This is a genomic window from Rufibacter ruber, assembly GCF_014138425.1.
Classification (GTDB): Bacteria; Bacteroidota; Bacteroidia; order Cytophagales; family Hymenobacteraceae; genus Nibribacter; species Nibribacter ruber_C.
The window spans coordinates 173,015-288,357 of the sequence record NZ_JACJIQ010000005.1; the positions used below are offsets into that span (position 1 = coordinate 173,015).

The 115,343-nt window shown below is 50.8% G+C and carries 92 protein-coding genes (1 of these 92 cut by a window edge); 51 read left to right on the forward strand and 41 right to left on the reverse strand.

The window, feature by feature from the left end; all coding sequences use genetic code 11:
• The first annotated feature begins 95 nt into the window (after positions 1 to 95).
• From FHS90_RS07660 to FHS90_RS07700, 9 genes are all read left to right on the forward strand, one after another.
• Positions 96 to 2,378, forward strand: a complete 2,283-nt coding sequence (locus tag FHS90_RS07660) for an alpha-N-acetylglucosaminidase (RefSeq protein ID WP_182512589.1) — start codon at positions 96 to 98, stop codon at positions 2,376 to 2,378.
• Between the two features lie 38 nt (positions 2,379 to 2,416).
• Positions 2,417 to 3,850, forward strand: coding sequence for a Gfo/Idh/MocA family protein (locus FHS90_RS07665; RefSeq protein ID WP_182512590.1), 1,434 nt, complete (start codon positions 2,417 to 2,419; stop codon positions 3,848 to 3,850).
• Positions 3,851 to 4,135: 285 nt separating this feature from the next.
• Positions 4,136 to 4,822: a DUF4272 domain-containing protein gene (locus FHS90_RS07670; protein ID WP_182512591.1), complete on the forward strand. Its 687-nt coding sequence runs from the start codon at positions 4,136 to 4,138 to the stop codon at positions 4,820 to 4,822.
• A gap of 83 nt (positions 4,823 to 4,905) precedes the next feature.
• Complete coding sequence (locus FHS90_RS07675) at positions 4,906 to 5,166, forward strand: hypothetical protein (RefSeq protein WP_066830127.1); 261 nt, start codon at positions 4,906 to 4,908, stop codon at positions 5,164 to 5,166.
• A gap of 252 nt (positions 5,167 to 5,418) precedes the next feature.
• On the forward strand, positions 5,419 to 9,414 hold the full coding sequence (locus FHS90_RS07680) for an AAA domain-containing protein (protein ID WP_182512592.1): 3,996 nt from the start codon (positions 5,419 to 5,421) through the stop codon (positions 9,412 to 9,414).
• A complete protein-coding gene (locus FHS90_RS07685) occupies positions 9,404 to 10,336 on the forward strand; it encodes a YjiK family protein (RefSeq protein ID WP_182512593.1) in 933 nt (310 codons plus the stop codon). The genes FHS90_RS07680 and FHS90_RS07685 overlap by 11 nt, the downstream gene beginning before the upstream one ends.
• Before the next feature lie 395 nt (positions 10,337 to 10,731).
• On the forward strand, positions 10,732 to 11,058 hold the full coding sequence (locus tag FHS90_RS07690) for an ArsR/SmtB family transcription factor (protein ID WP_182512594.1): 327 nt from the start codon (positions 10,732 to 10,734) through the stop codon (positions 11,056 to 11,058).
• A complete protein-coding gene (locus tag FHS90_RS07695) occupies positions 11,055 to 12,017 on the forward strand; it encodes an SRPBCC domain-containing protein (protein WP_182512595.1) in 963 nt (320 codons plus the stop codon). The genes FHS90_RS07690 and FHS90_RS07695 overlap by 4 nt, the downstream gene beginning before the upstream one ends.
• Before the next feature lie 11 nt (positions 12,018 to 12,028).
• Complete coding sequence (locus tag FHS90_RS07700; RefSeq protein ID WP_182512596.1) at positions 12,029 to 12,406, forward strand: DoxX family protein; 378 nt, start codon at positions 12,029 to 12,031, stop codon at positions 12,404 to 12,406.
• Between the two features lie 290 nt (positions 12,407 to 12,696).
• Here the strand turns inward: FHS90_RS07700 and FHS90_RS07705 are convergent, their stop codons facing one another.
• The gene (locus tag FHS90_RS07705) at positions 12,697 to 14,391 is read right to left on the reverse strand and encodes a hypothetical protein (protein WP_182512597.1); all 1,695 of its coding nucleotides are present in this window, start codon (positions 14,389 to 14,391) and stop codon (positions 12,697 to 12,699) included.
• Here FHS90_RS07705 and FHS90_RS07710 point away from each other — a divergent pair.
• Entirely contained in the window at positions 14,357 to 14,815 is a 459-nt protein-coding gene (locus FHS90_RS07710) for a hypothetical protein (protein ID WP_182512598.1), read from the forward strand. The genes FHS90_RS07705 and FHS90_RS07710 overlap by 35 nt on opposite strands.
• Before the next feature lie 847 nt (positions 14,816 to 15,662).
• Here the strand turns inward: FHS90_RS07710 and FHS90_RS07715 are convergent.
• The 4 genes from FHS90_RS07715 to FHS90_RS07730 form a co-directional block, all read right to left on the reverse strand.
• Complete coding sequence (locus tag FHS90_RS07715) at positions 15,663 to 16,730, reverse strand: endonuclease/exonuclease/phosphatase family protein (protein ID WP_066830152.1); 1,068 nt, start codon at positions 16,728 to 16,730, stop codon at positions 15,663 to 15,665.
• Positions 16,731 to 16,891: 161 nt separating this feature from the next.
• Positions 16,892 to 17,374: a gliding motility lipoprotein GldH gene (locus FHS90_RS07720; RefSeq protein WP_182512599.1), complete on the reverse strand. Its 483-nt coding sequence runs from the start codon at positions 17,372 to 17,374 to the stop codon at positions 16,892 to 16,894.
• Positions 17,371 to 19,077 carry a PSP1 domain-containing protein gene (locus tag FHS90_RS07725; protein WP_343049630.1) on the reverse strand — a complete coding sequence of 569 codons (1,707 nt, stop codon included), beginning with the start codon at positions 19,075 to 19,077 and terminating at the stop codon, positions 17,371 to 17,373. The genes FHS90_RS07720 and FHS90_RS07725 overlap by 4 nt, the downstream gene beginning before the upstream one ends.
• 333 nt (positions 19,078 to 19,410) lie before the next feature.
• Positions 19,411 to 20,568 (reverse strand): zinc-dependent alcohol dehydrogenase, encoded by a 1,158-nt coding sequence (locus FHS90_RS07730; protein WP_066830157.1) that lies wholly within the window; start codon positions 20,566 to 20,568, stop codon positions 19,411 to 19,413.
• 162 nt (positions 20,569 to 20,730) lie between these two features.
• Here FHS90_RS07730 and FHS90_RS07735 point away from each other — a divergent pair, with 162 nt between their 5' ends.
• Together FHS90_RS07735 and FHS90_RS07740 are read left to right on the forward strand one after the other, a co-directional pair.
• Positions 20,731 to 21,588, forward strand: coding sequence for a GNAT family N-acetyltransferase (locus FHS90_RS07735; protein ID WP_182512600.1), 858 nt, complete (start codon positions 20,731 to 20,733; stop codon positions 21,586 to 21,588).
• A 55-nt stretch (positions 21,589 to 21,643) separates the two neighbouring features.
• A complete protein-coding gene (locus tag FHS90_RS07740) occupies positions 21,644 to 22,219 on the forward strand; it encodes a glycosyl-4,4'-diaponeurosporenoate acyltransferase CrtO family protein (RefSeq protein WP_182512601.1) in 576 nt (191 codons plus the stop codon).
• A gap of 125 nt (positions 22,220 to 22,344) precedes the next feature.
• Here FHS90_RS07740 and FHS90_RS07745 read toward each other — a convergent pair whose 3' ends face one another.
• Together FHS90_RS07745 and FHS90_RS07750 are read right to left on the reverse strand one after the other, a co-directional pair.
• A complete protein-coding gene (locus tag FHS90_RS07745; RefSeq protein ID WP_182512602.1) occupies positions 22,345 to 22,845 on the reverse strand; it encodes a hypothetical protein in 501 nt (166 codons plus the stop codon).
• A gap of 12 nt (positions 22,846 to 22,857) precedes the next feature.
• Complete coding sequence (locus FHS90_RS07750; RefSeq protein WP_182512603.1) at positions 22,858 to 24,012, reverse strand: zinc-dependent alcohol dehydrogenase; 1,155 nt, start codon at positions 24,010 to 24,012, stop codon at positions 22,858 to 22,860.
• Between the two features lie 486 nt (positions 24,013 to 24,498).
• Between FHS90_RS07750 and FHS90_RS07755 the strand changes: the two genes are divergently transcribed.
• The 3 genes from FHS90_RS07755 (at position 24,499) to FHS90_RS07765 (ending at position 27,016) form a co-directional block, all read left to right on the forward strand.
• Positions 24,499 to 25,005 carry a GNAT family N-acetyltransferase gene (locus FHS90_RS07755; RefSeq protein ID WP_182512604.1) on the forward strand — a complete coding sequence of 169 codons (507 nt, stop codon included), beginning with the start codon at positions 24,499 to 24,501 and terminating at the stop codon, positions 25,003 to 25,005.
• 63 nt (positions 25,006 to 25,068) lie between these two features.
• Positions 25,069 to 25,548, forward strand: a complete 480-nt coding sequence (locus FHS90_RS07760) for a DUF6157 family protein (RefSeq protein WP_246386758.1) — start codon at positions 25,069 to 25,071, stop codon at positions 25,546 to 25,548.
• Positions 25,549 to 26,077: 529 nt separating this feature from the next.
• Entirely contained in the window at positions 26,078 to 27,016 is a 939-nt protein-coding gene (locus FHS90_RS07765; RefSeq protein WP_182512605.1) for a hypothetical protein, read from the forward strand.
• Positions 27,017 to 27,140: 124 nt separating this feature from the next.
• Here the strand turns inward: FHS90_RS07765 and FHS90_RS07770 are convergent, their stop codons facing one another.
• The 3 genes from FHS90_RS07770 to FHS90_RS07780 form a co-directional block, all read right to left on the reverse strand.
• Positions 27,141 to 27,917 carry a LytR/AlgR family response regulator transcription factor gene (locus FHS90_RS07770; RefSeq protein ID WP_182512606.1) on the reverse strand — a complete coding sequence of 259 codons (777 nt, stop codon included), beginning with the start codon at positions 27,915 to 27,917 and terminating at the stop codon, positions 27,141 to 27,143.
• A 322-nt stretch (positions 27,918 to 28,239) separates the two neighbouring features.
• Entirely contained in the window at positions 28,240 to 29,304 is a 1,065-nt protein-coding gene (locus FHS90_RS07775) for a sensor histidine kinase (RefSeq protein WP_066830179.1), read from the reverse strand.
• A 147-nt stretch (positions 29,305 to 29,451) separates the two neighbouring features.
• Positions 29,452 to 30,090, reverse strand: coding sequence for a hypothetical protein (locus FHS90_RS07780; protein ID WP_066830182.1), 639 nt, complete (start codon positions 30,088 to 30,090; stop codon positions 29,452 to 29,454).
• Positions 30,091 to 30,260: 170 nt separating this feature from the next.
• Here FHS90_RS07780 and FHS90_RS07785 point away from each other — a divergent pair, with 170 nt between their 5' ends.
• Entirely contained in the window at positions 30,261 to 30,587 is a 327-nt protein-coding gene (locus tag FHS90_RS07785; protein ID WP_066830327.1) for a DMT family transporter, read from the forward strand.
• Positions 30,588 to 30,677: 90 nt separating this feature from the next.
• Here the strand turns inward: FHS90_RS07785 and FHS90_RS07790 are convergent, their stop codons facing one another.
• From FHS90_RS07790 to rsfS, 5 genes are read right to left on the reverse strand one after another with little or no spacing between them, the layout of a single operon-like run.
• A complete protein-coding gene (locus tag FHS90_RS07790; RefSeq protein WP_066830185.1) occupies positions 30,678 to 31,508 on the reverse strand; it encodes a hypothetical protein in 831 nt (276 codons plus the stop codon).
• Positions 31,489 to 32,268 carry a UDP-2,3-diacylglucosamine diphosphatase gene (locus FHS90_RS07795; protein WP_066830188.1) on the reverse strand — a complete coding sequence of 260 codons (780 nt, stop codon included), beginning with the start codon at positions 32,266 to 32,268 and terminating at the stop codon, positions 31,489 to 31,491. The genes FHS90_RS07790 and FHS90_RS07795 overlap by 20 nt, the downstream gene beginning before the upstream one ends.
• On the reverse strand, positions 32,252 to 32,902 hold the full coding sequence (locus FHS90_RS07800) for a LutC/YkgG family protein (RefSeq protein ID WP_066830190.1): 651 nt from the start codon (positions 32,900 to 32,902) through the stop codon (positions 32,252 to 32,254). Before FHS90_RS07800 ends, FHS90_RS07795 begins: the two co-directional genes overlap by 17 nt.
• 38 nt (positions 32,903 to 32,940) lie before the next feature.
• Positions 32,941 to 35,049 carry an ATP-dependent zinc metalloprotease FtsH gene (gene ftsH / locus FHS90_RS07805; protein WP_182512607.1) on the reverse strand — a complete coding sequence of 703 codons (2,109 nt, stop codon included), beginning with the start codon at positions 35,047 to 35,049 and terminating at the stop codon, positions 32,941 to 32,943.
• 47 nt (positions 35,050 to 35,096) lie between these two features.
• On the reverse strand, positions 35,097 to 35,495 hold the full coding sequence (gene rsfS / locus FHS90_RS07810) for a ribosome silencing factor (RefSeq protein ID WP_182512608.1): 399 nt from the start codon (positions 35,493 to 35,495) through the stop codon (positions 35,097 to 35,099).
• 40 nt (positions 35,496 to 35,535) lie between these two features.
• Between rsfS and FHS90_RS07815 the strand changes: the two genes are divergently transcribed.
• The 4 genes from FHS90_RS07815 (at position 35,536) to rlmB (ending at position 42,181) form a co-directional block, all read left to right on the forward strand.
• Positions 35,536 to 36,297 (forward strand): biotin--[acetyl-CoA-carboxylase] ligase, encoded by a 762-nt coding sequence (locus FHS90_RS07815; protein WP_182512609.1) that lies wholly within the window; start codon positions 35,536 to 35,538, stop codon positions 36,295 to 36,297.
• Positions 36,298 to 36,478: 181 nt separating this feature from the next.
• Positions 36,479 to 37,108 carry a T9SS type A sorting domain-containing protein gene (locus FHS90_RS07820; RefSeq protein WP_182512610.1) on the forward strand — a complete coding sequence of 210 codons (630 nt, stop codon included), beginning with the start codon at positions 36,479 to 36,481 and terminating at the stop codon, positions 37,106 to 37,108.
• A gap of 123 nt (positions 37,109 to 37,231) precedes the next feature.
• Positions 37,232 to 40,210, forward strand: a complete 2,979-nt coding sequence (locus FHS90_RS07825) for a glycosyltransferase family 117 protein (protein ID WP_182512611.1) — start codon at positions 37,232 to 37,234, stop codon at positions 40,208 to 40,210.
• Between the two features lie 1,158 nt (positions 40,211 to 41,368).
• Positions 41,369 to 42,181 (forward strand): 23S rRNA (guanosine(2251)-2'-O)-methyltransferase RlmB, encoded by an 813-nt coding sequence (rlmB, locus tag FHS90_RS07830; RefSeq protein WP_066830209.1) that lies wholly within the window; start codon positions 41,369 to 41,371, stop codon positions 42,179 to 42,181.
• Between the two features lie 819 nt (positions 42,182 to 43,000).
• Here rlmB and FHS90_RS07835 read toward each other — a convergent pair.
• Positions 43,001 to 44,077, reverse strand: a complete 1,077-nt coding sequence (locus FHS90_RS07835; RefSeq protein ID WP_182512612.1) for a mannose-1-phosphate guanylyltransferase — start codon at positions 44,075 to 44,077, stop codon at positions 43,001 to 43,003.
• Positions 44,078 to 44,080: 3 nt separating this feature from the next.
• Positions 44,081 to 45,049, reverse strand: a complete 969-nt coding sequence (locus tag FHS90_RS07840) for a KpsF/GutQ family sugar-phosphate isomerase (RefSeq protein ID WP_182512613.1) — start codon at positions 45,047 to 45,049, stop codon at positions 44,081 to 44,083.
• Positions 45,050 to 45,120: 71 nt separating this feature from the next.
• On the opposite strand from FHS90_RS07840, the gene recQ reads away from it, so the two are divergent.
• The 3 genes from recQ (at position 45,121) to FHS90_RS07855 (ending at position 50,195) form a co-directional block, all read left to right on the forward strand.
• Positions 45,121 to 47,298, forward strand: a complete 2,178-nt coding sequence (gene recQ, locus FHS90_RS07845) for a DNA helicase RecQ (RefSeq protein WP_066830224.1) — start codon at positions 45,121 to 45,123, stop codon at positions 47,296 to 47,298.
• Positions 47,299 to 47,470: 172 nt separating this feature from the next.
• Complete coding sequence (gene purD, locus FHS90_RS07850) at positions 47,471 to 48,775, forward strand: phosphoribosylamine--glycine ligase (RefSeq protein WP_182512614.1); 1,305 nt, start codon at positions 47,471 to 47,473, stop codon at positions 48,773 to 48,775.
• A gap of 136 nt (positions 48,776 to 48,911) precedes the next feature.
• Positions 48,912 to 50,195, forward strand: coding sequence for an acetyl-CoA hydrolase/transferase family protein (locus FHS90_RS07855; protein WP_066830227.1), 1,284 nt, complete (start codon positions 48,912 to 48,914; stop codon positions 50,193 to 50,195).
• Between the two features lie 384 nt (positions 50,196 to 50,579).
• On the opposite strand, the gene FHS90_RS07860 is transcribed toward FHS90_RS07855, so the two are convergent.
• A complete protein-coding gene (locus FHS90_RS07860; RefSeq protein ID WP_066830231.1) occupies positions 50,580 to 50,996 on the reverse strand; it encodes a BrxA/BrxB family bacilliredoxin in 417 nt (138 codons plus the stop codon).
• Between the two features lie 350 nt (positions 50,997 to 51,346).
• On the opposite strand from FHS90_RS07860, the gene rpsT reads away from it, so the two are divergent.
• Complete coding sequence (rpsT, locus tag FHS90_RS07865; RefSeq protein WP_066830234.1) at positions 51,347 to 51,604, forward strand: 30S ribosomal protein S20; 258 nt, start codon at positions 51,347 to 51,349, stop codon at positions 51,602 to 51,604.
• 226 nt (positions 51,605 to 51,830) lie between these two features.
• Here the strand turns inward: rpsT and pyk are convergent, their stop codons facing one another.
• Positions 51,831 to 53,264 (reverse strand): pyruvate kinase, encoded by a 1,434-nt coding sequence (gene pyk / locus FHS90_RS07870; protein ID WP_066830237.1) that lies wholly within the window; start codon positions 53,262 to 53,264, stop codon positions 51,831 to 51,833.
• Between the two features lie 3 nt (positions 53,265 to 53,267).
• Positions 53,268 to 53,693: an IPExxxVDY family protein gene (locus FHS90_RS07875; RefSeq protein WP_066830239.1), complete on the reverse strand. Its 426-nt coding sequence runs from the start codon at positions 53,691 to 53,693 to the stop codon at positions 53,268 to 53,270.
• 174 nt (positions 53,694 to 53,867) lie between these two features.
• Between FHS90_RS07875 and FHS90_RS07880 the strand changes: the two genes are divergently transcribed.
• The 5 genes from FHS90_RS07880 to FHS90_RS07900 all read left to right on the forward strand — a co-directional run bounded on the left by FHS90_RS07880 (position 53,868) and on the right by FHS90_RS07900 (position 59,463).
• On the forward strand, positions 53,868 to 54,104 hold the full coding sequence (locus FHS90_RS07880; RefSeq protein ID WP_048919546.1) for an acyl carrier protein: 237 nt from the start codon (positions 53,868 to 53,870) through the stop codon (positions 54,102 to 54,104).
• A gap of 70 nt (positions 54,105 to 54,174) precedes the next feature.
• Positions 54,175 to 55,428: a beta-ketoacyl-ACP synthase II gene (gene fabF / locus FHS90_RS07885; protein ID WP_066830241.1), complete on the forward strand. Its 1,254-nt coding sequence runs from the start codon at positions 54,175 to 54,177 to the stop codon at positions 55,426 to 55,428.
• Positions 55,429 to 55,430: 2 nt separating this feature from the next.
• Positions 55,431 to 56,183, forward strand: coding sequence for a ribonuclease III (rnc, locus tag FHS90_RS07890; RefSeq protein WP_066830243.1), 753 nt, complete (start codon positions 55,431 to 55,433; stop codon positions 56,181 to 56,183).
• Between the two features lie 390 nt (positions 56,184 to 56,573).
• Positions 56,574 to 58,436 carry an NAD(+) synthase gene (gene nadE, locus FHS90_RS07895; protein WP_182512616.1) on the forward strand — a complete coding sequence of 621 codons (1,863 nt, stop codon included), beginning with the start codon at positions 56,574 to 56,576 and terminating at the stop codon, positions 58,434 to 58,436.
• Positions 58,437 to 58,827: 391 nt separating this feature from the next.
• Positions 58,828 to 59,463 carry an HD domain-containing protein gene (locus FHS90_RS07900; protein WP_182512617.1) on the forward strand — a complete coding sequence of 212 codons (636 nt, stop codon included), beginning with the start codon at positions 58,828 to 58,830 and terminating at the stop codon, positions 59,461 to 59,463.
• Between the two features lie 218 nt (positions 59,464 to 59,681).
• Here FHS90_RS07900 and FHS90_RS07905 read toward each other — a convergent pair whose 3' ends face one another.
• The 10 genes from FHS90_RS07905 to FHS90_RS07950 form a co-directional block, all read right to left on the reverse strand.
• On the reverse strand, positions 59,682 to 60,986 hold the full coding sequence (locus FHS90_RS07905) for a DUF2268 domain-containing putative Zn-dependent protease (RefSeq protein ID WP_182512618.1): 1,305 nt from the start codon (positions 60,984 to 60,986) through the stop codon (positions 59,682 to 59,684).
• A 275-nt stretch (positions 60,987 to 61,261) separates the two neighbouring features.
• Entirely contained in the window at positions 61,262 to 63,709 is a 2,448-nt protein-coding gene (locus FHS90_RS07910; RefSeq protein WP_182512619.1) for a TonB-dependent receptor domain-containing protein, read from the reverse strand.
• 665 nt (positions 63,710 to 64,374) lie between these two features.
• Positions 64,375 to 66,903, reverse strand: coding sequence for a TonB-dependent receptor (locus FHS90_RS07915; RefSeq protein WP_182512620.1), 2,529 nt, complete (start codon positions 66,901 to 66,903; stop codon positions 64,375 to 64,377).
• A gap of 416 nt (positions 66,904 to 67,319) precedes the next feature.
• Complete coding sequence (locus FHS90_RS07920) at positions 67,320 to 68,222, reverse strand: carboxypeptidase-like regulatory domain-containing protein (RefSeq protein WP_182512621.1); 903 nt, start codon at positions 68,220 to 68,222, stop codon at positions 67,320 to 67,322.
• Between the two features lie 305 nt (positions 68,223 to 68,527).
• Positions 68,528 to 71,107: a TonB-dependent receptor gene (locus FHS90_RS07925; RefSeq protein WP_182512622.1), complete on the reverse strand. Its 2,580-nt coding sequence runs from the start codon at positions 71,105 to 71,107 to the stop codon at positions 68,528 to 68,530.
• A gap of 635 nt (positions 71,108 to 71,742) precedes the next feature.
• On the reverse strand, positions 71,743 to 72,381 hold the full coding sequence (locus FHS90_RS07930; protein WP_182512623.1) for a hypothetical protein: 639 nt from the start codon (positions 72,379 to 72,381) through the stop codon (positions 71,743 to 71,745).
• Positions 72,382 to 72,450: 69 nt separating this feature from the next.
• Positions 72,451 to 73,197, reverse strand: a complete 747-nt coding sequence (locus FHS90_RS07935) for an LVIVD repeat-containing protein (protein WP_182512624.1) — start codon at positions 73,195 to 73,197, stop codon at positions 72,451 to 72,453.
• Positions 73,198 to 73,202: 5 nt separating this feature from the next.
• Positions 73,203 to 73,646, reverse strand: a complete 444-nt coding sequence (locus FHS90_RS07940; protein ID WP_182512625.1) for an LVIVD repeat-containing protein — start codon at positions 73,644 to 73,646, stop codon at positions 73,203 to 73,205.
• Positions 73,647 to 74,020: 374 nt separating this feature from the next.
• Positions 74,021 to 74,350: a 2Fe-2S iron-sulfur cluster-binding protein gene (locus FHS90_RS07945; protein ID WP_182512626.1), complete on the reverse strand. Its 330-nt coding sequence runs from the start codon at positions 74,348 to 74,350 to the stop codon at positions 74,021 to 74,023.
• A gap of 4 nt (positions 74,351 to 74,354) precedes the next feature.
• Positions 74,355 to 75,368, reverse strand: a complete 1,014-nt coding sequence (locus FHS90_RS07950; RefSeq protein ID WP_182512627.1) for an NAD(P)/FAD-dependent oxidoreductase — start codon at positions 75,366 to 75,368, stop codon at positions 74,355 to 74,357.
• Positions 75,369 to 75,578: 210 nt separating this feature from the next.
• On the opposite strand from FHS90_RS07950, the gene lgt reads away from it, so the two are divergent.
• Positions 75,579 to 76,418: a prolipoprotein diacylglyceryl transferase gene (gene lgt, locus FHS90_RS07955; protein WP_182512628.1), complete on the forward strand. Its 840-nt coding sequence runs from the start codon at positions 75,579 to 75,581 to the stop codon at positions 76,416 to 76,418.
• An 819-nt stretch (positions 76,419 to 77,237) separates the two neighbouring features.
• Here the strand turns inward: lgt and FHS90_RS07960 are convergent.
• The 7 genes from FHS90_RS07960 to yidD all read right to left on the reverse strand — a co-directional run bounded on the left by FHS90_RS07960 (position 77,238) and on the right by yidD (position 83,590).
• Positions 77,238 to 78,077 (reverse strand): CBS domain-containing protein, encoded by an 840-nt coding sequence (locus tag FHS90_RS07960; RefSeq protein WP_182512629.1) that lies wholly within the window; start codon positions 78,075 to 78,077, stop codon positions 77,238 to 77,240.
• A 111-nt stretch (positions 78,078 to 78,188) separates the two neighbouring features.
• Positions 78,189 to 79,637, reverse strand: a complete 1,449-nt coding sequence (locus tag FHS90_RS07965; RefSeq protein WP_182512630.1) for a phytoene desaturase family protein — start codon at positions 79,635 to 79,637, stop codon at positions 78,189 to 78,191.
• Positions 79,638 to 79,928: 291 nt separating this feature from the next.
• Positions 79,929 to 80,513 carry a peptide-methionine (R)-S-oxide reductase MsrB gene (gene msrB / locus FHS90_RS07970; RefSeq protein WP_182512631.1) on the reverse strand — a complete coding sequence of 195 codons (585 nt, stop codon included), beginning with the start codon at positions 80,511 to 80,513 and terminating at the stop codon, positions 79,929 to 79,931.
• A 143-nt stretch (positions 80,514 to 80,656) separates the two neighbouring features.
• A complete protein-coding gene (locus FHS90_RS07975) occupies positions 80,657 to 81,199 on the reverse strand; it encodes a metal-dependent hydrolase (protein WP_182512632.1) in 543 nt (180 codons plus the stop codon).
• A 523-nt stretch (positions 81,200 to 81,722) separates the two neighbouring features.
• Positions 81,723 to 82,160: a nucleoside deaminase gene (locus FHS90_RS07980; protein ID WP_182512633.1), complete on the reverse strand. Its 438-nt coding sequence runs from the start codon at positions 82,158 to 82,160 to the stop codon at positions 81,723 to 81,725.
• Between the two features lie 2 nt (positions 82,161 to 82,162).
• Positions 82,163 to 82,912 (reverse strand): DUF4184 family protein, encoded by a 750-nt coding sequence (locus tag FHS90_RS07985; protein WP_182512634.1) that lies wholly within the window; start codon positions 82,910 to 82,912, stop codon positions 82,163 to 82,165.
• 444 nt (positions 82,913 to 83,356) lie between these two features.
• Positions 83,357 to 83,590, reverse strand: coding sequence for a membrane protein insertion efficiency factor YidD (gene yidD, locus FHS90_RS07990; protein ID WP_182512635.1), 234 nt, complete (start codon positions 83,588 to 83,590; stop codon positions 83,357 to 83,359).
• 64 nt (positions 83,591 to 83,654) lie between these two features.
• On the opposite strand from yidD, the gene FHS90_RS07995 reads away from it, so the two are divergent.
• Positions 83,655 to 85,958: a S46 family peptidase gene (locus tag FHS90_RS07995; RefSeq protein WP_182512636.1), complete on the forward strand. Its 2,304-nt coding sequence runs from the start codon at positions 83,655 to 83,657 to the stop codon at positions 85,956 to 85,958.
• Between the two features lie 568 nt (positions 85,959 to 86,526).
• Here the strand turns inward: FHS90_RS07995 and FHS90_RS08000 are convergent.
• On the reverse strand, positions 86,527 to 86,715 hold the full coding sequence (locus tag FHS90_RS08000) for a hypothetical protein (RefSeq protein ID WP_066834320.1): 189 nt from the start codon (positions 86,713 to 86,715) through the stop codon (positions 86,527 to 86,529).
• 118 nt (positions 86,716 to 86,833) lie between these two features.
• On the opposite strand from FHS90_RS08000, the gene FHS90_RS08005 reads away from it, so the two are divergent.
• Both FHS90_RS08005 and FHS90_RS08010 read left to right on the forward strand, forming a co-directional pair.
• A complete protein-coding gene (locus tag FHS90_RS08005; protein WP_182512637.1) occupies positions 86,834 to 87,664 on the forward strand; it encodes a hypothetical protein in 831 nt (276 codons plus the stop codon).
• Positions 87,661 to 89,742 (forward strand): ComEA family DNA-binding protein, encoded by a 2,082-nt coding sequence (locus FHS90_RS08010; protein ID WP_182512638.1) that lies wholly within the window; start codon positions 87,661 to 87,663, stop codon positions 89,740 to 89,742. The genes FHS90_RS08005 and FHS90_RS08010 overlap by 4 nt, the downstream gene beginning before the upstream one ends.
• A 187-nt stretch (positions 89,743 to 89,929) precedes the next feature.
• Here FHS90_RS08010 and FHS90_RS08015 read toward each other — a convergent pair whose 3' ends face one another.
• Complete coding sequence (locus FHS90_RS08015) at positions 89,930 to 90,580, reverse strand: flavin reductase family protein (RefSeq protein WP_066834326.1); 651 nt, start codon at positions 90,578 to 90,580, stop codon at positions 89,930 to 89,932.
• Between the two features lie 351 nt (positions 90,581 to 90,931).
• Between FHS90_RS08015 and FHS90_RS08020 the strand changes: the two genes are divergently transcribed.
• Both FHS90_RS08020 and FHS90_RS08025 read left to right on the forward strand, forming a co-directional pair.
• The gene (locus FHS90_RS08020; protein WP_182512639.1) at positions 90,932 to 91,414 is read left to right on the forward strand and encodes a LexA family protein; all 483 of its coding nucleotides are present in this window, start codon (positions 90,932 to 90,934) and stop codon (positions 91,412 to 91,414) included.
• A gap of 86 nt (positions 91,415 to 91,500) precedes the next feature.
• The gene (locus FHS90_RS08025; RefSeq protein WP_182512640.1) at positions 91,501 to 92,769 is read left to right on the forward strand and encodes a Y-family DNA polymerase; all 1,269 of its coding nucleotides are present in this window, start codon (positions 91,501 to 91,503) and stop codon (positions 92,767 to 92,769) included.
• A gap of 51 nt (positions 92,770 to 92,820) precedes the next feature.
• Here the strand turns inward: FHS90_RS08025 and FHS90_RS08030 are convergent, their stop codons facing one another.
• A complete protein-coding gene (locus FHS90_RS08030) occupies positions 92,821 to 93,906 on the reverse strand; it encodes a mannose-1-phosphate guanylyltransferase (protein WP_246386761.1) in 1,086 nt (361 codons plus the stop codon).
• Positions 93,907 to 94,347: 441 nt separating this feature from the next.
• Between FHS90_RS08030 and asnB the strand changes: the two genes are divergently transcribed.
• The 16 genes from asnB (at position 94,348) to FHS90_RS08110 (ending at position 113,885) form a co-directional block, all read left to right on the forward strand.
• The gene (asnB, locus tag FHS90_RS08035; RefSeq protein WP_182512641.1) at positions 94,348 to 96,255 is read left to right on the forward strand and encodes an asparagine synthase (glutamine-hydrolyzing); all 1,908 of its coding nucleotides are present in this window, start codon (positions 94,348 to 94,350) and stop codon (positions 96,253 to 96,255) included.
• Positions 96,256 to 96,311: 56 nt separating this feature from the next.
• Complete coding sequence (locus tag FHS90_RS08040) at positions 96,312 to 97,658, forward strand: UDP-glucose dehydrogenase family protein (RefSeq protein WP_182512642.1); 1,347 nt, start codon at positions 96,312 to 96,314, stop codon at positions 97,656 to 97,658.
• Between the two features lie 4 nt (positions 97,659 to 97,662).
• Complete coding sequence (locus FHS90_RS08045) at positions 97,663 to 98,625, forward strand: UDP-glucuronic acid decarboxylase family protein (protein WP_182512643.1); 963 nt, start codon at positions 97,663 to 97,665, stop codon at positions 98,623 to 98,625.
• A gap of 8 nt (positions 98,626 to 98,633) precedes the next feature.
• On the forward strand, positions 98,634 to 99,728 hold the full coding sequence (locus FHS90_RS08050) for a hypothetical protein (protein WP_182512644.1): 1,095 nt from the start codon (positions 98,634 to 98,636) through the stop codon (positions 99,726 to 99,728).
• A gap of 9 nt (positions 99,729 to 99,737) precedes the next feature.
• Entirely contained in the window at positions 99,738 to 101,474 is a 1,737-nt protein-coding gene (locus FHS90_RS08055) for a nucleotide sugar dehydrogenase (protein WP_182512645.1), read from the forward strand.
• Between the two features lie 5 nt (positions 101,475 to 101,479).
• The gene (locus FHS90_RS08060) at positions 101,480 to 102,172 is read left to right on the forward strand and encodes an acylneuraminate cytidylyltransferase family protein (protein WP_220483017.1); all 693 of its coding nucleotides are present in this window, start codon (positions 101,480 to 101,482) and stop codon (positions 102,170 to 102,172) included.
• Positions 102,169 to 103,134 (forward strand): NAD(P)-dependent oxidoreductase, encoded by a 966-nt coding sequence (locus FHS90_RS08065; RefSeq protein ID WP_182512647.1) that lies wholly within the window; start codon positions 102,169 to 102,171, stop codon positions 103,132 to 103,134. The genes FHS90_RS08060 and FHS90_RS08065 overlap by 4 nt, the downstream gene beginning before the upstream one ends.
• Before the next feature lie 7 nt (positions 103,135 to 103,141).
• The gene (locus FHS90_RS08070) at positions 103,142 to 104,089 is read left to right on the forward strand and encodes an N-acetylneuraminate synthase family protein (protein WP_182512648.1); all 948 of its coding nucleotides are present in this window, start codon (positions 103,142 to 103,144) and stop codon (positions 104,087 to 104,089) included.
• A gap of 370 nt (positions 104,090 to 104,459) precedes the next feature.
• Positions 104,460 to 105,863, forward strand: a complete 1,404-nt coding sequence (locus FHS90_RS08075; RefSeq protein WP_182512649.1) for a hypothetical protein — start codon at positions 104,460 to 104,462, stop codon at positions 105,861 to 105,863.
• Positions 105,864 to 105,887: 24 nt separating this feature from the next.
• Positions 105,888 to 107,315 (forward strand): lipopolysaccharide biosynthesis protein, encoded by a 1,428-nt coding sequence (locus FHS90_RS08080; protein WP_182512650.1) that lies wholly within the window; start codon positions 105,888 to 105,890, stop codon positions 107,313 to 107,315.
• 35 nt (positions 107,316 to 107,350) lie between these two features.
• Positions 107,351 to 108,361 (forward strand): glycosyltransferase family 2 protein, encoded by a 1,011-nt coding sequence (locus FHS90_RS08085; RefSeq protein ID WP_182512651.1) that lies wholly within the window; start codon positions 107,351 to 107,353, stop codon positions 108,359 to 108,361.
• A gap of 4 nt (positions 108,362 to 108,365) precedes the next feature.
• Positions 108,366 to 109,307: a glycosyltransferase family 2 protein gene (locus tag FHS90_RS08090; RefSeq protein WP_182512652.1), complete on the forward strand. Its 942-nt coding sequence runs from the start codon at positions 108,366 to 108,368 to the stop codon at positions 109,305 to 109,307.
• 77 nt (positions 109,308 to 109,384) lie between these two features.
• Positions 109,385 to 110,566: a glycosyltransferase gene (locus FHS90_RS08095; protein ID WP_182512653.1), complete on the forward strand. Its 1,182-nt coding sequence runs from the start codon at positions 109,385 to 109,387 to the stop codon at positions 110,564 to 110,566.
• A 16-nt stretch (positions 110,567 to 110,582) separates the two neighbouring features.
• Positions 110,583 to 111,539: a GDP-mannose 4,6-dehydratase gene (locus FHS90_RS08100; RefSeq protein ID WP_182512654.1), complete on the forward strand. Its 957-nt coding sequence runs from the start codon at positions 110,583 to 110,585 to the stop codon at positions 111,537 to 111,539.
• A gap of 25 nt (positions 111,540 to 111,564) precedes the next feature.
• Positions 111,565 to 112,755, forward strand: a complete 1,191-nt coding sequence (locus FHS90_RS08105; protein WP_182512655.1) for a glycosyltransferase — start codon at positions 111,565 to 111,567, stop codon at positions 112,753 to 112,755.
• Positions 112,756 to 112,841: 86 nt separating this feature from the next.
• Entirely contained in the window at positions 112,842 to 113,885 is a 1,044-nt protein-coding gene (locus FHS90_RS08110) for an acyltransferase family protein (protein ID WP_182512656.1), read from the forward strand.
• Between the two features lie 218 nt (positions 113,886 to 114,103).
• On the opposite strand, the gene FHS90_RS08115 is transcribed toward FHS90_RS08110, so the two are convergent.
• A protein-coding gene (locus FHS90_RS08115; protein ID WP_182512657.1) for a hypothetical protein crosses the window boundary here: on the reverse strand, positions 114,104 to 115,343 show its 3' portion. It continues 158 nt past the right edge of the window; only the last 1,240 of its 1,398 coding nucleotides appear in the window; its start codon lies beyond the right edge, outside the window; the stop codon is at positions 114,104 to 114,106.

The following is a 115,343-nucleotide window of genomic DNA, read 5'->3' on the forward strand; positions in this document are numbered from 1 at the left end:
CGGCCTGTTTTTGAGAAAACAGGCCGAAAACAGAAAATTGGCAGGCGGCCTTGATGTTTAGCTCCTGCCAGAAAACTATCTAATGTTAAACTTGAATGAAGGTGCAATCCCCCTATAAAACCCCCTTACTTTTCACCCTGACGCTGTGGTTAGGCTTGCTCAGTTTTGGCTGCGCCCGAAAGAATGTGACCCCCACGGCCTCTACGGCTCCAGCGGCAGCGGCCAATTCTACTACAGATGCCGTAGCTGCTAAAGCCTCTTATGACCTGATTAAGCGCATAGTAGGCAAGTACGCAGACCAGTTCGTGGTGGAGTTCATCCCAAAGGAAGGGGAGAAGGACGTGTTTGAGGTAGAGAGCCTGGGCGGCAAGATTGTGCTGCGCGGGAACAACGGTGTATCCATTGCCAGCGCGCTGAACCACTACCTGAAGCATTACACCCATAGCAGCATCACCTGGAACGGCAGTAACCTCAACCTGTCAGACAAGCTGCCCGTGGTAACACAGAAAGTGAGACAGGCAAGCCCGTATAAATACCGCTACTACCTCAACTACTGCACGTTCAACTACACCATGAGCTGGTGGGACTGGGAACGCTGGCAGTGGGAGATTGACTGGATGGCCCTAAACGGCATCAACATGCCGCTGGCCGTAACGGGGCAGAACGCCATTCACCGCCGGGTGTACAAGAGCATGGGACTGACAGATAAGGATTTGGAGAGCTTCTTCAGCGGGCCGGCGTATTTTGCCTGGTTCTGGATGGGCAACCTAGACGGCTGGGGCGGCCCGCTGCCCGTGAGCTGGATGGACAGCCATGAGGCGCTGCAGAAGCAGATTCTGGAAAGGCAAAGAGGCTTGGGTATGACACCTATCTTGCCCGCCTTCACCGGGCACGTGCCACCAGCTTTCAAAGACAAATTCCCGAAGGCTAACCTGAAGAAAACGAACTGGGACGAGATGTTCCCGGACGTGTACTTGCTGGACCCCGACGACCCCATGTTTGTGGAAATCGGCAAGAAATTTATTGAGGAGGAAATCAAGACCTTCGGCACTGACCATTTCTATACCTCAGACACCTTCAATGAGAACCAGCCGCCGTCCAGCGACTCTCTGTTCCTGAACAACGTGGGCCAGAAGGTCTATCAGTCTATGGCGGCGGCAGACCCCAAAGCCACCTGGATTATGCAGGGCTGGCTGTTCCATTTCTCCCGTGATTTCTGGCAAGCGCCCCAGATTCAGGCCATGCTCAACGGCGTGCCCAATGACAAGATGATTATCCTGGATTTGTGGAGCGAGAAGAACCCCATGTGGCAGAAGACAGAGGCGTATTATGGCAAACCCTGGATTTGGAACATGCTGCACAACTTCGGGGGGAACGTGAATATGTATGGATTGATGGATAGAGTGGCTACCTGGCCAGCTGAGGCGCTGCACCACCCCAACCGGGGCAAACTGACCGGTATTGGGCTCACGCCCGAAGCCATTGAGCAAAACCCGGTCATGTATGAGCTCATGATGGAGAACGCCTGGCGCGAAACGCCTACTGACCTTACCTCCTGGTTGAAAGGGTACACCCATCGCCGGTACGGCAAGGAAAATGCCAGCGCCAACCAAGCCTGGGAAATCCTGCGCCGCACCGTGTACGCAGACAGCGTGACCTCGGGCGGGCCCGAATCTATCATAGTGGGCCGACCTACGTTCAACAGAAACGCCGGAGGGGCCACCACCAACTTTACCTATAACCAACTAGAGTTGGTCACCGCCTGGGATAAACTCATAGCCGCCTCTAATGACTTAAAATCAGCCGAAGGCTACCAGTTTGACGTGGTGGATTTGACCCGTCAGGTGCTGGCCAATTACGCTACCCAGGTGCAGCAGCAGTTCGCGAAAGACTACAAGAACAAAGACGCGGCCGCTTTCAAAAAGCACAGTGCCGAGTTCATCACGCTGATTGAAGACCTGGACCGGCTGGTCGCCACCCAGGAAGACCTGTTGCTGGGCCGCTGGCTCAACGCCGCCAAGGCCTGGGGAACTACCCCTGAAGAAAAGCGCTTATACGAAAAAAACGCCCGTAACTTGTTGACTCTCTGGGGTGACAAAGACAGCAAGTTGAGTGAATACGCTAACCGCCAGTGGGCCGGTCTCCTGAATGGCTATTACAAACCGCGTTGGCAGCAATATTTCAGCTATGTGAACAGCCAAATGGCCAAAGGGCAGGCCATAGACCAGAAAGCCTTTGATGCCAAAATCAAAAACTGGGAGTGGCAATGGGTGAACAGCACTGAATCTTACCCAGATACAACTACGGGCAATTCAGTGGCCGTGGCCAATGAGTTGTACCAGAAGTACCATGCCACTATCAGGAACAGCTACAAATAGAAACGAACAAACAGCTTAGGTAATTTAACGTGAAGATTATGAACCGGAGAAACGTACTGAAATCATTAGGCCTTTCCATTGGGGCAGCCGTGATTAGCACAGAAGCCCTGGCGCATCTGGGTGACAACAAATATTCTTATAAAATCCCAGAGAACCCGCTCTACGGACCCATGGCCAAACCAGTGACCGCCATCTCTATTGGAGCCGGTAACCGCGGCACTGTGTACGGGAACTTTGCCGCTAAATTCCCTGAGCAGCTCAAGATTGTGGGCGTGGCCGAACCCAACCAATTCCGCAATGACCGCCACGCGCAGGTGCATTCTATTTCGGCAGAAAACCGTTTCCAGACCTGGGAAGACGTGTTCAAAAAGCCCAAGTTTGCTGATGCCGTGATTATTGCCACCCCAGACAACATGCACTTTGAGCCGTGCATGAAAGCCCTGGCTATGGGCTATGACATCTTGCTGGAGAAACCCATTGCGCCTACCGAGAAAGAGTGTCGCCAGATTCTGGACATGGCCCACAAAACCAATAGAATTGTAGCGGTTTGCCACGTGCTGCGTTACGCTCCGTACTTCGTGAAAATGAAGGAACTCATTGCCCAGGGTGCCATTGGCGAAGTTATCAGCGTGCAGCATTTTGAGCCTATTGAGCACACGCACATGGCCCACAGCTACGTGCGCGGCAACTGGCACAACTCCAAAGAAACCACGCCTATCATTCTGGCCAAATCCTGCCATGACCTGGACATCATCAAGTGGGTGGTGAACAAGCCCAGCCAAAAAATTGTGGCTATGGGCGATTTGAAGTGGTTCAAGAAAGAAAACGCCCCCGCCGGCAGCACTGCCCGCTGCACTGACGGCTGTAAAGTAGAGCGCGAATGCCCGTACTCCGCTATCAAAGAATACTACGAACGGCGTAACCGCAACAAAGTACTGGACTTGCCAACCGACAAATCACAGCAAGATGCGGCCATTATGGAGCGCCTGAAAACCACCAACTACGGCCGCTGCGTGTACCGCATGGAAAACGACCAGCCAGACCATTACGTGACCAGCATTCAGTTTGCTGACAGCGTGACGGCCAATTTCTCCATGGAAGCCTTTACGTCTTACCATGACCGCCGCACCCGCATCATGGGCTCTATGGGCGACATGGTAGGCGACATGAAAGAACTGGTAGTTACTGACTTCCGCACCCGCAAATCAACCACGTTTGTGCCTCGGGTTGAAGATGTGGAAGGCTACAAAAACAGCGGCCACGGCGGCGGCGACTGGCTTCTGGTGCGTGACTTCGTGCAGGCCGTGGCTCAGCAAAATCCTGCCTTGTTGACGTCTACCATTGATGAATCCATTGAAAGCCACGTAATGGGCTTCATGGCCGAGGAAAGCCGTAAAAAAGGCAAAGTCATGGACATTAAAATGGAGAAAGTAAAGACTCCTCAAGGCCAGCCACAGGCGTTGAAAAGCTAGTCTAATACCTAGTTTTCCTGAATGAATTCCCGTTTTGGGGCTGTTTTCACGAAAACAGCCCCAAAACGGGAGTTTTTATTTATACCAGAACTTACTGGCCCAATGCAATAGCGGTCTGATTTGTATTCAGTTATACATTGTGTAAATTAACCACAGGAGCTTTGTATAGTAGCACCTTGGCAAATGATGTATACCTTTTTGCGTTGTTATTATGGAAGCTGCCCCGAAAAGAAAAAGCTGAGTTCTTTATAGCTAAAAGTTGTGGTACAATTAAATTAAGCAAAGTTGAGTCTATTTAAGCTATTTGGTGCGGGAAAGCCTAGAACTGCCGCTCAAAGAAAAAGTGATACCAAAAACAGATTAGTGAAGTTAGGTGTACCAGTTAATCAGCACCTGCCTTTAGTGGAGGATTGTACCAGTGTAGAGATAAGGGACAGCAAAGATGTTGTTAGGAGATTGGTAATTCTGTCAATTTTGCACGATTGTGTTCATGGCTTTGATGACCTTACAAAAGAAAGCACAATCGAGTTTTTCAAGAGTAGAGAGCTATGGGAGTATGTTTCAGGCAACGAGAAGGAATATTTATTGTCGGCAGAAGCAGATGAACAAGCAGAAATTAAGATAAGCTGGAGTGCAGAGTCTATGAAGGTATTCTTCTGGGCCGTTGGGTTGATAGAAAACTTAGATTTGCCCTTGAACGCTGCGAATTTAGCGGCTGCACACAAAGCAAGCCTAGAGAAATATAAATCTATTCCGGACTTCGTTCAGAATGCCAAGCTAAGGGATAAAGAGGAAATACTTAACGAGACTGACTTCATCTACAGAGTCCATTGGGCTGTCAAGCAGTCGATGCGACTAGGCAAACATGCTCCAGCTAACCTAAATCCCGATATCGTGTATGAGCGGCACTATGCATTCAATTGGTTGACTTGCTACGCTGGAGATTGGGACGAAATAACATGCGATACTTGAAAAGAACAGCTAGCCAAGGCCTTGAAATGTGAATAGGCAAAAGACAGTAATGCCAGACAATTACAATCATTAAACGCTACTATATGAAACTCCAATTAGACACCAAATCCATCATGATTGGCTTTTTAAGCGCAGCCTTGTTAATCTCGGCTTTTAGTTTCAAGAATGACAGTTCCGGGAATGGAGGAAAATATCAGACATCTATGGGAGAAAGAGGAATAATTATACTAGACACAGAAACAGGAGCTTATATAATCAACACTGATGCAACGAACTCTGGGTGGCGGAAAGGGAATTTTGAAAACACTTTTAAGGTAAGCAAAGACAATTTAGATAGAAAGTAATATTGTGGTAAAGTGGCTGGTTCCGTTCCACAAGAATTTATCTCCAAAACACGCAAACTTGACTGACAGAAATGCGTTTTCGGGCTACTTTCAGAAAAACAGGTCAAAAACAAAAAGATAAGAACGAGCAGTCACTTGAAAAACAAGCATGTCCTAAAACGTTAAACGGCGGCCGATTGCCTTCTGCCGTCGTTTAGCCAAACACGTTAAATCCTTCGTAAAACACGCGTCCGGCTCCACCGTTTACCCCATATGCCCAACCCTGAAACTCCGCTTCCGCACCTGCTCAAACAGTACCAGCGCCGTCTGCTCAACCTCAGTGGCTCTAACCGTTCGCTCGTCTTGCTTAAGCCGTCGGCTAGTCTGCACCTGGATTTGCACGCGCTGGACCACGCGCACAAAGGCCCTTCGTTTGAGTATATCAAAGAGTTGCTGGCGGGCAAACAGAACATCACCCTCTGTGCCGTTGCCGATGCCCGTGATGCCACCTTGGCCTCGCTCACCAAAAGCCTGAAAACCATTCAGCGGCGGGCGCACATGATTTGGGAGGAGCGCGGCGCGAAGGAGCTGTTTGTGGGCTGGCCCATGGTGGAAGGCGCGTTCCCAGACGGTACGCTGGTGCGGTGCCCTTTGCTGTTCTTTCCCGTGGAGCTGAAGGTGAATGAGAAACGCCAATGGCAACTTTCACGTCCTGAAAATGCCCCCGCTTTCTTCAACAAAAGTTTCCTGCTGGCTTACGCCCATTACCTCAACCTGAAGCCCGACGAGACACTGATGGAAGAAGATTTTGACGAATTTCCTACAGATGATTTACAATTCAGAACCAAGCTCTACGAACTGCTTCGCGATAGCAATATCGACATTAACTTTAACCAGGAACTGCTCAAAGACGCGCTCCAGCCGTTCAAAGCCTACAAACGCGAAGACCTGGAGAAAACCTGGAAGCCGGGACAACTGAAACTGCAGCCCGAGGCGGTGCTGGGCATCTTCCCGCAGGCAGGCTCTTACCAGTTGGCAGACTATGATGATTTATTGGAGAACCCGCCCGCCGCATCATTAGAAGAATTGCTTCTTCCGCAAGCGGAAATCAACCCAACGCATGCGCAGCTGGAGCAACAGCTGTTCACCGCCTTTGACGCCGATGCTTCACAGGAGGCGGCGCTGCGGCAGGTGAAGGCGGGGCAAAGCGTGGTGGTGCAGGGTCCGCCGGGCACCGGAAAATCGCAGCTTATCTGCAATCTGGTCTCTGACTACCTGGCGCGGGGCAAAAGCGTGCTGGTGGTCTGCCAGAAGCGGGCCGCGCTGGACGTGGTATATCAGCGCCTCTCCACCACCGGCCTGGACCAATTCTCTGCGCTGGTGCATGACTTGAACCTGGATCGCCCGGCCGTGTTCAGTAAAATCAGAACGCAGATTGAACAGGTAGAAGAATACAAACGGCAGAACGTGGCCTTGGGCAACATCCACGCCGAGCGGCAGTTTCTGGAAACCAGCCGCCGCATGAACCAGATCAGCGAGCGTTTGAACAGCTTGAAAGACGCGTTGTTTGACACCTCGGTCTGCGGTTGGTCGCCTAAAGAACTGTATTTGCGCAGCAATCCAAGAGCAACGCACTTGCCCGCCGAGGCCGTATTCCAGCACTTCAATGCCCAAACCTGGCCCGATTGGCGGCCGCGCCTGCTGCATTACCTGCAAGACGCGGTGCTGCTCCAGAACCTGGATTTCCCGTGGAACGAACGCCGTTCCTTCCACCACCACACCTGGACCGAGCGCCAGAAACTGACTCAATTGCTCACTGCTATTCCCGCTTCGGCGCAAGCCGTGGCCACCCAAGTGAAGGAACTGCTGCCACCCCAGGCTGAAGTCTGGGACGCGCTGCAAGCGTTGCTGCAGGAGCAGTCCACGCTTTTACAGGTGCAGGAAGCCTTGCAGGACAAAGCCGTTTCCAGGCTGTTTTTTGGAAATCTGGCCCAAACCAAAGACTTTAAAACCAGGGAGGAGCAGCTGCAGCAACTGCAGAAAGAAACGGCAGCGGCGCAGACCAAACTATCATCAGAAGAGGCCATTCAGGTAACCCAACTACTCGCGGAGCATGACCAGGCGCAGAGCGGTTTCTTTAGTAAAATCGGCTGGGGCTTCTCTTCTGCTAAAAAGAAATTATCGGCGTTCGCCGAAGGCAAAAAACTCACGGATCCAGACACGGCGGTAGAGCACCTGCGCATGGCCTTGAAGCAGTTGGAGACGCTGCAAACCCATTGGAAAACCCTTCAGGAGCAAGAGCCGTCGCTGGAAATTCCGGCAGATGTGTATGGGTCCGCCGCAACGCAGGAGTTGACGCATTTGCAACAGGCGTGGGAACTGAGAAAAATGGTACACAAACTGATGGCTTACGAGGTGCTGCCGGAGGAACTGCTGCAGCTGCGCGCCGAGCGTTTTAGGGCTGTTTTTTCTGAAACGTTGCCAAAACTCCAGGCTTTGCAGGAAAAACTTCGGGAGTGGGAACAATGGTTGACGTCTTCTCAAATTGAAGCGTTGGCCACCAGCCCCGCCGCTGCCCAGGAAATGGCGCAGAGCCTCAACGAGCATTTTGATAGAATGGTGGCCTTTGATGCGCTGGTGCAAACGTTTTCGCCGGAACTGAAAAGCTGGCTGGAAGAAGTACGTGCGGCAGTGCCTGAAAGCGTGGAGGCTCAACTGCGCGCCATTGAGAACAGCGTGCAGCTGGCCTGGCTGCAACAGCTGGAAGGCCAGAACCCCGTGCTCACCATTGTGAGCACCGGCGAACTGAAACGGTTGGAAACGGAATTACAAGAGAAAATCAAACAAAAAGCGGAATTCAGTCGCCAGATCATTCTGCTCAACCTGCGCGAGCAGACCTACAAAAACATGGAATACAACCGCCTTGGCAACCCCGTCACGTACCGGCGGCTGCTCACGCAGGTGAGCAAAAAGCGCATGCTGTACCCGCTCCGCAAGCTCAACGCCGAGTTCGGGGATGAGATTCGGCAGTTGTTGCCGTGCTGGCTGGCCTCACCGGAGACGGTATCGGCGTTGTTTCCGCTGGAGCGGATTTTTGATTTGGTCATCTTTGATGAGGCGTCGCAATGCTTCGCCGAGGTGGGCGTGCCGGCCATGGTGCGCGCCAAACAGGCCGTGATTGCCGGCGACGAGCAGCAGCTGGGGCCGTCAGATTTGTACCGCGTGCGGTTTGGCAACGAAGAAGACGAGACGGAGGAACTGCTGGTGGAATCTCTCTTGCAACTGAGCGCGCTGCACCTGCCGCAAACCCTGCTTTCTGAACATTACCGCAGCCAATACCCAGAACTCATTCAATTCTCCAACCAGAATTTTTACCGCGCCAAACTGCAACTGATTCCGAGGCTAGAGGCCATGAACGCGGCAGAACCGGCGCTTCAGTATTTGAAAGTTGACGGCGTGTGGGAAAATCAGACCAACAGGGTAGAGGCTGAGCGCGTGCGCGATTTGGTGTTCGAACTCATCGCCAAAGGCGAAACCAATGTGGGCGTCATTTCTTTCAACTTTCCGCAGCAACAGCTGGTGCAGGACTTGTTGGAAGAGCACGCGCTGGCGCAGAATGTGCCTCTGCCCGAGGAACTCATCATCAAGAACATTGAGAACATTCAGGGCGATGAGCGGCAGTACATTATCTTCTCCATCGGGTACGCGCCAGACGCGGGTGGCGTGGTGCGGGCTATGTTTGGCAGCCTGAACGCCGCCAAAGGCGAAAACCGCCTGAACGTGGCCATTACGCGCGCCATTAAGCGGGTGTACGTGGTGACCAGCCTGTGGCCCGAGCAATTCCCGGTGGAGAACGTGAAGCACCCCGGCCCCAAACTGCTGCGCGATTACCTGGCCTTCGCCAAAGAGGTGAGTGAGAATGGGTTTTCGCCCCAACCCTCGGCCCCGGCCGGTATTCCTTCGGCGCTGTTGTTGTACCCGGCGCTGCTGGAAGAGTTCGGGCAGAATAGTACAAATCTGGAAATGTCATTGGAACTTCCCTTCGCTGACCTCACTTTCCGCAACGGCAACCGCTATGAGGCCGTAGTGTTAACCGACGACGATTTGTACTATAGACGCCCTTCCGCCAAGGCTTCTCACGCTGATGTGCCCCTGCGCCTTCAGGCCCGCGGCTGGAAATACGGCGCCGTGTACAGTCGGCAGTTCTGGAGCCAGCCCCAGCAAGTCTGGCAGAGACTAACCGAACTGACCCAACACTATGAAAAGTAAATTACTGGAACTCTCCGTGGGCTGTTGCCTGCTCCTGGCCGTGGCCTGTGACAGCGGCAACGCTAAAACCGAAGACGCAACCGCCAATACTACCACCGAGCAAAAAGACGGCAAGAAGAAAAAGAAAGACAAGAACCCCGCCACCCAGGGCTTTGATGTCAACAACAACTATGATTTGCAGGAGGTAAGCAAGATGGGCAAGAAAACCGTGCCTGAAAGCTCCGGACTGGAAGCCTCCTCTGATGGCAATTTCTGGACCCACCCAGACGCCGGCAATGACGCGGTTTTGTACAAAATCAACCAGTCTGGTGAGCTGCTGGAGACCATGAACGTGCAGGGCGGCAAAAACAATGACTGGGAAGACATCGCCCGCGGCGAAGACGGTTTCCTGTACCTGGGCGACATGGGCAACAACGAGAACACCCGCAAAGACCTCCAGATTGTGAAGGTAGACGAGAAGGCCAAAAAAGTGGTGGGCACCATCCCGTTCAAGTACGCCGACCAAACTGAGTTTCCGCCGGCCAAAGACAACCTGAACTTTGACGTGGAAGGATTCCTCATGCACGGCAACAACTTCTACCTCTTCACCAAGAACCGCGGCAAAGGCGACTGGGTGAAACTCTACAAAGTGGCCAACCAACCCGGCCAGCAGCAGACGGTGCAGCCATTAGACAGCGTACAAATCACCACCAAAATCACCGCGGCAGATATTTCGCCTAACGGCCGTACCATTGCCCTACTGGGAGAAGGCTGGGTGTACCTGTTTGAAGCCGACAGCCCTGACAACGCGTTCAAAGGCAAGAAAGAGCAGATCCCATTAGGAAAAACCGGCCAGGCCGAAGGGTTGGTGTTTGTGAATGACACCGACATGATGATTTCTAACGAGAAAGGCACGCTGTACATGTTGAGCCTGAAGAAGTAGGGACCTCACCCCCGGCCCCTCTCCCGTGGAGAGGGGAGAGCGTACATGCGTTTTCGGGCTGTTTTAGCTAAAACAGGCCGAAAACGGAAATATCATTTAGCCCTTACAGGTTGCAAAAACCTGCGAGGGCTTTTTATTTAACCTTGTTTTCCCCTTTCAGCTGTTTTTAGGCTGTTTTTGAGAAAACAGCCTAAAAACAGGAATTCCTCCAAATCGTTTTCAAATTAACTTCTTAAACTAAGGTCTTTTCAAGTGAGTTCTTCCTCAGCCTTTTACATTAGCACTGCCACATTATAATTTGAACAAATCACAAGGCTAGGGAAAATCAAATAAAAATTTTGCAACTAAATAGTTGCGCGTATATTTGCAACCACTTGGTAGCGTAATGAATGAGAATGGAAACAAGAAGAGATGTATTTCAAGCCATCGCCGACCCCACCCGGCGGGCTATTATCATGCTGTTGGCAGTTAGCGCCATGACCCCCAATGCCTTGGCTGAACACTTTAACAGCAGCAGGCAGGCGGTTTCTAAGCATCTCCAGGTTTTGACGGAATGTGAAGTCTTGACCCAGGAGCAAAAAGGCCGGGAAATTCATTACCACCTAAACTCAACCAAAATGAAAGAGATTGAGAAGTGGCTGGAACAGTTCAAGCAACTGCTCTCCAAGCGGTTTGACCAACTAGATGATGTTTTGACCAAACTTAAAACAAATAAAAAATGAACAAGGCAATTCTTTTCAATTTTGAGGTGGAGAAGGAAAACAACCTCATCAAAGTAGAACGGAGCTTTCAGGCACCCAAAGACTTGGTGTGGGCCGCCTGGACAGAGGCCGACATTCTGGACCAATGGTGGGCTCCTAAACCTTGGCAGGCCGTGACCAAAGCCATGGACTTTACTGAAGGTGGCCGTTGGCATTACTACATGCAGGGTCCGGAAGGTGAGCGGCACTGGTGTCTGTTTGAGTACAAGCAAATTCAACCGCAGGTTTTCTATGCGGGTATAGATGCTTTCTGTGATGAGAATGCCGTTTTACACCCGTCCATGCCCAGAGTAACCTGGAAAAACACGTTCACGGCAAAAGGTGACAGCACGGTGGTGCATGTGCGCATGCAATTTGAGAAACTGGAAGATTTGGAAACCATCATTCAAATGGGCTTCAAAGAAGGCTTCACCGCCGGGCTGGAGAACCTTGACCAATACATTGCTGCCCAGTTTTACCTGCGCAAGCAAAACAAACCCAACCACAAAGCAAGAGTTACCAACTATATCAACTTGCCGGGTACTACAGAAGAAGCGTTCAACTTTTACAAATCGGTTTTCAAGACTGAGTTTGTGAACGGCATCAAGAGATTCGGGGAAATACCTACCGCCCCTGGCCAGCCACCCGTAGCAGAAGAAATAAAGAGAATGGTCCTGCACGTGGAGTTACCGTTGTTAGGGGACTATGTGTTGATGGGAACAGATGCACCTAAAGAAATGGGTTTTACACTTTCTAAAGGAAACAACATGCACATAAGCCTAGAACCAGAATCTATGGAGGAGGCTACCAGGCTTTTCAATGAGTTGTCAAAAGAAGGTGAAATTGAAATGCCGTTACAGGAAATGTTCTACGGCGCGTATTATGCCGGTTTCACAGACAAGTATGGCATTAACTGGATGATTAATTACCAAAACAACTAGCGCTTTTCACCATGAAACAGAAACTTCTAACCGGTCTTTCCCTGCTGTTCGGGTTGCTGCTCATCAACGGCGGCCTCAACAAGTTCTTTAACTACATGCCCGTTCCGGAGAACCTGCCCGAGGAACTGGTGAAAGACTCCACCGCCCTAATGGAAATTGCCTGGTTAATGCCCTTAATTGGCTTCGCCGAAGTGCTGGGCGGCATTCTCATTATCTTCCCCAAAACCAGGGCGCTAGGCGCTTTGGTGATTTTCCCGGTCATGGTGGGCGTGCTGCTTACCCATCTTTTGGTGGAGCCCACCGGGTTACCCATTGCCTTGGTCATCTGGGCTATCCTGCTCTGGATTATCTATGAAAACCGGAAGAAATACTTGCCCATGGTCAGCTAAAGGTTTTCAACTGCCAGACCTTTCTATTTTAGTTGAGACAAAGAATCTGTTTGAGATTTCTGGGAAGGTTCTGCTGGCGTAAGCCGCTGCCGGTGCCTGCGTTTTGGAGCTGTTTTCAGAAAAATAGCCCAGAAACAGTAGGTCTAGCTGACATTTGTTCATAAACCAATACGTGCGTCTGAGGCAATTATAAATTTGAGAATCTTATCGAAATTTGAGAACCTTATTAAAACAAAAATCCCCGCTGAACCTCAGCGGGGATTTTGTTTTAGTCAGAAGACTTTGGCAGCCTAGTCTAATTCTTCTCTGGAAGAAGACCCGCCGCGCGAAGAATTTCCGCCGCGGTTGCGGTTGCCGTAGTCATCATTGTCATTATAGGAATCCCGGCCGTAGGCCGAATTGTTCTCGTAGCCAGAGCCACCGCCGCCGTAGCTGGAGCGGTTGTCACCCATGCCAGAAGAGCCGTAGCCCCCGCGGGAGCCCATGTCATTGCTAGACGAGCCGTACCCGCTGGAAGAGCCGTAGCTGCTTCCGCCCTGGCCGTAGCCGCCCATGCCGTAATCACGGCTCTGGTTGCCGTAGCCGCCGCCGGTCATAGAACCGCCGTGGCCGTGGTCACGGCCGCCGTTGTGGGAACCGGTGCCCGATGATTGGTAGCCGCCTCTGGAGCCCATGTCATTGCCCATGTTGCCGTAGTTGGAACCTCCAAAGTTTCCGCTGCCAGAACCGCCGTAGTTGCTTCCGCCTTGCGAGCCGTAGCCATTGTTTGAACTGCGTGACCCGAAGTCACCGCCCTGGGCGTTGTAGGTGCTGTAACCGCCGCGGTCACCGTAGTTTCCGCCGCTCATAGCGCCGTAGCCGCTGCTGTCGCCGCCACGGTTGCTACCGCCGCGCGAGCTGCCTTGCCATTCTTCATTGCCGCCCATTGATGAGCCATAACCGCCTCTGGAGCCCATGCTACCGGAACCATAGTTGCTTCCGCCGCCCTGTGAACCTGAGCCACCGTAGCCGCCCTGGCCATAGTTAGAGCCGCCTTGGTTTTGGGTGCTGTAGCGGTTTCCGCCTTGGCTGTAGCCGCCGTCAAAGTCTGAATTGCCGTCATAGCCGCCCTGGGAGCCTCGGCGCGAGCCGTACTCTTCCCCGTAAGAACCGCCGCGCGACCCCATGTTGCCATACGAGCTGCTGTCCTGGTTGCTGTAGCCCTGGCTGTACCCGCCGTGGCTGCGGCCGTGGTCGTTGCCGTGCATGCCGTAGCCGCTTTCAGAGCCGTAGCCCATCTGGTTGCCGTAATAGCCGCTGCCGCCGTAGTTAGAGTAGCCGCCGCGGTCAGATTCTGAACGGCTGGAGTTTCCGGCGTAGCCCCCCTGGGAGCTCATACCGTACGGGTTGCTGCCCATGTTAGAGCCGTAACCGCCGCGGTAGCCCATGTCTGATGAGCCGCCGTAGTTGCTTTGACCAGAATTGCTGTTGCCCATGGAGCCATACCCCTGACCGTAGTTGGAGCCGCTGCCGGAGCTGCCTTGGGAGCCGTAGTTAGAGCTTCCGCCCTGAGAGCCGTAGCGGTTGCTTTGGTCATCATGGTTGTTCCAGGAGTTTCCGCCGCCAAAGCTGCCGGCGCCCATGCCCCCAAAGTTGCCGCCGTACGTGCCGCCCATGCTGCCGTAGCTGCCCTGGCCGCCGTAGTTGCCGCCCTGTGAGCCAGAGCCGGAACCGTAGCTGGAGCCACCGTAGTTGCTGCCGCCGCCCTGTGAGCCTGAGTTGCCGTAACCGCCCTGGCCGTAGTTAGAGCCACCGCCCATGTTGGAGCCGTAGCCGCCGCGGGAGCCCATGTCATTGTCCTGGTTTCCGTAACCGCCCTGGCCGCCGTTAAAGTTGCCGCCGCCGCTCATGCCGCTCATAGAAGAGCTGCCCTGGTTGCCCAGGTCGCCGCCCTGTGAGCCGCCGTAGCCCATGCCGCTTCCCATGGAGGCAGACGAGCCCGCCATGGAGTTGCTCTCCTGGTCAGAAGAGCCGGTGCTGGCTGAGGTTGATTTCCCAGACGCTCTTCCGCCTGTTTTTGAGGTAGAGGCACCGGCTTTGGGGGTTGATGATTTGCTGGTGCTGCTTTTCTTAGAAGAAGAGTCAGCGCCTGTGGTGGAGGTGGCGCTTTTCTTAGAGCCGGTGCTGTTGGTGGTACCGCCGGCAGCCGCCGACCCTGAAGTGCCAGAGCCCATGCTGGAAGTTGTACCGGAGATGCCAGAGGCGCTCACCCCAGAGAGGGAGGCGTCTGAGTTAGAGCTTTTACCAGAAGTACCGCCGGTGCCGCCGCTTGAGGCGCTGGTGCCGGTGGTTCCTGAAGAGGATGCAGATGCGTTAGTACCCGTGTTTCCGTTTGAACCAGAAGAGGAGCCAAGATTATTACTTTGCTGATCTTTTTGATTGTCTTTCATAGTGATTCTCCTTAGTTAATGGTTATAGAATGGTTTTGGGTAAGCAGATATTTGCCTGGGAGCCAAAAACAGATGTCCTTGCTCAGGGGCAAGTGTTAATACTATACGAGTGCGAATGCGCATGGTTAAATCCCAGTGGCTGAATTTTAATTTGTTAGGGAGAACTCTCCTTTTCCTGAATCTTTCTTACCTAAAAGCCATGAGTTGCCCCTGTGGGGCGAAGAAAATCAAGAGTTGTGAAGTGAATTTTATAAGAAAAGTCAGAAACAGCGGTTTTCTGTTTTAGGGCTGTTTTCTCAAAAACAAGCCTAAAACAGAACCAGATTGCCCCGCGAATGGCAGACGGCTTTACAAAAGGTCATAAAGCAGAAAACGTCTGCCCACGGGGATTACCCGTTCAGGGGAGAACCTCTTTGCCCACACGGTAATTCAGGCCCAAAAGCGCTGTGAGCATTTACAGGTATAAGTTAAAGCAGAAAATAATCTCCGGGGAAAAGGGCAGCGGGCAGGTGGTTTCAGGGAGTGGTTGGGGCCGCCGCCTTGCCTCCTGCGCCAGAACTAGCAAGCGTACGGAGAACCTGCGGGTGTCTGCCGCAACGGCAGGCGTTGTCTTGGCAGCTTCTATGGCTACGCCTTCTTTTAGGCCGAATAGGTTGAGCATATCATCTCCCTGCGCGTCTTGGGGCTACACTCCCGCACCCTAAAAGAGAAGCCCTGCCCCGGTATGGAGAACCGGGCAGGGCTTCTGCGTTTCTGGCCTGTTTTTAAGAAATCAGCCCTAAAACGCACGTCTGTATACGGGTGGTGAGGAACTCTGCCATTCCCAGTCAGGTAGGCGACTGCTGGATATTTTCTTTGGCTTCATTCAGGAGTTCTTCCGCGTCTTCGGCCTCTTCTTGATCGGGTTCCGGAACCTCGTGCTCGTCTGCCTCCAGCGGCTCATAGTTCAGCCTAATGAAGATGGGGAAGTGGTCAGACCCGAAGAACCCCAGACATTTCATTCTAATGAGCCGGAAAGCGGGGTCATAAAAGATATGGTCAAGCGAGTACCGGAAAAAAGGCACAAACGCATTGTACGTGTTGTAGAAGCCCCGGCCTATGCGGGGGTCCAGCAGCCCGCTGATTTTCCGGAAGAGGTTGGTGGTATATGACCAGGCCACGTCATTCAAGTCGCCGGCCACTATGCTGGGGTACGGGGAGTCTTTGGCCATCTTGGCGACGGTTAAGAGCTCTACCTCCCGGGTATCTGTGTCTTTGTTCAGGTGGGGGGGCTGCGGGTGTACGGTAAACAGGTCAAACTTCTTGCCCGTGGGCAACTCCACCACCGTGTAAAAAGAAGGAATGCCTTCCTCTACCAGGTACCGCACCTCAGTATGGTTCAACTTGAACTTGCTGAAGAACATCATGCCGTACGTGTTTTCCAGCGGTTTTTTGATGCAGTACGGGTAGCGTTCATCTAGTTCGGCAATGGCGTCTGCCCAGGCTTGGTTGGGTTCGTTGATGAGCAGCATGTCCGGGTCTGTCTCACGCACCACCTTCAGGAACTTCTTGTAGCGGGTGTTAGACATGCGCACATTGGAAATCATAAAACCGAAGGAGTTCTTGGGTGCTTTTATCTTGGAGCGCAACGCCTGAACCCGCACCAATGGCGTGAATTTGTAAATGTGCACCAACTCAATGATAGCGGCAGCCACCAGCATGGCGGCAAAAACTTTCTGCGGGCCATGGCCGAGGCCGTAAAGCCACTCATACACCACCAGCACCGACACGGCCAGCACTGCCACCTGCACCCGGGGGAAATCCAGCATTCTGACCCACCATTGCGTGGTTTTGATGAGGGGCAGCAAAGAAGCCAGAATGGCAAAGCATCCTAGAATCTCCAGGGTCAGTTTCATAGGCGATGGTGGTTCTGTTATCGGTACAAATACTGAAAAAACAGATTAGGGTTTCCTGTGTAGAAGACCCTACGGCAGAAAGTGGGGAAAGGGCACAAAAAAAGCGTTTCTGGCCTGTTTTTTAAAAACAGGCCAGAAACGCTTAGATATGCGAAAGACCGTTATTGGGCTACTTTCTCAACTCTTACCCCCACAGACATGATGCCCGGCAGCGGGTCCTGGCGCATGTACTGGTTGAGCTTGAGCCGGTACGTACCGGCTTGCCTGAACTTGACATTTTTAAGCGCCCTGAACTGGTGGTCAAAGATGTCTCCCGCGCCGCTGCCCAGGGGCTCACCCGTTTTAGGGTCCATGAGGTACATCTCATGCAGATAGGAGTTTAGCAGCTCTCCGTTTGGGGCCGTAAGGTAATGGCGCAGGTACAGGTTGTAAAACGGGTAATGCACGGCGTTGCGAACATTGAAATACACGTTGTACCGCTGGGTGGTGTCTGTGATCTCAAACGCATACACCGGGGCCAGGTTCACAGGCCACTGGTTCTCCGGTAGGTCCTGATTCTCTTCAAACACCCGGTTGGTGTCACAGCCGGCCAGGAGCAGCACCAGGGCAAAAAGGCCGGAAACGCGCATTAAAAGTTTTCTCATGAGGCGTCTGCGTTTGGAGTAGGGCCTGCATTGTCTGCCTTGCCGCCGTTAGGCTTACGGTTGCGGTTGTTGCGGCCGCGGTTGCGCCTGTTGCGCTGTTCTCCCTCTGGTTTGGGGCCACGCTCTGCCTGCAGCGCGGCCATCACGGCCGGAAGGCCGGCGGCGGGTGCGTCAGCGGTGGGCTGAGGACGGTTTTGCGGCGGGCGCTGGCCTTGCGGTCTTTCACCGCGCGGCGCACGGTTGTTCTGGCCGCCTTCGCGGGGTGGCTGCTGCTCCCGGGGTGCACGGTTCTGCTCCCGCTCCGGCCTCGGTTTTGCCTGCGGTTGCTGGCCTTTGGGTTGCCCCTGCGGCGGCTGCTGCGGTTCCCGCTCTGGGCGGGGTTTGTTTTCGGCGCTGCCGGAAGGCCTGGCGTTGCCGCGCTCCGGCCGTTGCCTTGGCTGACTGGCGTTAGGCAACCCAGACGGACGGTCTTTGCGTGCTTCTGGGGTAGGGGCGGCCTGAGCCAGCCCTTCTGCGGCGGCTGGGGCGTGGCCGCCTGCTGCGCCTGCTGCGCCCTTGTTCTTTTTCTTGTTGCGTTTCTTCTTATTCTTGAACTGTTCGTCCAGGCGGTCAAGGTTGCCTTCCAGCGACTCAACAAAGTCTACCACCTCTTCCTGCTGCTTTTTCACCTCTTCGGCTAAATTTTCAGGCATGTCACCGGCGGCGTTCATTTTCAGGACCTCGTGCACGCGCTCAACCGCAACCGGAAACCAGTTGCTGTCACCTTTGTAGCCAAACCACATGATGCGCCGGAAGATGTCTGTCTTCTGCAAATAGGCGTCACCGGCTTTGGTCTGCAAAGGGCGGTTCACGGTAGGGATGTCTTTGAGCGCCTCCATGTACGTTTCCAGCTCATAGTTGAGGCAGCACTTGAGGCGCCCGCACTGGCCAGACAATTTGCTGGGGTTCAATGACAGGTTCTGGTAGCGTGCAGCCGTAGTGGAGACGCTTCTGAAATCTGTAAGCCAGGTAGAGCAGCAGAGTTCGCGCCCGCAGGAGCCAATGCCGCCCAGCCTGCCGGCCTCATGCCGTAGGCTGATCTGCCGCATCTCAATGCGCACTTTAAACTCCTCGGCCAGCTTTTTGATCAGCTCCCTGAAGTCAACCCGGTCATCTGCCGAGTAAAAGAAGGTGGCTTTGGTTTTGTCTGCCTGGTACTCCACATCAGAAAGCTTCATTTTAAGCTGGAGCTCCTGCACAATGGCGCGGGCGCGGTACATGGTGGCAGATTCCTGGTCACGGGCCGCGTTGAACTTCTCCATGTCCTTCTCAGTGGCCACGCGGTAGATGCTCCTGATCTCGTCATTGTTCTGCACCTTCTTCTTGTTCATCTGCAGACGCACCAGCTCCCCTTTCAGGGACACGTGGCCAATGTGGTGGCCGTTGGGCACGTCTACCACCACGGGGTCACCGGTAATGAGGGGCAGCCGGTTCACGTTCCGGAAAAATTCTTTACGGCCCCCTTTGAACCGGATCTCCACTATATCAAACTCCTTGAAAGACACGGGTATCTCCATGTCTGAGAGCCAATCAAATACATTTAACCGGTTACAGCCTCCCGTGCTGCAACCGCCGTTGCTTTTGCAGCCGGCCACCACTTCGCTGCCATCGGCTGCGGTGGTTTTGGTGCTGCATCCGCCACTAGAACATGAACTACATCCCACGGGTAAATTCCTTTATATCTATAATTCTTGTTTTCACAAATAACAGGTGACGCAGGCAGACAAGTCCATCGGCTACGCCGATGATCAAAAATGCCACGCTTGTAAATCAGCGCGTTGTAACGGTAGAACCGTAGAAATAGGCTGCTACCTGCAGGTTGGGGTTGTTTGCCTGAGACCCTAATTAACAAATATAATAACTTAATTTGAATAGGCAGGCACTTATCAACAGGCTGTTTTTGACCTGTTTTCTGAAAAGCAGGTCAAAAACAGCCTGCTCCTATAAAGAAAAAGGAGCGCCAAAGCGCTCCTTTTTTAGTGACTGAAAGCTTGGGGTCAGGGTTTCAAGACCACTTTCACGCAGTTGTCTTCCTTCTTTTTGAAGATGTCATAGCCGTGGGCCGCATCTGCCAGCGGGAGGGTGTGGGTGATAATATCTTCCAGCTTTACTTTACCGTCTACCACCAGTTGCATGAGGTGGTCAATGTAGTACTGGACCGGTGCCTGCGTACCCATCAAGGTTACGCCTTTGTCAAACCAGCGGTGAATGGGGAAGTTGTCAAACGGGGAGCCGTACACGCCCACCACGCTCACCACACCCGCCCTGCGCACCGCCCGCAGGCAGGCTTCCAGAATTTTGGGGGTGCCTTTCTCCAGGTTGATGACTGCTTTGGCTTTCTCCAGCAGGTTGCGGTCAGCTTCCATGCCTACGGCGTCTATGCAGACATCTGCCCCGCGGCCCTCAGTGATGCTTCTGATGTACTCCACCACCTGGTCTTCACTTTCCCAGAGCAGCGTCTCTGCGTTGGCTGACCGTTGGGCCATTTCCAGCCGGTACGGTTGAATGTCTATGCTGATGACCCTGCCGGCGCCCATGAGCCAGGCAGATTTAGCCGCCATGATGCCCACGGGGCCCGCCCCAAAGATAGCCACGGTTTCCCCGCCCCTGATCCGGCCCCAGTCAGCGGCCGCCCAACCGGTGGGGAAGATGTCTGTCAGAAACAGGACCTGCTCGTCTGTGAGGCCTTCTGGCACTTTTCTGGGGCCGAAGTCTGAGTATGGCACGCGCACATATTCGGCCTGGCCACCGTTAATGCCCCCGTAAAGGTCTGTGTAGCCAAAGAGGGCGGCGCCTTTCTCACTCATCAACCCACCGTCTGGGCCGTATTTGTCATTTGAGTTTTCACACTGGGTGGGCCAGCTGTTGTTACAGAAAAAGCAGTGGCCGCAGGCAATAGGGAACGGTACCACCACGCGGTCGCCTTTCTTGAGGTTGGTCACCCCGGGCCCCACTTCCTCTACAATGCCCATGAACTCATGGCCCAGCACCATGTCATTCATTTGGGGGACAAAGCCGTCATAAATATGCAGGTCTGAGCCGCAGATGGCCGTAGAGGTTACTTTGATGATGGCATCACGGGGTTCTTCAATGATGGGGTCTGGAACGGTGTCAACACTGACATCGCCAATTTTGTGGAAGACAAGTGCTTTCATTTTGTGTGTCGGTTAGGTAAAAGTCTGACCCTCAAGGTGTGTCAGTACATAGGCTAAACGGGTTTTTACGTACTTAGTTGCCCGTGGGGCAGTAGAACTACTGAGTTGGAAAAAGAGGAGTAATTTTGTTATTTAGACTTCCCCTAGCCCGCTTTCACAACTATGACCTTTTCTTTTGCTGATTCTGCCACCGTGCCGCAACTGTGCACCCTGTTCAACACGGCTTTTTCTGACTATGTGTTGCCTTTGGTGCTGACAGAGGCGGTGATGGAAATGAAACTGACCCGTGATGGCACCCACCTCCACCTTTCGCCGCTGGCGCTGAATGAAGAAAAGGAGCCGGTAGGTTTTATCCTGAACGCCCTGGGCGAATGGCGGGGCAGGAAAACCGCCTATAACGGAGGAACGGGCGTAGTACCCCACGGCAGAGGCCACGCCTTGACAGAGCGCATGTACCAGTTCTGTATACCGCGGTTGCGGGAGCAGGGCGCTGAGCAGTGCCTGCTGGAGGTGATTCAGGAGAACAAGCGGGCGCTGGCCATTTACCGGCGGCTGGGCTTTGCGATACAACGTACCTTCAGGTGCTTCAGGCTGGAAAAAGAGCTGTTGTCCTGGCACGCCCATTTGCCCCACGGGGTGACACTGCATAAGGTGGCCGGGCCCAACTGGCCCCGCTACCAGACCTTCTGGGAGATTGAACCCAGTTGGCAGCACCACGTGGCGGCCATTGGCCGAAGTGGCCACTATGTGCAGGTGGTAGAGGCGCGCCTGCAGTACGAGTGTGTGGGGTACGGGGTTGTCTACCCTTTAACTGGCGCTATTGCCCACCTGGCGGTGGCCCCTGCGTGGCGCGGGAAAGGCATTGGGCAGGCACTTTGTCAGAAACTGGTAGAGATGGTCAGCGCACCCGCGGTCACGGTGGTGAATGTAGATGCGCACGGTACCAGTCTGTTGAATTTTGTGCAGGGGCGCGGAATGCAGGAGACCCTGGGGCAGTATGAGATGGTGTTGGATATATGATCTGCCATGATACCTTTGCCCAATTCATCTAATAGACAAGTTTTTACTTTCTGATATGACCACGAACGCCAAAAGTTGGGGTATTTCCATTTTCGCCACCATTGTGACAATAGTGCTGTGCCTGGTTTTTACCAGAGTGTTTAAGGTGGAGAGCTTTGTTTTCAGCTGGGGTCTGAACTTTCTGCTCATGGGGTGGTACACAGTGGTGATTACACTGCTTAAACCAGATTTGGACTGGTCTTACTTTCAACAAAAGACCTTTGAAAAGGAAGGCCGGTGGTATAAATATTTGGGCCTGCATCTGTACCGGAAACTGCTGGTGGCAGTAGGGTGGGAGAAGATCAGCAAGCAGAATAATCCGGTGAAGAAAGAGCCGGCGTGTCTACAGACATGTGAGCGGAATACCCGCATCTCTGAGCTGGGACATCTGATCATTGCCGTAATTGTCTTCGCTATTGCTGTTTTTTTTACTTCCTCTGTCACAGAAAGCAAATGGCTAATCATTTTGAACGTGCTCCTCAATATATATCCCATCTTACTGCAGCGGTACAACCGGCCCAGGTACAGGAAAATTCTGCAAAGAATGGAGGCACGTCAGCATGATCAGGAATTGGAGAGGCTGTTGAAGTAGAGTAGTATCCTGTTTTGGAGCTGTTTTCAGAAAAACAGGCTAAAAACAGGAGCTGAAAAGGAGATAAAAAAAGCGCTCGGCAGTGGTTAACACTGCCGAGCGCTTTTTTGTAAAGTAGGGAAAGCTTAGCCTCTGCGGGAGCCGCTCTTCTTGCCCATTTGCCAGGCCACCACGGCCGCCACCAGAAAGGCGCCAATGGCGGCTTTCTGGATAAGCCCTGAGCGGTCATGTTTTAAATCAGCGTTCATGCCTTTCTCTGCGAAGATGTTGGGCACTTTGCCGTCTTTGAAGTCTTCAATGATGCCTTCCACCACATTAATGCGGTCTGCCAGCAGCATGGGCAGCCAGCGGCGGTACTGGTTCTCTGTATGTTTGAATGCGAAACGGCGCAGCACGCCGCTCAACCCGCTGGGGGGCACCGCCGTCCCGAAGACCGCGCTCACGTTGGGCCTTTCTGTGGAGTGGTGCACCTCAATGTTGATGGGCTGCTGCGTGGGCCTTTGCCAGTTGTAGCCGCCGTGGTCATCTGCAGAGCGTTTGCGCATGGGGTACGTGGGGTCATTCTTGGGGTCGGCGTCTATGCCCCAGCCAATGATATGGGAATAATTATTTGCTAATGTTTCCATGAGGGTGTTGCGTTAGATTCTGGCGGTTGATGGAATAAGTACCGGTTTGATGCAGTTGTCCAGCTTCTGGGAGAAGATGCGGTAGCCTTCTGAGACTTCCTCCAGCGGAATGCGGTGCGTGATCAGGCCTTTAGGGTTCAGCACCCCGTTCTGCACGTGCTCTATCAATCTTGGCAGCAGGCGCTTTACAGAGGCTTGGTTAGCCCTGATGGTAATGCCTTTGTTCACCACGTTGCCAATGGGCACCAGGTTGTCAGTGGGGCCATACACGCCTACAATGGAGACAATACCGCCCTTTTTCACTGAGTTAATGGCCCAGTGCAAGGCAGTGGCTGAACCCGCTTGCAGGAACAGCTTTCTACCGGTAATGGTTTGCATGGCATTGCCGGCGGCCTCAGCGCCTACGGCGTCAATGCAGACATCAGCCCCCATCCAGTCAGTGGTTTCTTTCACAAACTGCACCACGTCACCCATCTCCCTGAAGTTGTAGGCTTCGCACTGCGCGTAGTTTTTGGCAAATTCCAGGCGGTATTCCACTTCGTCAATGATAATGACGCGGCCGGCACCAAAGAGCCAGGAGCAGCGGGCGGCCATGATCCCTACCGGACCGGCCCCAAACACCACCACGGTGTCTCCGGGCTGTATCCCGCCCATTTCGGCGGCCTGGTAGCCGGTGGGCACCACGTCTGTCAGGAGCACCGCATCATCTGGGTCCATTCCCTCTGGGATCACCGTGGGGCCCACGTTGGCGTAAGGCACGCGGGCGTACTCGGCCTGGCCGCCGTTGTAGCCCCCGGCGGTGTGCGAGTACCCAAAGATACCGCCCACGGCCGTGGCCTGCGGGTTGGACTCATGGCAGTTGCCGTACAGTTCCTGCTTGCAGAAAACACACTGGCCACAGGCTATGTTGAACGGCACCAGCACGTGGTCGCCTACTTTTATTTTGGTTACCTCAGGGCCCACTTCCTCTACAATGCCGGTGAACTCATGCCCAAACGTGGTGCCTACGCGGGTGTCTGGCACGGAGCCGTTGTACAGGTGCAAATCTGAGCCACAGATACAAGACCGGGTCACCCGCACAATGGCATCTTGCGGATGTTCGATTTTTGGCATTGGTTTTTCATCTATTCTGACCCGCAGGGGGCCTCGGTAATTCATTGCTCGCATACTATTTTCCTTTGGGGTTAAGGTGAGACATCAACGCGTTTGAAACTTGGTTAATTGGGACTTACCCGGTTTTGCCTCCGGAGCCGTCTATTAGATTACTTATATGCGGGATTTTAGTTGCAAATGCGCAGTAACCGGCAAAACCGGAGGGCGGGTACGCAGGGTAAACAGGAACATGCCCCACCGGTGAAGCGGGCTGGGGCGGGCGGTTCTGTTTCTGGCCTGTTTTTGCGAAATCAGGCCCAAACCAGCGGGTAGCTAAGGGAGAGGGTGTTTCAAGGTTGCCTTTGGGCCGAGACGGAGCATAGCCTGAACGTGCCGGTACGCTTCTATGGTCTTGGCGGCACTGCTAGGGGGCCTAACAACGCCTTGGCAGGACCCCATGCTGCCCTTGCCCTTCATCATTGAAACGTTTATTCATGCGCTGGAGCCTTACTGACTTTAACCAGGCTACTTTTCTATCTTTGACTTGAAAAAGAACCGGAAATGCAGAACACCCACCAAAGCCCCAGTCCTGTGATCAGGAGCCTGAAAGAGGCAGACAATGAACCCCTGGCCGCATTAATCAGAGCCGTTTTCAGGGAATTTAAGATTGACCGCCCCGGCACTGTCTATACAGACCCCACCACAGACAAGCTGTACCAGCTGTTCCAAACCCCGGGCAGGGCGTATCTGGTGGCCCAGGAAGGAGACGAACTTATTGGTGGCTGTGGCCTGTACCCTACAGAGGGGCTCCCTCACGGCTGCGCCGAACTGGTGAAGTTCTACCTTGCCCCGGCCAGCCGGGGCCAAGGCGTTGGGTTCCAACTGTTGCAGAAGACTTTGGTTCTGGCAAAGCAGCTGGGGTACCGACAGCTGTATCTGGAGTCTTTTCCAGAGTTGGCAAAGGCGGTGCGTCTGTATGAAAAAGTGGGATTCAAGCACATCCCGCACGCGCTGGGCAATTCCGGCCACTTTGCCTGCACCATCTGGATGGTGAAGGAGTTGGCGTAGGGGAGGTTTCTGTTTTCGGGCTGTTTTACTGAAAACAGCTTGAAAACAGGATGTTCCAGAACCATGGGCGCAGCAATTTCATTTGGTAACAACTCAAAAAAGGCTACTTTTAAAGTAACCATTTTACCCTGTATGCACACCACCAACTACTACAACACCTTCATTGAAGTAGCCGAAGATTGTCCCGTAGCCACTGCTGAGATGCCGCCCCAGAAGGGCGATGCCAAAACCGTGGCCAACCTGCAGTTTGAAATGCTGAACGGGAAGCCTTATCAATTCACGTCAGATGAGGTTTTGTTTAGCGTTTTCGCGGCTAAGAACGAGGTGCCTGAAGAAGAACTGGACGCAGAAAGGCAGAAGTTTTTCTCTAAGGGGCAGGCCTGTTTCAGGGCATTGCCGCTCACCAAGCGCTACGGCTGGGGCGTGCATGCCAATGAAGAGGGAAGGATCGCTTTGGTGCCGCTAGGCTCAGGAGAATATGAAACGCTGGTGGGTGATGGACGTTTGAAAGTGGTGAAGGCGATGCGGTCAAAGAAGGGGTGATTCCAAAGTGAGGAGGTATGTTTATAACTTAGTTGGGCGTAATATTAAATAAAATAAATAGAAGGGTTACTTTAACTGCATTATTGATTCTACTGATTACATTTCAAGTTAAGGCTAAAAATTATAAAGTTGTTGGTGTCTTCTTTTACTTATTGGGAAATGCAGCAATTAGTGACACATCTTTAATTTATTTAAACTTTTCTTTTATATTCTTAAAAATTTTATGACCGCAATGGTGCCGCCCGCAAAGGATTTCGCAGGGCTTTTTAGTATTTGACATTTGTTAATTTTTTGCGGGTTCATTGGGTTGTTATTCTTTTGGCCAATTCTAGACTTGTCAAAGAACAACTTTTATTACGATGAAAGGTTAAAGTATTCCTAATGGGAGTTTTGTTGATTATTTTAAATGAATTTGCAATCTTCTTATTAATATTTAAACAACTATATACTTGTATTTTAGATTTGTTTAATGGAAAATAAAATTAAAATTAATCCATCCAATGGTCTCATGTAAAATAAATTATTTGTTATGCATATACAGTTAACAAATGGTAAAGGAATAATAAAAATAGGGCTATCTGAGGTAGGGAGTTATTTTGAATTTGAAAAGCCAACTTCTGTAGTCTGGCTTGGAGGAGGCCATGGTACAACTGCTTACTTTATTAGTTTATTACCTTATGATGAAAAAAATAGGAATGAGAAATCACAAATAATTGATAAAGCGACTAATCTTGATTTTACTGATAAGGAGGATGAAGCACTTGAAATCATTAGGCCATTATTCGACCTATTTGAGAATGGCAATTATGAAATTACTTTTTCAAACTCTGAAAATAAGAATTTCTTTCTTGATGATTATATGCTTAAAATATGGGATTGGCATTTAGAAATATTTAATGCAACTGATGTTTTACAAGCAGATGAATTAATAAGTGATTATAAAGATTTCAAAAGGGATAAAAAGAGATCCGAAAGAATTATTTGTAATAATATTTTAGAATTTACCACTTATGGGTTCTATGATGGGATGCATTTAGCTTTAGTTGCAACTCAGCCATTAGAATCAATTGATTCCGAAAGAGTCCAATACTATAAAAATATCATTAGCTCTGGGCGAAGACCATTTGCAATAATTATTAACAAGTATTGCGAAATTACAGAAGAAGCTGTTTGTGGGACAGTAGATAAGAGTTTTAATTCTCACCATTACGTTCTGGATGGACATCACAAGTTGTTGGCTTACCAACAATTACGGATACATCCTCCTATTTTATATATAAAAGCAATTGTAGATAAGGATGAGTTGTATTTTAGCTATGATAAATTAAAAGAACAATTATTTTCTTGGCAGTACGAACATATTTCTGGAAATAAGAATGAAATAAATACAACCACCAAAAATAACTTGCCACAAGCGGGGCATACATGGTGGCAGAATCTTTTTCGCATCTTATTTAGGTACTTTTAGATTGCAAATTCTATAATTTTAAATCCGCCTCTGGCAAGCCCAGTACGTTGAGTAAGCAAAACTAAAAATAACTTCGCTTTCCTGTTTTCGGGCTGTTTTCAGGAAAACAGCCCAAAAACAGAAGCTACTTCCCCAGCCACTCCTTGAAGGCATGCGCGCGCTCGTTGCTGATGATGATCTCTTTGTCTGTAGCTGGTTTCACATATACTTTGAGGCGGCCCTTGAGGTACGGGTGAATCTCATCAATGGAATGGATGTGGGCAATGAACTGGCGGTTGAGGCGGCTGAACTGCTCCGGGTCCAGCAGCTCCTGCAGGGTGTCTAAGGTGTAGTCAGTGATGAAGCGCTGGCCGGCGGTGGTGATCAGGAAGACAATCTTGTCTTCGGCGTAGAAATAGGCGATTTCCTCAGTAGAGATGGACCTGATCTTCTGGCCGCTCTTCACCAGGAACCGGTTTTTGTAATGCGGGGTCTCGGGCTGGTTGTTACGGTTCAGCAACGCCATGATCTGGTGCATGTCCAGGGCGGGTGGGGCCGGCTGGCTCTGCCGCAGGCGCTTGAACTTCTCCATGGCCGCCGCCAGATCTTCATTGCTGATGGGTTTGAGCAGGTAGTCTATGCTGTTGACCTTGAACGCCTTTACCGCATACTCATCATACGCGGTGGTGAAGATAATGGGGCATTGCACCTCTACCTTCTGGAAAATCTCAAAACTGTTGCCGTCTGACAGGTGAATGTCCAGAAACGCCAAATCTGGGGCGGGGTTATTCTCAAACCAGCGCACCGCGTTCCTGATAGAGTCTATGGTGTCTAAAACTCTGATGCGGGGGTCATAGCGCAGGAGCTGGGCCTCCAGTTTCTCTGAGGCCAGGTATTCGTCTTCAATCAGGAGAATGTTCATGGGAGCAGGTCTAAGGTTTGCTTTTGCGCGGCAAACGGGTGTAACAAGAACCGGGCTTACTATGAAGCTGTTTAGAATTTTTGTAACTGGGAGGCAAAGGCAGTCAGATAAGGTTTTCACCAGCCAGTGGTTCTGTTTTTGGGCTGTTTTCTGAAAAACAGCCCAAAAACAGAAACTAGAAACTTTGCCAAATGCCTTTCTATCTAAACTCTAAACAGCTTCTATCTTTCTCTGCCATAGCGCTGCTATGCTGTTAAAAAAATGTATAGCCAGAACCTTTCGCCCCAGGTTTGGCATGCAAGAGCTACATTGATGCATGCGCTTAGGCGGCGTTGCTAAGGAGCGGTAATTTAGCAATGAAATTGTCTGCGGTCACCTCAACGCCCACTTTTTTGTCTGTGATGAACTTGTAGCGGTTGATGATGTTCTTGAGGCCCACGCCGGTAGACTCCTCCCGGCTTTCGCGCAATTGCAGATTGTTTTTGATGATGATGTAATCGCCTTCCACAAACACGTCAATGTAGAGGGGCTCATCACGGCTCACAATGTTGTGCTTGATGGCGTTCTCCATGAGCAGCTGCATGGTGAGCGGGGCCACCTGGTGGTTCTGCAGTTCTTCAGGCACGTTAATGTCTACGCGCAGGTTCTCCCGGAACCGGATCTTGAGCAGGAACAGGTAGGAATAGATGAAGTCCAGCTCAGTGAACAGCGGCACCAGCTCCTTGTCTTTGTTCTCCAGCACGTAGCGGTACACCTTTGAGAGCTGTTCCACAAACTTGGCAGCCATGTCCTGGTCCTTGTAAATGAGTGAAGACAGCGCATTGAGGCTGTTGAACAGGAAGTGCGGGTTCACCTGCTGCTTCAATGACTCAAACTGCACCTTGATGGTCTCTTTCTTGAGTTTCTCAGACTGCACCAGGTAGCGGTGCCACTGGTTGTAAAAATAAATACCGGACCGGATGAAGTGCACAAACAGCAGAATGATGGAGCCGAACACAAACACCTCTTTCACGTCCCGTATGGTCTCGGCGTCTGTGAAGTTGTAGGAGCCCACCTGCCCCAGAATGAGCCTGGGAATGATCTGGAAGAGCACCATCACCAGCAGGATATAAGACTGTACCGCAATCCATTCATAGACAAACCGCCTGAGGCCAAACTCCCGCCAGTCATACTTCTTGCTCAGGCGCTTGGCAATGCGCCGGGTGCCCTCCAGAATCACATTCACCATGACTGAGTTGTAGAGCAGCCGGAACACGTCATCCCCTTCAAAATCCTTCAGGCCGGTGCGGTGAATGAAAAAGAAGGTCCAGAAGATAAGAAAGGCTATGCCGGTGTTGGTGCTGTACCGCACCAGTTTCTTGTGTTTAAAATGAAAGGGTCTTTTCATATAGAAGGTTGGGTGAGTCAACCTGAAAGGCTAAGTGTACAGGTGGGGGAGCAGCGGCCTGCTCAAGAAACAATGGCAGTTATCTATTCTTTCCTGTTTCTGGCCTGTTTTCAGGAAAATAGGCCAGAAACAGGAGGAGGGGGCATTTTAGAATTTCCCAAACTTAAAGGTGAGGGAAACGGTGGGGGCGCTCATGTCTCGGTCACTGGACCTGGACAGGTCCACCCCCTGGGCAAACCGGTAGCTCGCAGCCAGGCCCAGGCGCATGAAGCGGGCCATGTTCAGTTCTGCCTGCACGCCCGGTTCCATCACAAAGAAAGTGTCTGTCTGGTACACCTCGTAGCTGTAGCGGTTAGAGGTGTTGTTGCCCAGCGGCGAATTGGTATAGGCTGCGCCGCCCACGCCAATGATCAGCGGGAAAGAGAAGTGCAGGAGCCGTGAAGGGTTGGGGGTGTACTCCAGCAGGGCGCCGCCGTAGCCAACCTGCAGAAAAACGTTGTTGGCGTACTGCAGCACTTCGCCAATGTTGTTGCGGGTGGTGAGCCCGTAGCCCGCCAGCCCCAGCCCAAACTTCTGGTTCAGCACCCAGGCCACCTTGCCGCCCACCATAAAGCCCGATCTATCTTGCCAGCGGGTGAGCATGAGCGACGGGGCAAAGTAGAAGCTGTGCGACACATCACCCTGAAACAGGGTTTCGGGCTCTGTTGTTGCCAGGCCGGCAGGCTGCCCCGCCGCCAGCAGGAGAATGCCCCAAAAGAAGCACCACGTTAAGACTGCTTTTTTCATAAGTTTGCGAAGTAGAGACGCAACGGCAAAAATTGGTGTAGCCTTCTCTGCAAATAAAGATTTTACCCGTAAGTACACAAGTAAAACCTGACCAAAGCGGAGGCTAACCGCCTGAACCTACGCTAACAGGTTCTAAAGTAGTTGCTTACTTCACTCTAAACATGATGAACATGAACTCAGCCTGGTTATACCTGATTGCCGCCGGTATCTGTGAAGTTGCCTGGGCCATTGGTCTCAAATATTCTGAAGGCTTCACCAAACTGGGCGTGAGCGTGGTCACCGTCATTATTATGATCCTGAGCTTTGTGCTGCTGGCGCAGGCCATGAAATCACTGCCCCTGGGTACCGCCTACGCCTCCTGGACGGGCATTGGCGCCGTGGGGGCCGCCCTGCTGGGCATTTTCCTGTTCAATGAACCCAAAGATGCCATTCGCCTGCTCTGCATTGGCCTTATCATAGCCGGGGTGCTGGGGCTGAAGTTTCTGGCGAAGGAGTAGGTATTCACAGCCGGCCAGAAAGGGAGTACCAGCCTGTAGTTTCTGTTTTAGGTCTATTTTCAGAAAAACAGGCCAGAAACGCACCTTCTCCTATTTCCGCCAGCGGAGAGCCAGGAGGGTATCCTGGGTGATCAGGTACAGGAATTTATCTCCGGCCAGCACCTGCCGGTAGGGGGTAGAGCTCTCAGGCAGCGCTACGGTGCGGGTCTGGAGGGTGTACAGGTGTTGGAAGTGCAGTTGGTTGCCAGAAAGGTAATACAATTCATCTCCCAGAAAGCCTACGTAAGCCAGATGGGGCACCGCAATTCTCTTCTGGTAGTTGCCCATGTTGTCAAACACATAAATGCCAGACTGGCGGTCTACCATGTACAGCTTGCTCTGGTACTCCCGTAGAAAGGTGATGTCACGCTGCTGCCGCTCCAGGATCAGCTCCAGAGGGGTTTCATGGGCTATTCTGGTATAACGGGTGTCTACTTTCAGGAGCCGGAACGTGGTTTCATCAAAAAGCCAGAGGCGGTCATCGGCGGCCAGGGTGGCGGCCCGCACGGTGCCGTCTGTATACTCCCGCAGGTCTGCCAAGCCCAGCGGCGTGAGAAAACGGTCCAGCAACTGTACCCGCTGGCGGTCATCATAAAAGACGGTAATCTTGGCCGGGCTCCAGGCCTCCACCATGGCCACCCGGCCTTGAATAGGAGGGGAGAAGGTGCTTATCACCTTGCCCAGCGTGTCTAGCTGCAGTACGTTCTGCCGGGCATCAGAAACATAGAGGCGGTCAAACCGATCTATGGAGTGCAGCGTGATTCCTTTGGCCGGAGACTGAAAAGCCACCACCCAGGCCGGTGTCTGCGCCCGGGGCCGCCCTGGCAGCAGGATACCCAGCGCCAGCCATAGAAACCAGAGGTTACGCTTGATCTTTCTCAAAATATGTGAGCGTGAGTTGCTGACCGTCATATACGGCATAGGAGCAAAAATTGACCCATTCTCCCAGGTTCAGGTAGCGGCTTTTCTCCCCAATGGGCAGGTCCAGCGGGAGGTGGCGGTGCCCGAACACGTAGAAATCATGGTGCTGCCGCTTTTCCACGTGGTTGCAGTAGTGCACAAGCCACTCATCATCGCCCAGAAATTTTTCGTCTTTCACGGTGTTCTGCAGGCGGCTTTTCCTGGACCAGAAGTTGGCCAGGCCAATGCCCAGGTTGGGGTGTACCCGCGCAAACAGCCACTGCGCCCCTTTGTTGGCGAAGACACGCTTGAGTACCTTGTAGGTATAGTCTTTGGGGCCCAGCCCGTCACCGTGGCCAATGTAAAAGGTATGGGGGCCAATTTGGGTTGAAACCGGTTTCCGGATGATGGGAATGTTCAGCTCCTTGGGGAAGTAGTCAAACATCCACATGTCATGGTTGCCCGTGAACAGGTAGATGGGAATGCCGCTGTCTGAGATTTCGGCAAGCTTGCCCTGTAACCGAATGAAGCCCCGCGGAATGGCGTGCCGGTACTCAAACCAGAAGTCAAAGATGTCACCCAGCAGGTAGATGGCCTGTGCGTCCTGCTTTACCTGATCCAGCCAGCGAACTATTTTTTTCTCCCGCGCCAGGCTTTTCTCCCGGGTAGGCACCCCCAGATGGAAATCTGAGGCGAAATACACTTTTTTACCGGCAGGGAGCGTGTCAATCGGTGTGATCATCAATCAGGAACAGAATAAGTTCTTTGGGGCCGTGGGCACCCATCACTAGGGTCTTTTCAATGTCGGCGGTACGGCTGGGGCCGCTCACCAGTGAAATCATAGAGGGCAAGCGCTTGTCATACTTCTGTTGAACGAACGCAAGCGCCTGTTTAATATCTGGCACCAGCTGTGACAGCTTGGCCACCACCAGGTGCATGGCCGGGTACACAGACAGCCGGCGCCCGCTGGCATTGGCAGAGGAGACCAGGAGGCTGCCCGTGCGGGCCACCAGCGCCTCACAGGTGGTGAGGGCGGCTTCGGCTGCGCCCAGAAAGTCTTCTTCGGTACCGTTGAAGTGGATGCCGCCGGCGTGCAGGATTTTTTTCAGGGCGGGCTCCCAGACGTACAGGTTGTCAAGGCCGCGCTCCTTCTTGAACTCAAAGAGCTGGTCAAAGAAGTCCTCTTCGTTCTCACAGTACACAAACGTGCCGCTGTTTCTAATGAAGGCCTCTGCAAACTGCACAGAAAGGTCTTCCAGCAACGGCCCGTAGACCGAGGTGCTGAAGTCAGGGGTAGGAGGCAGAAAAGGCGCTGACTTTGCCAGCGCCTCTCTCACCTTGCGGAGCACAATCTCTTTCGATTTGGCTTCGTACATGTTGAATTTCTGTTTTTGGCCTACTTTTCAGAAAACAGCTAAGAACTGAAGGTAGTCCCTTCGCCGGTGGCGGAACTTTCAGACCCGTTTGGCTCAGCGGCCGTTGGCGTGTCTTCCTGGTTCTGCTGGGCACCGGTTGGTGCGGTGGTGTGGGTCTCACTGGCCAACTCACTTTGGGTTTTGCTGCGGTCTGTTCCGGCGGTGTGGGCCTGGTAGGTGGTGAGGGCCTCAAACGGACGCTTCCCAACCAGGCGCTCCAGATCGCTCTGGAAGATGATCTCCTTGGCCAGCAGCTCCTGTGCCACCACTTCCAGCTCCTGGCGTTTGTCAGTTAGCAACTGGATGGTGCGGTCATAGGCCATCTGTACCAGACCGCGCACCTCCGCGTCAATGGTCTCAGCGGTAGCCTCAGAGTACGGTTTGGTGAACGAATGGTCAGGCTGCTTGGAGTCATAGAACGACAGGTTGCCAATTTTGGCGTTCATGCCGTACATGGTCACAATGCTGTAGGCCATTTTAGTGATGCGCTCCAAGTCACTCAAGGCACCGGTAGAGATTTTGCCAAACACAATCTGTTCGGCTGCGCGGCCACCGAGGGCCATGCACATTTCATCAATGAGCTGCTCTGTGTTGTACAGGAACTGCTCTTTTGGCAGGTACTGCGCGTAGCCTAGCGCGGCCACCCCGCGGGGCACAATGCTCACTTTTACCAATGGGTCGCAGTGCTCCAGGAACCAGCCGGCAATGGCGTGACCGGCTTCATGGTACGCCACAATTTTCTTCTCTTCTGGGGAGATGATTTTGTTTTTCTTCTCCAGACCCCCAATCACGCGGTCAATGGCGTCATTGAAGTCCTGCATCTCCACTGCCTTTTTGTTACGGCGGGCAGCAATCAAGGCGGCCTCATTACAAACGTTGGCAATCTCAGCACCGGCAAACCCCGGGGTTTGCGCGGCCAGTTTCTTGGCATCTACATCTGGGGCCAGGGTGATAGGGCCCAAGTGCACCCCAAAGATTTGGGTACGGCCCACAATATCTGGCTTGTCAATGCTGATCTGGCGGTCAAAACGGCCTGGGCGCAGCAACGCTGAGTCAAGGGTGTCTGGGCGGTTAGTGGCGGCCAGGATGATAATGCCGGAGTCTGTGGCGAAACCGTCCATCTCTACCAGCAGGGAGTTCAGGGTGTTCTCGCGCTCGTCATTGCCACCGGGCACCTGGCCACGGCTACGGCTACGGCCTACGGCGTCAATCTCGTCAATGAAGATGATACAAGGCGCTTTGGCTTTGGCTTGCTTGAACAAATCACGCACGCGGGCGGCACCCACCCCTACAAACATCTCTACAAAGTCAGAACCTGACAGGGAGAAGAAGGGTACGTCTGCCTCACCGGCCACGGCTTTGGCCAGCAAGGTTTTACCGGTACCCGGAGGACCTACCAGCAAGGCACCTTTGGGGATTTTACCTCCCAGAATGGTGAATTTGGTGGGGTTTTTCAGGAACTCCACAATCTCCTGGATCTCTTCTTTGGCTTCTTCCAGGCCGGCTACGTCTTTGAACGTGATCTTCACCTTGTTCTCAGCGTCAAACAGCGCGGCGCGGGATTTGCCAATGTTGAAAATCTGCCCGCCGGCGCCACCGGTGGCCATGCGGCGCATCAGGAACCAGAAGCCCACCATGAGCAGGATAAAGAACGGCCAGCCCATCAGGAGTTCTAACAGCCCGGTGCGTTTCTCAATCTCCAGCGGCACGCGCTGGTCTCTGGGTACATTTTCCTGCAGTTTGTCAAAATCCTGCTTAAAGGCTTCTGCGGTGATGATAGGAAAGTTGAAATGAGCTCCCTGATCAGTGCCAAAAGAGCCTCTGTTGTCTAGCAGGCTTTTGTACTTCTCATTAGTGAGCGCCTCTTTCTTGAGGGTTACCTCTACCATGTTGTTGTTCACAACGGCTACTTTGCTTACATCCTGGGCCAGGAGCATCTCCTCAAACTGCGGTTGTCTTATCTCTGCCGTGGCGTTGAGGTTGTTGTAATAGGTGAGGCCAAAAATGAAGAGCACCAAAGCCGCCAGCACCCAAATCTGCATGGTAGGGCGGGGCGGGGTGTTCGGGATGATTTTCCTCTTTTTCTTATTGTCTGGTTTTTCTGTCATGGATTGTTCTCTTCAATAAAAAGTAAACCTCCTGGCTGGCTTTTGGTTTAGAAAGCAGCCGGTGTAGAGCCTTCTTCAGACGCTACGTGCGTAATTTCAGCATCACCCCAAAGTTCTTCCAGGGCGTAGAAATTACGTTTGTCTTTCAAAAAGATATGCGCCACTACATCTACGTAGTCTAGCACCACCCACTCACGGTTGGTACGGCCCTCGCTCTGCCAGGGATGTTCTTTGGTGAGTTTGAATACCTCCTCTTCAATAGAGCTGGCAATAGCATCTAACTGGGTGTCTGAATTGGCCGAGCTGATGATAAAGTAGTCTGAGACGGCGTTTTTCAATGATTTCAGGTTAAGAACGACAATGTCAGCAGCTTTTCTTTCCTGCATGCCTTTTACCACCAGTTCTGCCAATATGTCGGAATTGTCCTGAATCTTGTTGTGTTTCATCTGGGAAATATAAATTTGATCTTCAAAAATACTAAAGTCTTTGCAAAAGTTTTCGCTTAATACACTCTTTGTTGGCCAGCAACTAGTTTTTCTGCCTGAGTGCCGTTCAACCAACAGCGTGGCACAGGAGCTTCTTAACAAAAATGAAGCCACTGATGGTTGTGTCATAGTGGCAGGGGCCCAAACCGGCGGCCGGGGCCAACGGGGCAACTCCTGGGACGTGGAACCCGACAAAAATATTACGTTGTCGGTGATTTTAAAGCCAACTTTTCTGGATGCCCAGCAGCAGTTCTCCCTTAACATTGCCGTCTCCCTGGCCGTGCTGGATTTAGTGCGCTTGTACGTACCAGAGGGCAGCTCCCTCAAATGGCCCAATGACCTCTACCACCATGACCGCAAGTTAGGCGGTATTCTCATAGAGAACACCATTTCTGGCCCACGTCTGCAACAATCTGTGGTAGGAATTGGGCTTAACATTAACCAAACCTCATTTCAGCACCCAAAGGCAACTTCTTTTGCGCTGCTCACGGGGCAGCAGCAGCCGCTTGGCAGGCTTGTGGAGCAACTGCTGGAGAACCTGGAGCGCCGCTACCTGGGGCTCAGGGGCGGGGCAGCCCCGGCGCAGAAGCAGGAATACCTGCGGCACCTGTACCGGTACCAGGAATGGCATGCCTTTGAGGTGGCCGGCCAGCGGGTGCAAGGGCAGATCACCGGGGTTGACACCTCAGGTAGACTTGCGGTGCTTCTGGAACAAAAATTGCAGTTCTTCCAGTTCCAGGAGATCAGGTATGTGATAGACTAACAAGCGTTTTGGGGCTGTTTTCAGAAAAGTAGCCCTAAAACAGCTTAGACTGAGCAAAGAGACAATTGTTCTTTTTGTGGATAAAACTGGTGTTTTTTCTTAGGGAATGTTTGTATTCTGCTTTGGTAATCTTATATTTGAGCCAATCAGATAAGTGGTACTTATTTCTTTTCTATATGGTATGAAAATCTTTACTCGCGTTTTATTGGGAATTCTTTCTGTAGGCCTGGTCTTTGGGAGCAAAGCCGCCTCTTTTGGAGTGATACCAGGGGTATTGCCAACGCATGGCCGTGCCGCAGAGACAGCAAAATCTGATTCGGTTTTGTTGAGCTGGAGAACGGCTGCCAGTTTGACCATCACTGATTTTGGGATTTCAGCGGCCCTGCATTTGCCGTCTTACAACCCCAACGCAAAAAAATATTCGCCTTTCCTGTATTTGAGCAAGACCTCAAACGTTGCTGCCCCAAAGCCGGGGGTGCGTACGCTGCAGGGGGTGTTTGCAAGTTCTGCCCGGGTGGCCTCAGTGCAGGCAGCCAAAGAAGTGAAACTGATTCCTTCGCTGACCGCGTACCCTAACCCGTCTAGGGGGATCACTAAAATTTCTTTAAGTGCCCTGGGCGATGACAATTACAAGATCAGGATCTCCAACGCCATTGGTAAGATTTATAAAGAGTTTCCGGTAAATCAAGGCTCTGCCTCAGAGACCATTGTGATTGACCTGTCACCGCTGCCTGCCGGGGTGTACTTCTACAGCCTGCTGGTGAATGAGAAAATGGTGGAAACCAAGCGTCTGATCCTGCAGCAACAATAAGATATCACTGAGCAAGTTATAGAAAGAGCCAGCCGCCGCTGGCTCTTTTTTTTATTTATCTGCACTGCCAGACGGCAGACTTTCAGAAAATTGCTAATTTCGAGGATTCAATCATCAAACAACATGTTGCAATACAATCGGATCAACAATCTGGTGGGGTGGCTGGTGTTTGCGGTGGCTACCATCGTATACATTTTAACCCTAGAGCCAACCGCCAGTTTCTGGGACAGCGGTGAATTCATTGCCTCTTCTTATAAGTTGTTAGTGCCGCACCCGCCCGGGGCGCCTTTTTATCTCTTATTAGGCCGTATTTTCTCTCTGTTTGCCGGGGGGGACACCTCTCAGGTAGCCTGGTGGATCAATTTCCTGTCTGCCTTGTCCAGCTCCTTTACGGTGCTTTTCCTGTTCTGGACCATTACCATTCTGGCGCGCAGAATCATACTGCCAACGGCCGTGGCCGGCCAGCCGGTAACCGTAGAGCCTACCCTGGGGCAGACCATTGCCATCATGGGAAGCGGCGTGGTGGGCGCATTGGCGTTCACGTTCTCAGATTCTTTCTGGTTTAGCGCGGTAGAGGCCGAGGTGTATGCCTTGTCTTCTTTCTTCACCGCTTTTGTGGTTTGGGCCATGCTGCGGTGGGAGAGCCGGGCGCATGACGTCAGCTCAGACAAGTGGTTGATCCTGATCGCCTACATGGTGGGCCTCTCTATTGGTGCCCACTTATTGAACCTGGTGGCTATTCCGGCGTTGGCATTTATCTTCTTCTTCCGTTTGAAGAAATACTCTACCAAGGGGGCAGTTCTCACCATGGTGGCCAGCGCTCTCATTCTGGGCGTGGTGCTGGTGGGGGTGATTCCCGGGTTGCCGTCTGTGGCGGGAGCCTTTGAGGTATTCTTTATCAACAGCCTGGGGTTGCCTTTTGGGGCCGGGGTGATCATTTTTGTGGCCCTGTTTATTGGCGGGTTGGTCTGGGCTGTGCGCTATGCCATCAAAACCGGAAACAGAACCCTCCATACTGCCCTGGTGAGCTTTATTTTTGTGCTCATTGGCTACTCTTCTTACCTTATCATTCCCATCAGGTCTGGCTATGACCCTACCATTGATGAGAACGACCCTGAGAACATTGTTTCCTTTGTGTCTTACCTGAAACGGGAGCAGTACGGGGACCGTCCGTTGCTGTTTGGGCCCCAGTACAACGCAGAGCCCATTGACCAGAAAGAAGGCGGCGCGCAGTACATCAAGGGCAAAGACAAGTACATAGAGGTGGGCCGTAAGGTAGAAGCCGTATATGACTCCAAAGACAAAGTGCTGCTGCCCCGCCTGTACAGCAACCAGCCCGGCCATATTGCGCAGTACCAGAAATGGGTAGACGTGCGCGAAGGGCAGAAACCCTCTTTCTCAGACAACCTGAGCTTCCTGTTCCGGTACCAGATGGGCCATATGTTCTGGCGCTATTTCGGGTGGAATTTTGTGGGCCGTGACGGTGACATTCAGCAGTCTGGGGTTCTGTGGCCCTGGGAAGGAAACGAGGGGCTGCCTGAGCGCGTAGCCGAAAGCAAAGCCCGGAACAATTTCTACATGCTGCCGCTGGTGCTGGGAATCCTGGGGCTTATTTACCAGATCAGAAAGAAACAGCGCGACGCCTTTGTGGTGGGGCTTTTGTTCTTCTTTACCGGTCTGGCCATTGTCATTTACCTGAACCAGCCGCCCATTGAGCCGCGGGAGCGGGACTATACCTTTGCCGGGGCCTTCTATGCGTTCAGCATCTGGATAGGGCTGGGCGTGCTGGCCATAGCTGATTTCCTGCGGAAAACCTTACGGACGGAGGTGCTGGCGGGTGTTCTGGCCACGGTCTTGGGGCTGTTGGCACCGGGCCTTATGGCCGCGCAGGGCTGGGATGACCATAACCGCTCAGACCGTTACCACTCTGTTGACTCTGCCCGCAACCTGTTAAGCTCTGTGGCCCCTAACGCCATCCTCTTTACCAATGGCGACAATGACACGTTCCCGCTGTGGTATGTGCAGGAGGTGGAAGGCTTCAGGACAGATGTGCGCGTGGCGGTGCTCAGCTACATGAACACAGACTGGTACCTTGACCAGATGAAACGGCAGGCGTACCAGTCTGAGCCGTTCCCTATGAGCCTTGAGAACGAGAACTACCGCCAGGGAATCAATGACTACCTGCCCTATGTTGAGCGGCCAGAAGTAGCCGGCGGTATGGACCTGAAACAGTTTATTCAACTGGTGAAACAGAACCATGAGGCACTGCAGATTGGAGACAGGGCCGGCCGTACGTACCTCTCTTTCCCAACCAAGAACTTTGTGCTGAATGTTGATAAGCAGGCGGTGCTGGCGGCCAAAGCCGTTCCCGCAGAGCGGCAAGACTCCATTGTGAGCCAAATGCGCTGGACGGTGAACAAAGGCGGCCTTGAGAAGAAGCACCTGGCTATTCTTGACCTGATTGCCAACAATAACTGGCAGCGCCCGGTATATTTCTCTACCACGGCAGATAACTCAGACTTTGTGGGCTTAGACAACTACCTGCAGCTGGAAGGCCTTGCCTACCGTATAGTGCCGGTGCTGAACACCAACCCAGAGTCAGCGGCGTACATTGCCAAAGACATCATGTATGACAACATGATGAACAAAATGTCATGGCGCAACCTGGACCGTGAAGATATTTTCTATGACGAGAACTATCTCAGGTTCCCGGCCAACGCCCGTGACAAATACTACCAGTTGGCGGTGGCCTATCTGCAGGAGGGGAACAAAGCCAAGGCGAAGGAAATTCTGAACCACAGCCTGGAGAAAATGCCTGACAGCGCCATTCCGTATGACTACTACATTCCGCCTTACGTGGTGCCGCTGCATGAGGTAGGGGAGCAGAAAAAGGCCGAAGAGATTGTCAATGTCATGTCTAAGCGCGCAGATGATGCGCTGCGGTATTATTTTAACCAGAGTGCCTTGTTTGACACGGAGATCAGGATCAACCTGTTCATCATGCAGCAGCTGATCCAGGCCAGCCGCCAAATTGGCATGACGCAGAAGTCCGCTGAAATTGAGCAGAGATTCATGCAGTACTACGGCCAGATGTCCAGGTAAGGCAGTTTGCATTGTTTAGAAAAAGAGGCCGCTTAGTTGCGGCCTCTTTTTTTTTGGGTCTGCTCAACTGCTCTCAAGAGGAAGAGTGGCCAGGTATGAAACTGGAAATTAGGTTCTGCTGGTAGTAGAATGAGCCGTGTGCTTTTGAGAAGAGGAGAATGACTACGGTGGCTTTTGGGAAGCAATCCTGTTTTGGGGCTGTTTTCGCGAAAACAGCCCCAAAACAGGATTGCTTTAACGTAAGTGGGCAGAGAAGCTGTTTCTGAAAAAAAGCCCTCTTTCTGGCCAACTGAGTACCGGGCCAATAGTAGTAGTGATTATTGACCCGGTTTTTCCTATGCAAGAACCAAAACTTCCCCCTCCGGGCCGGGCAGAGCCGTTAAGTTCTCCGCTGTTCGGGATTTGCACTCCCAAACTGAATGTATCCCGCCGATTTGCCATCCGCGTTACAGGAGCCAAGGGAGAAGGGGCCGGGATTGCAAATCCCCTCAGTACCTGCTTCCGGGTTGCCAATCAGGGAAAACGGCCTCTTTCCTCGTAGCACGTAACGGGCCTGTCTTCGGGGGGGGGGGGCAGTTTTTACCTATTCCTAAACCTGAGTTATTCCTGATTGTACTGCTTTCCTTCTGCGTGCTGTAAAGAGGCAAACACAATTAAACAGCTTGTCCTCCTTTCACAATGGTTAAGAATTTGAGACATAGACGTTATGCCAAACATGACTGATCAAGGGGTAGGGTTCAGAACGGGTAGGGGTTCCCTCTGTTTCTGGGCTGTTTTCCTGAAATCAGATCCAAAACGTGGGCACAAATGTACGCCTGCGCCAGCCAAGGCCGCTGAACTGCAGAAAACTGGCAACCCTCAACAGCTTCAATGTATAAGATAACTCCTAGTTATTTCTGGCCCCTGTTTTTTCGTTCCTGTTTTCGGCCTGATTTTAAAAAAGTAGCCCGAAAACAGGAATTCAGGCTTTGCCCCAAAGTGGTTCAGGGAAAGGGAATAACCCTTTGGCGGCGAGAAGAGGCGGCAGATTCTTTGGCTGGCCGCAGGGGCCGGGGCAAACCAAGCTTTGCCCATGACCGGGAATGTTATCGTTTCTGATGAAATGGCTACCTTTGTGCTTTCAACAGAAGCGTTGTTTTCTGTACAGCAAGCATAAACATGGAAAAAAGGAACTACAGAGATAGAGAAGGTGGCGGGCCAAAAAGGTACTACAGCCAGCCGAAGGCAGATAAAATGGAGATGATCTTCGGCCTGCGGCCGATACTGGAGGCACTGCACGCCGGTAAGACTCTGGAGAAGATCTATCTGCTGAAGGGGGTGAAGCACAGCATCAGCCAGGAAATCACCGAGATGGCCAAGGCGGCTGATATTCCGGTTTCGCTGGTGCCTAGTGAGAAGCTGGACCAGCTGACCAGGAAAAACCACCAGGGGGCGGTGGCCTATCTTTCGGCTATCTCCTATTCTCCGTTAGATGAGATAGTGGCTTCTCTGTTTGAGAAAGGGAAAGACCCGGTGCTGATGGTGCTGGACCGCATCACAGACGTGCGCAATTTTGGGGCCATTGCCCGTAACGCTGAGTGTATGGGGGTAGATGCCATTGTGATCCCGAGCCGGGGAGCCGCCCAGATCAACGCAGATGCTTTGAAGACATCGGCGGGGGCGTTGAACCTTATTCCTGTGTGCAGAGAGCCCAACCTGAAAGAAACGCTGCATTTCCTGAAGCAGTCTGGCATACGCGTAATTGCCTGTACAGAGAAAGCCGAAGAGACCCTCACCGATGCCGCCGTTGATTTGACCGGGCCAATTGCCATCTTGATGGGGAGCGAGGAAGACGGGATCTCCCCTGAGTACCTGAAGCGCGCCGATGTGCGGGTGAAAATCCCTATGACCGGCCAGATCCAGTCCTTGAACGTGTCGGTGGCCAGTGGCATCATCCTGTTTGAGGCGTTGCGGCAGCGGCAGAAGGCATAGTATTCTGCAAAACAGAGAAGCCGGTGGGTTCATTTAGAGCACACCGGCTTCTCTGTTTTGAGCCTGTTTTTGAGAAAACAGGCTCAAAACAGAATGGTGGGCCCGGCCAGTCCAGCTCTTGATACAGCCATTTCATTTATTTTTCACCAGAAGCAGGGCATTCTTTTTGGCGGGCAACGGGTCTTCTGGGTAAAAGCGTACCAATGAAGAATAAGCTGGTAATGGTAGCTTTGCTCTCCTTCTCTTGCTTTGATGAGATTGAAGAGCAAGAACGGGTGCCCTTGCCTTTTTGAGTGAAGGCACCTACACCGGTATGTCTACCAGGACCCGCCCAGCGGCAGATTACCCTGCTGCTACTGTCACGCTTCCCCTTTTTTGGCAACTCTTTCTCCGGCCCCTCAGGTTTTTCTAAGTACCCACCCATTGGGCAGGGCTAAGGTGTAAGGGCAGGAGGTAACTTTTGAAAACAGCTCTCTCTGGCCGGCAGGGTTTGACTGGACGCTTCTTCTGGATGGAACATGTACTGCCGCCACCCAAGGCGGTTGGCTCCACTTGACTCAGCGGAAAGGTTGTACCTACCGTTTGATAGAAACAGCAGGAACCGCCAAAAGAACCCTTTTAGACGCGGCCTCACAAATACCTGGTGAAGGTTCAGGTGTTTTGCGCGGGTAGGAGCCCCTTCTGTTTTTGACCTGTTTTCCTGAAACCAGGCCGAAAACCGAACAGGTGTTATAACGGCGTAGCTGCAGGTAACAAAAAAGAGCGGGGCCGCTGGTTTGACAGCAGCCCCGCTCTTTTTTGTTACCTGCAAGGAAAGTCTTATATATAGTTCTGGCCTTTTATGGCCTTGGCGTCTGCCACAAAGTCCTTTATCTTGTGCTCATCTTCCCGGCGGCAGATCATTAAGATATTGTCATGCTGGGCAATAATGTAGCCGTCAAGCCCTTGTGCCACTACCAGGTGGTTTTCTGGTGCCCTGATGATGCTGTTGTGCACATCATACAACAAGACGTTGCCGTTGACCACGTTGTCATCAATGTTCTTTTCAGAGAGGCTGTAAAGGGAGTTCCAGGTGCCTAGGTCAGACCAGCCAAAGTCTCCCAGGATCACAAACACATTGTTTGCCTTTTCCATGACCCCGTAGTCAATAGAGATGTTGCGGCAATGGGAGTAGGCGGTGTTGATGAACTGCTCCTCCTGGTCAGTGTCTAACGCCGGGGTACCCTCTTCAAACGTGTCTGCCATCTCATTGAGGTACTGCTGAAACGCCTTGATGATGGCTTTGGCGTTCCAGATAAAGATACCCGCGTTCCAGACAAACTCCCCACTGTCCAGGAACATCTGCGCAATCTCAACAGACGGTTTCTCAGTAAAGGTTTTTACCTTTTTGAGGGTGCTGTTGGGCTCATCTATAAACTGGATATACCCGTAATTGGTGTCAGGGCGGGTGGGCTTGATGCCCAGGGTGACCAGAATGTCTTGATTGGCAGTGGCAGCCAGCCCTTCTTTCACGCAGCTGATAAACGCATCTTCGCGCAAAATGACGTGGTCTGCCGGGGCAATCACAATGTTGGCGCTGGGGTTCTTCTTGGCTATTTTATAACACGCATAGGCAATGCAGGGGGCCGTGTTGCGGCCAATAGGCTCCTGCAACAGCTGGCTCTCTGGTAGCTCAGGTAGATGCTCCCGCACCAGCGAGGCGTATTCCCGGTTGGTCACCACGTAGATGTTCTCAGGGGGGCAGACAGTGGCAAACCGCTTCACGGTGGTTTGCAGCATGCTCTCACCGGTGCCCAGCACGTCATGGAACTGCTTGGGGTGGCTTACCCGGCTAATAGGCCAGAACCGGCTCCCAATGCCTCCCGCCATGACCACTACATAGGTATTTTCGTTCATTTCTTATACTAGTCCCTCTTTCAATAGGTCGTGCAGGTGCACGAACCCCGCAAAGTTACCTGATTTCACCACAATCAGTTGGGTAATATTTTTTTGCTGCATGGTGGCCAGCGCTTCGGCGGCATAGGCCTCACAGTCAATGGTCAGCGGGGAAGGAGTCATGATGTCTGCCGCTTTGATGCCGTGCAGGTTCTCAAAGTTGGAGAGCATTCTGCGCAAATCGCCGTCTGTGATAATGCCCGTTAACTGGCCCGCAGGGTCTACAACGGCAGTTGCGCCCAGTCGTTTAGAAGAAATCTCAATGATAATCTCTTTCAGGGTGGCGTCATTGGCTACTTTGGGCGCCGCGTTCTGCTTATAAATATCATCAACTTTCAAGTAGAGCCGCTTGCCCAGGGAGCCGCCGGGGTGCAGGGCCCCAAAGTCTTCGCTGCTGAAGTTGCGGGATTCCAGCAGGCACACGGCCAGGGCGTCTGCCAGGGCCAGGTGGGCGGTGGTACTGGTGGTAGGGGCCAGGTTGTGGGGGCAGGCTTCACGCTCAATGGTGGCGTTCAAAACAAAGTCTGCCTGCTGGGCCAGGTAAGAGTCTACGTTGGAGACCAGGGCCGCCAGCTGGGTGCCTTTGCGTTTGAGCAATGGCACCAGCACTTTAATCTCTGGCGTGTTTCCGCTTTTAGAGAGGCAGATTACAAAGTCCTCAGATTGTATCATGCCAAGGTCGCCGTGAATGGCATCTGCGGCGTGCATGAAAAGGGCGGGGGTGCCGGTTGAGTTGAACGTAGCCACAATCTTGGTGGCAATGTTGGCGCTTTTTCCTATGCCCGTGACCACTACGCGTCCTTTTATGGCCAAAATGGCCTGTACGCACTGTTCAAAGTCATCATTTATGTAGTCTGCTAATTGAAGAACGGCGGCCGCTTCTTCGCGCAACACATTTTTTGCAATATTTTTGATATTTTTCGTGAGATTCAAGTTAGATTTGTATTAGACAAGACAACAAAAAGATAACACCCAAAACTTGTTTCTTAAAACAAGACGATTACATGTTAGTAAAACAAGAATCATTAAAGGACAAATTAAAGGAAGTTTTCGGCTATAGTCAATTCAGGGGGAACCAGGAGGCTATCATTGAAAACATCATGGCGGGCAAGAACACGTTTGTGATCATGCCCACTGGTGCCGGAAAATCTCTCTGCTACCAGCTCCCGGCTTTGGCCATGGAGGGGACGGCCATTGTGATTTCGCCGCTCATTGCGCTTATGAAGAACCAGGTAGACCAGCTGAACGCCTTTGGGGTGAACGCCCAGTTCCTGAACTCCACGCTCTCCAAGGCAGAGATGAACAAGGTGAAGCGGGAAACCGTGAGCGGCGAAGTGCGCTTACTCTACGTAGCCCCTGAGTCCCTGACCAAGGAAGAAACCCTCGACTTCCTGAAGCAGGCCAAAATATCTTTTGTGGCCATTGATGAGGCGCACTGTATCTCTGAGTGGGGGCATGACTTTAGGCCCGAGTACCGTAAGATACGCGGGATCATTGACAATATTGGCGATCTGCCCATTATTGCCCTGACCGCCACGGCTACGCCTAAGGTACAGCTGGACATCCAGAAGAACCTGCAGATGGATGACGCCTCAGTGTTCAAGTCTTCTTTCAACCGTACCAACCTGTACTATGAGGTGCGCCCCAAGCACAACACCAAGAAGCAGGTCATCCAGTACATTAAGAAGAACAAAGGCAAGAGCGGCATCATCTACTGCCTCAGCCGCAAAAAGGTAGAGGAGATTGCCGAGCTCCTGAAAGTGAATGACATCAAGGCGCTGCCGTACCACGCGGGGCTGGACTCGCACGTGCGCATGGCCAACCAGGATGCGTTCCTGAATGAAGATGCTGATGTGATTGTGGCCACTATTGCGTTCGGGATGGGCATTGACAAACCAGACGTGCGCTTTGTGATTCACTATGACACGCCTAAGTCTATAGAAGGCTATTACCAGGAGACAGGCCGCGCCGGCCGTGACGGGCTGGAGGGCAACTGCCTCATGTTCTATAGCTATGATGATATTGTCAAGCTGGAGAAGTTCAGCAAAGACAAGCCGGTCACCGAGCGTGACAACTCCAAGCTGCTCTTGCAGGAAATGGCTTCCTACGCAGACTCGGCGGTTTGCCGCCGCCGGCAGCTGCTGCACTACTTTGGGGAGACCTATGACAAAGACTGCGGCTTCTGTGACAACTGTGTGCACCCCAAAGAGAAGTTTGAGGCGCAGGAGGAGCTGGTGCTGGCCCTTAAAGCCGTAGTGCAGACCAACCAGCGCTTTGGCATGGACCACCTGGTGCACGTGCTCACCGGCATGAAAGACCAGTACGTAGACAGCTACAGCCATGACCAGCTGGAGGTGTTTGGGGCCGGCAAAGAGCAGGATGCCGCCTTCTGGAACTCCATCATCCGGCAGGCGCTGCTGTTCAACTTCCTGGAGAAGGACATTGAGAACTTCGGGACCCTGAAAATCTCTGAGAAAGGCGAGAACTTCATCCAGAGCCCGCACCCCATCAAATTTGCCAAAGACCACAACTTTGACGAGGAGGTGCAGCAGGAAGAGGAGAAAGAGGAAACCCAGGCCTCTGCCGGCCATGACGCCGTTCTCTTTGACATGCTCAAGGCCCTGCGCAAGAAGCTGGCCAAAGACATGAACCTGCCGCCGTACGTGCTGTTCCAGGACCCTTCTTTGAAAGAGATGGCCACCACCTACCCCACCACCAGAGAAGACCTGGCGCACATTGCCGGGGTGGGCATGGGCAAGGTGCAGAAGTTTGGCAAGCCGTTCCTGGAACTCATTGCCAAGTATGTAGAGGAGAATGACATTGTCACCGCCGCAGACGTGGTGGTGAAAACCACGGTAAACAAGTCTAAGCTCAAGATCTACGTCATTCAGCAGATAGACAAGAAGATGGACCTGGAGGAGATTGCCTCGTCTAAGGGCATCACCATGCCAGAGCTGATTGAGGAGATTGAGCACATCTGCTACTCGGGCACCAAGCTGAACCTGGACTACTATATCAATAATGTGTTAGACCAGGACCGCCAGCAGGAGGTGATAGATTATTTTATGTCGGCCACCTCAGACAACATGGCGCTGGCCATCAAAGAACTGGGCACTGATGATTACACAGAAGAGGACCTGCGCCTTATGCGCATCAAGTTCCTCTCCAAGTACGCTAACTAATTTCGGCCGCGGCCGAAGAGAAAAATGAAAAGCAGGTGGTCTTCACCTGCTTTTTTTGTTTCCTTTGTAATTATCTCTGTTTTTGGCCTCTTTTCTGAAAAACAGGCCAAAAACAGAACTGCACCCAATGTGTCACACCCGCGCTGCAGGCGCAGGTTTAAACCATGACTGTATGAATGTTCTGATTATTGGTTCCGGCGGCCGTGAGCACGCCTTGGCTTGGAAAATAGGCCAGAGCCCGTACTGCGAAAGCATCTTTGTTGCCCCGGGCAACGCCGGCACCGCCCAGATTGCCACCAACGTTGATATCTCCATCACCAACTTTGAAGAACTGGCCAAGTTTGCCGCTGACTTCAACATCATGATGCTGATAGTGGGGCAGGAGGCCGCGCTGGTAGAAGGCATTGCAGACTATTTTGCCGAGAAAGAATACCTGAAGCATATTCTGGTGGTGGGCCCTAAAAAAGCGGGCGCACAGCTGGAGGGGAGCAAAGACTTCTCCAAGCAGTTTCTGCTCAAGTACGGCATCCCTACGGCGCGTTACCAGACGTTTACCTCAGAAACCTATGAGCAGGCGCTGGCTTACCTGCAAAACCACCCGTACCCGGTGGTGCTGAAGGCAGACGGGCTGGCCGCCGGCAAAGGCGTGGTGATTGCGCAGAACTATGAAGAAGCCGCCTTCGCCCTCACGGGCATGCTCAAGCACAGTAAATTCGGCGCAGCCGGAGACAAAGTGGTGATTGAGGAGTTCCTGCAGGGCATTGAACTGTCTGCGTTCATTCTCACTGACGGCCAGGAATACGTGCTGCTGCCAGAAGCCAAGGATTACAAACGCATTGGCGAAGGGGATGTGGGCCTGAACACCGGCGGCATGGGCGCGGTCTCACCGGTTCCGTTTGCAGATGACCAGTTCATGGGCAAAGTGCGGGAGCGGGTGATTGAGCCAACGCTGCAGGGGCTGCAGGCAGAGGGGATCCCGTACTCCGGCTTCCTGTTTATTGGCCTCATGAACGTGAACGGTGACCCATATGTGATTGAATACAACGTGCGCCTGGGTGACCCGGAGACCGAGGCCATTCTACCGCGCATCAAATCAGATTTGTTTGAGCTGTTCAAGGCGCTGCATGACCATGAGCTGGGCCAGTTCCAGCTGGAGATTGACCCGCGTTCTGCCACCACCATCTTCCTGGTCTCTGGCGGGTACCCTGAAGACTATGAGAAAGGCAAGGAGATTCAGGGGCTGGAGAAAGTCCTGCCAGAAGGCACCCTCTGTTTCCATGCCGGCACCAGGCAAAACGCTGACGGTACCGTGGTCACAGACGGCGGGCGGGTGATTGCCGTGACCGGCCTGGGCGAAGACATGGAGGAAGCCCTGGAGAAAGCCAACCTGGCGGCTACCCGTATCAAGTGGCAGGGGCGGTATTTCAGGCATGACATAGGCTTTGACCTGAAGCAGTACCTTGCTTCCCGTTTCTAGCCTGTTTTTCCCAAATCAGCCCAAAAATGACAAAGGCCAGCCCCCGTGCTGGCCTTTGTCATTTTAAGAACAGCACCAGAGGGGAATCTTTGCGGCTGAGTTTCGTAAGACTACATTAGTACCAAGCAAAATAAACATGTCACTGCAACCTGATTATACCACCGCAGAAGAGGCCGTAAAACTGATCAACTCCGGAGACCGTGTCTTTGTGCACGGTGCCGCCATGACGCCCCTCAGGCTGGTGAACGCTGTTTCTGCCCGCGGCCCTGAACTGCGCGACGTGGAGTTCATTCACATGCACACAGAGGGTCCCGCCCCCTACACCAACCCAGAGTACGCCGGAAGCTTCAAAACCAACGCCTGCTTTGTGGGCGGCAACATCAGGCAGGCGCTCAATGAGGGCACCGCTGACTACATTCCCATTTTCCTGAGTGAGATCTCGCTGCTGTTCAGAAGGGACATTCTGCCGCTAGATGTGGCCCTGGTGCAGGTCTCCCCGCCAGACGCCCACGGGTTCTGCACCCTGGGGGCCTCAGTAGACGTGGCGCTTTCTGCCGTTGAGACGGCCAGGATTGTGATTGCCGAGGTAAACCCCCGGGTGCCGCGCTCCCACGGTGATGGGGTGGTGCACATGAGCAAGCTGCACGCCAAAGTGTGGGTAGATGAGCCCCTGCCGGAGCACGGCGGCAAGCCCTGCGGCGAAGTAGAGACCCAGATAGGGAAACTGGTGGCCACGCTGGTAGAAGACGGGGCTACGCTGCAAATGGGCATTGGCGGCATTCCAGACGCGGTGCTGGCGCAGCTGGGCAGCCACAGAGACCTTGGCATTCACACAGAGATGTTCTCAGACGGCATCATTCCGCTGGTAGAGAAAGGCGTGATCACCGGGGCGCGTAAGAAGATTCTGAAAAACAAGATTGTCTCCTGCTTTGTCAACGGCACGCAGAAGGTATTTGACTTCTTAGATGACAACCCGGCGGTGGTGATGAAGGAGACCGTGTTTACCAATGACACGGCCATCATTCGCCAGAACCCCAAAGTGACCGCCATCAACAGCGCCATTGAAGTAGACCTCACCGGCCAGGTCTGCGCTGACAGTATTGGCACCTACCAGTTCTCAGGGGTGGGCGGCCAGATGGACTTTATGCGCGGGGCCGCCCTCTCTGAAGGCGGGAAACCCATCATTGCCTTGCCGTCTATCACCAACAAAGGCGAGTCAAAGATTGTCAACATGCTCAAGCCGGGTGCCAGCGTGACCACCACCCGCGCCCACGTGCGCTACATTGTGACTGAGTTCGGCATAGCCGATCTGTACGGGAGAAACCTGCGGCAGCGGGCTAAAGAACTGATCAGCATTGCGCACCCCACGCACCGCGAGGAGCTGGAGCGGCTGGCTTTTGAACGGTTTAAGGTGCTGTAGGAGGTGGTTGTTAGTTGTTAGTTGTTAGTTGTTAGTTGTTAGTGGGGGAGTGCCTTGGTAGCAACGCTCATAATTAGTCCATCTTCACTCCACCTGTCGTCCTGAAAGGACCTTGTGGGCGGACTAGAAAAGCTTTGCAGTAAACGGGAATACAGTTTGCCTATAAGGTCCTTTCAGGTTGACAAATGAGGACTATGGCGCGGAAGTAACTTCCACGCACTTACTCTTCGGCCAATCTTTTGGACAAACTGACCTCGTAGCGTCCGAAGGACCTCCGAGCGTCTACCACGTTTTCGGCCTGTTTTCACCAAAACAGGCCGAAAACAGAAAAGCCTGACTTAAAGAAGCCAGGCTTTTCTGTTGAATCAAATAAGGAGCAAATGCTTAGCAGTACTCTTCAAACGCACCTTGCAGGTTGTCTACAATGCGGGTAAGGTCATTGCCCTCAATATGGTGGCGCTCAATCACGTGCACCAGCTCGCCGTCTTTGAACAAGGCAATAGACGGGGAAGACGGTGGGTACGGCAGCATGAACTCGCGGGCCTTGGCTACGGCCTCGCTTTCCATGCCGGCGAAAACGGTCACCAGTTTAGCGGGTTTTTTCTCGCTGCTGGCTACGGCCATTTTCAGGGCGGGGCGGGCTTTGGCGGCGGCGCAGCCGCACACTGAGTTCACGGCTACCAGTACGGTGCCTTCTTTCTGGTTTAACACATTCTCTACTTCTTCGGGCGTCATCAGTTGCTCAAAGCCGGCAGAGGTAAGGTCCTCTCTAATGGGAGCGACCATATATTCAGGGTACATTGCCATGGGTATGGGTAATTAAAAGGATGAATGTCTGTTTCTGAGGTAAAATTACGAAATCAAGTGTAAAACACAGCAGTCACCGTTCTGGTTTCCAAAAGGGTACTTATTCTCCTGCGCGCCAGTGCGGGCTGCTCCTGTAAAGAAAAATGCGCGTTGCCGTAGTAAGCTATAGAAAGAAAATGTACTTTTGCAGGGCAAAACGGCAGGGGAGGGGCGAAACGCCCGGCCCCGGTCTGGGAGAATCTCGTTAATTTTAACGGGTGGTTCTTGGAATTTATTTGGCAATCTTGTAGTTTTGCAAACTCATTTAGAATCAGAGTCAAAAGCATTTATCTATAATCACAACCATGGCTAACCATAAGTCAGCATTAAAGAGAATCAGATCCAACAACGCGAAACGCTTGCTGAATCGCTACCAGGCGAAAACTACCCGTACCTTTGTAAAGCGTTTAAGATTGACAACCGACAAAGCCGAGGCGCAAGAACTGTTCAAGACGGTATCTGGTATGCTGGACAAGTTGGCTAAGAAGAACGTGATTCACAAAAACAAAGCGGCCAACAACAAATCTAAATTGGCTCGTTTCGTAAATAACTTAGCTGCCTAGTTTACTGGCGGTATTTACTTTCCTGGTAAATCATTAGAAGCCTTGCACTCTGCAAGGCTTTTTGTGTTGGCGCCAGTTTCTGTTTTAGGGCTGTTTTTCTGAAATCAGCCCCAAAACAGAAATCTTCTGACAGACAGGAAACCAGAAGAAGCAAGAAGGCCTGTCTCTTGGGGAGACAGGCCTTCTTGGTGAAACGGTGTTTAATTACTTCGGTTGGGTGGGTCTGCTACTCACGTACTTCACTTAACTTGATCATGTTGGCGCGTTTTTTCTCTACCACGGGCATTGAGCCAATGTTGATGAAGATATCGCCTACGTTCAGGTGGCCTTCTTTGACCAGGATTTCTTTCAGGTCTGTGATGGTTTCGTCTGTAGAAACGAAGCGGTCATAGTAGTATCCTCTAATACCCCACACCAGGTTCAGGGTGTTTAACAGCACGTGGTTGTCTGTGAAGACGAAGATATTGGCTTTAGGCCGGTGCTTGGCCAACTGGAACGCCGTGTAGCCAGATTTGGTAAGGCAGATCAGCGCTTTGGCGTCTGTGTCACGGCCCAACCCTACGGCGCTGGCCACCACGGTGTCATTGTAGAAGGTGGAAGACTGCGGGTTGAAGATAAAGTTGCGGTGGAACACCTCGGCCTGCGCCTCTACTGACTGGATGGTGCGGTTCATGCTCCGGATGGTCTCAATGGGGTACATGCCGGCGGCGGTCTCAGCACTCAGCATGAGCGTGTCAGCTCCGTCCATCACGGCGTTGGCCACGTCATTGGTCTCTGCGCGGGTAGGGCGGGGGCTGGTGATCATGCTTTCCATCATCTGGGTGGCCACAATTACGGGTTTGCCCAGCGCGTTGCACTTCTCCACAATCATTTTCTGGATCATGGGCACTTCTTCCATGCCTATCTCCACTCCAAGGTCACCGCGGGCAACCATTACGGCGTCTGTGGCCTCTATAATAGCGTCAATGTTCCGGATGGCCTCAGGTTTCTCAATCTTGGCAATGACACGGGTGTCTTTTCCGCGCTCGGCAATGATCTTTTTGATCTCGTAGATGTCTTCTACCTTTCTTACAAAGGAAAGCGCCACCCACTCCACGTCATTGTCAAGGCCAAAGTGCAGGTCCTGCAGGTCTTTTTCTGTGAGCGAAGGAGCGGTTACCACGGTGTCAGGCAGGTTAATGCCTTTGCGCGGCTTCACTACCCCGCCGTAAACTACCTCAGCCAGAACTTCTTTGTCGCCGTCAGTGCTGATCACGGTCACCTCCAGTTTACCGTCATCAATCAAGATGGCGTCTCCCGGCTTCACGTCATAGGCCAGGCGGGTGTAGCTGGTGGAAAGGCGGGTGGCGGTGCCCAGTGATTTGTCACAGACAATGGTGAGTTGCTGGCCGGCCACTATTTCAACCGCTCCGTCTTCCACGTCATTGATTCTGATTTTAGGCCCCTGCAAGTCTTGCACCAGGCAGATGTTGAACCCCTCTGCGGCGTTGATGGCCCGCACGTGGTTAATTACCTTGAGGTGGTCTGCGTGAGAGCCGTGGGAGAAATTGAGACGGAAAACATCTACCCCTTCTTCAATGAGAGCCCTAAGCTTCTCCGGGGTGTTGCTGGCAGGGCCAACGGTGGCAATGATTTTGGTTTTGTTGAAATGAGTAGCCATTCGCTAAAAAAGCAGGTTTTCTTTATAACGTAAACAATTGGGGTCAAAAGAGCGCACATACTGCACCAGCGGTATGGCGTGCAGCTTGTGCAGCAATTCTTGCTGAAAATGATCCAGGGCCCCGGTAACCTGAATCACGTAGTCGTATTCTTTTATGTCTGGCACCAGGTAGGGCGTGGCCAGGGTGCTGGTGCCAATGGAGCGGTTTCTGAAAAGACGGAGGGAGCCGTGCTCTGCCCTGTGCAGGTAATTAGAGATCACCAGGCGACCCTTGTGCAGAAAATCTATGCACAGGTCTGCCTGCTTCACCAGCCGGAGCCGGAAGTACTTATTGAGGGCCCAGGCCAGGGTATACTCCTTGCTGGAAGACACAACTCCATATAAGTCGAAATCATACTCGTACTCTAGCTCAAGGCGTAAAGACTTCATGGGTTGGGGAAGATAGGTAAACGTAAAGTTGGGAAGGCAATTTAAAGAAGCAATTCCAAAAGGCAAGAAACCTTTTCACAAAAGTGGCATAATAAAACTATTGCCGGGAATTTGTTTGACATTGTGTTGCCAAATCTATTTCTTTGCACTGTGTTTTAAAAAACTTATAAAAAAATGTCAGAAATCGCAGAAAAAGTAAGAGCTATTATCATTGATAAATTGGGCGTTGAAGAATCTGAGGTAACGCCTGAGGCTAGCTTTACAAACGACCTGGGTGCCGACTCTCTTGATACCGTAGAATTGATCATGGAATTTGAGAAAGAATTCAATGTGTCTATTCCAGATGACCAAGCAGAGAACATTGCAACGGTAGGCCAAGCGATCAGCTACCTGGAAGAGCACGCGAAGTAATCTTTCCCCTTTTTTCTATTGATCTAATTTTACCTTATTAATACAGGTTCTTTTCCTCTACTAGCAGCGTATGGAGCTTAAGAGAGTTGTAGTAACAGGCCTTGGGGCGCTAACCCCGCTTGGGAAAACAGTTTCTGAATATTGGGATGGTCTAATCAACGGAGTGAGCGGCGCCGCGCCCATCACCCGCTTTGACGCCTCTAAGTTCAAAACCCAATTTGCCTGCGAAGTAAAAGGATATGATCCTGAGCAGTATTTTGATCGTAAAGAGGCCCGTAAAATGGACCTCTTTACGCAATTTGCCATGGTAGTGGCAGATGAGGCCGTGAAAGACGCCAACCTGATGGATGAATCCCTGAGCAAAGACCGCATTGGGGTCATCTGGGGGTCTGGCATTGGCGGTCTGCGTACGTTTCAGGAGGAGTGTGTGAACTTCGCCAACGGCGATGGCACCCCACGCTTCAACCCTTTCTTCATCCCTAAAATGATCGCCGACATCAGCGCCGGTCATATCTCTATCAAGTACGGCTTTAGAGGTCCCAACTTTGTGACCGTTTCTGCCTGTGCCTCTGCCACCAACGCCTTGATTGACTCCTTCAACTATATTAGGTTGGGTATGGCAGACATTGTGTTGAGCGGCGGGTCTGAAGCAGCGGTTACTGAAGCCGGGGTAGGTGGTTTCAACGCCCTGAAAGCCCTTTCTGAGCGTAATGACTCCCCAGAGACCGCATCACGCCCGTTTGACAAAGACCGTGACGGTTTTGTGTTAGGCGAAGGGGCCGCGGCCATTGTACTGGAAGAGTATGAGCACGCCAAAGCCCGCGGCGCTAAGATTTATGCTGAGCTGATTGGCGGCGGCATGTCTGCAGACGCGTACCACATCACGGCCCCGCACCCAGAAGGGTTGGGTGCCCGCAATGTAATGCTGAATGTACTGAAAGATGCCCGCGTGCAGCCAGAGGCCATTGATTACATTAACGTGCACGGTACCTCTACCCCGCTTGGAGACGTAGGGGAGGCCAAAGCCATTGAGCAGGTGTTTGGTGACCACGCCTACAAACTGAACATCAGTTCTACCAAATCTATGACCGGGCACCTCTTAGGGGCTGCCGGAGCCATTGAGGCGGTGGCGTCTATCCTGGCCATCCAGAACGGCATTGTACCGCCCACCATCAACCACCTTACAGATGATGAGCAGTTCAACCCTAACCTCAACTTCACCTTTAACAAGGCGCAGGAGCGGGAGGTGAACTATGCCATGAGCAATACCTTCGGGTTTGGCGGTCACAACACCTCGGTGATTTTCAAAAAGTTCGTTGAGTAGAAGTGTCGCCAATCAGACCGGTTTTACGCGCGTTTCATAGATTCTTTTATAAAGACAAGGCTTTTGTCAGCGCCGTTTCCCAAATCACGGGCATGGTGCCAGACAACCTGCACTTGTACCAGCTGGCGTTCACCCACACCTCTTTTGTGCGGCAGAACCTCAAAGGGAATCAGGAGACGAATGAACGGCTGGAGTTTTTAGGCGATGCCATCTTAGGCTCAGTGATTGCCGAATACCTCTTTAAAAAATACCCTTACAAAGACGAAGGCTTTCTGACGGAGATCCGGTCCCGCATGGTGAACCGTGAGTCTTTGAACAGCCTGGCGGTAAAGGTGGGGTTGACTGCCCTGATCAAAGTTGACAGCTTCTCTGGCGTGACCCGCCATAAGTTTATCAACGGCAACGCCTTAGAGGCCCTGGTGGGCGCTGTCTATCTGGACAAAGGCTATGAAAACACCAAAAGGTTCATCCTGAAAAAACTGGTGAAGCCGCACTTTGACCTGCACCAGCTCACCACCACCACCAGCAACTTCAAGAGCAAACTCATTGAGTGGGCGCAAGGCCAGAACCGCAGCATACGGTTTGAGATTGTGGGCCAGAAGCAGTCTGGCAGCACCACTGAGTTTACCGCCGCCGTGGTGGTAGACAATGACATCATTGCCAGCGGCAGCGGCCTCTCCAAGAAGAAAGCCGAGCAAGCCGCCGCTGAGAAAAGCATTGCGGCCCTGCAAGCCAACGGCCTCCTCCCTTCCTAATTTCTGTTTCCGGCCTCTTTTTCTGAAAACAGGGCTAAAACAGATTTTCCTTTCACTTTTTAAAAAACAGTAGCAACTTTAGAAAGCTTCCGTAAGGCTCTCAGCTTGCTGTAGTAAAACTTGATTTCTCTCTTTTTGTCATCCTGGAAGGATCTTGTGGGCGTACGGCAACTGTTTTTCTAGTTTGTTCACAAGATTCTTCCAGGATGACAAGAGGGTGATACCTTTAATGGTCTTACCAGGCAATCCTGTTACATCATTTCACTTGCTTCTGCGCGCCAACTTCTTAGTTTTGCAACGGTTCCCCGTGTAACGCCCCTCCATCGGCGGAGCCGTATTTCTAACTTCCAGGGTATTTCTTGCGTTAGAAAAGCCACAAACTGAACAACTATGAAACTTGCCGGTGCCGCCATCAACCAAACGCCCCTTGACTGGGAGAACAACCTTAGAAACATCAAAATCGCCATTGAAGAGGCCCGTGAGCAGCAGGTAGACATTCTCTGCCTGCCTGAGATGAGCATTCCCGGGTACGGCTGCGAAGACCTTTTCCTGCATGACTGGGTGTCTGTAGAATGTTTTGAGCGGTTGCTGGAAATCAAGGAGTGGTGCGTAGATATTGTGGTGTGCGTGGGACTGCCCGTTCGCCTCAACGGCATCACCTACAACACGGCCTGCGTGATTAGCAACCAGAAGATTTTGGGGTTTACCGCTAAGCAGTTCCTGGCCAATGACGGGGTGCACTATGAACCGCGGTGGTTCAGCTCCTGGGTCCCCAACACCGTGCAGGAGTTTGAGATGTTGGGCCAGACGTACGCCATTGGTGACATTATCTATGAGCACCTGGGTGTGACGTTCGCGTTTGAGATTTGTGAAGACGCGTGGCGCAACAAAGACCGCCCGGCGTACCGGCACAAGGAGAAAGGCGTACAGCTCATTATCAACCCCAGCGCCAGCCACTTTGCCATGAGCAAGACCGATGTGCGCTACCACCTGGTGGTAGACGCCTCCCGTGAGTTTGCCTGCACCTACCTGTACACCAATTTGCTGGGCAATGAGGCCGGCAAGATGATTTATGACGGCGAGATCATTATTGCCCAGAACGGAAACCTGATTCACCGCAACGTGCTGCTCTCGTTCAAAGACGTAGACATGGAGTGCGCCGAGGTAGATATTCTCAACCCGCTGCCGCTGGTAGACGTGCCCGTGCTGCCGCCGGTAGACGAGAACCGGGAATTTGTATCGGCGGTGACCTTGGCTCTGTTTGATTATATGCGCAAGAGCCGTAGCCGCGGGTTTGTGCTTTCTCTGAGCGGCGGGGCCGATTCTTCGCTCTGCGCCGTGCTGGTGGCCGAGATGGTGACGCGGGCCGTGGAGGAGCTGGGGCTGGAGGAGTTTGTGCGCAAGACCAATTGCCTTACGCCAGAAGAACTTCCTGTTTTCAGCCAGTTTTCAGGAAAACAGCTCAGAAACGCCCTGGTGGGTAAGCTGCTCATCACGGCGTACCAGGGCACGGTGAACTCCTCAGATGACACGTTCCGCTCTGCGGAAGAATTGGCCAAATCTATTGGCGCGGTGTTCTACAACTGGACCATTGACGAGGAAGTCACCAGTTACCGCGGTAAAATTGAATCGGCCATTGGCCGAAACCTCACCTGGGAGCAGGACGATGTGACGCTGCAGAACATACAGGCCCGCGTGCGCGCCCCCGGCATCTGGATGCTGGCCAACCTCAACAATTCCTTGCTATTGGCTACGTCTAACCGCTCAGAGGCCAGCGTGGGCTACGCCACCATGGACGGTGACACCGCCGGCAGCATTTCGCCCATTGCGGGCGTAGACAAGGCGTTCATCAGGCAATGGCTGGTGTGGGCGCAGCTGGAGCTGGGCTATGAGGGCTTGCAGTACGTGAACAACCTGCAACCCAGCGCCGAGCTTCGGCCGCTGGAGCGCGCCCAAACCGACGAGAAAGATTTGATGCCGTACCCGCTGCTGAACCAGATGGAGCGCCTGGCGTTCTATGACCGGCTCTCGCCGCAGCAGGTGTTTGAGAAGCTCAAAGGCGGCGACTACGCAGACAACGACCTGAAGCTGTACGTGCAGCGGTTCTTCAGCCTCTGGAGCCGCAACCAATGGAAACGCGAGCGCTACGCCCCCGCCTTCCACCTGGACGATTACAACGTGGACCCGCGCAGCTGGCTCCGGTTCCCAATCTTGAGCGGCGGCTTTCGGCAGGAACTGGGCCAGATTGGGTAGGTAATGCGCAGGAATGAATCAGGGATAGCACGTGTCATGTAGCAAAACAAAGGAATGTCTTTTCTAGAGGCTTTTCTGTTTTGGGCCTGTTTTCCTGAAAACAGGCCCAAAACAGAAGTTCTAGTGGCTAAATCCCTACTATGGCGCGGAAGTTACTTCCGTGACTTCAGAGACTGCTTGAAAGTCACGGAAGTAACTTCCGCGCCATAGAAGAAAGTAATTGTCTTTTCAATGAAACAAAATTCCCCTCTTGGGAGGGATGGGTTCAACGGCTTTAAGCTGCTAACTATTTGCCCTTCGTTTTCAGCCCGTTTTTGGAAAATCAGGCCGAAAACGCATTTCACCCATTAGAAGGAAGTACCTGCCTCAACGCTTGCCCGTACAAAACCCCATGGAAGAACTGGAATGCCCGTTGGCGTTTAATGAACTGGAGCGAAAGGCGTGGCAGTTTGCCGTAACCGCACACGGCGAACAGCGGCGCAAGTACCACCAGGAGCCGTACGTGAAGCACCTGGAACGGGTGGCGCAGACCGTGATGGCGTACGGCGGCACCACCGGCATGGTCATGGCCGCGCTGCTGCATGACGTGCTGGAAGACACGCCCGTGACCCAAGAAGAACTGAAGGCGTTTCTGGAGGAAACCTGCCAGGGCTCCATCGTGAAGCCTGCCGAGGTGCTGCAGATGGTACTAGACCTCACCGACCAGTTCACCAAACAACAGGCCCCCGGCTACAACCGCAAGCGACGCAAAGAATTGGAACGCCAGCGCACGGCCACCACCTCGGGCCGCGCCCAGACCATTAAACTGGCCGACATCATTGACAACACCCGCGACATTATTGCCCATGACTTCAGCTTTGCGCGGGTGTACATTCCGGAGATAGTGGGCCTGCTGGAGGTGCTGAAATCGGCGCAGCCGTTTACGTTGTATTTATTGGCGTGTTATGAGGTGCAGAAGGCGCTGTTCAGGCTGGAGGAGGAGCGGAATTCTCTGCCCCCAGAGGAAACACCTGCCCTGGAAGGATAAACCCTGTTTTCGGCCTGTTTTTAGAAAAACAGGCCGAAAACAGGGTTTGTTTTTATGGCGCAGTTATTGGTCTGTAACCATTTTTTCTGAGTTCCTTTTTTAGGAAACAACCCTCGCCCAGAAGCGCTCAACGGTTCTAACAGGCTTCTGCGCCAGTGATTAAATGGTATCTCTGCCGCCTTCACCGCTTTTAGGCAAGGAGCGGTTGTTTGGCTTCTTTACTTCTTCGTCCTGAACCGGATTTCATAAGATTTGAGGGGATACCCGTCTGTGGTCTGGAAACCGCCGCCGTTCATCTTGAAGCTGTACGCACGGCCGGGTTGCAGCGCCACCTTGTACACGTAAGCGCGCTTGTCTGGGGTATAGCCCGGCTGGGCCGTCACCGGAAACTGCTCTTTGCCGCCTTGGCCGTAATCAGTGGCGGTGTAACGCGCCATTTCAGCCGAAAACTCTACCCGTAGTTCAGTGACAGAGGCATCTATGAGGCTGTCTGGGCCGGTAATGGGTACAATGCGGGTAATGACGGGGCGTTTGGCGTCATAGGCCTGCAGCAGCCGGGGTTTGTTCAGCGGCGTTGGGTAGTACTTTGATTGCACCAGAAACGCCTCTACGGCCGGTTCGCTGTCATACTCCAGCTCAATGATCTCTTTGATGGCCTGTTTCTTGTTTTGGGCCTGCTGGTAATAGGCTTTGCAGATGGCGTACCCCATAAAGTAGCCCAGGTCTGGGGTGGGCGCCTGCTGGTTGTAGAACCAATGGCCCAGCGAAGGGGCAAACATGTCAACCTGGAAGCGCTCTTTCACTTCGGCCTCATGGGCGGTGCCGTACGCCATGTAGGGGAGCGGCATCTGCTTGCCCGTGATCAGTTCGGCTATGAAATCACAGGCCCCTTCCATGAGGGCGCGGCCCAACAGGTTGCTGCCCAGGCCTTTCTGCTGGGTGTGCACGTATTCATGCACGTTCAGCGGAATAATATTCTTAAAGGGATCACTCTGGTAGTAGCGCGACAGGAACGTCTGCAGGTTCTGGGGCAGCTCTGATAGGTCTACCTGAGAGTTGCCGGTAACAAGTTCGGCCCCAATCAGGACCATGTTGTCTTTGGTGGTGCCGCTGGTTCTGAAAACCCCTATGGCAAAGTAAATGCTGGCCGGCCTGAGCGGCGGGTAGAGCTGCTGGAGTTTCTTCAGGTGCGGCTCCAGCCCCTGGGCGCCAGATTTGGCCAGTTGGGTGCGGGGCCTAAGGGAGTTCCAGAATTTGGGGTACTGCCTGACAGCGTGTACCCATTCTGCGGGCTGGTAGTCCCTTACCTCCATTAAAGCTTTGAGACCGGGCGTGCCTTTGTCCAGGTAGAGCGTCTGCAGGTAGCGCAGCTGCTTGAGGCTGTCCTGGGTGGTGCGCATGCTGTCATAGGCTACCCAGAAGTTGTCAATGTCTGTGGTGATGACCCGCTGCGGTTTTTTCTGCGCCAAACCTACCGTAAAGGTGAAAAGGCTGAGGGCGAGGAAGGCGGAATATTTTTTCATGCTGGATTAAATGAGCTGATTGGGTTTTCTCTTAGGCTCTGGCGCAAGCGTCTGCGCTGAGTCAGCTTCTGTTTTGAGGCTGTTTTCAGAAAAGTAGCCATAAAACGGGAGCCCCAGGGTTTGCTAGTGCGGGTCTGCGCCTTGCATGGCCGGGGCAGGAGCAACTCTTAACGGGCTTAATATCAGGATTATGGCGAACAAAGCAAAATGCGTTTTGGGGCTGTTTTTCTGAAAACAGCCCCAAAACGCATCTGCAGGGAAAGGAGCGCGAGGGCTTATTTTCCGCCGCCCACGGCATCATCATTCTGGATAGACTTCTTCTGGCGTTGGGAAGAGTCCATTTTCCCGAAGCTATAGTTGAACGTGAGGCCAATACGGCGCGCCAGATTCGCGTTGCGAGATTCCTGCAGGAAGGTGTTGGTGTCTATGGTAGAGGTGAACTCGAGCGTTCTGCTGAACGGGTTGCTCACATTCAGGCTCAGGCTGGCTTTGTCTTTCAGGAGCTTCTTCTTCACTGACACGTTGCTGTAGAAGTAACGGCCATACTCGCCCTGGGCGGTTTGGGTGGGGGAGTTGTAGTTGCCGTAAAATTGCGCTGTAATGCCTTTGTTGAACTCATAGCTGGTGTTCAGGCTCAGGTTGTATTGCAGCCCCGAGTTAGACAGCGTTTCGCCTCTCAAATCAATGTAGCTGAGGTTGAAGTTAGGGCTAATGCTCCATTTAGGCATTGGTTTGGTAGAGCCTGATACACTCACGCCGTACACTTTGTTTTTGGCGATGTTGTCTGGGGTGGTCAGGATCACGTTTGGCCCCGCCTCGCGGTTAATCTGCTGAATGGCATTGTCTGTCTGGCGGTAAAACAGCGAGCCGTTGATAGAAGTGGTTTTGAAGTACGTGTTGTAGCCCAGCTCATAGGAATGGGTAAGCTCAGCGTCCAGCTCCGGATTGCCGCGGTACACGTTGTTGGGGTCTTCCTGCTGCATAAACGGGTTCAGGTACCAGATCTGGGGGCGCTGAATGCGCTGGGTATAGCTGGCCTTCACGGTGTGGGTCTCTTTGAAGGTACGCGAGACGGTCACGCTGGGGATGAAGTTCTGGTAGTCGTTCTTGAACGAGGAGCGCACCAGCTTCGGTTCATTTTTGGCGGTATTCAAGAACACGCCCTGGGTGTTGGTGAACTCATAGCGGGTACCCAGGTTAAAGTTGTATTTCTTGTTCAGGCTGAAGGCGTAGGTGAGGTAGGTGGCGTACACGTCCTGGTCAAAGTCAAAGTTACTGATGGCCAGCGAATCAGGTTTGTTAAGCCTAAAGAAGTTGTACCGGGCGTTGCTGGTGGCATCCCGCAAGATGGCCTTGGCTCCCAGCTCCAGCCGGGAAGCGTTCTTGTAGGTCTGGGTGTAGTCTAGCTGAAACGTCTTCTCATAGGTGGGGGCGTCATTGTCGTTCAGCTGCCTTGAGATGAAGGCGTTCTCCTGGGTCTGGATGCTGTTGTCATAGATGTCATGGGAGGTGCCCTGGTTTACCTGCGCCAGCACAGACAGTTCCTGCTGCGGTTTAAAGGTGTGCGTGTACCCAAAGTTCACATCAAAGCCTGAGCCGTTCCACCGGTTGGTCAGGTCATAGAGCTGTACGCCCTGGTTGTCTTCTGTCCGCTGGAAACGGGTGCCGTTGAACTTGTTCTTGTAGAGGCTGAACTCCAGGTTAAAGGCGTTCAGGGTGTCTGGGTCAAAGGTAAACCCTAGCTGGCTGTACAGGCCGTTGTTCAACTGCCGCGCGGTCCCCTCCTGCCGCAGGTAAGAAATCTCAGACATTCTGGGGGTACGGGTAAGGAAAGACTCGCTCCGGTTGTTGTTGCCGTAAAAATTGAGGCTGGCGTTGGTCCCAAACTTACCCCGGCGGGCGTTGATGCTGCCGTTGGCGTACCTGCCGCGGTTGCCCGCCGTTCCGGAAACCCTTCCGTTTACGCCTTGCAGGCTGTTCTTTCTGGTGATGATGTTGATGATCCCGGCGGTGCCTTCGGCGTCATACTTGGCGCTGGGGCTGGTGATCACTTCTACGCTCCTAATGATGTCTGAGGGGATTTGCTTCAGGGCCTCGGCCAGGTTGTTGGCCAGGATACTGGAGGGCTTTCCGTCAATTAAGACTTTTAAGTTGGAACTACCGCGCAACTGCACGTTTCCGTCTGCATCTACCGTGACCGAGGGTACTTTTTTGAGTACGTCTGAGGCCGTGGTGCCTTGGTTGCTGATGTCGTTCTCAGCGTTATACACCAGTTTGTCGCCTTTGTCTTCTATCAGGGGTTTCTGGGCCACCACCATTACCTCCTGCAGCTTGGTGGTGTTGGCCTGTAACGGGATGGAGGCGAACGTCTTCTCTGGTTGTGCCGGAGACAGGGTAAAGGCGGGCAGGGTAGTAGAGGCATAGCCCAGGTAACTGATAGACAGCGAATAAGTGCCCGGGGCCACGTTGCCAAAGCTGAACTGGCCTTTGCCGTCTGTGATGGTGCCGTCTACCGGTTTTTGGGTGCTGGTATTGGTGAGGGTAACGGTGGCAAACTCAACGGGTTTGGTGCTGGCAGAGTCTACCACCCGGCCGGTGATTTTACCCTTAAAACCAGACTGCTGTGCCCGCGCCGCGGAAACAAAAAGAAACAAAGACAAGAGAAAAAGGAAAGACAGACGCATAGGTTGGGTTTGGGGAATAGGGTTAGGCGTTTGGTACATTAGATTGCCTTTCCTTTTACTGTGAAGGGGAGGTAAATCTCAGGGGGTGACGGGCAGGGCGGTGGTCAGCAAAAGCAGTTGCGGTGCAACTGTCTGAAAGATGTGACAGAACTGAAAAGGGTTGCCTGGGGAACAGTTTATTTTTCAGTTTTGGGCAGATTTGGAAAAAGTAGCCGGTAAATGGGTTCGTATCTTAGGGCAGGTGTGCATTTGTCTTTAGCGCTGCAAACGGGCCTCATAAGAACCTGACCTGGCGGTTGCCACGCCCCACAGGGCTGCTACGCTGCTCAAAAAACGCGATCAAAGACCCTTTCGCTCCCCGTTTTCGCCTGCAAAATCAAACTGTAAACACGCTCTACATTGACAGGTAAAGGTGAATACTTTACTATAGAAGCTCGTTGAGAGATTTGAAAGAGAGCGTACGTCTGCAAAAGTTTCTGATGTCTGTTTTAGGGCTGTTTTTCAGAAAACAGCCCTAAAACAGACATCATGGACCAGTGAAGTACGTTGCTTGGGTGCCTTTGCCCGGCAGTTTCAGAACTCTAAACAGCTTCTTCTTTTGTTCAGAAAAGTGGTGGCAGCAACGGCTGAAAACAGCAAGAGGAGGTTAGGAAAAAGGAGCCCCCGAGGTTGGGGTGCTCCTTTCTGCTGGTAAGGTGTAACGGCTAGTTAGAGGTATCACCCGCCTTGGCGTCATCATTTCTGATGGACTTCTTGCGGCGTGGCTGCTGTTTCATGTCAATCTTCCCGAAGCGGTAGGAGAAGCTCACCCTAACCCCGCGGTTGTAGTTCTGATTGAGCCCGTTCTGGGTAAACACTTTGTTGCTCAGCTCAGACTTAAACTCAATGGCTTTGGCAAACGGGTTGTCCACCCCCAGGGTCAGACTGCCTTTCTTCTCCCAGAAGTCTTTCTTCACACTAAAGCTGGAATAGTAATAGCCTGAGAACTTACCCTGAACGGTAGGCCTGGGGGAGCTGTAGGCGCCAAAGAACTGCGCGGCCAACCCTTTCCCAAAGTCATAGCCAGAGTTAATGTTCACGTTGTACTGTACCGCCTCGTTGTTCTGCTGGGTGCTTTTGAGGTTAATGTAGTTCAGGTTGAAAGAACCGCCCAGGTTCCATCTGGGCATGGGCTTGGTATTGCCTGACAGGCTAAGGCCATACGTGGCGTTTTTGCCTATGTTGTAAAAGGTAGTGTAGGCCACGCCTGCTTTCCGCCAGGTTGTCTCGTCTACGGGTAAGGCATCGGTTTCGCCTACAATGTCTCTGATAGACTCAATGGCATTGTTGGTCTGGCGCCAGTACAAAGAAACGTTGATAGAGCTGGTCTTGAAATAGTTGCTGTACCCCAGCTCATATGAGTGGGTCAGTTCCGGCTCCAGTTCAGGGTTGCCAAAAGACACGTTCTTGGGGTCCTGCTCATTCACGTAAGGGTTCAGGTACCAGATCTGGGGGCGCTGAATGCGCTGCGTGTACCCCACCCTGAAGGTTTGGCTCTTGAACGTGCGGGACACCAGCACATTGGGGATGAAGTTGCCGTAGTTGTCTTTGAAGGCCGGTCTAAACGGGGCAATGTAATTACCCTGCAGGTCTGTGTATTCATAGCGGGCCCCGCTTTTTACGTTGTAGTTCTTCAGGAGCTTAAAGCCGTAAGACGCATAGGTGGCGTACACATCCTGGTCATAGGTGAAGGCATTGGGCTCCAGTTCCTCAGCGGTGGAGGTGGTGAAGAAACGGCGGTAAAGGGCATCACTTTCGGCGTGCCGAAGAATGGCCTTGGTACCTGCCTCCAGAAGGGTTTTGTTCTTGAAGGGGTGGGTATAGTCTACCTGGAACGTCATTTCACGGTTAGAACCTTCATTGGTGTTGCGCAAGGTGCGTAACAGCCTGTTGTTCTCATACTGTTGCAGAATGTCATTGTCCTGGAAAGACTCCATGTCCATGGCGCCGTTGGTCCACTGGCCTAACACGGCCAGTTCCTGCTGGGGCTTGAAGATGTGGGTATAGCCCAGGTTCAGGTCCAGGGAAAGGTTTTCATTCTTGCTGCGCAGGGCAGAGGCTATCTCTTCCAGGCCGTTGTTGTAGTTGGTGAGGGAGTGCTGGGTGCCGCGGCTATGGAAAGCCCCCCGGTAGAGGTTGACCCCTGCATTGATAGAATTGCTGGAATCCAGGTCAGCGTCAAAGCCAAGCTGGCCAAAGATACCCCCGCCCCTGCGCCTGGAGACACCGTTCTGCTCCAGTTTGCTGGAGAACGCCTCTTCTGCGGTAAGCCCAACAATACGCTCCAGTTCACTTTCATTTTTGTTGTTGTAAGACTGGTGGGTGCCCAGGTTGGCATTGAACCCTATCTTGCCGCGGCGCACATTCACGTTAGCGTTCCCGTTGGCGTTGCGGTTGCCCACAGAGGTACTCACGCTCCCGTTCACACCATACAAGGTGTTTTTCTTGGTAATGATGTTGATGATCCCGGCCGTGCCTTCGGCGTCATATTTGGCGCTGGGGCTGGTGATGACCTCCACACTCTTGATCATGTCTGAGGGAATCTGGCGCAGGGCGTCTGCCACACTGTTGGCCATGATGCTGGAGGGCTTGTTGTTAATGAGCACCCGCACGTTAGAGGAGCCGCGCAACTGCACGTTGCCGTCCAGGTCTACGGTGAGCGAAGGTACTTTCTTGAGCACATCTGAGGCATTGCCGCCAATGTTGGTGATGTCCTGCTCGGCGTTGTACACCATGCGGTCTACTTTGTCTTCCACCAGGGGTTTCTCGCCCACTACTGTTACTTCCTGCAGTTTGTTGTTGACGGGGCGTAAGATAATGCGGCCCAGTTCCACCTCCTGCTCTTTCTCAGAAATAGTGAACGCGGGTTTGGTATAGGTCTCATACCCAATAAAAGAGACCGAGAGGGTATAGGTGCCGTTATCTACTTTGTTGAGGGTGAACCTGCCGCGTTCATCTGTCACGGTGCCGTCTACCGGCTTGCCCGTGGCGGTGCTGATCAGGGAGATGGTGGCAAACTCAACGGGCTTGTTGCTCACTGAGTCAGTGACTGTGCCTGTAACCTTGCCGTTGCCTTTCACAGAGGCCGTTCCCGCAGTGGCGACGGCTGGCGCAACAAGGGTGGAAGATTGGGCATAGAGGGTTCCGGAACCTGACAGCAGGCACAGCAAGAAAAGGGGAAGGCGGTAACGCATGTGTGGGAATAGTGTGGGTTTTGGTAATAGGTATAGAGATAGAGAATATTCAGAATAGCTGCAGCGCAGGAGATAATTATTTCTTAGAGCATGTTTAAACTAGTTTTTTGTGCTGCAACGGGCTTTGAAAGAACCTGACTTTGTAATGCTTTCGCAACATAGCGCGGCTATGCTGTTTACTAATTGCTTCATCAGGACCTTTTGCTCCCCATATTTCATCTGCAAAATCAATAGGTAATAAGCTCTAAACCCATCTGCTGTTTGGCTAGGGAAGTACTTCTTTAGTTGATTACTGTATTAGATTAATAGTACACTACAAATGTATAATATTCATTCTGTTTTACAACACCTACTGTAAAGCTATTTTCTGTTTTAGGGCTGTTTTTCTGAAAACAGCCCCAAAACAGAAAGATTTATCATTGCTCCTGCTGTACTACCACATTCAGACCAATGCCCACGGCAGACATTTTCTCCCATTTGTCCTGGCTGGCGTCTTTGTGGTAGATGGTCTGGAACGCTGGCATGGCCGCAGCCAGCGTTAAGGCCTTGGACTCAGTCCTGGGGGAACAGTCTATCCATTCCAGGGAGAGAATGAAATCCTGCTGCACATAGAGGTTGTATGGTTCCAGGTCCACCTGAATCCAGCCCCGTTTCTTCTCATTCACGGTCACGTAAATATTCTCCGGCAATAGATTCTGGTCTGGTTTACCCTCTTTCAAAGAGTAGAGGTTCACCCTGAACTTGACCTGGTCAAACTGGTTAGAGGTCAGGCAGAAGTTAAGCTTGCTCAGGAAGGTCTGCTTGTCTCCGGCATGGATCAACACGCCCAGTTCCCGCCCCAAGTTCTCTTGCAGCGGCCTGGGCAGAACTGTAAATGCGTTGTGAAACAGGGTAAACGGACCCGCGTTGCCGCCTAATTCCCTGGTTTTCCATTTGGCGGCTTTTACGTTTACCTCAGCCAGCTGTACCGGTTTGGTCACCAGCGAGATGGTGGTATTGGGGGAGAGGAGGGCTTCTGCCTTGATTTCTTTGGCCTCATAGCCTAGGGCAGAAATTCTTATGGTTTTGGATACTTCATTGGCCGGGATTGTCAGCTGGAACGTGCCGTCTTCTTTAGAGACGGTTCCGGTTGATGTTTCCAGCACCCCAACGCTCACGTACGCAATAGGCTGTTGGCTCTTCTGGTCTACCACCGTGCCTGTAACGGGTGTGCCTTGCAGCGGTACCGCTGCGCTGGAAGACGCAGAGGCAGGCATGCCTGCGGTGAAAGATAAGACTACCGTGAAAAGGAATAAGACAAAGGGGGCGCGTTGCTTCATGTACGTGGGGGAACTGTCTTTTATTAGGTCTTGCCTGCCCTGACCCTCTGGTAGACAGCCCTGAAAATTGATTCTTCGGTTCTGGAGTTCGCCACTAAATCAATCATCTGCCTAATCCCGCCCCTCTGCTATGGCTTTGATTCAGAACGGCAAGTGGGCCTGCTTTTGTATAGGGGCGGCCAATAAATTTTACTTTAGATGGCTGTTTCTGTTTTCGGCCTGTTTTCACAAAAACAGGCCGAAAACAGAAACAGCCAAGGCGATGGGGGCTGTCCCATCGCCTTGGCTGTTGATCACTTGTTCGCTTATTGCACGCCGCCGCCGTCGCCTTGCTTGGCGTCATCATTTCTGATAGACTTTCTGCGTTTGGGCGGGCCCTGCTGCTGCAGTTTCCCAAACCGGTACTCAAAGGTAAGCCTGAAACCGCGGTTGTACTGGGTTACCAATGACTCTGTCCTGAACGGGAGGCCGTTGTTACGGTTGTTGCCTGCCAGTTCATTCTCAAACTTGAGGGCTCTTCTAAACGGATTGTCCATGCCTAGGCTCAAAGCCCCTTTTTTGGCGAAGAGCTCTTTTCTGATGGCCAGGTTGTGGTAGGAGAACGATGAGGCCTTGCCCTGCAGCTGCACCCGGTCTGAGTTGAACCCGCCAGAGAACTGGGCGCTTACCCCTTTCCCGAAGGTGTAGCCAGAGCTTACATTGATGTTGTACATCCAGCCGGCGTTAGAGGCAAACGGGGCGTTCAGGTCAACATAGTAAAAGTTCAGGTTGGCGTTCACGTTCCAGGCCGGAATGGGCTTGGTGGAGCCAGACAAGCTCATGCCGTAGGTTTTGTTCTTGGCAATATTGTCAAACGTCACAAAGGTGGTGTCCCGGAGCACTTCTGAGATGGTCTCAATGGCGTTGTCTGTGATGCGCATGTAGGCCGAGGCATTCAGCGAAGTGGTTTTAAAGAACGTGCTGTAATTTAACTCATAAGAGTCTGTCAACTCAGCATCCAGCCTTGGGTTACCAAACACCACCACGTTGGGGCCCTGCTGCTGGCGGTACGGGTTCAGGTAGAACAACTGGGGCCGTTGAATGCGTTGGGTGAAAGACGTACGCAGTTTCATGTTCGGCTTCAGGTCATAGGCCAGCGTCACGTTAGGGATGAAGTTGTCATAGTGGGTGGTGAAATCCTGCTCTGGGTTCACAAAATCTCCCGCCACATCTGTGTATTCATACCGCCCGCCAAACTTGAGGGCCGTTCTTTTGTTCAGGTTGAAACCGTAGGAGAGATAAGAGGCCATTACATTCTGGTCATAGCTGAAATCGCCGTTTAGGTCTAAGCCGTTGTACAGAGAGCTGCTGGAGACATCCCGCATAATTCCTTTGGCCCCTACTTCCAGCAGGGTGTTTTTAGGCATGGGATGGGCATAGTCTGCCTGAAAGGTTAATTCCTTGTTCAAGCCTTCGTTTTCATTGATGGTGGTTGACCGCAGCGGGCCTTCTATCTCATATCTGGACTGGTTCACATTGTTGTCCTGGTCTGTCTGGCTGTAAAGGGCCAGTAAGGTCAGTTCCTGCTGCGGTTTCTTGAACTGGTGGGTGAAGTCCAGGTTCAGGTCCATGCTCAGGCGCTGGTTATTGTTTTTCATGGACAGGTTGTACTGATCTGTTTGCCGGGGCGCAAGAAAAGTAGTGCGGGCCTCGTTCTGGTCTGCCTGGGTAGACGTGGCCAGCTGGTGGGAGCGCATCTTGAACGTGCCCGTGTTCACCCGTATGCCGGCCGCTAAGCTGTTTTTCTCGTTCAGGTCATACTCCAAACCTAACTGGCCAAAGCCAAACATGCCGTCCACCGTACTGGTGCCTTGCTGCAAGGTGTTGTTCAAAGCCCTCCTCTCTTTCTCCACCACCGTGGTATTGGGGTTGTCTCCTTCCTCAGCTGGGGTGAGGGGGTTGTCTTTGATGTCGGCCTGGCTGATCTGCTGAATGTTCATGGCGCCTTTGCTGTAGAACATGTTGGTGCCCGCGTTCACGTTGATGCCCAGTTTGCCCTGCTTTATGCCCACATTGGCGTTGCCGTTGCTGGAGCGGGTGCCTCCCGTTAAGGTAACTGACCCGGTTACTCCTTGCAGGCTGTTCTTCTTGGTGATGATGTTCACAATACCGGCGGTGCCTTCGGCGTCATATTTGGCGCTGGGGCTGGTGATGATTTCTACGTTTTTGATCACATCTGCCGGAATCTGCTTCAGGGCGTCTGCCACGCTGCCGGCCATCACGGTAGAGGGTTTGCCATTGATCAGCACCCGCACGTTAGAGCTCCCGCGCATCTGGATGTTGCCGTCCTGGTCCAGGGAGATAGACGGTACTTTCTGCATCACGTCTGCGGCGGTACCGCCGGTGTTGGTGATGTCTTTCTCAGCGTTGTACACCAGGCGGTCTACTTTGTCTTCAATGAGCGGTTTTTCGCCTACTACGGTGACCTCCTGCAGCTTGGTGTGCGAAGAGCTCAGCCGCACGCTTCCCAGACCGGCTTCCTGGTCTGCCGCTGAGATGGTCACTTTTTTCAGTTCTTTGGTGTCATAGCCAATAAAGCTGATAGAGAGGGTGTAGGTGCCGTTGGCTACTTTGGTCAACACGAAACGGCCTTTTTCATCTGTAACGGTGCCGTCTACGGTTTTGCCGGTGGCGGCGTTGATCAGGGCAATAGTGGCAAACTCAACGGGCTTGGAGGTGGTGGAGTCTACTACGGTTCCGGTGATTCTGCCGGCCCCCTGAGGGGCCTGAGCAGCGGCAGGCGTGGCACCGGCGGGGGCTGCCTGCGGACGAGGGGTAGGGGCCTGGGCCCAAATGGGAGCGGTGGTGGCGCAGCTTAACAGAGTTAAGAGCAGAAGTTTTTTCATGAGTGTTTGTACAGGGTAAAATGCTTTTCAGCTGACAAGAATAAAGTGCGAAGAGGGGAGCCAAGGCCGGCATCAGGCTCCCACAGAAGTCCTCCTTATTGTTTCAGTTGAAGCATTAGTATGGGGCAGGAACAGAATATTACAGCAGGCCGGGAAAAAAGTATTCTTTTAACAAAACATTAACTTTTAAGCAGAGCAGGCGCCCTTCTGCACAGAAAATGACCCTTTTTTTTGCTGCCCGCTGTTCCACTTGCAGATAGGAGGCGGTGCCCTTTGCTGTAGGAAAGAGACTTTTCTGTTTCCGGCCTGTTTTTCAGAAAACAGGCCGGAAACGCCTGGGGGCAGGAGAGGGGGAAACAGCGAAAGGACTGCGTAGGGGTGGTTGGGAGATTGTTTTCGGCTTTGCCGAATTCAGGTCCAGCGCCTGTGCTTCCCCAACTCCTGGCGGAGACGGAAGTTACCTGAACGTATGATCAGTTTAACTTTACTTATTTGAGCCTCGGCTTAAAGCCCTATACGGGGCAGCGTGATGAGCTGTTTGCTAAACGCTTGCGCTGCTGAATTACCAGCGCTGTTTTGGGGCTGTTTTTCTGAAAACAGGCCAAAAACAGGAGTGTGCGTTTGGGTAGAACCGGTCACCGCAAGATAACCCCCACCTTAAAGCCCAAGAAGAAGTAGAAGCCGCTGTACCCGTAATCTATGAGGTTGCGGTCAAAGCGCAGGTAGTGAAAAGTAGAGGTTGTGCTGCTGTGGTTGTAACCAATGCCTATAGAACCGTCTGTCAGAATTCTAGCAGAGAAATAGCGCTGCTGGGTGCCAAAAAGCACAATGGCCCCCAGCCGGTTTATTGTTTCAGTGAAGTTACTGTAGCGGTACTGGTAGTACCTTAAGCCGTCTGCCTCCAGGTCCTGTACCCAGCCTTCCTTCTCAAAACCAATCTTGAAGTGGTGGTAAGAAACGCCATAGGCAAGGTAGTGGTGTGCCGCAGAATGCCTGAACAGGTGGGGGAGGTAGAACCGGTGCTGGAGCTCTGCCCCCAGTCCCTTCACGCGTGAAAAGTCTTGGGGCTCTTCCTGCCTTTTTGTAAACTGGTCAGCAAAGCGGGTACTGCCGGCATAAAGCCTGGCCGACAAGAGTATGCCTTGGTTCCTGAGCCGTTTGGGTTTGCTTTCCACCTCAAGATGATACCCCCGCAGCAACAGATGCTGCGGGCTGAGCATGATGGCCAGTTCACCTGAAGGCAGTGAGTCAGACTGGGCGAAAGCAGGTGGCACGGTGCATATACAACCAAAGAGAAGGAGGGCGTTCCAACAGATGAATTTCATGAGGGGTGCTCCAATGGCTTAAAGAGACGGTTGCACACTTATTTTGCTTAACTGCTCTAGCGTACCTTGGGTGTAGGCATATTGGTAGAGGCCGTCCTGTCCCACCACCAGCAGGTGCCCGTTGTGGGGGATTACGTCATAGGCTGAGATGTTGAGGTGCTGCTTGAGCTGGAGATGGTTTACATCTGAGGCGTCATACATTTTGAGCCCGCTGTCACAGACAAACAAGTAGTTGCCGTCAATGCCTACCCCTTTAGGGCTTTGCATAGGGTATCTTTTTACAAGGGAAGGGGCTCTCAGGTTCTGCAGGTCTATCACATGCAGTTCATTGACGCCTCGGCACAGGTTTGCTGCATTCAGGGTGAGGTAGGCGTACCTGCCGTCTGTTACTACCGGGTCACAACTGGTTACGTGTTCATAGGTAGAGAGCAGGAGGGGGCTGGCCTGTTGCCTGATGTCAAAGATGTACATGCCAGTCTGGGAGCCAATAAAAAGGTTGTCCCCAAAGGGGAAGATGGTCTCAATGCCCAGGCCCAGCTGTACCTCCTTCTCTTTGTGGGGGCTGCTGGGAACGGTAATATTGTACACATGGAGTTTGGCCTGGTCTACGGTGTACAGGGCATCACCTGAAACAGCGAAACGGGCCATAGAACCGCCCTGGCCCGCCGCCGGGGACGGACTAAGGGTACTGCTGTCCTGGCTGCAGGAAAACAGGACAGTGGCTGCTATGGCAAAAAAGAGAAAGAAGAAGCTGTTCGTTTTCATAGCGCTTACTGTTTTTTAAGTTCCCATCTCACAATGACCGCATCTTTGGGAGGCCCGTTTTTCAACAATTCTGAGGTGAAACGGTCTGGAGGGGGCAACTCAGGGAAAACATTGGCTATGCGCTTCACCAGCCGTATGTTGTCCAGATCACTTATGTCAACCGCCACCAGGTCTACGGCATTGTCAAGGTACAGAATGTCTTGTTTTACAGCCATGTCTATATTGCCCGGTACCTGAAGGAAGGCCATGTTCTGGGGGGCGGTTGGGTCCTGGTTGTTGATCACGTGTACCCCTTTGTACTGCTCATTAATGAGAAGGAGATATTTATAGCGGTAAATTTTGCCGGGCCGGGAAATAGGTTGCGGCTCTTTTTTTGCCACCGACTTCTCAAGTTGCGCCCTGCTCATCAATACAGGGCTGTAGCTGGAGTAGATTTCTTCTGGTTCCATCTGTATACAGGAGGAAAGGGACAGAAAGAGGATACTAAGAGTCAGGGCATAATAAAGTAGACGCATAGTTTAACCAGTTAGGGGAATGAAATGAGGAATAAGGTAACAGCCCCCGGGAATAGTATACCCTTCCGTCTCCCTCTCAAAGGGGCACGGATGGTGTGCCTACCACAGCTGCCTTTGCGGGATAATTCTACTTTCCGGGGTGCATGTTAAGGTAGGAAAAAGATTGGATTCGAAGATTAATTTACTGTAAATAAAACAGTTGGAGGTAAATTCTGTTTTAGGGCTGTTTTTCAGAAAACAGCCCTAAAACAGAAAGCCCCCGCCGTTCTTGATAAACAGCGGGGGCTTTTTCTTGTATGAAAGCTTACCTATTCAAAATCTGCCATCACGCGCAAGACGGTCCCATCCAGCTCTGGGGTGACTTTGATCTGGCAGGAGAGGCGGCTGGTGTGGGTGGGGTTGGGCAGGTTCTCCAGCGTGTACAGCTCATCATCAGACGGTTCTGGTAGCTCCACGGGAGCCTCCAGCACTTGCACGTGGCAGGTGGCGCAGAGGGCCATTCCGCCGCAGGTGGCCTGCACGTTGAACTCGCTGGCCTTTAACACTTCCATTAGGCTCAGGCCCATGTCTGTGGGGGCGGGTACGGCAATACGTTCGCCTGCCGGGGTTTCTACGTAAACGGTGATGTCTTCTTGCATGGCATTACATGGTGGGCACACCGTTCACGGTTGTGTATTTCAAAACGAATTTCTTGTCTGGGTTGATGACAGAGTAGGCACTCTGCGCCATCAACGCTGCCTCATGGTACCCGCACAGAATCAGTTTCAGCTTGCCAGGGTAGGTGTTGATATCGCCAATGGCGTACACGCCCGGTATGTTGGTGCTGTAGTCAACGGTGTTCACCACAATGGCAGATTTCTCCAGCTCTAGTCCCCAGTTCTCCAGCGGCCCCAGCTTAGGAACCAGCCCGAAGAGCGGGATAAAGTAATCGGTCTCAATCTGGTACGCCTCAGCGCCGTCTGGTACAACGGTCACGGCACTCAACTGGCCCTCACCGTGTACCTCAGTTACGTTAGATTTCAGGAGCAGGCGCATGTGGCCTTCCTCGGCCAGGCTGCTCACCTTGGCCGCTGATTCTGGCGCTCCTCTGAAGGTGGTGCCGCGGTGTACCAGCGTGAGTTCTTTGGCTACATCGGCTAAGAAAATGGCCCAGTCCAGGGCTGAGTCTCCGCCACCGGCCAGCACCACGCGCTTGTCACGGTAATGCTCGGGGTCCAGGATCATGTAGTTCACGCCTTTGCCGCCTTCATAGCTGGTGAGGTTTTCAATGGCAGGCTTGCGCGGCTCAAAACAGCCCAGGCCACCGGCAATCACCACCACTTTACAGAAGATCTCGGTTTTCTCAGAGGTCACCAGTCTGAAAGAGCCGTCTTCCAGTTTCTCCAGATCCTCTACAGACTCACCCAAGGTGAAGGTAGGGTGGAAGGGGGCAATCTGCTCCATCTGGTTCTTGATCAGGTCACCGGCCAGAATAGACGGGAAACCCGGAATGTCATAGATAGGTTTTTTGGGGTAAATCTCAGAAAGCTGACCGCCCACCTGCGGCAGGGCGTCTACCACGTGGCATTTCATTTTAAGGAGGCCCGCTTCAAATACGGCAAAAAGTCCCACCGGCCCCGCCCCGATGATACAGATATCAGTAGTTACAGTTGACATATAAGGTATATGGTTTCATGGGCAGACAAGTTTTGGGCTTTCTGCCGTTCTGGTACAGTGGCATAACGTTCAGCTCTACCACATTTGCATTTGCGCCTGCAAAGTAACATCATTTTAAGGTAAAGTGTTTCGGATAGTCATTAGTTAAATAGGTGATTCTTGTCACTCCTAGATTAAATTGTAATTTTAACCCGAATAACCGTTTCTCAAATGCTGAACTTCATCACCTGGGATGTTTCCCCTGATATTTTCTCCCTCGGCCCCGTGACCGTACGCTGGTACGGCCTGCTCTTCGCCCTGGCGTTTGTCCTGACCCAACCCATAGAAAAATACATCTACCGCAAAGACGGCCGCAAAGATGAGGACGTGGACATCCTGACCATGTACATGATCATTGGCACCGTGATTGGCGCGCGCCTGGGGCACTGCTTGTTTTATGACCCGGTGTATTACCTCTCTAACCCGCTCAAGATTTTCATGATCTGGGAAGGCGGCCTGGCCAGCCACGGCGGCACCATAGGCATTCTGCTGGCGCTGTACCTGTTCTGCCGAAAGCATCACTTTGACTATCTCTGGGTCTTAGACCGAATTGTGATTGTGGTGGCCGTGGGTGGCGCCTGCATCAGGCTGGGGAACCTGATGAACTCAGAAATCATAGGCAAACCCACTGATCTGCCTTGGGCGTTCAAGTTTGTGCGCAACGCCGAAATCTTCAACGGAGTGCCTGCCTACCTGGACCCGCGCCACCCCAGCCAGCTCTATGAAAGCCTTTTCTGCGTTGTGCTGTTCATTCTGCTGTACACCCTCTGGAAAAGAGGCGCGGGTATGGTGAAAGGCCTGCTCTTCGGGCTGTTTGTGACGCTGCTGTTCACCTTTAGGTTTTTGGTGGAGTTCACCAAGGAGAACCAGGAGAAGTTTGAAGACGCATTGCCGCTGAACATGGGCCAATGGCTCAGCATTCCGCTGGTGCTGATCGGTATTGCTGTCTTGTTCTACGCCTATAAAAACCGCCGCCAGCCCTCCTTACCGCTGGTGACTGGGTATAAATAGTGTTTTCGGGCTGTTTTCTGAAAAACAGCCCGAAAACAGAAATAAAAAGCCCTCACAGTTTTAGAAGCTGTGAGGGCTTTTTATTTCAAAGTAAGCGTAACTGGCACAGACACTCGCAGGTCTGGAAGACACTGCGAGGTCTTTTGGGCAGGCGTAGAAGCGGTGGTAGAAACATTTTACGACCGCAGCCCCTCCAACTTTGAAAGCGAGCCAATGGCGCAATCGAAGTAAAATGCGCTAGCCGTTCTCTCTAAACGCGCAGCGAAGGAAGGCATTGCAACGGTTGAAGCAGTAGTCAATTTAGCTGCCGCATCGGCTGGGGGAGGAGGGTCGTGAGGCCGCCCCCAGCCGATGCGGCACGGAAAGGCATGTGAGTTGGCAATGACCTAAGTCAACGATGGAACAGAAAGCGCTGGCGTGGTGGTCCCTACTGAAGAGAAGCTGTTTGAGCGTCAGCGAGTTCTTCTCTTCTTGATTCTTTTGGTTAGGTTGAGCAGCAAGGATCAACGTAACAAACCTTAGCAGAAAGAGACAGTAATTAGAGGTTTGGTAAAGACGGAATTGGGAGCAAAAACTGAGACTAAGAGCAGAAAGAGAACTTTTGGCAACCGCATTACCCCACCCCTACCCCTCTAAGAAGGGGGAATTATCTGATATGCGTAAGAGACAAGGCGGTGCCTGGTCTCTACATCTAATGCAAAACACCCTTTTTCAAAGAGAAACTACCTGTCAACGTTGACTAGAACCTCTTTCTGTTTTAGGGCTGTTTTCGCCAAAACAGCTCCAAAACAGCTTCCTGTCTTCGGCGCGGCCGAAACCCTACATAGTATACTGGAACAAATCCCCTTCCTCATTACTCAGCACCAGGGTTTTGCTGTTCTTAAACAAAACCGCCTCCACTTTCCCTGCCTTGGGGAGCTCAATCACTTGGGGGTTCTGCGCGAAGAACTGGGTAGAACCTTTGGCTACCGGGTACAGATACAGCTTGCCATAGGTGAGCACCGCGAGGTGCCTGCCGTCTGGGCTTACATCTGCTGACGTAACCAGGCCGGGCAGATCTTCTTTGCTCAGCAGGCGGGCAGTGTGGCTGCCGGGGGTGTCTGGCAGTTCATACAGCTTAGCCGTGCGGGAGGCGCCCCGGTCTTTCGAGATCAGGTACAGCTTGCGGTTGTGCCAGAAGAAGGCCTCACAGTCAAAATTGCGGTCTTTCTTCTCAATCTTCCCCTTGGGCAGATCAGCGTACGTGAACTTGATTTCCTGCGCCTCGAACCCCGCCTTTGGCGAAACCTTGTAGATGCGCAGGTCATGGCGTTTGTTGCTGTTGTTGCCCACGTCGCCAATGTAGAGGTAGCCGTTGGTGTCTTGGGTAAGGTCTTCCCAGTCATTGTTGATGGTGCCGTCTACCTGGATCTGCTGCAGGAGCTGGCCCTGCTCATTCACTTTGTAGAGAATGGGTGAGTTGCCGGCGTCACCGTGCGTCCAGTAGGTGTTGGGCTGGTCTGCGAGCTCCAGGCCAGAGCTTTCCTTTATTTCCCCAGGGAACCTGGCAAGGTGTTTTAAGCTGGCGGCTGGCGGCAAGGCGGGGGAGTAGCTACTTAAAGGAAGGGACGTGGCAAGCACCAGAAGGGTTAACAAAAGGAAAAGAAGAGGTCGTTTCATTTTGCTCGGCTGTAGGTTTAAGTTAAAAATAAACGGGCTGTTATTTAGCACGCAAAGTATTTTTAACGAGGGGCCGGGCCGGGAGGTTAAAAGAAATGTTGCCTTTCTTTGTCAGGAGAGCTTTTTGGCCCGCAGGCCGAAAACATCTTTCAAGGCTTGGTCAGCCGCATGGTAACCGCACATGCCGTGTACGCCGCCGCCCGGAGGGGTGGACGAGGAGCAGAGGTACAGGCCCCTGGCCGACGTGCGGTACGGGGAAGGCCGAACCGCGGGTCTGGTGAACAGCTGGCTCAGGCTGATCACGCCGCCGTTGATGTCGCCGCCAATGTAGTTGGGGTTGTAGGCTTCCATCTGGCCGGTGTTCATGGTGTGGCGGGCCAGAATCAGATCCCGGAAGCCGGGGGCGAAGCGCTCCACCTGCCGCTCAATGGCCTGGGTCATGTCCTGGGTGGAGCCGTTGGGCACGTGGCAGTACGCCCACGCGGTGTGTTTTCCTTCAGGGGCGCGGGTAGGGTCAAAGAGGCTCTGCTGCGCCAACAGCACAAACGGTTTTTCAGGGTGTTGCCCGTGCCAGGTGGCCTGCTCTGAGGCGGCTATTTCCTCTAAGGTGTTGCCCAAATGTACCGTGCCCGCGTTTCTACATTCGGCAGCGGTAAACGGAATAGGCCCTGACAGCGCCCAGTCTACCTTAAATACCCCCATGCCGTAACGGTAGCGTTTGAGCTGCCATTGGTACAGGCTGGATAACGAATCGCCGGCAATCTCCAGCAGCTGCCTGGGCGTCACATCAAACAGAACGGCGTGCGAAGACGGCAGTTGCGCCAGTGATTTCACGTGAAAACCAGTCTCAATCTTTCCGCCCAGCGAGGTGAAATAAGACGCCAGCGCATTGGCAATACTTTGCGAGCCACCTTTAGGCAAGGGCCAGCCGTGCAAATGGGCCTGCGCCATCAACACCAGCCCAATGGCCGAGGTGGCCATGTGCGAAAGCGGTATGATAGAGTGGGCCGCCATGCCCGCCCAAAGGCCCCGCGCGTCAAGGGTCTTGAAATAATGGTTGGCCAGGGTAGTGGCCGGGGCCATGGCCTTCAGCCCAAACTGCGCCATGGCAATAGGGTGCCTGGGGAACCGTAAGGGGCCTAACACCGCCGGTGCCAGCTGAGGCCAGTCTTTTACCAGCGCCTCTGTTACCCTGTGGTAGGCTTTTGCATCAGTGCCCAGCCGCTGGGCGGTTTCTGCTAGGGAGGGGAGAAGCGCGGCCGCGGTGCCGTTGTCAAAGGGGTGCGCCGCCGCCACGGATGGGTAAATGTATTCCAGACCATGCTGGTGCAGCGGCAGGTTTTTAAAGTAAGGCGACTGGGCCGCCAGCGGATGAATGGCCGAGCAGACATCATGGTGAAAACCGGGCAGGGTGAGTTCTTTGGTGCGCAGTCCGCCGCCAATGGTGTCTTTGGCCTCTACAAGGAGCACGTTGAGCCCCGCTTCCTGCAGGGTTATGGCCGCCGCCAACCCGTTGGGGCCTGAGCCTACCACTACCGCGTCAAAGTCCCGTTTTTCCATGAATGATCGCCTTGAATTCAAACCACAAGGTACTACGAAACTTTTTCGGCGCAAGCTTAAAAAAGTAGACTGGTTGTTAACTAAGTAGAGGGACAAGATATACTTATACTTTTTGTCATCCTGAAAGGATCTTGTGGGCGAGCTAGAAATGCTATTGCTCTTCCGCTATTGCCGCTGGCAATCAAGATCCTTTCAGGATGGCAAAATTGATTGCTATTGTTTTCTGGATTTGCACATCAAATGAAAAAGCCCCACCCGTTCAGAAGTGAGGCTTATGTTAGGTGCTTTCCCTTAGTTGACTTGTAAGCCCGTGTTCGGGACAAAATCAAGGGAGACTGAATTCATGCAGTAGCGCTTGCCGGTGGGCTCGGGGCCGTCATCAAACAGGTGGCCCAGGTGGGCGTCACAGCGGCCGCAGAGTACTTCAATCCTGTCCATGCCGTAAGAGTGGTCTTCTTTGTAGACCACGGCGTTCTTGCGGTAGGTTTCAAAGAAACTGGGCCAGCCGCAGTCGCTGGCAAACTTGGCGTCTGAGGCAAACAGCTTGTTTCCGCAGGCGGCGCAGTAGTAGGTGCCAATACCCGTGTAGTTCCAGAGTTTACCCGTGAAGGCGCGCTCAGTGCCTTTTCTGCGGGCCACCTCATACAGGGCAGGCGACAAGACTTTCTTCCACTCGGCATCTGAGACATGCAGCTTGGTGGTGTCTGTGCGGGAATAGTAGGGGTTCTTGTTCTGCTGGGGTTGGGCGGCGGCGGCGTTGCCTGATTGGCTGGTCAGGGCTACCGGAGCCGCAGAGGCCGTGGCTTTCTGTTCAGTGGTGTTTTTCTGGCAACCCCAAAACGGCAGCAGCAGGAATATGAAAAGGTAGAATCTCATAAGATCAGTTTCTGAAGGGTGGTCTGCCATGACAACATGTACGGCAGGCCAAATGGTTTCGGATTTTAAAGTCTAACGCCGCAGTACCACAAATCTTGTTTTGCGCCTGTTTTCTGAAAAACAGCCCGTAAACGCAACCCTGTTTACCATTGCACCACTTTCCTGATTAACCACATGAACACGCCTAGGCACAGGCAGGGCAAACCCACGTAGATCAACTCACTCTCAATTACATCTACGCCTTTCTGGGTGAAGAACCGGCCCACGCCAATGGGTGACACCTGAATAGGCCGCCATGGTAGAAAATAACGACCATTGTCAAACGGGGAGAAAACAGCCACGCCCAACCCGCCGCTGGTCATGGCGTCTAAGAGCGAGTGCGAAGCCGTACAGAGAAAGAAGTACAGCACCAGCAGCAGCCCGCGGGAGCTTATGAGGCGGGTGCTTCGGTAGAAGAGCCGCGTGACCAGAAGGCCCAGCAGCAGCGCAAACGCCAATGAATGGGAGAAACCCCTGTGCCCCAGCACGTGCTCATACGGCACGCCCAGCTTGAACATAATCACATCGGCGTCAGGAAAAACGGCACAGAAAGCGCCTAGCAGGCTGAACTTCCAGAGCTGTTCTTTCCTGGGGTACGCCTTGCCAACGGTATACGCCAGCAACGCATGGGCAAACGCAGACGCCATAAACATGAGGAGTTAGTGTGAAAGCGAAGCTACGGGTTTTCTGGAACTCTGGAAACAAGAGGACTTCTGGAGGGGGCAATTCTCTTAACAGCAAGAGCCGAAGCAATTGTCATCCTGAAAGGAACTAGTGGGCAAACCAGAAAAGCAGTGAATACCCGCTATTGCCGTTCGTACAAAGGTTCGTTCAGAAGGACACAATTATTAAGTGAAGTAACCCCAAAAAAATGCCTTGCGTCTGGTGATTTTGCAAACGCGTACGTATTCCGTCCCCCTTTGAAGGGAGTAGGGGGATGATTACTTCTGCTGATTTACTCGTGCAGATGTACACATTCCTGAGAATCAATTTTCATTTCATTTGGTTGAGGCTGATGGTTCTTCGGCAGCCCTTGTCATCCCCCTACCCCCTTCAAAGGGGGACGCTCGGGAATACATAAGAATTCTTCAGTAGGTAGGTTTCTGTTTTCGGCCTGTTTTCTGAAAAACAGGCCGAAAACAGAAACCTATAGTTCTATAAACAGCAGGTTTACACCCCAATATCCTCGTTCCAGAGCTGCGGTTTCTCCTGAATGAACTGCTGCATGAGGTTATAGCAGTCTTGGTTGTCTACCACCGTCACCTCCACACCGCGCGCTTTGAGCAGTTCCTCTTCGCCCATGAAGGTCTTGTTTTCGCCAATGACCACCTTCGGAATGCCATAAAGCAGAATGGTGCCCGAGCACATGGGACAGGGCGAAAGGGTGGTATACAGCACGCTTTCCTGGTACACCTTGGCAGGCTGCCGACCGGCGTTCTCCAGCGCGTCCATCTCCCCGTGCAGGATAGGGCTGCCGTTCTGCACCCGTTTGTTGTGGCCCCGACCAATGATCTGCCCGTTGTGCACCAGCACCGAGCCAATGGGAATTCCGCCTTCGGCGTAGCCTTTCTGCGCTTCTTCCAGCGCCGCCTGTAAAAATTGATCCATGCTTATGGTTGTTGAACGTTGTTCCAGAAACGCAAAAGTACGGGGGAAAGCACCAAACTGGTGAGCCCCGCAGAAATGCCTACGATGGAAAGGTTATAAAGGCTGTCTATTTCCACGCCCGTGCCTACCTGCGACCGCACCGCCATGACCGCCAGCGCCACCGCGGCCACCGTGCCCCAGAACCGGGTACTCTTGGGGGGCGGTGTTTTTTCTATTCCCTTCGGAAGCAAAAGAATAAACCAGACCATGGCCAGCCCACCCGCCATTGACGTGATTTTCTGCAGCAGCGCGTAACATTTCATGCTGAAGAGGCCGGAGAGCACCTCCTGCTTCAACCCCGGGAACAGCCGCACGCCCCAGCCGCCGTCATGCGTAAAACTGTCCCAGGCCAGGTGCGAAGCCGCCCCCACCAGCACAGAAAGTGCCACGACAAGATGATTTCTTTTAAAATAGCCTACCCAGTCAAACCCCACATATCTGCTAAACCTAAGCCGCAAAAACCGGGGCAGGTGCTGAAGAAGCGCATCGCGCACCAGCCCGTGGAAGACAAACGCCAGCAGCAGCCCCAGCGGCAGGTTGAAGTAGAAAAGACTTTTCCAGGTGTGGCTGTACGGGTCATGCTCGCTCATGCGCAGGAACTTCTCAAAGTCAGGCACCATGCTCCCCACAACCAGTCCCGTCATAGACCGCCACTTCTTGGGGAGCTTGAGGAACGGAAAAATAGCCGCCGGATGGGAAAACGTGAAAGGCATGCGGAACGATAAGCTTGAATCTCCTAAACGGAGAATTTTCTGGATTTGATATGCCGCCTTGCCGTTTGCTCCCAAGACCTCGTAGCGTCCGGAGGACCTGCGAGCGTCTGTGCCACTCCTGTTTTCGGCCTGTTTCGGCCAAAACAGGCTGAAAACGGAAACTGCGGCGTTCCTTCTCCCTCAGGGAGAAGGGGAATATCTGTCAAGTGGTCATACAGCAAGAAAAGAGGGAATTCACGGAAGGAACTTCCGCGCCATAGCCGTCTTGATGACAGAATTGGGAAGCCATTGTTTCATCGCCACTGCTGCCCCTCACCCTAGCCCTCTCCCAGGGGGAGAGGGAATACCGCTTTTTCCGTTTCTGGCCTCTTTTTCTCAAAACAGCCTCAAAACGCAGTTTCAGAAACTCCCCTCTCCGTGGGAGAGGGGCCGGGGGTGAGGTCCTTACTCTACCGGGTCATACCCGTGCCCGCCCCACGGGTGGCAGCGGCCAATGCGTTTGAGCGCCAGCCAGCCGCCTTTGAACGGCCCGTGTTTCACAATGGCCTGGTGGGCGTACGCGGAGCAGGTGGGCGTGAAGCGGCAGCTGCCGGGGGTGAGCGGCGAAATTAGGTAGCGGTACACCCACACCAACCCCAGAAACAGATGCTTGAACAGCCACTTGAATAGACCAATCATAGGGCGAGTTTCGTTAAAAAAAGCCATAAATCCTTACCTTTGGCTTTTCTAACTAACACACGTTATGCTAAAGAAAGTTTATAGTCTACTACTTCTGGGTTGCCTGGGCCTCTCTACCGTGGCCCGCGCCGACGAGGGCATGTGGTTGCCGCTGCTGGTCAAGCGCCTCAACCACGTGGATATGCAGAAACAAGGCCTGCAGCTTACCGCTGAGGAAATCTACAACGTGAACAACGCCAGCCTGAAAGACGCCATTGTGCAGTTCGGCGGGTTCTGTACCGGCGAGTTTGTGTCAAAAGAAGGTTTGCTGTTGACCAACCACCATTGTGGGTATGATGCCATCGCGTCTAACTCTACGCCCGAAGATGATATCCTGAAGAACGGCTGGTGGGCCATGACCCGCCAGCAGGAGAAAAAGAACGAAGGTCTGTTCGTAGACATTCTGGTGCGCATGGAAGACGTGTCTGGCCAGGTGCTGCAGGGTATTACCAACCAAACCTCTGAGCAGGAGCGGGGCAAACTGGTAGCCGAGCGCACCAAAGCCATTGCTGATGCCGCCAAGAACAACGGCCAGTACGTGAGCTACGTGCGTGATTTCTACAACGGCAACGAGTTCTACCTGTTCGTATATGAGCGCTTCTCAGATGTGCGCCTGGTGGGAACTCCGCCAGAGAGCATCGGCAAATTTGGCGGCGACACCGACAACTGGATGTGGCCCCGCCATACTGGCGACTTCTCGGTATTCAGGGTGTACATGGCGCCAGACGGAAAGCCGGCCACCTATTCAGAGAAAAACGTGCCGTACCGTCCTAAGCACCACCTGCCGGTGTCTATGAGCCCCGTGAAGGAAGGCGATTTTGCCATGGTGTTCGGGTTCCCCGGCCGCACCACCCGTTTCATGACGGGTGCCGGATTGGGCATGGCCGTAGACCAGTCAAACCCCGTGCGCATCAAACTGCGCGAGCGCCGTTTGGCGCTGATGAAAGAGGCCATGGACAAATCGGCGGCTGACCGCCTGAAACTGGCCTCTAACTATGCCAGCATCAGTAACTACTACAAGTACTTCATCGGGCAGAACGAGGGCATCAAGCGCATGAAAACCCTGGACAAGAAAGCGTCTGAGGAGAAAGCCTTTCAGGACTGGGCAAACGCCGATGCTACCCGCAAAGCCACCTACGGCAACGTACTGGCCGATATCAACGCCGCCTACGCCGGTCAGCGCAATTACAACCTGTCGGTGATTTACCGTACTGAGGCCGCCATGGCGCCGCAGCTGATGGCGCACGCCTACCAGTACACCCCGCTGTACAATTTCCTGAAGGAAGGAAAAACCGACAAGGCCAAGCAGGAGCAACTGGTGAACGGCTACAAAGAGATGAATAAGGAGTTCTACGCCAGCTTTGTGCCGTCTTCTGACCAGAAGATTTTCGCCGAGCTGATGCAAATGTACTTCAATGACGTGCCCAAAGCCCAGCACGGCGACATTTTCAAAGACCTGACCGGCACCTACAAAGGCGACTTCAAGAAATGGGCCGCTGACGTGTACAGCAAATCTATTCTTGCTTCTGAGGCCAAAGCCAACGCGTTCCTGGCCAACCCTTCGGCGAAAGCCTTAGAGAATGACCCGGCGTTGAAAGTGATGCTGGCCGTACAGAAAAACTACCAGCAGAACATTCTGCCTAAGATGAACGAGTACAACGCCACTTTGGCCCGCGCCAACCGCCTGTTTGTGGCCGGTCTGCGCGAAATGCAGCCAAACCGCGTGTTCTACCCAGACGCCAACAGCACGTTGCGCCTGAGCTACGGCACCGTGAAAGACTATGAGCCCCGTGACGGCGTGCAGTACAAGTACTACACCACCATGCAGGGCATCATGGAGAAAGAAGACCCAAGCAACCCAGAGTTCATTGTGCCGGCCAAACTGAAGCAGCTGTACCAGCAGAAAGACTTCGGGCGGTACGGGCAGGACGGCGATTTGCGCGTGGGCTTCATCACCAACAATGACATCACCGGCGGTAACTCGGGCTCTCCCGTGATAAACGGCCGCGGCGAGTTGATAGGCCTGGCCTTTGACGGCAACTGGGAGGCCATGACCGGTGACCTGGTGTTTGACCCTGAGTACAAGCGCTGCATCAACGTTGACATCAAGTACGTGCTGTTTGTGATGGACAAACTGGGCGGCGCCGGACACCTGGTGAACGAAATGACCCTGGTAGACAAAGGCAACCCCAACACCACCTTCAACCCGTCTCTCAATGACGTGAAGATGGACGGCAAGATGGAGATTGAAACCGCCGATTCTGAAATCAAAATCAAGAAGAAAGGCAACGAGACCAAAATCAAGAAAGAGACCAAGAAAATGAAGTAAGCCGTTTTAGGCCTCTTTTCAGAAAAACAGCCCAGAAACGCCCGGAGCCCACTGCGCCGGGCGTTTTTTATTGTCTTAACTTGGATTTATGGATTTATGTGATTTGTAGGATTGTGGAAGAAGCGAAGGCTGGTGTGTAGATGAGATGCCATAAACTATTGCTGGCGCGAGTTTCCAACTCGTGCCTATAGATTCGGGTAGTCTCCAGACTACCCTCGCTGCCCCGCAGCGAAACAGCGCATGGCAGAGGCATTTTTACGTCTATGGAGGAGAGCTTTAAAAGAGGAAAGGCTGTTGGCACAGACGCTCGCAGGTCCTCTGGGCGCTACGGGGTCTTTTAGGAAGGTGGAACGCTTATCAGGAAAATGAAGACCAGGAAATGGACCAGTTAGCTTCTTGTTGCATGGCAACGGCTGCCCCTCACCCTAGCCCTCTCCCTCAGGGAGAGGGAATGGCGCTTTTACGTTTTCGGGCTGTTTTGGCCAAAACAGCCCGAAAACAGGATACCTTCCAGCTCCTGATGGGAAAAGGATGAGGGGTTTAGAGAAAAAGGTGGCTATGATTCTGCCTATCTGCAATGCACGTAGCAAAGCACTTTCTCGCACTTGCCCCATTGGCGGTTCTTGCATTGCTTTTTGGTAGACTTCGCGATGGCCTCACATTGCGGGTTGAACGCAGAACCTGCCAATGGCGCAGAGGCTGAGGACAGCAAGGTGAGCGAAACAAAACAGAACAGGGTGATGAGCACGTTTTTCATAAAAAGTTTGTAAGGGTTTGGGAAGGAGCGAAGAATAAATGTACAAAAGTTAAACAAGATTTAATAGTACTTTCTGTAGAGAATTGCGTAGAAAACCCATTGGCCAACCCGCCCGCCTATGCAGCATGTTCTACGGTTTTGTCTGCTTCTTTTTCTTTTTTCAACTGCCTATTCCGCTGAGGCGCAAATAAACAACGCGCCCGTGGGGGCCAGAGCGGCAGGGTTGGGCGGTGCGGCCGTTACGCTGCCAGACGTGTGGGCCCTCAGCAACAATCCGGCGGGCATGGCGGCGCTGAAACAGCTGGAGCTGGGCGCCTACGCCTTCAACCGCTTCTCCCTGGCAGAACTGACCTCCATTGGTCTGCTGGCCGTGTACCCCACTCAAAAATTCGGGACGGTGGGCGTGGATTTGCAGCGGTTTGGCGGCGAGCTGTACAATGAGCAGCGGCTGGGTATTGGGCTGGCACACCAGTTGGGCGTGGTACGGTTGGGCCTGAAGGCCGATGTATTGCAAGTGCGCGTGAAAGAGTGGGGCAGCCGCAAAGCCGTAGCGCTAAGTTTGGGCGGACAGTCAGAAGTGATTCCCAGGCTGGTGTTTGGGGCGCATATCTACAACGTAAACCAGGCCAAACTGGCCGAATTTGAGGATGAGCGCGTGCCCACCGTCATGAAGATGGGGCTGAGTTACCAGGCCGCCGCCAAGGTGCTGCTGGTGGCAGAGGTGGAGAAGGAGTTGGAGTTTCCGGCGGCGGTGAAGGCGGGCGTGGAGTACCGGGTGCTGCCCGCGCTGGGGCTGCGGGGCGGTTTCCATTCGGGTACCCGTTCCGGCACGGCGGGCGTAGACGTAAAGTTCAGGCAGTTCCAGGTGGCGTATGCGCTGGGCGCGCAGCACCAGCTGGGCGTGAGCAACTACCTGAGCGTCGCCTATCAAGTTCCGCAGAAACTATGAAAGTGCGTTTCTGGCTTGTTTTTCTGATTTTAGCCCTAAAACAGGGGGCCGCCGCGCAAGATATTCCGCGCCCGGCGGTAGACGTGGAGTTGCTGGTAGAGGAGCTGTTCGCGCAGCAGGACGACGAGAACGCCGTGGCCTATGAAGACCTGTATGAGACGCTGCTGCAGTACTACCGCCAGCCGCTGGACCTTAACCGCGCCACGCGCGAAGAACTGCGCAGCCTCTTTTTGCTCTCAGAAAACCAGATTTCGGCGTTGCTCCAGCATATTTCAGACAACGGCCGGCTGTTGAGTCTGTATGAACTGCAGGCGGTTCCCGGGTTTGATTTGCTATCCATCCGGCGGCTGTTGCCGTTTGTGAGCGTACAGAGCCTGGGGCAGATTGGCCAGCGCACCTGGCGCGAACGGCTCAAGAATGCCGCCAACCACTCGCTGCTGCTGCGCTATGACCGCACCCTGCAGGAGCAGCGCGGCTACACCCCGCCCCAAGGCCGTTCCACCACCCGCTACCTGGGCTCCCCAGACAAATACCTGCTGCGCTACCGCCTGAGCCAGCCGCGGGACTTCAGCTTCGGCGTGACCGCCGAAAAAGATGCGGGCGAGCAGTTCGCCTGGAACCCTGGCCAGCGGCTCTATGGCTTTGATTTCCTGTCTGCGCACGCGCAACTGTATGACCGGGGCGCGTTCAAGACCATCGCCGTGGGCGATTACCAACTCCAGTTTGGGCAGGGGCTGCTGCTCTCCAGCGGGTTCAGCGTGGGCAAGGGCGGCGAAACCATCACCACCATTCGGCGCAGCCAGCTGGGCATACGGCCGCACACCTCGGCGCTGGAGGCCAACTTTTTCAGGGGAGCCGCCGCCACCCACCGCTACAAAAGGATTGAGACCACCCTCTTTTACTCCAACCGCCGGGTTGACGCCTCAATGGGCGACGTGCTGGCCGATGACACCACATTGCTCACCTTAGGCGGCATCCAGACCTCGGGCCTGCACCGCACGCCCACCGAGGTTGCCAACCGCCAGCGGGCGCGGGAACAGGTCATGGGCGGTGACGTGACCTACCGGAACCCAAGGCAGACGCTGAGTGTGGGGGTAACGGCGCTGCACACGTGGTATAATGTGGCGCTGCAGCAACGGCCGGAGCTGTACAATCTCTTCGCTTTCAGCGGAAGTCAAAACACGGGTGTTGGTCTGCACTACAGCTATCTGTGGCAGAACCTGAACTTTTTTGGGGAGACGGTGCGGTCTGGCAACGGGGCGCTGGGTACGGTGAACGGGATTCTGGCAAGCCTTTCTGAGCGGGTGGAGCTGTCAATGGTGTACCGCCACTACGCCAGAGATTTCCAGAGCATGTACGGGGCCGCCTTCGGCGAAGCCAGCCGCAACCAGAACGAGCGCGGGCTGTACACGGGCCTCAAGGTGAAGTTCAGCAACCGCTGGCAGCTCACCGGCTACTATGACCGGTTCAGTTTTCCGTGGCTGCGGTACCGGGTAGACGCGCCCTCAGACGGCGAGGAATACCTGCTGCGGCTGCAGTTCATGCCCGGCAAGACCACGCTGCTCTACGGCCAATACCAGCACGAGCGCAAAGCCCGCAATGAGACGATAGCCGGCGAGGCGCTAAGGCAGGTGAATCCCACGTTTTCGCACCGTTATTTACTGTTGTTAGATGTGAGTCCGGTGCCTACGCTGCGGCTGCGGTCACGGGTGCAGGTGAGCCAGTTTAGGCAGAGCGGTCCGCAGCGCACCGGCTATTTCATGGGGCAGGACGTGACCTGGGAGCGCAACTACACCCGCCTCAGCGCCCGCTACGCTCTGTTTGATTCTGATGACTATGACACCCGCCTCTACGTACCTGAGCAGGATGTGCTGTACGGGTTCTCCATTCCGGCATTTTTTTGGCGGGGCACGCATGTGTACCTGCTGGCGCAGCAGCGCGTGACCAGAAGCCTTGATTTCTGGTTTAAACTCAGCCACACCCACTACCGCGACCAGCGTACCGTGAGCACCGGTCTGGAGCAGATAGAAGGCCCCAGGCGTACTGATGTGCGGGTGCAGGCGCGCTACCGTTTTTGACCTGTTCTTGGAAAAACAGCCCGGAAACAGAGACTTTGGTTTTGGCCTGAGTGGGAGTGGGGGAAAGCACTTTGTGGCATCTTCAACCCATTCGGCCGAAGGGCGGGAAATGTACTGGTAAACGAACGGCAGGTACGTCTGTTTTTGGCCTGTTTTCGCCAAAACAGGCCAAAAACGCAATGGTGTTCTATTCTGGCACCGGCGCCTCTGCCGCCTGCAGTGGCGCATCTGGCTGCGGGGCAGGCAAACGGCCCAGGCGCTGGGTGACGTGGTAGCTGTTGAGGCCCGAGGCGGTCATGGTTTCGGCTTTCTCCAGGTCTACATAGCCGTCTTGCTGCAGGCAGTCTTGGGGAACCAGGGCCTCTACCACTTCGCCAATGACCAGAATGGTGCCGTTGAGCTTGATGTACGTGCGCTGCACCAGCTTAAGGCCTACCTTGATGTTGGCCTCCCGCACGTACGGGGCGGGATGGTTCTCTGAAAACTGCGGGGTGAAGCCGCAGAGGTCAAACTCTGACTGGCTGTGGTGGGCGCTGGTGTGGTGGGCGGCCTGGTAGAAACTTGGCTTTACGTGGTTGAGCGTGTAGTGCCCGGTCTTGATGATGTTGTTGAGGGTGTCGCGCACCACGCTGTCTGGCCGCACAATCATGCCAATGAGCGGCGGGTTGGCCCCCACATGGAACACCTGCGTGTACACGCTCAGGTTGGTGGTGCCTTTGCCGTCTACGGTGCCCACCAGGCACAGGCTCTTGAAGCCCGAAAGCGAGGTGACAAAGTTGGCCCGGTAGGCTAGTTCCATCCCCAGAATATCTGACGTGGAAAAATGGCTGTCTGACATGGTGCTGAACGCTGAAAACAGATACTCTCACTCCTCCGGTTCTGAAGAGGGAATGAAAGTTAAGGAAAAATGCGAATCTGGCCTAATGTAAGGGCCCAGCTCCAGGCTTTCGGTTTGTTTTGGGGCTGTTTTTCCCAAATCAACCCCAAAACAAACCGTAGCCGCTGCCCATTTCAAAAAGCTAGATATGCTAAACTAATTAGTTTTATTGTAGCGGTTGCCAGTGTTGATGAAGCTGTTGATACCTCTGTGGAAAAATAAACGAGCAAAAGAAAGGCTTGTTGTAAACTATTTGCTAAAAATTTTAGTAAAATTGACTTGGATTTGATGATGTCTCTTTGCCAACTGCCTATGTTGATAGACCAACTGTATACCCCAGACCTGGATGATGAGGCCGCCCACGCGGTGCAGGTGAAGAAGTTCATGCCCACCGGTTTCCCATCGCCGGCGGCAAATTACATGGGGGATTTCATTAACCTGAACGAGTACCTGAACATACGGGCAGCCTCCTGCTTCTTGGCCCGGGTGAGCGGCAACGGAATGGCCAAGGCGGGCATTCACGCCAATGATCTGCTGGTGATTGACCGGGCGCTGCCCCTGCAGAACCAGTGTCTGGTGCTGGCCACCCTGGAGGAGGAGTTTGTAGTGCGCCGCTACTGTGAGGCTGCGGGGCGTAAGACGCTGGAAACAGACGGGGAACCCAAAACGGTGACTGAGCTGGCCTCAGGCAGTGAGTTTGCCATTTGGGGCGTGGTGTCATGGGTGGTGCACCGGTGCCTGCCAGAGGCGAAAACGTCTGCCGTAAAGGGAATAAGGAAGAGAACGGGAGCATGATCCTCTTTTCTGTTTTCGGGCTGTTTTTCCAAAAACAGCCCGAAAACAGAAAGTTAACCTGATCTGGCAAATTAAAGAGCGGCAGCATGTATGCACTGGTAGACTGCAATAATTTTTATGCCTCCTGTGAGCGCGTTTTTGACCCCAAGCTGCAGGACAAGCCCATAGTGGTGCTCTCCAACAATGACGGCTGTATTATCTCCCGCTCACAGGAGGCGAAGGATCTGGGCATTAAAATGGGGGAACCGTACTTTCAGCGCAAGAAGTGGCTGGCCGAGCAGGGGGTGCACGTGTTCTCCTCCAACTACGCCCTCTACGGCGACATGTCAAGGCGGGTGATGGAGGTGCTGGCCATGTTTACCCCTGAGCTGGAGGTGTATTCTATTGATGAGGCGTTTCTGGGGCTGCACGGGTTTGAGCGGCACCATGAGCTGGAGGCACTGGCCAGGGAGATGCAGCAGCGGGTGCGGCAGTGGGTGGGCATACCGGTATGTGTGGGCATAGGGCCTACCAAAACACTGGCCAAGGCTGCCAATAACCTGGCCAAAAAGCAACGGCAGCAGACCGGGGGCGTCTGGCTCATTGACAGGCAGAACAGGGAGCAGGCTTTGGCCCAGATGCCGGTGCGGGATGTTTGGGGGGTGGGGCGGCAGAATGCGGCGCGGCTGGAGATGGCGGGAGTGGACACCGCGTTGGCCTTGTCCAGATGCTCTGTTGAGTGGGCGCGGCGGCAGCTGGGCGGCGTGGTGGGGGTTCGGCTGGTGAAGGAACTGAGCGGCGAACCCTGCCTGGCCATGATGCCCACCCAGGATAAACAGAATATTGCCTGTACCCGGTCCTTCGGAAAAATCATCACAGACCTGCCCCAGTTGCAGGAGGCCATTGCGGTCTACGCCACCCAGGCCGCTGAAAAACTGAGGAGCCAAGGGTCTGTGGCGGGGGCTATTACGGTGTTTGCCCATACCAACCGCTTTCGCCCGGTTGAGCAGTACTTTAAGGAGCGCACGCTGGAGTTTCCGGTGGCCACAGACAGTACCCTGGAGTTGGTGCAGATGGCTGTGGCAGGAATCAAGCAGATTTTCAGGCCGGGCATTGAGTACGGGAAAGCGGGGGTGGTGCTGACAAGGCTCATGCCCCGAGAGGGCATTCAGGCCGACTTGTTTGTACGGTCAGCCGCGCTGGAGCACAGGGGCCTTATGCAGGCCCTGGATAAAATGAACCGGCTGTGGGGCGGCAACATGGTCTCTGTGGCCGCCACCGGCCAGGGGCAGCGGCAGGAGTGGCAGATGCTGAGCGGTCTGTGCTCACCCCGCCGAACAACGCACCTGCAGGAAGTGCTGGGGGTGAGGGGATGACTGTTTCCGGCCTGTTTTTCAGAAAACAGGCCGGAAACAGAAAGACAAGGGTTAAATAAAAGCAGTGCCTTTCCTAGCTTTTACATCGGCCACAAATTCTTTCACCTTCTGCTCTTCATTGCGGTGGCATACCATGAGCACATTGTTGTATTCGGCTACAATATAGTCTTGTAACCCCTGCAGAACCACCAGCCGGTCTTTGGGAGTCTTGATGATGCAGTTTTGGGTGTCATAGAGCAAGACATTCCCATCTACCACATTTCCGTCTTCGTTTTTCTCAGCTAAACTGTAGAGCGAATTCCAGGTTCCCAGGTCAGACCAGCCTAAATCGCCCAGAATCACATAGACATTCTCGGCCTTTTCCATAATGCCGTAGTCAATTGAGATGTTACGGGACTGGGAGTAGGCATTGTCAATGAAGGGGGCTTCTGAAGAAGTGTAATAGGTAGACGCGCCTTCTTCAAAGAGATCTGCAATTTCCTCCAGATGCCGGCGGAATGCCTTCAGGATGGCCTGCGCGTTCCATATGAAGATGCCGGCGTTCCAGACAAAGTCGCCGCTTTCCAGAAAAGACTGAGCCAGCTCCAGGTCTGGTTTCTCAGTGAACGTTTTGACCTTCTTAAGCGGAGAGGAATTTTCAAGATACTGTATATAGCCGTAGCCTGTGTCTGGTCGGGTGGGCTTGATGCCCAGTGTTACCAAAATATCTTGCCGGGAAGTAGCCTCCAGTGCCTGTTGTATGCAATCTTCAAACGCGGCCTGTCTGAGAATCACGTGATCAGCCGGGGCTACCACAATGTTGGCGTTAGGGTTTCTTTGGGCAATTTTATAGCAGGCGTACGCGATGCAGGGAGCCGTGTTGCGGCCCACAGGCTCCTGCAGTATCTGGTCCTCTTGGAGCTGTGGCAGATGTTGTCTAACCAAGTCTGCATATTCCCGGTTAGTCACCACAAACACGTTTTCTGGGGGGCAGATATTGTCAAACCGTTTCACAGTGGTTTGGATCATGCTTTCCCCAATGCCCAATACATCATGAAACTGCTTGGGATGGTTGTTTCGGCTAAAAGGCCAGAAGCGGCTCCCAATGCCGCCTGCCATTACCACTACAAACGTATTTTCAGATTGTGTACTCATCATGATTTGGCTTCCTGTTTTTTTTGCTTGCCCAGCGCAAAAAGTCCGCAAAGTTATCTTAATTTCTTTTAATTCCGCTTTAGTAGGGTTGTTGTACGGGCGTTAAATAAAAAAGGCAGGATTTCCTGTTTTGGGCCTGTTTTCAGAAAATCAGCTCTAAAACATAGTTCTGGCTCACAGGTGTTCTGAGAACAGAGTAAAAGAGTAGTGAGGAAAGCGGCACTGGTTTGTGGCAAAAAGCTTCTTTCAAGCCGATGGTAACATTTTAATAATGGTTGATTGCGGAGCTTAGGCTTCTTTTGGTGTTTCTGAATGTAGGATGTTGATTAGCAGAAAGGTAGATATGTTGATGGCCGACCGGTTGAGCGTGGGCAGAGGCTTTAGAATATGCATTTGACAATATTCTAAAACCATATCAAGGATAAGTCGTATCTTTGCGGCAATATGTGCGGAATTTCAGGAATCTACGCGTTTACCCCCGAAGGCCGTGAGGTCATTCAAAAATTGCCGGCCTCTACTGATGCGCTACAGTTACGCGGACCGGACTCTGGCGGGCATTTTACCCATGGTGCGGTTGGTCTGGGCCACCGTAGATTGTCTATCATTGATGTAAGCAATGTGGCCTGCCAACCTATGGTGGATGAGCAGGAACGGTATACTATCATCTTCAACGGGGAGATCTTTAACTACCAGGAGCTGAAGAAGCAGCTGGTAGACAAAGGGTATACGTTCTTCTCGCAGTCTGACACCGAGGTGTTGCTGAAGTTCTACATAGAAGAAGGCCCCTCTTTCCTGAAGAAGCTGAACGGGTTCTTCGCCTTCGCCATTTATGACAAAGAAAACGAGTCTCTGTTTGTAGCGCGTGACCGTTACGGGGTAAAGCCTCTTCTAATGTTTCAGGACGAGGATAAGCTGGTGTTTGCCTCAGAGATGAAGTCATTGATGGCGTTTGGGATTCCGCGCAAGCTGGATTATGCCTCCCTGTATGAATACCTGCAGCTGAACTACATTCCTGGGCCTGCCTCTATTTTTAAAGGGGTGAAGAAGCTCATGCCGGGGCACTACCTGATGATCACTAAGAATGGAAAGGTAGAGAACAACCGGTGGTATAAGATCCCCTATGATGAGAAGAAAGTAAGAGAAAATAGCCTGTCTTATGAGGCCCAGCAGAAAAAGCTGGTAGACCTGATGGACGGAGCCGTGCAGCGCCGTATGATTGCTGATGTGCCGCTGGGCGCTTTCCTGAGCGGGGGAATTGATTCTTCTGTGATTGTGGCCCTGGCTTCGCGCCATACCCAGCAGCTGAACACCTTCTCTATTGGCTACAAAGACGAACCTTTCTTTGATGAGACCAAGTACGCCAAATTGGTGGCTGACAGGTACAAGACGAACCATACCGTCTTTTCGCTGACAAATAATGATTTGTATGAGCACCTGTTCCGGGCGCTTGACTATATAGATGAGCCTTTTGCCGACTCTTCGGCTTTGGCCGTGAACATTCTGAGCCATTACACCCGTCAGAAAGTAACCGTAGCCTTGTCTGGAGACGGCGCCGATGAGCTTTTTGCCGGCTATAACAAGCACATGGCGGAGTACAAGGTGCGCAAAGGGGGATTTGCCGCAGAGGCAGTTGCAGCCTTACTCCCTGTGTGGGAAATGCTTCCCAAATCGCGTAACTCTGCCTTAGGAAACCGCATCCGGCAGTTCCAGCGCTTTGGAGAAGGCATGAACCTTTCAGCCAAAGACCGCTACTGGCGCTGGGCCTCGTTTGCCACAGAAGATGATGCCAAGTCGTTACTCAGCGGGAAGTCTAAGCGTATTCTTTCCAAAAACACCTACAAGAAACGCCGCGAGAAGATCCTGAGTCATCTTTCTAAGAAAGGTGACATCAATGAGGTGCTGTACACAGACATGCAGTTGGTGCTGCCCAATGACATGCTCACCAAAGTAGACTTGATGTCAATGGCGAACAGCCTGGAGGTGCGCACGCCGTTCCTGGATTATAAAGTAGTGAACTTTGCCTTCTCTCTTCCTGAGTCCTCTAAGATAGATGGCGGTATGAAGAAGAAGATTGTGCAGGATGCCTTCAGGGACATGCTGCCGGCCGAACTTTATAAACGCCCTAAGCATGGCTTTGAGGTGCCGCTGCTCAAATGGTTCCAGAATGAGCTGAAGCCTATGATTGTAGAAGATCTGTTGTCAGATGCCTTTGTGGAGGAGCAGGGGATCTTTGATTTGAAGGAGATCCAGCGTTTAAAGGCACAGCTTTTCTCTAATAATCCGGGTGACATTCATGCCCGTATCTGGGCGCTGGTGGTGTTCCAGCACTGGTATAAGAAATGGATGGTGTAAGAAAGTTGTTGTGTAATTTGATATATTTTCCCCTTAGATAAACAAACCGCATTTTCATGAAAATAGCTGTAGTAGGAACAGGGTATGTAGGTCTGGTGACTGGTACCTGCTTTGCAGAGGTAGGTATTGATGTTACTTGCATTGATATTGATGTAAAGAAAATTGATAATCTGAAACAAGGTATTCTTCCTATTTATGAGCCAGGCCTGGAGAAAATGGTGTTGCGTAATGTGGAAAAAGAACGCCTGCATTTCTCTACTGATCTGGCGACAGCTATTCAGGGTTGCAATGCCGCCTTTATTGCGGTAGGTACCCCTCCTGGTGAAGACGGTAGCGCAGACCTGAAGTATGTACTGGGGGTTGCCCGTGAGATTGGGCGTAGCATGACTGACTATCTGGTTGTGGTGACCAAAAGCACTGTGCCCGTGGGTACCGCTAAAAAAGTAAAGCAGGCGGTTCAGGAAGAACTGGATGCCCGTGGCTCTGATCTTACCTTTGATGTTGCTTCAAACCCTGAATTCTTAAAAGAAGGGGCAGCCATTGATGATTTCCTGAAACCAGACAGAATTGTAGTTGGAATTGAGTCTGAAAGGGCAGAGGAGTTGATGCGTAAACTATACAAGCCCTTCCTGCTCAACGGACATCCTATTATCTTCATGGATGTGCCTTCTGCTGAGATGACGAAATATGCGGCTAACTCCATGTTGGCCACTAAGATCAGCTTTATGAATGACATTGCCAACCTATGTGAGATCATGGGGGCAGATGTGAACATGGTGCGCCGCGGCATTGGCAGTGATAGCCGCATTGGCAACAAGTTCATTTATCCAGGCATTGGGTACGGCGGCTCTTGCTTCCCTAAAGATGTAAAGGCCTTAATAAAAACAGCAGAGGAGAACGGGTATGAGATGCAGATTCTAAAATCTGTGGAGTCTGTGAACGAAAACCAGAAATCAGTGCTGTTCAATAAAGTGAAGAAGCATTTTAATGGTGATTTGGCGGGCAAGACATTTGCCTTGTGGGGATTGTCTTTCAAACCGAAAACAGATGACATGCGGGAGGCGCCTTCCCTGGTGATAATTGAAAAATTGCTGGAGGCTGGCTGTAAAGTGAAAGCGTATGATCCTGTGGCTATGCAAGAGGCTAGCCATATTGTAGGAGATAAAATAGAATACACCAAAGACGCCTATGAGGCCATTATTGACGCTGATGCCCTACTGGTAATCACAGAATGGCCAGAGTTCAGATCTCCTAACTTTCAGGTGATTGGCCGTTTGATAAGAAATAAAGTGGTGTTTGATGGGCGTAATATCTATGAGGCAAAAGAGCTGATGGACTTAGGCTTTGCGTATTATGGTATTGGTGTCCAGGATGTGCAACCTGTGATTGAAACAACAAACTAACTGCATGGCTACTGCTAGAAAACGTGTATTGATTACCGGTGGTGCCGGCTTCTTAGGTTCGCATCTCTGTGACCGCTTTATCAAAGAAGGGTACCATGTCATAGCCATGGACAACCTGATCACAGGTGATTTAAAAAATATTGAGCACCTGTTCAAACTTGAGCAGTTTGAATTTTACCATCATGATGTTTCTAAGTTTGTCCATGTACCGGGGCATTTAGATTACATCCTTCATTTTGCCTCACCGGCTTCCCCCATAGATTACCTGAAAATACCTATTCAGACGTTGAAGGTGGGTTCCCTGGGTACCCATAATCTGTTAGGCCTGGCTATGGCAAAAGGAGCCAGAATTCTGGTGGCCTCTACCTCTGAAGTGTATGGCGACCCCTTGGTGCACCCGCAGACAGAAGAATATTGGGGTAATGTGAATCCGGTTGGTCCAAGAGGCTGCTATGATGAGGCAAAGCGCTTCCAGGAGGCGATGACCATGGCGTATCATTACCATCATGGGTTAGAGACAAGGATTGTACGTATTTTTAATACCTATGGCCCTAGAATGCGCTTAGATGATGGCCGTGTTTTGCCAGCTTTTGTGGGGCAGGCCCTGAGAGGCGAGCCGCTGTCAATTTTTGGAGATGGCTCTCAGACCCGCTCCTTCTGTTATGTAGATGATTTAGTTGAGGGTATTTACCGCTTGCTTTTAAGTGACTGCCATGATCCGGTCAATATTGGCAATCCTAGTGAAATTACCATCAAAGAGTTTGCAGAAGAAATCTGTGGTTTAACAGGTGTGGAGCTTAAAATAGCCTATCAGCCATTGCCCAAGGATGATCCGCAGAAGCGTCAACCAGATATTGCTAAGGCTAAGAGCGTATTAGGATGGGAGCCTAAAGTAGATAGAAGGGAAGGGCTGGAACGAACACTTGAATATTTTAAAAAAGAGGTAATTCAGAACCAGACGGTTTAAGCTTCTATATGAAGATATTCTCCCTTATTTGTCATAATGGACTTGGGCATTTTAAACGGAGTGTTGCTGTTTTAAGCGAGCTGCAGAGACAGTTGCCTGGTGTGCAGATAACAGTTGCCTGTGAGAAATGGCAAGTTGAAAGAATGCAGGACTGGGAGGTTGCGGCCGTTTTTTTTGCTAATACCGAGAATGTGCGGTATTTAGATGGACTTGTGTTTCCCGGAGTGTATTGGGACAAGAATCCATTGAACTACCAAGATAGAAAATTAACAGAATGGCACCATCGGCTGGCAAATGTGCAGGAACTACATGAGGCAGATTTGGTCTTAAGCGACAACCTGTCTCAAGTGCTTCTCTACCGGCCTGACGCCGTGCTGCTGGGGTCTTTTTTATGGTCTGATATTCTGGAAGATGCTTATCCGGAAGTACCTTTTGTAACAGAGTTTGTAGAAGAGGAACGTAGACTTTTGGCAACCTATAAACCACGCATGCTTTGTGTGGGGGATATAGTAATGCCCGGGGTGGTAAAACAGACAGAAGCTATTAAGCTACCATGGTTTTGTGAAGTGGCTCTTGAAAAAGAGGCTATAGTGACTGAACGGGGTGCAGAGGAGAGCCACTTTAAGATAGCCTTGCTGGGGGGAGCCACAGATTCAATTGCCAATGAGTTGCAGCAACTGGCTCAAGCGCTGTTAAAGAACCAGCGGGTGGAGTTATTTCTTCCTAAGGGATTGGTAAGTGTACCTAAGGGGGGAGAAAAGAATTTACACGTATTTGACCATAGTGAGACTAGCTTCTCAGCTTTAGATTTGATTATTTGCAGGCCAGGTGTAGGAACTCTAACAGATGCAATTTGTTATAAGGTTCCTGTTGCTGCCGTGTATGAGGCTGGTAACATTGAAATGGAACATAATGCAACTGTTGTAGAGCAGCTGCAGATAGGCGTGAACCTGGGCTCACTAACAGATGTTTCTGTAAGTTGTGCAGCCATTTTTGAATTTTTAGGAAGTTCATCCTACTCGCTGAGTGAAAAAAAGATTCAAGCAAGGCCAAGAGGCGGTGTAGAAGCTGCTGCCGCTTGGGTGATTGAGAATATGAAATAAAAGGATACAATGAATAATAAATTGAAGCAAATCTGTGCTACGCTTGACAGCCCGCTATCAGAGGTGTTGGAGAAATTGAATGTCTCCTCTAATGATGGCTTGCCCGGAGGAATTTGTCTTGTTGTGGATCATGAGGGAGTTCTAAAAGGAACCATTACTGATGGTGATGTGAGAAGAGCCTTTCTAAACAACAAGTCTTTTGACCTAGAAGCGAAAGACGTTATGCGGGAAGACCCCATTGCGTTTGATGAAGATTATTCCTATCAGGAGATTCTGGATCAATTGCCTCAGGAATTGACTAAGCGGAACAGAGCGAGCAATAAGTTCTTAGGTAAGTTAATCCTGGTAGATAGCCAGAGGAAGCCGGTAAAAATTCTAAATTACCATCAACTTTGGGAACAGCGCGTGGCTACACACCGTCATGTGGTTGTGATAGGCTTAGGATATGTAGGCCTGACCTTAGCCTTGGTACTAGCCGATGAAGGCTTTATGGTAACAGGGGTTGATATTGATGAGAAAAGAGTCAATACCCTAAACAGCGGTGAGTCTTATGTGCACGAAATAGGGCTTCATGAGATGCTGCGGGAGCAGATTCATAAGAATTTCAGAGCTACTACTGAAATGCCTGAAGGAGGCGATGTTTTTATTATCTCTGTAGGTACCCCTGTAAAAAAAGATGCCACCGGCAAGACGGTGCTCATCAATGATTACCTGAGAGATGCCTCTGAATTAATTGGACAGCATATTAAACCAGGTAACTTAGTTATTCTACGTTCTACAGTGCCCATTGGTACTAGCCGTGATTTCGTAGCTCCAATCATTGAGAGAGAATCTGGATTGAAGGCAGGTCGTGATTTCCATCTTTCATTTGCCCCAGAAAGAACAGCAGAAGGAAAAGCAATTCAAGAGTTGCGCGAACTACCTCAGTTGATTGGCGGTATTAACACTGATTCAGTTGAAGCTACCGTAGCACTCTTCAGGGAGTTAACTTCTATGATTGTGCGGGTAGAGTCTCTGGAAGCGGCAGAGATGGCGAAGCTGGTGAACAACACGTTTAGAGATGTGGTGTTCTCCTATGCAAACCACATTGCCCAAATTGCTTCTCATTTTAACATAGATGTGGTGGCTACCATAAATGCTGCCAACAAAGGGTATCCTAGGGATAAAGTTCCGCTGCCAAGCCCAGGCGTGGGCGGCCCTTGCTTAACGAAAGACCCTTATATCTTTGCTTCTGTGGCTGAAAAGCTGGAATTTGATACCACCTTATTTGAGCATGGCCGCAGAATCAATGAGTCTATGCATGAATTTGTGGCTGCATCAGTAATAGAGCAGCTGGAGAAATCAGGCAAAGATCCCAAAGAAGCTAATATTCTAGTCTGTGGTTTGGCTTTCAAAGGACATCCGGAGACAGGTGACATCAGAAATTCTACTGCACTAGACATACTAGAGCTATTAAGAGGAAGGGTGAAATCTATCTCAGGACATGACCCTGTGGCCACACATGAAGAGCTAAGGGAGTTTAATGTGGAGCCGGTTGATCTTCCTACTGGGTTTGAGAACAAAGATGCAGTCTTGTTTTTGAACAACCACCGCAGCTATACTAAGCTAGATGTATATGAAATGGTACGTGCTATGAATGAGAAACCACTGGTGTATGATGGATGGCACTTGTTCCGTCACCAGGAAATTCTTCATGCTGCACCATGTACGTACATGGGCATCAGTTTCACCCATTCATCAATCTAGTGCGCATGAAAGTTTTGGGAATTGTTCCGGCAAGAGGAGGCTCTAAAGGAGTGCCAGGAAAGAATATAAAGCTTTTAGGCGAAAAGCCTCTAATAGCCTATACCCTTGAGGCTGCGGCTGCTTCGCAGTTGACACGCACCATTGTCAGTACAGATGATGAGCACATTGCCCAAGTAGCCAAGGAATGGGGGGGAGATGTGCCTTTCATTAGACCTAGCGATTTAGCAACTGACTTGGCTAACTCAATTGGTGTGGTGCAGCATGCTTTACGAACTATGGAAGAGTTAGAAGGTGGGCAGTATGACGCAGTTATGCTGCTACAGCCTACCACCCCTTTCAGAAGGACAGAAGACATAGACAAGGCCCTATCCATCTTAGCTGAGACTCAAGCAGACAGTGTGATTAGTGTGGTAGACGTAGAAGGGCACCACCCGGCTAGAATGAAGTTTATCAAAGATGGAAAATTGATTGATCCAGAATTCTGTGAAGCCTATGAGAACCAACCCCGTCAGGAATTAGAAACCATGTACATCAGAAACGGTGCCATCTATCTGACTAAGCGGGATATTTTGCTGAATAATTCATTCAAGGGTAAAGATTGTCGAGCATTAGTGATGCCAGGCAACCTCTCTGTCAACATAGATACCGCCTTTGATTTTGACTATGCCCAGTGGATTCTGGATCATTATCTTTCATGAAGACCTTGCACCTGGAGTCTGAACGATACAACCAGACAAGTTTAAATAAACTGGAGAGTTTTACCTCTGTTGATTATGGGCAAGACTATGATCAGCATAGGCTCCTTGAGCACCTGAAGGTGACAGGTGACTATGAAGTGTTGTTTGTAAAGCTTGGGGTGCATATAGATGCGCAAGTTTTTAGCTTGCTACCAAAGCTTCGGTACATAGTTACCCCTACTACTGGGCTAACCCATATAGACACGGGACAGGCTGAGCAAAATGGGGTAACGGTTGTAAGCTTAAAAGGTGAAACAGAGTTCTTAAAGCAGATTAGAAGCACCGCTGAACATACATGGGCTTTGTTATTGGCTTTATGCAGAAATATTGTGCCAGCGCACTATGACATCACCCATGAAGGGAACTGGAGAAGAAATCCATTTCTTTGTACTGAGTTAGACGGCAAAACTATAGGGATTATAGGATACGGAAGACTTGGAAAGATAGTAGCTGGTTATGCCAATGCCTTTGGAATGAAGGTGTTAGTGACTGATGCTGATTCACAGGCAGTGCAGCATTCACTCTATGAGAATACTCCTTTAGAGGTAGTTCTGCAAACTGCTGATATTATAAGTTTGCATATCCCTGCCAATGAGCAGAATATCAAATTTATCAGCGAAGAACACTTCTCCATGATGAAAGAGGGAGTTCTTTTCATCAACACTGCAAGAGGTGAAGTGGTGGACGAAGATGCTTTACTTTTTGCACTTGAATCAGGGAAAGTAGCTGGGGCCGCATTAGATGTGTTAGATGGTGATAGCTCCTGGGATGGTCTGCTGCCATCAGATAATGCACTTTTTAAATATGCCCGTGAACATTCTAATGTCCTGCTCACACCCCATATAGGTGGGTACGGCAGAGAATCTATTGAGCGTACGCGTGACTTTATTGTTGACAAATTTTTAGGAATAGTAAATAAGTAGAAATAATATGAGACCTATCATAATTGCCGAATGTTGCCAGAATCACAACGGTGACAAAGAGATCTTGAAGGGAATGATTCACGCTGCTGCAGAAAATGGCGCAGATTATGTGAAGATACAGTCAATCAGATCTAGTGATTTGACGTACCGTGAACGTTTTGAGGAAGGTGAAACCGCTGCAGACGGTACTGTAAAAACAATCAAACGGCCTTACCAGCCTGAATTAGAGAGATTAGCAAAGCTTGATCTATCGTTAGAGCAGGAAGCCTGGTTTGTGGAAGAATGCTGGCGGGCAGGAGTAGCCCCTATGACTACAGCATTCACCAGATCTGTAGTGAAAGATATTAAAGATCTGGGGTATGAAGCTATTAAAGTTGCCAGCTATGACTGTGCTTCTTACCCGTTGCTCGAAGATTTAAAGAAAGACTTCTCTACCATTTTTGTCTCTACCGGAGCCACTTATGATGATGAAATCGCAAAGGCAGCGGAGATATTAAGAGGAACCAATTTTCACTTGCTACACTGCGTAACTATCTATCCAACACCGTTAGAGGAGGTTCACATCCGTAGAATGAGCTTCCTTCGCAAGTTCACCCATCAAGTAGGCTATAGTGACCATTCAAAGCCTTCTACAACAGGATTATGGGCTAGCAAAATTGCTTTGGCTTTAGGTGCCAGCTGTATTGAGCGTCACTATACCGTATTACCTGCAGATCAAACCAGAGATGGTGTGGTGTCTATCACTCCAGACATGGTAAGAGAGCTGCGAGAGTTTGCTGACTTGAGCAGATATGAGCAAATGGAGATCATCAAGCGTGAATTACCAGAGTGGGAGCAAACCTTAGGCCAAGCTACCAGACCTCTGTCTCATGCTGAGATGTTAAATCGTGATTACTACCGCGGGCGTTTTGCCAGCAAGGTAGATGGTCAACCAGTGTATAACTGGGAGGAATAACTCATTTAACATTAGATACTGGCAGATAATATGCTGGTAAGGGATTTGTTATTAATAACAGACGAAGATTGATTGTCTCTATAAATTTATGGAGATAATTAATCTTCTTCTGTTATAATTCTTTAAGCTCTTTTTTACTTTAGAATAACCTTCTTTAATTTTTGTTTGCAAATGATAAGCTCTTTTATAGAGCGTATTTCTAACAAAAAGGAGGTTGTGAAAAAATACAATGAATAGGACTACTTCTATAGAATTATTGAATAGGTGGGAGCTTGATTTTCCAGTGCATGAATGGAGAGTTGATGATATCTACGTATGGCCTTTGATAAGAATACCTCTGTTGCAATACATGTTTGGTAAAAGCAACAGTATGCTTAAGGTAAAAGAAAGTAGTTCGTTGCAAAAAAATAATACATCTAGTAGTGCTTCAGGTAGAGATAAATTTAGTGTGTTTGTGAAAGGAGGAATACAATTCCTTAATCTCAAAAATAGTCTTTTTAATAAAATAGATTTTGTTTTTGTTAGTAATGCGGCATTTCGTCAAGAAGTGTTAGGAACTTATTACGATAGGTTTTGTGATTTATTTTTAGACTACTTCTCTGCTGTAAACCAGCATAGTGCTCTATTGCTAGAATTTAAACGACAGAATGTAGAATACAAGTTGCCTAGAAGTTTCTCAAAATCTGTGAAGCCTGCTGATTCTGCCATAAATTTTTTTAGAGCGATAAACAATAAGTTCAGAAAGAAGAAGTCCCGAAAAGCCTTCTTGCCTGAATATGAAAAGTTTATTGAAGAAATACAAGAAATTCTTGGTGTGAATGCAGCTAATTTCTTTACTAAGAAATGGGTAGTTAATATGGCCGAACAGGCAGATTTAACTGCAAATTTTTATCAGAACCTCTTTAAGAAAGGTAAACCTAAGGCTGTGTTTACTATATCATACTACTCTCCACAGTCTAGAGGGGCAATTTTAGCAGCCTCACGTCTGGGTATTCCTTCTATTGATATTCAACATGGTGTACAAGGGCAAATGCATGAAAGCTACGGTAGGTGGGCAAATGTTCCTGTAAAAGGATATAACCTGCTGCCAACCATTTTCTGGAATTGGGATCAACCATCGTTTGAAGCAATAGAACAATGGGCTCTACCTACTATTCATAAGCCATATATAGGTGGAAACCCTTGGTTATCATTCTGGAACCTGAAAAAGTTTAATGCCCAATATAATGCGGACTATTTATTATCTGGGGTAAAGGGAAGAAAAATTATACTGTATAGTCTCCAGCCTTCATTTGAAGCATTCCCAGCACTGATTAAAGAAGCTATCTCCCGTACCAGAGATGAGTTTGTTTGGTGGATAAGAATTCACCCAAGGCAAAGACATCAATTCGAGGAGATGCAGCAAGAGGCCTTTAAAATTGAAGAGAATCAAAATATAAACATTAAAGAGGCCTCTGAACTACCCTTGCCCCTTCTTTTGAATTACACAAATTTCCATATCACTTATTATTCTACAGTTGCAATTGAGGCTGCGAACTATAATGTTCCTACTCTATTTCTTAATGATTTAGGAAAACTCTATTATGAGGAGCAACTAGCAAGTTCAGGACTTGGATATTTTGACATACATACAGTAAATGATTTAATTTCTGTGCTTTGCATAGAGCAAAAAGGAGTTAGAGTGGAAATTGAAGAGGACGCTTCGTCAATTGATGAGAAGATAATTAACTTAATAAAACTAGTAGAAGATATTAATAATACCGTTAAACCGTAGAGTTGGGTAGTTTAAAGTATTGACATGTTTCGGAAGCTTCTTTTAAGAATCTCCTTGTATGGTTTGGCCCCACAGGTGCCAAAAATCGCAAGTATTTTCGTATTGCCCATCATTACACAAGATTTAACAACCTTAGATTATGGGGTGGCGGGCGTAATATCTGCATACGCCGCCGCATTTAGTGTATTGCAAACTTTGGGAATGAATGTGGTGATGTCTAATTCCTTTTATAAGTCACCTAATTTTTATAAATGGCATTGGCGCCAAATTCATGGCTTTTTAAGCATCTGGTCACTTGCCTTTGCGGCTATATTAGCAGGTATATTGTATTTTGTTATTCCAGAGGAAGCTACGCATAATAGATGGATGATTATTCTCTTGAATATTTTTCCAGTTGCATTTTTAGGGACAACACAGAATATGAGCCAACGGTTCTTTCATTTGTCTTTAAAAGCAAAGACACTGGCAATGAGAACCGTTATTACTGGATTAATAAGTGTATTTATTAATTTATATACAATTTCATATTTGAAGTTAGGGTATATGGGTTGGTTTTGGTCAGCCTGTTTGAGCAATGTTGCAGGTTTTTTATTGCTTTTTTACCCTTTCTACTTTAAATATAAATTCTGGCCTATATTTAATTTTAAAAAGCGAACAGTAAGAAAAGCATTAAGTGTATCTCTTCCTACTGTTCCTCATTACTACTCTAACTACCTTCTTAAAACATCAGATAAAGCTATTATGGACGTTTTACATGTGGATGTAAAAAACATAGGGCTTTATAACTTAGCATCAACCTTTGGAAATTACTTTGGATCATTTGTGGATGCTATCTCGTTGGCAGTGAGTCCTACTTATCTTAAATTGTATAGGAAGGGAGATGATGCTGCCTTACTTTCTTTAAAAAAGCTTACATTTCTTTTACAAGGCGGATTGCTCTTGATCAGTTTTACCTTATGTCTTTGGTTGAAAGAGATTTTTATGTTGATGATCAGGAATGAGGAGTTAAGAAAAGCTTATCCTATTGCCATAATTATAATCATGAGTTTTACCTATAGGCCTATGTACCTTGCTGCTATCAATAAAATCTTTATGCAAGAGAAAACCAAAAGCTTAATGAAGATTACCTTTGCGGCTGGAATAGCCAATGTGATCCTGAATTTTATTTTAATTCCTATCTATGGAGTAGAGGCTGCCGCAATTATTACTTTTGTTACTTTTTTGTATATGGGGTATTCTGGTTTCTTTATGAAAGAATTTAAAGGTATTAAAGATAAAGGATATCAGCCAGTCATGTGGTTGTTAATTACTCTTGCTGTATCTTTTATAGCCTATCTTGGAGTGGAGTTTTACTTATATGTTAAAGTATTCATTACATTTTTGCTTGCTGTAAGTGTAGGTCTCTTTTTGTTTAAGTATGGTAAGAATTTAAAGAATATTTATGTTGAATAATTTTTTGGGATTGGGAATGTTTTTAAAGCAACTTCATGCATAACGCTGCGTCAGCTCTCGTTTCTATTGTAATTCCTCTTTTTAATAGAGCCAATACAATTGTACATACTATTGAGAGTCTTCAAGATCAAACCTATGCCAATTGGGAGGCAATTCTAGTAGATGACGGGTCAACTGATGATTCTGTTGAAGTTGTGTCTAGAATTGCGGCTGAAGATGATAGAATTAAGGTTTTTAAAAGGAATAGGCTACCTAAGGGTGCTCAGACTTGTAGAAATCTGGGCTTCTCTCTGGCACAAGGTGAATTTGTTCAATTTCTTGATTCAGATGATTTGTTGCACCCAAACAAAATAGCTTTACAGGTGGCTGCGCTTTCTAAAATGCCATGTGATACCTTAGGGTTTGGACCATATGCTATTTTTTATGATACCCCCTCAGATGCAGTCGTCAAGGCAAGCCCTCTGTATGAAGTGAACAATTCTATTGATTGGATAATAACAGCCTACACTAAAAACACATACATCCCTACCGGTTCTTGGTTTGCATCTAAAGCTCTTTTTGAAAAAGTAGGCCCTTGGGATGAGAGGTTGCTGAGAAACCAAGATGGGGAGTATTTCTGTAGAGTAGTTTTACAAGCCTCTAAATTAGTATTTACTCCAGATGCACTGTTCTATTACAGAAAAGGAGAGTATAATTCTATCAGTAGGAGCTATGATAGGGCACGTTTATCTTCCTTACTACTTTCATATGAGCTGATTGAAAAGGCAGTTCTAACAAAAGAAAACTCAGCGCTAACAAGAGAAGCATGTAGCATATTGTACAATAAATTTTCTTATAGATTCTATCCTTTTGCCAAAGATTTAGCGAACAGGGCTGAACAACACTCTGCGCGATTAGGGTATCCGTTCAGTATGAAATTTATAAACCCTTCCTTCAGAAAGCTCTCAAAGATGCTAGGTTGGAAAGTTGTGAGATTGATGGAGGTGAAACTAGTAAAGAACGGTTTCGGTAGAGAAGCCTTAAAGAAAAAACTTTTTTTCAAGTAAGAGTATGCAAGTTTCTGTAATCATTCCTGTTTATAACGCCGCACAATATCTTCAACGATCTGTTGAATCTGCTTTGCTGCAGCCTGAGACTGGAGAGGTAATCCTAATAGATGATGCTTCTAAAGACAATTCATTAGAAGTATGTTTTGAACTTGCCCGACGCTCTGAGAAAGTGAAGGTGTTCCAGCATCCGGATAAAGCTAACCACGGCGCCGCGGCTACTAGGAACATAGGATTGAGAAATGCTCAATTTGATTACATCGCTTTCTTAGATGCCGACGATTATTTCCTTGAAAATAGATTTGCAAAGGCCATAGAAGTCTTCCAATCAGATTCTTCTATTGATGGAGTATATGAACCAGTTGGTACTTACTATGTAGATGAGGAGGCTATGACCAGGTTTTCAAAGAAGAAACGGCTTAAGGAAGAACAAGTGAAAGCTTATATCACAGCGGTCAAAGTTGATGTAGCACCAGATGAACTCATGAATGTTCTTTTAGAAGGGAATAAAGGACATTTCTGTACTGGGGGAATTGTTTTTAAAAGAAAGTTATTAAAAAAGACTGGACTATATAATGAGCAATTAAGAGTGGCTGAAGACTCTTTGTTTTATTTAAAGTTGGCTTACTATGGTAAACTGGTATCTGGTGGAAAGACAGAGCCCGTTGCTATCAGAGTAGTGCATGACTCTAATACTATGCTCCAGAATGACTTTGAAAATATGTATTTGACTTCAAAACCAAACTTTCTTAAGTCTTTGTTTGATTGGGCGTTGACAGAAAAGATAAATGGAAAGCCTTTTAGAACGATATTTAAAAATTATTCTATGTTCTATAAAGGTTCTTATAAGAAAGACAGAAATAAGCTATTGAAGATGATGGTTCTCCTAAAGAATGCAACGTCCATCATTTCTAAAGAACCGCAAGTGCTTTCCCGCTTATTTTAGCTTTGCATACTTACATTATTAAATTTTTAGATGGCCTTTCCTAGCTGACATCATAAGCAGGCAGAGCATGTAGTAATATGTCAAAGAACATAGCCTTTATTATTCCTTCATTAGGGGTGGGAGGTGCTGAACATCAAACAGTGAACCAAATTAATTATTTGGTAGAATCAGGGTATTCCAATATATGGCTAATTGTGCTAAGTAATGTATATCCTTTATTGGAAGAGTTGAAATTGGAGAAAGACAGAGTCTTGCTTATTCCAGAAAGTAACTCCACCATTGTTGATGCTCTTTTTTTTAAATCATTACCTGTTGTCGTGAGTCGTCTCACAGGTTTTATTGAAAAATATCAAATCACAGATGTACTTGCTATTATGCCTATGGCCCATTTTGCCTGTAGGGTAGCCAAATTAATACAGCTCTGTTCTTTTAAAAGACGCTTTAAATTGAATGTCTATTATAGGGCACTTAATTATGAAACGGCTCCATTAGACACTTTTTCAAAAAAAATATTCAATAAAATAAGTTCAGGGCTTGCTTTCCTGTTTGATAACAAGTCTTTATTCATATCTCAGGCGGTTTATAGCAATATTTCTGCAAATATATTTACCAGGCACCCATTAGTATTGCCTAATAGTTTGTCTTGGCGAAACGTATCAGCAGACTTAGGTGAAAACTTTATAGCAGAATCCCCTTTCTTCAACGGGAAAGAGTTCTTGATTCTTATTCCAGGTAGGTTTCATCCTGTGAAAGGGCATACTCTATTCATTAAAGCTTTTCATAAGGTTGTCTCAACCCTAAATCTGTCAAGTGGTCAGATAAAAGTAATTTTTGCTGGAGATGGTCCAGAGTATGAGAGAATTACTTCTCTCATTGTTGAACTAAACTTAAAAGATTACTTTTTTTTGAATGGCTATACTAATAACACCTTACTTTTGTCATTATATAAGAAGGTGAACCTAGTGGTAATCCCGTCATTTTCAGAAGGATTTGGAAACGTAGCCATTGAGGGGTTGATGCAACAGAGTCTGATGTTGGCATCTACCGCTGGTGGTTTGAAAGAAATCATAAGAAACGGCGAGAACGGGTTCTTATTTGAAGCTGGAAACGAAAATGATTTAGTTGAGAAGCTTGAATATCTTTTCCTGAATAAGGACAAGGAGTTAATTGATAAAGGATTGCTGTTGAAAGAGTTCTTGGCAAACTATACAGTTGACAGCCAGGTTGATAAAATTTTTACATTCTGTGACTTATACTGATTTAAAGATAAATCTCATGAACAAAGTTTTGATTACTGGGGCAGCCGGGTTCATTGGCTCCCATTTAAGTGAAAGGCTGCTCCAGACAGGCGTTCATGTGATAGGAGTAGATAATTTTGACTCATTTTATGATAGAAGCATAAAAGAGAGGAACCTTGCGGTTTTAAAAGAGTATAAGAATTTCTCTTTTATTGAAATGGATCTTAGGGTGGCTAGCAGTTTTAACACGCTGCCAACAACGCTGGATGCAGTAATCCATTTAGCCGCAAAAGCGGGGGTCTTACCTTCTATAAAAGATCCTAATGGATATCTGGAAGCGAACCTGGCAGGTACTATGAACCTGTTAGAGTTTATGAGACAACACGAGATTAAAAAATATGTGTTTGCCTCCTCCTCTTCTGTGTACGGAAATAACAAAATTATTCCCTTCTCTGAGGCAGATGCCGTTGATAATCCTATTTCTCCATACGCGTTTTCAAAGAAATCAGGTGAATTATTGAACCATACCTATCACCACTTATATAAGATAGATACGGTGAACCTGAGGTTCTTTACTGTTTTTGGTCCCAGGCAACGGCCTGATTTAGCCATTCATAAGTTCTTTAAACTTATTTACAATAATCAGCCCGTTACCCTTTACGGAGATGGTAGTACCGCCCGTGACTATACTTTTGTACAAGATACAGTAACAGGTATTGTAGCTGCTCTACGTTTTGTGATGGAGAAGGAGGGTGTGTTTGAAACTTTTAATCTAGGCAATAATTCTCCCGTATCTCTTATAGACCTAATCAATACTATTTACCAAGTAATTGGTAAAGAGCCTAATATACAGTATATGCCCATGCAGCCGGGTGATGTGGATATTACTTATGCCAATATAGAAAAGGCAAAGGTTATGTTAGGGTATAATCCTAAAACCACTTTGTTAGATGGATTGAAGGCTTTTAAAGAGTGGTACAATGAGAAGAACTAGAGTTCTATACCTGTCTTATGATGGTATGACAGACTCCTTAGGTCAATCACAAGTGATATCCTATCTGGAAAAGATTGCTAAGAAAGGGGTTGATTATCATTTAATAAGCTTTGAGAAGCCTGAAGTATTTGAAAAGAAGCGGCCGCTAGTAGAAGCCAGAATCAAAGATTCTTCAATTGTCTGGCATCCTTTGCCCTACACTAAAAAGCCACCGGTTTTATCTACCTTGAAAGATATCAATAGAGGGTGGGCTAAAATTAAGGAACTGCAAAAGGAAGCACCATTTGATATTGTTCATTGCAGGGGGTACATAGCCGCTATTCTAGGGCAGCGTATGAAGAAGCACTGGAACACCCGTTTCATCTTTGATATGCGTGGTTGGTGGCCAGATGAGAAGTTAGAGAGCGGATTCTGGAATTCACCCGTTTATAAACCTGTCTATGCTTATTTCAAAAGTCTGGAACGGCAGTTTTTCAAAAGTTCTGATGTAACAGTTTCCCTTACCTACGCAGGAAAAGATGAAATAGTGAGCAAGGGCTGGAAAGGAGCTGATGGAATAGGGGTTATTCCTACCTGTGTGGACTTCTCTATCTTCAGAGCTTTTAGTGAAGATACCAGAACTAAAGTGAGGACGGCGCTCAAGATACCATTAAACGCAAAAGTACTTTTGTATAGTGGTTCCTTAGGCGGGAATTACAAACTGGAAGATTTTGTGGAAGTGTACAAAGCCTTTAGAGCAGTGGCTCCAGAGGGATACTTCCTGATTCTATCTAAAACTGAGCCAGAGCCTGTCCTTCAGTTCCTGGAACAAAGCGGCGTGGATAAAGCACATATAGTCATCACTTCTGCCGATTATAATGAAGTTTACCAATATATACATGCCTCTGATGTAGGACTTATCATCTACAGTATCACCTATTCTGTCATTGGAAGAAGTCCCACCAAACTGGGAGAATATTGGGCTGGGGGTATTCCTGCCATCTCTTTGAAAGGAGTTGGTGATTTAGATCTTATAATGGATAAATATCCGCAGGGAGGGATACTGGTGAATTCACTAAATCAGGAGGAGCTAAAAGATGCGTTTTCTAAATTATTAAATTCTGAATTAGTTGATAGAGAATACTTGAGGGCTTCGGCAATTGATTATTTCGATGTGAGAATGGGGGTGGAGTTTTACGTTGGAATTTATAATAAGCTGTGTGAGCAAACTATTTAATTATTGTTTCGAGTTTATTAAACTAATAGTGGGATCCAAAATACTATTGATAATATATTGAAGGTAAATAAGTTTAGTATGCAGTAATGGGTAGATTGTCAGTATTAGATGCATTTAGAGGATTAGCAGCATTGTCTGTCATTATTTTCCATTATACAAAGCTTTATAGAGATCTGTATGGCCATGGTTTCCCATCTTTATATGATTTTAGATATGGCTATATGGGAGTCGAGCTTTTCTTTATTATTAGTGGATTTGTGATTTTTTTAAGTCTAAATCATATTAAAAGTTGGAAAGACTTTGTGTTTAAGAGGGTTTCAAGGTTGTATCCTGCCTACTGGGCTTGTTTAGCTATAACTTTTTTAAGTATCTTAACTTTGGGTCTTGAGGGTAAAGAAAGAGATTGGTTAGATTTCTTAGCAAATATTACTATGTTCCAACGCTTGCTTAGCATACCTAATGTAGATGGCTCGTATTGGTCACTTTTTCCAGAGTTGATGTTTTATGGCATGATGCTCATGTTATTTGTGACCGACGTAAAGGATAAAATTATATATGTAGGTATTCCTTGGCTCTTACTGTGCTTTGTACACTTGAATATTATGCCAATAAAATATTTGTCTTTGTTATTGAATTTAGAATATGGAGTGTTTTTCTATTCTGGGATATTGTTCTTTTTACTAAAAGAGAATTCAAAAGAGTATAAATTGATTGTTGTTCAGCTATTAGTTTGTTTCTTGATAGCTGTTTTTGGTTATAAGTTCAAAGGCCAACTTCCGCAGCAAATTATTATTAGCTTCATATATGTTGTGTTTTATTTATTTATTCAAAATAAACTAAATTTTTTGGCTTCAAAGCCCCTTTTGTTCCTAGGAAGTATTTCTTATCCACTGTATTTGATTCATCAAAATATTGGCTTTATCATAATGAATAGAACCAAGGCTATTTTTGATGGTAGTATATTGATTGTATTGCCTCCTATTGTAGTGAGTTTGTTGTTGGCTTATTTAATATCAATATTCATTGAGAAACCTGCTTCACAGGCATTACGGGATTGGTATAGTAGTCAAAGTGTAATTGATTCTGAAAGTAAAATATTTAGTAAAGGAACAAAAAGGATAGTCAATTAAAAATTCTTTCAAAAAGGTAACATGGAATGATTCTGCTAGTGTAAGTAATGTTTTAATTTCTTGAGAGCCTTAGTTTAAGATTTGCTCTTGGTAAAGTTAATGTTAGTATTATTACGCACTATTCTTATGACGTATCAACATGTTTTTACTAGAATACTCTATTTCATAATGATTTCATGCAAAGATCTCATTCTTAAGTAAGTCTAGAAAATACAATATCAGTATTTTCTTGGTACTAATACTTGTACTTTCGCATTTTTGGTTTTATTTGGTTTATTTACTCTATTTAAAAGGAGCAAGAGAGAGAGAAAGAATGGCAGCAACGGAATTTTATACCGTACAAGTGTGCCGAAGTTTCCAGAGGTAAGACCTACTCCTATGGAGAACATCAATGAAAAGAGGATACAGAACGTAAGAAAAGGATTCTTAAAAATTATTCTAAACGTTCTGGCAAACCCGTTCTTGCGGAACATTGTAAAGGTAAGAACAATAAACCAAGTACTCTCCAGGGCAGAGAGAAGCATAATAGGGTTACGTACTTCAAAAATAAAGGGTCTGTAAAGGGTGACAAAGATGGCTTGGGGAGCGGCACTTACCATACTCCCTACAGAGCCATCTAGTTTTCCTACATTATAACTTGAGCCTGTTGACCTGCCGCTCAGGCCCCTACCTGTACTGCCTGCACTCCTTTCAGTTTGGCGTTCTAGATAATCAGAAGTAACAGCTGCCGTTTCTGCTATATTGTCTATAGAGTATTTGTCACTGTCTGCCGTAAGCTGAGTACTCCCCAAATAGCCAGCAACTGCTCCAAAGCCAATCAAGATAGGCTTTGATAGCATCCTTACTGTCCTGTTTTTAATCTTTTTGCTGTTTTCCATGAAAACCCATAGAGCTACGGCAGGCACAAAGCAAAGGAGAATGTATGTCTTTACAATCTGGATAATCCAAAGTGATATGAATAGGATTAGGATAGATGTAATCACCTTCCTTTTCTCCACAAAGCCTTGATAAAAAGCCCAAAAAGCCCAACCTAGCATGCCCACGCAAATGGTATCCTTCATGATGCCAGATCCCCAAAAGAAGAAGGAAGGAATAAAGAAGCAGCTAATAGCGAACTCCTTCTGGTATTTAGGGAATATCTTTAAAAGGGTAGTGTATAGTGCAAACACTCCCGAGAAACTAAAGATTGCAAAGAATATAGCGATGGTAGAATAGGCTTGAAAGCAGAACAGCCCAAAGATGGTAGCCACCCTTACTACAAAGAAAGTGTCAGCGGCCTTATACCACCTCATTTGAGAAGCATACTTAAATGTTTCCGGGTCATATTGGCCTGTTGAGGTAAGCAACTTCCAGCCAATGGAGAATGACTCCCCAAATGCCTCATACACCAAATTGGCATGTCTCCAGTAAGAGAAGGTATCTCCCCGTCCCACACCGTTGCTGTAGTAGAATTGGTAA

Bases quoted from the DNA above. Each gene is read 5' to 3' on its own strand.
- FHS90_RS07660 (WP_182512589.1), top strand. From the start codon at position 96: ATGAAGGTGCAATCCCCCTATAAAACCCCCTTACTTTTCACCCTGACG.
- FHS90_RS07665 (WP_182512590.1), top strand. From the start codon at position 2,417: ATGAACCGGAGAAACGTACTGAAATCATTAGGCCTTTCCATTGGGGCA.
- FHS90_RS07675 (WP_066830127.1), top strand. From the start codon at position 4,906: ATGAAACTCCAATTAGACACCAAATCCATCATGATTGGCTTTTTAAGC.
- FHS90_RS07680 (WP_182512592.1), top strand. From the start codon at position 5,419: ATGCCCAACCCTGAAACTCCGCTTCCGCACCTGCTCAAACAGTACCAG.
- FHS90_RS07685 (WP_182512593.1), top strand. From the start codon at position 9,404: ATGAAAAGTAAATTACTGGAACTCTCCGTGGGCTGTTGCCTGCTCCTG.
- FHS90_RS07690 (WP_182512594.1), top strand. From the start codon at position 10,732: ATGGAAACAAGAAGAGATGTATTTCAAGCCATCGCCGACCCCACCCGG.
- FHS90_RS07695 (WP_182512595.1), top strand. From the start codon at position 11,055: ATGAACAAGGCAATTCTTTTCAATTTTGAGGTGGAGAAGGAAAACAAC.
- FHS90_RS07700 (WP_182512596.1), top strand. From the start codon at position 12,029: ATGAAACAGAAACTTCTAACCGGTCTTTCCCTGCTGTTCGGGTTGCTG.
- FHS90_RS07710 (WP_182512598.1), top strand. From the start codon at position 14,357: ATGCCGCTTCCCATGGAGGCAGACGAGCCCGCCATGGAGTTGCTCTCC.
- FHS90_RS07705 (WP_182512597.1), bottom strand. From the start codon at position 14,391: ATGGCGGGCTCGTCTGCCTCCATGGGAAGCGGCATGGGCTACGGCGGC.
- FHS90_RS07715 (WP_066830152.1), bottom strand. From the start codon at position 16,730: ATGAAACTGACCCTGGAGATTCTAGGATGCTTTGCCATTCTGGCTTCT.
- FHS90_RS07720 (WP_182512599.1), bottom strand. From the start codon at position 17,374: ATGAGAAAACTTTTAATGCGCGTTTCCGGCCTTTTTGCCCTGGTGCTG.
- FHS90_RS07730 (WP_066830157.1), bottom strand. From the start codon at position 20,568: ATGAAAGCACTTGTCTTCCACAAAATTGGCGATGTCAGTGTTGACACC.
- FHS90_RS07735 (WP_182512600.1), top strand. From the start codon at position 20,731: ATGACCTTTTCTTTTGCTGATTCTGCCACCGTGCCGCAACTGTGCACC.
- FHS90_RS07740 (WP_182512601.1), top strand. From the start codon at position 21,644: ATGACCACGAACGCCAAAAGTTGGGGTATTTCCATTTTCGCCACCATT.
- FHS90_RS07745 (WP_182512602.1), bottom strand. From the start codon at position 22,845: ATGGAAACATTAGCAAATAATTATTCCCATATCATTGGCTGGGGCATA.
- FHS90_RS07750 (WP_182512603.1), bottom strand. From the start codon at position 24,012: ATGCGAGCAATGAATTACCGAGGCCCCCTGCGGGTCAGAATAGATGAA.
- FHS90_RS07755 (WP_182512604.1), top strand. From the start codon at position 24,499: ATGCAGAACACCCACCAAAGCCCCAGTCCTGTGATCAGGAGCCTGAAA.
- FHS90_RS07760 (WP_246386758.1), top strand. From the start codon at position 25,069: ATGGGCGCAGCAATTTCATTTGGTAACAACTCAAAAAAGGCTACTTTT.
- FHS90_RS07765 (WP_182512605.1), top strand. From the start codon at position 26,078: ATGCATATACAGTTAACAAATGGTAAAGGAATAATAAAAATAGGGCTA.
- FHS90_RS07770 (WP_182512606.1), bottom strand. From the start codon at position 27,917: ATGAACATTCTCCTGATTGAAGACGAATACCTGGCCTCAGAGAAACTG.
- FHS90_RS07775 (WP_066830179.1), bottom strand. From the start codon at position 29,304: ATGAAAAGACCCTTTCATTTTAAACACAAGAAACTGGTGCGGTACAGC.
- FHS90_RS07780 (WP_066830182.1), bottom strand. From the start codon at position 30,090: ATGAAAAAAGCAGTCTTAACGTGGTGCTTCTTTTGGGGCATTCTCCTG.
- FHS90_RS07785 (WP_066830327.1), top strand. From the start codon at position 30,261: ATGAACTCAGCCTGGTTATACCTGATTGCCGCCGGTATCTGTGAAGTT.
- FHS90_RS07795 (WP_066830188.1), bottom strand. From the start codon at position 32,268: ATGATCACACCGATTGACACGCTCCCTGCCGGTAAAAAAGTGTATTTC.
- FHS90_RS07800 (WP_066830190.1), bottom strand. From the start codon at position 32,902: ATGTACGAAGCCAAATCGAAAGAGATTGTGCTCCGCAAGGTGAGAGAG.
- ftsH (WP_182512607.1), bottom strand. From the start codon at position 35,049: ATGACAGAAAAACCAGACAATAAGAAAAAGAGGAAAATCATCCCGAAC.
- rsfS (WP_182512608.1), bottom strand. From the start codon at position 35,495: ATGAAACACAACAAGATTCAGGACAATTCCGACATATTGGCAGAACTG.
- FHS90_RS07820 (WP_182512610.1), top strand. From the start codon at position 36,479: ATGAAAATCTTTACTCGCGTTTTATTGGGAATTCTTTCTGTAGGCCTG.
- FHS90_RS07825 (WP_182512611.1), top strand. From the start codon at position 37,232: ATGTTGCAATACAATCGGATCAACAATCTGGTGGGGTGGCTGGTGTTT.
- rlmB (WP_066830209.1), top strand. From the start codon at position 41,369: ATGGAAAAAAGGAACTACAGAGATAGAGAAGGTGGCGGGCCAAAAAGG.
- FHS90_RS07835 (WP_182512612.1), bottom strand. From the start codon at position 44,077: ATGAACGAAAATACCTATGTAGTGGTCATGGCGGGAGGCATTGGGAGC.
- recQ (WP_066830224.1), top strand. From the start codon at position 45,121: ATGTTAGTAAAACAAGAATCATTAAAGGACAAATTAAAGGAAGTTTTC.
- purD (WP_182512614.1), top strand. From the start codon at position 47,471: ATGAATGTTCTGATTATTGGTTCCGGCGGCCGTGAGCACGCCTTGGCT.
- FHS90_RS07855 (WP_066830227.1), top strand. From the start codon at position 48,912: ATGTCACTGCAACCTGATTATACCACCGCAGAAGAGGCCGTAAAACTG.
- FHS90_RS07860 (WP_066830231.1), bottom strand. From the start codon at position 50,996: ATGTACCCTGAATATATGGTCGCTCCCATTAGAGAGGACCTTACCTCT.
- rpsT (WP_066830234.1), top strand. From the start codon at position 51,347: ATGGCTAACCATAAGTCAGCATTAAAGAGAATCAGATCCAACAACGCG.
- pyk (WP_066830237.1), bottom strand. From the start codon at position 53,264: ATGGCTACTCATTTCAACAAAACCAAAATCATTGCCACCGTTGGCCCT.
- FHS90_RS07875 (WP_066830239.1), bottom strand. From the start codon at position 53,693: ATGAAGTCTTTACGCCTTGAGCTAGAGTACGAGTATGATTTCGACTTA.
- FHS90_RS07880 (WP_048919546.1), top strand. From the start codon at position 53,868: ATGTCAGAAATCGCAGAAAAAGTAAGAGCTATTATCATTGATAAATTG.
- fabF (WP_066830241.1), top strand. From the start codon at position 54,175: ATGGAGCTTAAGAGAGTTGTAGTAACAGGCCTTGGGGCGCTAACCCCG.
- nadE (WP_182512616.1), top strand. From the start codon at position 56,574: ATGAAACTTGCCGGTGCCGCCATCAACCAAACGCCCCTTGACTGGGAG.
- FHS90_RS07900 (WP_182512617.1), top strand. From the start codon at position 58,828: ATGGAAGAACTGGAATGCCCGTTGGCGTTTAATGAACTGGAGCGAAAG.
- FHS90_RS07905 (WP_182512618.1), bottom strand. From the start codon at position 60,986: ATGAAAAAATATTCCGCCTTCCTCGCCCTCAGCCTTTTCACCTTTACG.
- FHS90_RS07910 (WP_182512619.1), bottom strand. From the start codon at position 63,709: ATGTACCAAACGCCTAACCCTATTCCCCAAACCCAACCTATGCGTCTG.
- FHS90_RS07915 (WP_182512620.1), bottom strand. From the start codon at position 66,903: ATGCGTTACCGCCTTCCCCTTTTCTTGCTGTGCCTGCTGTCAGGTTCC.
- FHS90_RS07920 (WP_182512621.1), bottom strand. From the start codon at position 68,222: ATGAAGCAACGCGCCCCCTTTGTCTTATTCCTTTTCACGGTAGTCTTA.
- FHS90_RS07925 (WP_182512622.1), bottom strand. From the start codon at position 71,107: ATGAAAAAACTTCTGCTCTTAACTCTGTTAAGCTGCGCCACCACCGCT.
- FHS90_RS07935 (WP_182512624.1), bottom strand. From the start codon at position 73,197: ATGAAAACGAACAGCTTCTTCTTTCTCTTTTTTGCCATAGCAGCCACT.
- FHS90_RS07940 (WP_182512625.1), bottom strand. From the start codon at position 73,646: ATGGAACCAGAAGAAATCTACTCCAGCTACAGCCCTGTATTGATGAGC.
- FHS90_RS07945 (WP_182512626.1), bottom strand. From the start codon at position 74,350: ATGCAAGAAGACATCACCGTTTACGTAGAAACCCCGGCAGGCGAACGT.
- FHS90_RS07950 (WP_182512627.1), bottom strand. From the start codon at position 75,368: ATGTCAACTGTAACTACTGATATCTGTATCATCGGGGCGGGGCCGGTG.
- lgt (WP_182512628.1), top strand. From the start codon at position 75,579: ATGCTGAACTTCATCACCTGGGATGTTTCCCCTGATATTTTCTCCCTC.
- FHS90_RS07960 (WP_182512629.1), bottom strand. From the start codon at position 78,077: ATGAAACGACCTCTTCTTTTCCTTTTGTTAACCCTTCTGGTGCTTGCC.
- FHS90_RS07965 (WP_182512630.1), bottom strand. From the start codon at position 79,637: ATGGAAAAACGGGACTTTGACGCGGTAGTGGTAGGCTCAGGCCCCAAC.
- msrB (WP_182512631.1), bottom strand. From the start codon at position 80,513: ATGAGATTCTACCTTTTCATATTCCTGCTGCTGCCGTTTTGGGGTTGC.
- FHS90_RS07975 (WP_182512632.1), bottom strand. From the start codon at position 81,199: ATGGCGTCTGCGTTTGCCCATGCGTTGCTGGCGTATACCGTTGGCAAG.
- FHS90_RS07980 (WP_182512633.1), bottom strand. From the start codon at position 82,160: ATGGATCAATTTTTACAGGCGGCGCTGGAAGAAGCGCAGAAAGGCTAC.
- FHS90_RS07985 (WP_182512634.1), bottom strand. From the start codon at position 82,912: ATGCCTTTCACGTTTTCCCATCCGGCGGCTATTTTTCCGTTCCTCAAG.
- yidD (WP_182512635.1), bottom strand. From the start codon at position 83,590: ATGATTGGTCTATTCAAGTGGCTGTTCAAGCATCTGTTTCTGGGGTTG.
- FHS90_RS07995 (WP_182512636.1), top strand. From the start codon at position 83,655: ATGCTAAAGAAAGTTTATAGTCTACTACTTCTGGGTTGCCTGGGCCTC.
- FHS90_RS08000 (WP_066834320.1), bottom strand. From the start codon at position 86,715: ATGAAAAACGTGCTCATCACCCTGTTCTGTTTTGTTTCGCTCACCTTG.
- FHS90_RS08005 (WP_182512637.1), top strand. From the start codon at position 86,834: ATGCAGCATGTTCTACGGTTTTGTCTGCTTCTTTTTCTTTTTTCAACT.
- FHS90_RS08010 (WP_182512638.1), top strand. From the start codon at position 87,661: ATGAAAGTGCGTTTCTGGCTTGTTTTTCTGATTTTAGCCCTAAAACAG.
- FHS90_RS08015 (WP_066834326.1), bottom strand. From the start codon at position 90,580: ATGTCAGACAGCCATTTTTCCACGTCAGATATTCTGGGGATGGAACTA.
- FHS90_RS08020 (WP_182512639.1), top strand. From the start codon at position 90,932: ATGTTGATAGACCAACTGTATACCCCAGACCTGGATGATGAGGCCGCC.
- FHS90_RS08025 (WP_182512640.1), top strand. From the start codon at position 91,501: ATGTATGCACTGGTAGACTGCAATAATTTTTATGCCTCCTGTGAGCGC.
- FHS90_RS08030 (WP_246386761.1), bottom strand. From the start codon at position 93,906: ATGATGAGTACACAATCTGAAAATACGTTTGTAGTGGTAATGGCAGGC.
- asnB (WP_182512641.1), top strand. From the start codon at position 94,348: ATGTGCGGAATTTCAGGAATCTACGCGTTTACCCCCGAAGGCCGTGAG.
- FHS90_RS08040 (WP_182512642.1), top strand. From the start codon at position 96,312: ATGAAAATAGCTGTAGTAGGAACAGGGTATGTAGGTCTGGTGACTGGT.
- FHS90_RS08045 (WP_182512643.1), top strand. From the start codon at position 97,663: ATGGCTACTGCTAGAAAACGTGTATTGATTACCGGTGGTGCCGGCTTC.
- FHS90_RS08050 (WP_182512644.1), top strand. From the start codon at position 98,634: ATGAAGATATTCTCCCTTATTTGTCATAATGGACTTGGGCATTTTAAA.
- FHS90_RS08055 (WP_182512645.1), top strand. From the start codon at position 99,738: ATGAATAATAAATTGAAGCAAATCTGTGCTACGCTTGACAGCCCGCTA.
- FHS90_RS08060 (WP_220483017.1), top strand. From the start codon at position 101,480: ATGAAAGTTTTGGGAATTGTTCCGGCAAGAGGAGGCTCTAAAGGAGTG.
- FHS90_RS08065 (WP_182512647.1), top strand. From the start codon at position 102,169: ATGAAGACCTTGCACCTGGAGTCTGAACGATACAACCAGACAAGTTTA.
- FHS90_RS08070 (WP_182512648.1), top strand. From the start codon at position 103,142: ATGAGACCTATCATAATTGCCGAATGTTGCCAGAATCACAACGGTGAC.
- FHS90_RS08075 (WP_182512649.1), top strand. From the start codon at position 104,460: ATGCTTAAGGTAAAAGAAAGTAGTTCGTTGCAAAAAAATAATACATCT.
- FHS90_RS08080 (WP_182512650.1), top strand. From the start codon at position 105,888: ATGTTTCGGAAGCTTCTTTTAAGAATCTCCTTGTATGGTTTGGCCCCA.
- FHS90_RS08085 (WP_182512651.1), top strand. From the start codon at position 107,351: ATGCATAACGCTGCGTCAGCTCTCGTTTCTATTGTAATTCCTCTTTTT.
- FHS90_RS08090 (WP_182512652.1), top strand. From the start codon at position 108,366: ATGCAAGTTTCTGTAATCATTCCTGTTTATAACGCCGCACAATATCTT.
- FHS90_RS08095 (WP_182512653.1), top strand. From the start codon at position 109,385: ATGTCAAAGAACATAGCCTTTATTATTCCTTCATTAGGGGTGGGAGGT.
- FHS90_RS08100 (WP_182512654.1), top strand. From the start codon at position 110,583: ATGAACAAAGTTTTGATTACTGGGGCAGCCGGGTTCATTGGCTCCCAT.
- FHS90_RS08105 (WP_182512655.1), top strand. From the start codon at position 111,565: ATGACAGACTCCTTAGGTCAATCACAAGTGATATCCTATCTGGAAAAG.
- FHS90_RS08110 (WP_182512656.1), top strand. From the start codon at position 112,842: ATGGGTAGATTGTCAGTATTAGATGCATTTAGAGGATTAGCAGCATTG.